Below are 110,988 nucleotides of genomic sequence, written 5' to 3'. Positions count from 1 at the left end.
CGTCACTTCCTACGCCATCCGCAGCGGCGGGCAGTGGGACCTCCGCCTGCTGCTCGTCAAGGTCCACGGATCGGAAAGCCAGATCGTTCTCGTCAACAAAGACAATCTTCTCATCCCCAACAAGTCGCTCGACATCTGAGCATCGATGCGCGACCGCAAGTCACCAGCGGCCTTTTCGCCGGTTCCAGGCATAGAGCAGATCGGCAAAGCGGTCGTAGACGAAGCGCGTCACCGGCAGCGCGAACGGGTTGCCGAAGAGTGCCGCAAGCCAACCCTCGCCCGGGGTCGCCCGCCAGACGGCGATCGCGACATCGGCGCCGACCAGCAACCTCCCTTGAGCGTCGGTGGCATGGAGCCGGCGCCTGATATCCTCCAGCGATGCGCCGAAGCGGGCGAGCGCGTCCGGCTCGATATTGATGTCGCGGAACGCGATCCGGCCGGCCTTCACCGCCTCGACCAGCCGCTTCTTCTGACGGCTGATGCCGGCATCGCAAACCGGGCAGCGCGTGTTGTACCAGACGGTCAGGTCCGGCATCGTCCGGACGCTGGAGCGGGATGAGACATTGAATCGTCATCCCGCTCCATCTCTTTGTTCGAGCACGATCTTTTCCGTTCCCGCTTCGGGGTCATGTTTTATCCCAGCGATGCGATGATCTCGCGGTAGGCAAGTTCGGGAAACGCCTTCAGCGTGCGCGTCCTGACATTGCCCGCCTGGCCGAGCATCATCGCGAAGCGCGCCGCCACCGCGTCGTCGGGCGCCTCGGCGACCACCACCATGTCGAATTCGCCCATGGTGAGGTAGAACGCCTTCATGGTGCCTCCCATCTCGCCGAGCAGCTTCCTGGCAGCGTCGAGACGTTTTGGCGAGGATTTGACGTCGCGTATGCCCTGTTCGGTCCAGTTGATCAGCATGATGTATGTCGTCACGTCACACCTCCCTCCGGCGCCACGGAGCACGGCACAACGGCCTGGGCGGGCATCCGGGTCAATCGCCCTCAATGCATCCGACGGAAGGGATTATCCTCCCGCTCAGGCCTCCCCGCAAGGACAGGTGGGGTGCACCCGGTGAAGGGTTGGTGAGTATTACTGTTTCGGATGACCGGCAAGCCGAGGACGATCAGACGGGCCGCAAGCTCAATGAAGACAGGCACATCGAGACGGAAGGCACACGCGCCGAGGCAATCGTCTCGTCCGGCCCGAACTCGGCCACACTGCGATAACCCTCCGCGCCGAGTTGCTTGTGCACGCGCGTCACCAGCGTAATCGCATTGATTACCCAGACCTCCGGAATGCCATTGGCGGCATAGGTGCCGATCTTGCGGCCGAGATCGTAGGACAGACTGGTATCTGCGATCTCGATCGCGAGCAGCACGTCATGGCTACGCTGGTCGCCTGGTGCGACTGCACGCGGCCAAATACAGAAGTCTGGCTCCACAAAAGTGGTATCGTCCAACCACAGCGTGGTTTCCGGAACGACCCAGAGACCACGCTGCGCGGTCTCCTGGAGATGCCTGTTGAGCTCGGCCTTCACGAGCTCATGACGTGCGCCCTTAGGCGACATGGGCACCACCTCCCCGCCGATCAGTTCGAAGCGCTCGTCCTCATCGATGATACCTGCCTGGACCATCGCCTCGATTTCTGCCCGCCGCCAAGGCCGCCGTTTCATGCCCTCGGCGGCCTGTGTCGTTTCGGGCCAAGGCAACTCGGAAGGCAGCAGATCACGCCTGACGCCGAGCGGCGCGTTCTCGCGGTATAGCCGATGCTCGTTCATGGCTTGAGACTATCACAAACCCAGACGACGTCCAAAACAGCCGCCAACACGCCAACCGAGACTGCCCGACGGCTTAGTCCGTTTGTTCAGCCAAAAAAGAAGGGCGCCAGTGGCGCCCTTCACAATCAGCTGTCGAGGAAGCTTCTCAGCTTCCGCGAGCGGCTCGGGTGCTTGAGCTTCCTGAGCGCCTTCGCCTCGATCTGGCGGATGCGCTCGCGGGTGACCGAGAACTGCTGGCCGACCTCTTCGAGCGTGTGGTCGGTGTTCATGCCGATGCCGAAGCGCATGCGCAGAACGCGCTCCTCGCGCGGGGTGAGCGAAGCGAGCACGCGCGTGGTGGTCTCGCGCAGATTGGCCTGGATCGCCGCGTCGATCGGCAGGATCGCCATCTTGTCCTCGATGAAGTCGCCGAGGTGCGAATCCTCCTCGTCGCCGACAGGCGTTTCGAGCGAGATCGGCTCCTTGGCGATCTTCAGCACCTTGCGCACCTTCTCCAGCGGCATTGCGAGCTTTTCCGCCAGTTCCTCCGGGGTCGGCTCGCGGCCGATCTCGTGCAGCATCTGGCGCGAGGTGCGGACGATCTTGTTGATCGTCTCGATCATGTGCACCGGGATGCGGATGGTGCGCGCCTGATCGGCGATCGAGCGGGTGATCGCCTGCCTGATCCACCAGGTCGCATAGGTCGAGAACTTGTAGCCGCGGCGGTACTCGAACTTGTCGACCGCCTTCATCAGGCCGATGTTGCCTTCCTGAATCAAATCAAGGAACTGCAGGCCGCGGTTCGTGTACTTCTTGGCGATCGAGATGACGAGGCGCAGATTGGCCTCGACCATTTCTTTCTTGGCGATCGCCGCCTCGCGCTCGCCCTTCTGCACCTGGTTGACGATCTTGCGGAATTCCTGGATCGAGATCGCGGTCTCGGTCGCCAGGCTCTGAATCTCCGAGCGCAGCGCCTTGATCGTCTCCTTCTCGTTCTTCGTGAATTCCTTCCAGCCCTTGGCGGCAAGGTTGGCGATCGACTTGATCCAGTTGGGATCGAGCTCCGAGCCCTGGTAGTGCTCCAGGAACGCCTCGCGCTTGACGCCGTAGCTTTCGGCGAGGCGCAGGAGCTTGCCCTCGTTCTGCACCAGCCGCTTGTTGATGTCGTAGAGCTGCTCGACCAGCGCCTCGATGCGGGCCTGGTTGAGCGACAGCGACTTCACCGCCTTGATGAGCTGGTCCTTCAGCTCCTTGTGGCGGCGCAGCTGGCTGGGCGATAGCGTGCCGGAGGCCGACAGCCGGTTCTCGACCTGCTGGTCCTGCAGCTTGCGCAGCTTCTTGTAGGTGTCGGCGATGACGTCGAAGGTCTCCATGACCTGTGGGCGCAACTCGGCTTCCATCGCGGCCAACGACAGGCTCGCCTCGTCCTCGTCGTCCTCTTCCTCTTCCAGCCCGCGCGTGTCGCCGCCGACATTGGTGATGTCGTCGTCGTCGCTGCGGGAGGCGCCGCGGCCGCGTCCCTTTTCTTCCTGGGCGGGCTTGGCATCCTCGTCGGGGCGCGCCACGACCGGCGCCTGCTTGGCCTCCGGGCCGGCATAGGTCGCTTCGAGATCGATGATCTCGCGCAGCAGGATCTTCGCTTCGTTGAGCTCGTCACGCCAGATGATGATGGCCTGGAAGGTCAGCGGGCTTTCGCACAAGCCCGCGATCATCGTCTCGCGGCCGGCCTCGATGCGCTTGGCGATGGCGATCTCGCCCTCGCGCGACAGCAGCTCCACCGAACCCATTTCGCGCAGATACATGCGCACGGGGTCGTCGGTACGGTCGGTCGGTTCCTTCTTGGCAGTGGTGGTCGCGACCGCGGTGCCGGTCTGCTCGGCCAGCTCGTTGGCGTCCTCCTCGGCGTCGGCGGGAGCCTCGGCCTCGGCCTCCTCGGCGTTCTCGTCGTCCTCGACGACGTTGATGCCCATGTCCGAAAGCATGGACATGGTGTCCTCTATCTGCTCTGAGGTCACTTCCTCCGAGGGCAGCACCGAGTTCAGTTCGTCCATCGTGACATAGCCGCGCTTCTTGGCGGCCTTGATCATCTTCTTGACGGCATCGTCGGAAAGGTCGAGAAGAGGGCCATCGGTGGCGCCTTCGCGTTCGGTTTCTGCCTCTTCCTTTTCCTTGGTCTTTGTCGCCATTCTTTCAGCTTCTCCAAACGGTCCGTAGCGGCCCCGGCAGGCCTGAACCGACTATAACCTGACGCACTCGCAAAACCTGCGCTCTCGAGCCAATCGCGTCCTAGATACCGATTAACAGTGTCAAATGGGGCGGACACCCACTCCCGTCCACCCAGCCAGCGTACCATTCCCGCACAATTATGGGCGCGGCCTTTCGCAGGTTAACGTTTCGAATCGACCTGATTCAGGCATTCTCGCCAAAGGTCAAGCGCCTGTCGCATGATTCGCGTTAAAAAAGCGAATCAAATGCTAGAAACTCCGCCCGGCCCTGCCGGACTGGATGCCGAACCCTTCGATCAGTGCTTCGGTGGCCTGCACGTCGCGGAACTGGGCCTGAATCTCGACCAGATGGCGGTAATTCTCGTCGGTCGGTTCGTTAGCCAGCGCCATTTCGGCCGCCTTCAGCTCCTTATGTAGAGTGCCGGCGCTGCGGTGCAAGTGGAGCGCCTGCGCGAACGCCTCGCGCGCGTCGTCGACCGCCGCGTCTTCGAGGACCGGCCACAGCCGCGCCTTGCGGATCAGCCCAAGCACCCGCTGCCAGCTCTCCATCTGGCCGGCCGCCTCGATATGCGCCAGCACCTCGCTGCGTTCGTTTGCCGCATCATGGGCGAGCGCGTCGAGGATCGTCGCATGGAGCTGGCGCAGGTCCGGATGCGACAGTTCGAGGAATTCGGTATGCTCGAAATTCTCGTCGATCAGCGAGGGATGGTTGACCAGCGCGGCAATGATCGCGGCCTCGCGCAGCGTCATGACGCCGCCGGCGCGCTTCACCAGCGCCGAGCGCGCCAGGCTTTCGGACACGGCAAAGCGGCTCGCCGAGGCGCCCGGCCGCGCGAACTGGCCGCCCTGTCCCTGCGGCCCCTGGGCATTCGGCCCGCGCCGTTCCCACTCGCCGGCGCGCAGCGGCTTCTGCCTGGCGCGGCCGAAGAAGGTCTGCACGCGCTCGCGCATCTCCTGCTGGTAGTGGAAGCGGACGCTTTCGTCCTTGATGCGGGCGGTCAGCTCGCGCAGCGTCTTTTCGAGCTCGGCCTTGCGTTCGGGTGTGTCGAAGACGCCGCCGGAGGTCTCGCGCATCCACAGGAGGTCGGCGAGCGGCCTGGCGTCGGCAAGCACCTGCCGGAAGGCATCCGCGCCGTCGCCCCGGACCAGATCGTCGGGGTCCTTGCCCTCGGGCAGCAGCGCAAAGCGCGCGGTGCGGCCGGGCTGGATCGCCGGCAGCGCGAGGTCGGCGGCCCGCCAGGCGGCCTTCAGACCGGCGCCGTCGCCGTCGAAGCAGAGCATCGGCTCGGGCGACATGCGCCAAAGCAGCTCGAGCTGGTTCTCGGTCAGGGCGGTGCCGAGCGGCGCCACCGCGTTCTCGAAACCCGCCTGCGCGAGCGCAATCACGTCCATATAGCCTTCAACGGCGATGATGGTGCCGCCGCGCGCGATCGCCTTGCGGGCGCGGGCGAAATTGTAGAGCACGTTGCCCTTGTGGAAGAGCTCGGTTTCCGGCGAGTTCATGTATTTCGCCAGCGCGTCGGGCGACAGCGCCCGGCCGCCGAAGGCGATGATGCGGCCGCGCGAATCCGGGATCGGGAACATGATGCGGTCGCGGAAATAATCGTAGGACACCGGGATGTCGTGGCCGTGGCGCACCAGCCCGCAGGCCTCGATCTCAGCCTTCCCGACGCCCTTGGAGGCCAAAAACTCCTTCAGCGCGTTGCGGCTCTCTGGCGCATAGCCCAGCCGGAACGACTGCTGGGTGGCCGGCGTCAGGCCGCGGTCGCGCAGATAGGCGCGGGCACGCGCCCCGGCGGCCGAGTGGAGCTGCTCCTGGAAGAATTTCGTCGCCAGCTCCATCACGTCGATCAGGCTGGTGCGCTCCCGCTCGCGCGCCTCCGCCCGCTCGTCGCGCACCGGCATCGGCACGCCGGCGAGCCCGGCGATGCGCTCGACGGCTTCAGGGAAGCTGATTCCCTCTATCTCTGTTAGGAATTTGAAGTGATCGCCCGACACCTGGCAGCCGAAACAGTGGTAGCGGCCCTTCTTGTCCTCGCAATGGAAGGACGGCGTCTTTTCGCCATGGAACGGGCAGCAGCCCCAGTAGTCGCCGCGCGAGGCGTTGGTCTTCTTCCGGTCCCACGCGACGCGCTGGCCGATGACCGATGAAATCGGCACGCGGTCGCGTATCTCGTCGAGAAAGGCGTTGTCGAAGCGCATGGGCGGGAGGTTACTCTGTTCCACCCATATAAGCACGGCAGATCGGCCGGGCGACCCCTCAATCCGTCTCTTGCCCGCGATTCACAGGCGGCACAATGGTGCGCGGACCGATCCAGCTTGCAAGCCATGCCGCATATGTCGTCCTACCCAAAAGCCTGATCCAAAAGCCTGATGCCGCCCGTCAGAACGGCTTCTCGGCATCGCGCTCATCTGCGGTCTTGGTTCGTGAGTGGCCAGCTATGATGATCACGTGCTTCTCCTTCTTGAGGCCCCGATCCCGATTTTTGCTGCCGTGAGAGGGTTGTCGCCGGGCTTATGGGAGATGCTCCTGAGGCGAGCGCGTTTCCCGAGCAGATCAACCCTTCATGTATCCCAGGCCTTCGACGATCCTACCGTCCCGCACGCGCATGATGTTGACGCCTCGGATCCGATCCGTCTCCAGCTTGCTCCAGCGGAGCCGCCAGCGGATGATCCCGCGCTCCCCGCTCGCCCAGATCTCTTCCGCTTCGAAGGCGTGGCTGGCCGAGGACGCGATACCTTTCCAGAAATCGAGGCAGGCCTGGCGTCCTCCGTAACGCGCGCCGTCCGGAGCCGGCCCTGTGTTCTCGAGAACGCAGCCCTCGCCTACCAGATCGTCCAGGTCTTCGGGCCGATGCTTCTGGAACGCATCATGGAAGCGCTCCATGATTTCGCGGGTAACTTTGCTTTCAGCAGTCATTGTCTCACCTCGTTGAGCCGGGCCGCCGCCGATCCGGCATGTGGCCGGTGACGGACGACTGCGGTTTGAACAGAAAGGTGCCAGCGGGCCTCCCCGAAGGCCGAAGCGCCTTGTCGACCGGGTCGCGGGGCACGGGGCCTGATTGGCGCTCACTCAGGCAGAGGCGCCGACTGACCCGGTGTCTTGGCGTAGGCCAGGGCTTCGGCGATCCGGCCGTCGCGGACGCGCATCAGGCTGACCCCGCGCACCGAGCCGCCACCTCCGAAATGGAAGCGCCAGCGAACATTGGCGCGCTCGCCCATCACGAAGGTGTCCTCCACCTCGAAGCGGTTGACGCGGTCGGCCGCCATGGCCTGCCAGAACGCCAGATTCACATCATGGCCTTCGTAGCGCGTGCCGTCCGGAGCCGGCTGGATCGATTCCATCACGCAATCCGGGGCGACCAGACCTTCGAGAAGTTCGGGTTCATGTTCCAGGATTGCCCGGTTGAACCGGCGAATGATTTCAGCCGTGTCGCGCGTTTGCATTTCATCCTCCATACAGACAGGTCTGTCTATGTACTGTACAGACCTGTCTGCTAGTGTCAACTCATGAAAAAACCCGCCCCACTCGCCGACCCCGCAGCCAGCCCCGCGCGCCGCCGCCTGCTCGACACGGCGACGCGGCTTTTTTATTCGGGCGGCATCCACGCAGTCGGCATCGACCGCATCATCGCGGAGGCGGGCGTCGCCAAGGCAACGTTCTACAACCACTTCCCGTCGAAGGACGATCTCGTCGTCGCCTATGTCGAGGAGCAGGACCGGCTCGGACGCGAGGCCGTGGCGGCGCTGCCGACGCAGCCTCCGCGCGGGATGATCGCGGCGATCCTCGGGCGCATCGGCGACGCCGCGACCGGCGGCGGCTATCGGGGCTGCCCGTTCCTCAACGCGGCGGCCGAATACCCGGACCCCGAAGGGCCGGTGCGCAAGGCGATCGATGCCAGGCGCGCGTGGTATCACGGCCTGCTCAGGCAGCTTCTTGCGGAGGACGGCGATCCGGCCCCGTCGGTAACCGCCTCGCTGCTCGTCGCTTTGTCCGATGGCCTGCTCGAGATCGCCTATCTGGACGACGCCAGGGATGTCCCCCCGCTGGTCCGGGAGGGACTGGACAGGCTGCTGGCCCGTCCTTGATCCGCAATTCGCTCGATCGCGCCTCCGATCGAGCCGGTCGCAGCAACAAAAAAAGGCGGCCCTTGCGGGCCGCCAGTCTGGAGGCAGACGAGGATTTTTGATCAGTACTGGCTGGCGATGATGCCGCCGATCAGGCCAGAGGCGATCGAGATCAGCAGGAAGTCGTTGTCGACCTTGACCCACTGCTGGCCATGAGCCGGACGCCGCAGGCCGTAGCGGTGGTAGTCCTTCACCACGTGCTTGCGCTGCCAGGCGGGAACCCTGTGGCCGCGTTCCCAGCGATGCTTCTTCACCACCTTCTTCTTGTATTTGTAGTGATTGTCGTAGGACGGCCTCTTGTTCCACTGCGAGTCCTGACGCTCGTAGCGCGGCGGCTCATGCCTGGGTCCGGCCTGCGCCTGGGAAATCGGAAGCGCCAGCATCGAGAGCGCAACGGCGGAGAGGATGAGACGTTTCATGGGAGGTACTCCTTGGTTGTCGATGCGCAAGGAGTAGCGTCCGCCGCATGAACCGAAACTGAACGGAAGCCTTACATTTCCGTAATGATTCCAGCCGTTTACGATCGTTAATTTCAAATCCGATTCATCCGGATTCTGCCCTTGCGTAACCCGGCTCCGGCCATTCATGCCCGCCGCCGCAGCGGCCGGGAACTTCATGCCCCGGGCTCCGTTTCCGACATCGTCCGTCGCCGGCGAACAGCCTGGCGCAATGGACGAAAAATATTATCCGGCTAAAATACATTCGCCGCCATGAACACCTTCCGCGCTCCCGCCCCAACCCACTTCGCCACCGTCACGGCAGGACGGGAGTGCGCGCCATGAGCGGCTCGGTCGTGCTCCTGCACCTGGCCGGCGCCATCGCGCTGATGCTGTTCGCCACCCGCATGGTGCGCACCGGCGTCGAGCGCGCTTATGGCGACGTGCTGCGCTACAAGCTGCGCACCACGATGCGCAACCCGATCCTGGCGGTGCTCGCCGGCACCGCGCTCGCCATCGCCTTCCAGAGCTCGACCGCCGTCACCCTGCTCGTCGGCTCCTTCGCCGGCGCCGGCATCGTCAGCGGCATGGCCGGCCAGCTCGCGGTGCGCGGCGCGGAGATCGGCTCGGCGCTGGTGGTCAAGCTGCTCACCTTCGACCTCACCCTGCTGGTGCCGATCTGCCTGACCGCGGGCACCATCATGTTCATGGCGACGGAGCGGCGCGACTGGCGCCAGCTCGGTCGCATCCTTGTCGGCATCGGCCTGCTGGTTCTGTCGCTCGAAATGATCGGCACGGCGTCCGAGCCGCTGCGCGAGAGCCGGCTGATGCCGGTCATCGTCGACTATTTCTCGGGCGACCTGGTCACCGCCTACCTGCTGGCCGCGCTGATCACCTGGCTCTTCCATTCGAGCATCGCGGCGGTGCTGCTCTTCGTGACGCTCGCCGGCCGCGGCTTCATCCCGCCGGACCTCGGCGTCGTGCTGGTGCTCGGCGTCAATCTCGGCAGCTCGGTCATCGCGCCGCTGCTCACCCGATCTGCAGACCCGGGCGTACGCGTCGTGCCGATCGGCAACCTTCTGATGCGCGGCGTCGGCTCGCTGGTCATGCTGGTCGTCTTCATGACCTTCAGGCCGTCGGTGGCTTCGCTCGGCGCCACCGTGCCCGACCAGATCGTCAATGCGCACATCCTGTTCAACTGCCTGATCCTGCTCGCCGGCCTGCCGCTCGCCGGGCTGGTCTATCGCGCGTCGAAATGGATCGTGGCGCTCGGCACCCCGCCCGAGCCGGCGTCCGCGCTGGCGACCCAGGAAATCTCGGCGCTTTCGGAAGACGCGCTCGACTCGCCGCCGCAGGCGCTCGCCAATGCGACGCGCGAGGTGGTGCGCGTCTGCGAGACGATCGAGATCATGCTCAGCCGTATCATCGAGCTCTACGAGGCGGCTGACGACGACAAGATCAAGGCGCTCGCGGCGCTCGACGACCGCGTCGACCGCAAGCATGCGGCCATAAAACTCTATCTCGCCAAGGTGACGAGCCGCCAGCTCACCGAAGCGGAAGCGCTGCGCTGCCAGGAGCTGATCGGCGCCTGCGTGAAGCTGGAGCAGGTCGGCGACATCATCGTGCGCAACATGCTTGTGCATGTCCGCAAGAAGATGGAGCGCGGACTGGAGTTCACACCCGAAGGCTGGCGCGAGCTGACCAGCTTCCACGCTTCGGTGCTCGCCAACGCAAGGCTCGCCTTCAATGTTCTGGTGTCGCGCGATGCGGCGACCGCGCGCCAGCTGGTCGAGGAGAAGGACCGGCTGCGCGACGTCGAGAAGGCGACCAGTACGAGCCATTTCGTGCGGCTGCGCGAAGGCACTGTGAAGAGCCTGGAGACCAGCACCATCCATCTCGACACGATCCGCGACCTCAAGCAGATCAACTCGCTGCTGGCCTCCATGGCCTACCCGGTGCTGGAGGAACAGGGCCTGCTGCGCGGCTCCAGGCTGACGGCGGGCTGAGCGAGCCCTCCCGGTCCATCCCTGAAGAAAACTGAAGGCCGATCCATAATTTCTTGGTTGCGGCGGCCGGCCTGTTCGTGGTTTCTCCCTGCGTCCAAAAGAGCAGTCCAACCCGAATGCCGCTCCCGCTCCTTGCCCTGTTCATCGCCGCCTTCGCCTTCGGCACGACCGAGTTCGTCATCGCCGGCGTGCTGCCGCAGGTTGCGGCCGGGCTCGGCGTCAGCGTGCCCAGCGCCGGCTACCTCGTGTCGGGCTATGCGCTCGGCATCGCCATCGGCGGCCCTCTGCTCACCATCGCGACGACGCGGCTGTCCAGAAAGACGCTGCTGATCGGGCTGACTGTCGCCTTCACGCTCGGACAGGCGGCCTGCGCGCTGGCGCCGGATTTCCTCTCCATGCTTCTGCTGCGCGTCGCCACCGCGGTCGCGCACGGCGCCTATTTCGGCGTCGCCATGGTGGTCGGCGTCGGCCTGGTGCGCCCGGAGCAGCGCGGCATGGCGGTGGCGCTCATCCTCGCCGGCCTGACCGTCTCGGGCATCGTCGGCGTGCCGATCGGCACCGCGATCGGCAATGCCTTCGACTGGCGCGCGACCTTCTGGGCGATGTTCTTCCTCGGCATCGTCGCGGCCGTCGCCATGGCTCTGCTTTTGCCGCGCGGCACCGGCGCGTCCGCCGCGCCGGCGGGCTTCCGCAACGAGGTGCGCGTGCTCGGCCGCCAGCAGGTCTGGACCTGCCTCATCATCATGCTGATGCTGATGCTCTGCCAGTTCGTGCCCTATACCTACATCGCGCCGCTGCTGGTCGAGGTGACCGGGCTCGACGCCAGCCTCGTGCCCTGGGTGCTGCTGCTCAACGGACTCGGCGCCACGATCGGCGTCTTCATCGGCGGCAAGCTCGCCGCCCGGCACCTGATGCCGTCGCTCATCATCATGCTCGCTCTGCAGGCGGTGGTGCTCGCCGTGATCTACGCGGTCAGCCCCTATCCGCTGCCGATGGTCATGGCGCTCACCGTCTGGGGCGGCCTCAACTTCGCCGTCGGCACGCCGATCCAGACGCGCATCCTCGCCTGGACCGCGGACGCGCCGAACCTCGCCTCCTCGCTCATCCCGTCGGGCTTCAACATCGGCATCGCGATCGCCGCCTCGCTCGGCGCGATGATGCTCTCCGCCGGCCTCCCCTATCGCAGCCTGCCGCTGGTCGGCGTGGGGTCGATGATCGTCGCCGTGGCCGTCGCCGTCATGTCCTATGCGTGGGAGAAGCGCAGCGGCGCGACGCCGCCGGCGGCCAGCCTCCAGCGGGCCTAGACCGAAACCCTACCTAAATCATCGGCAGGCTTTTCGGCCGTCCGCGCGGAAAAGCCTGGTCGATCCGCTCGATCTCGGCGGTCGTGAGGCGCAGGTCGCCGGCCGCCGCGTTGTCCGCCGCATGTTCGGGCTTCGACGCCTTCGGGATGGCGAGCACCCAATCCCGCCGCGTCAGGAAGGCCAGCGCCACCTGCTGCGGGGTCGCGCCATGCGCGTCGGCGATCTCCTTGAGCACGCGCCCGCCAGCCGAGGACGGGTTCGGGAAACGGCCCTGGCCGAACGGGCTGTAGGCGACGACGGTCACCTTGTGCTTCTCGCACCAGGGGATCACGGCATGCTCGATCGCGCGTTCCTGCAGATGGTAGAGCACCTGGTTGCAGGCGATCTTGCCCTCGCCTGCGATCGAAAGCGCCTCTTCCAGATCATCGGCGTCGAAATTGCTGACGCCCCAGGACAGGATCTTGCCCGCGCGCTGCAATTCCTCGAAGGCGGCGAACGTCTCCTCCAGCGGGTAGCTGCCGCGCCAGTGCAAAAGATAGCTGTCGAGGCGATCGGTCTTCAGCCGCGCCAGCGAGCGTTCGCAGGCCTTGATGGTTCCGGCGCGGGAGGCGTTGCTCGGCAGCACTTTCGACACCAGGAACACCTCGTCGCGGCGGCCCTCGATCGCCTTGGCGACAAGCGGCTCGGCCTCGCCATACATCTCGGCCGTGTCGATATGCGTCATGCCGAGGTCCAGCCCGCGCCGGAGCGCGGCGATCGCGCCGGCGTCGTTGCGGCCGTCGAGCTGCCATGTCCCCTGCCCGATGACGGACACCTCGCGGTCGAGGCTGCCGAAGCGACGCTGCTGCATGGTTCTCTCCTTGGCTGGCCCGCCCGGGCAACCGCCTTCCTACAGCAGCCGCGCCGATGCGCCAAACGGTCGGGGCCTGATCGTCAGGCCCCGGTCAACTGAAGAACACGAAGCCGACGATCACGAAGGTCGGGATCAGCACCACGCCGGACCACAGCATGTAGCCGAAGAAGCTCGGCATGTTCACGCCGCTCTGGCGCGCGATCGCATAGACCATGAAGTTGGGCGCGTTGCCGATATAGGTGTTGGCGCCCATGAACACGGCGCCGGCCGAGATCGCGGCGAGCGTGCCGGCCAGTTCCGTCATCAGGTGCTGCGGATCGCCGCCCGCCATCTCGAAGAAGACGAGGTAGGTCGGCGCGTTGTCCAGCAACGACGACAGGATGCCGGTCAGCCAGAAATAGGCGAGGTTGTTGGGTTGCCCGTCCGCGCCCGTCACCAGCGAGACGAGCGGCGCGAGAGCCCCGTCCGAACCGGCGCGCAGGATGGCGATGACAGGGATGATGCAGATGAAGATGCCGAAGAACAGCTTCGCCACTTCCGCGATCGGCGCCCAGTTGAAGCCGTTCGCCTTGCGGTATTCCTCGCGCGAGACGAGAAGCGACACACCGGCGAGCGCCAGGATGGCGATGTCGCGCAGCAGGTTCTGCCACTCGACCGAGACGCCGGCGACCGTGAAGGCGACGCCGGGCCGCCAGACCCCCGAAATCAGGATCGCCACGATCACGCCGACCAGCAGCGGCACGTTGGCGAGGCCGCGCAGGCGCACCTTCTTGTCCGGCGTCGGATCCTTGACCTTGGGCAGCCCGCCCTCGAGGCTGTGCAGATAGCTGTCCAGCACGAAGAACACGGCGAGCACGATGCCGCCGGCGAGCAGCATCTCCCAAAACAGGTGGGTCGTCGTCCAGAAGAAGTCGACGCCGCGCAGGAAGCCGATGAACAGCGGCGGATCTCCGAGCGGCGTCAGCGAGCCGCCGATGTTGGAGACGAGGAAGATGAAGAAGATGATCACATGCGCATTGACGCGGCGATTGTCATTCGCCCGGATCATCGGCCGGATCATGATCATCGAAGCGCCCGTCGTGCCGACAACCGACGCCAGCAGCGAACCGATCACCAGCAGCAGGACATTGGTCAGCGGCGTCCCGTGGATGTTGCCGGCGACCAGGATGCCGCCCGAGATGGTGAACAGTGCGAACAGCAGGATGATGAAGGAGACATATTCGAGCAGCAGCGTGTGCAGCGTCGCCTCGGCGGTCGCCTCGATGCCGAACATGACGGCCATCGGCAGCACCACCAGCGCCGCCCACAACAGCGCGATCTTGCCGTAGTGATGTTCCCAGAAATGCGGGTAGAGCAGCGGCCCGGTGGCGATGCACAAGAGGATGCCGGCGAAGGGCAGCGCCCACCACAGCGACATCGTCGCGCCCGGCAGGGCTTCTGCGGCGCTCGCCGGAACAGTCAGGGACAGAATTGCCGCAATGCCGGCGATGAGGGCCATCGCGGCCGACTTTCGATCGAAATTCACTGAAAAGCTCCCCTGAAGGCCCTCTTTAGGCAACCGACCGGCAACCCGCTCCTTGCCGCCTGCCTACTGCAGCAGCTCCTTCACCCAGCCGCTCGCCTTACCGAAATCCATCTGGCCCGTGTACTTCGCCTTCAGCTCGGCCATGACCTTGCCCATGTCGCGCACGCCGGCGGCGCCGGTGTCGCGGATGGCCTGGCCGATCGCGGCCCTGGCGTCCGCCTCGTCCATCTGGCTCGGCAGGAAGCCGTTGATGATCGCGATCTCGGCGTTCTCCGTCGCCGCGAGTTCCGGGCGGTTGCCGTCCTCGAAGGCCTTGGCCGATTCCTGACGCTGCTTCACCATCTTGGTCAGGATCTGCAGCACCTCCTCGTCGCCGGCCGGTCCCTTGCCCGTGCCGCGGTTGGCGATGTCGCGGTCCTGGATCGCCGCATTCATCATGCGAAGCGTCGACGCCCGCTGTTTGTCGCCCGATTTCAGCGCCGTCTTCAGCGCCTCGGTGATCTTCTCACGCATTCGATTCTCCTCGCGGCGGTCAGCCCGCGCGGTTTCTAGCCCATCCACACATAGACGACATAGGCGGCGAGCACCACAAAAGCGAGGATATCCGTCGCCATCGCCAGGCTCTCGTTCCCCGATTTATCCTTCTGCGTGACGTGCTGGGCGCCGGCGACGCCGTAGAAGATAGCCCCGGCGATCGCCACGGGCAGGACGAAGCTTGGCGCGAAAAGCGACGCCGTCCCCAGCACGCCGACCGCGAAATTGGCGACGCCGAGTTCCCTGACGATCGGCAACGCCTCGTCCGTCTTCATCTTGAAGATTTCATGCGCGGTGAACTGCGGCTGGAAGAATTGTTTGATGCCGGCCAGCAGCAGCCGCACGCCGGCCGACCAGAACACGAACCACTTGCCGACGAGCAGCATCAGCGGCGTGGCGATAGGCGCGCTGGCCCATTCGGTGAGGATAGAGCCCACCGGCAGCATGACCATGAGCAGGATGACGATGGCGAGATACATGGCGCTATCCTGGCTCCTCAGCCCATTGCCGCAATTGTTTCAGGCAGGACCTGACCGCCGTCGACGACGAGCGTCTGGCCGGTCACATAGGCCGCCTCCTCCGACGCAAAGAACAGCACGGCATTGGCGATATCCTCGACGGCACCCAGGCGCTTCATCGGGATCGACGCCTCCATCGCCTTGAAATAGTCGCTGCCGAGCCCGTCCAGCCCTTCCGTCAGGATATTGCCCGGCATCACCGCGTTGATGGTGATGTTCCACGGCGCCAGTTCGAGCGCGGCCGAGCGCATGAAGCCGAGCTGGCCGGCTTTCGAGGCGCCGTAATGGGACCAGCCGGCAAAGCCGGTGATCGGGCCGGTTATCGAGGAGGTGATGACGATCCGGCCCCAGCGGCTGCTTTTCATCGCCGGCAATACGGCCGAAACGGCGAGGAAGGTTCCGGTGAGGTTGGTCCTGACGACGTGGTCGAAATCCGCCGGCGTCATCTCGCCGAGGCGCGCGGAAGGAAATATCCCTGCGTTGGCGCATAATATGTCGATGCCGCCATAGCGGTTCACGGCGGCCGCGGCCATCGCCGCGCAGTCATCCGGGCTGGTGACGTCGGCCGCGAAGGCCTGGGCGTTGGGGCCGATCTCGGCGGCGACGCTCTCGGCATCGGCAATTGTCCGGCTGACCACCATGACATTCAGCCCGGCCTCTCCCAGCCGCCGGGCGATGCCGCGCCCGATCCCCTTGCTCGCGCCGGTGACGATCGCCGTCTTCCCTTTCAGGGATTTGAACATTCCCGCCCCCTCGCCTGACGCCAGGAGCAAAAATGATAGCCTGACAAAACCCTCGGCGGCCAGCATCCATTGACGCACCCGCCCCCTTCCCCTATTGACCGGGCCTTGCACGAACTACATTAGACCTGTGCGCGGAGGCGAGGAATTTGCCGGCCGCGTTTCGCCGCACGCAAATTTTGCACGACCGCCGCCGCTCCGGAGAGAAGCCATGACCGTGACCGCCCCAGGGACCGAAGCCGGGACCGCCGCCTGGTCCGCCGAAAAGCCCACCGCCCTTCTGGTGCTCGCCGACGGCACGGTGATCGAGGGACGCGGGCTCGGCGCGACGGGAAGCGCGGTCGCCGAGGTCTGCTTCAACACGGCGCTGACCGGCTACCAGGAGATCCTCACCGATCCGTCCTACGCCGGCCAGATCGTCACCTTCACCTTCCCGCATATCGGCAATATCGGCGCCAATGACGAGGACCAGGAAGACCTGACGCCCGCGGCCCGCCACGGCGCGGTCGGCGCGGTGTTCAAGGCCGACGTCACCAACCCGTCCAACTACCGGGCGGCCACCGACCTCGACCAGTGGCTGAAGCGGCGCGGCGTCGTCGCCATGTCCGGCATCGACACGCGCGCGCTCACCGCGCTGATCCGCGAGAAGGGCATGCCCAACGCGGTGATCGCCCATGCGTCGGACGGCGTCTTCGACCTCGACGAGCTGAAGGCGCGCGCCGCGGCCTGGCACGGCCTCGTCGATCTCGACCTGGCCAAGGAGGTCACCTCCGGGCAGTCGTCGGTCTGGCGCGAGACGCCGTGGGTGTGGAACGAGGGTTACGGCGAGCAGACTGACGCCTCCATGCATGTCGTCGCCATCGACTACGGCGTGAAGCGCAACATCCTTCGCCTGCTCGCCGGGCTCGGCGCCAAGGTCACGGTGGTGCCGGCGCAGACCTCGTCGGCCGAGATCCTGGCTATGCAGCCCGACGGCATCTTCCTTTCCAACGGCCCCGGCGATCCGGCGGCGACGGGCAAATATGCGGTGCCGGTCATCCAGGACCTGCTCAAGACCGAAATCCCCGTCTTCGGCATCTGCTTGGGACACCAGATGCTGGCGCTGGCGCTCGGCGGCAGGACCGAGAAGATGCACCAGGGCCACCACGGCGCCAACCATCCGGTCAAGGATCACACCACCGGCAAGGTCGAGATCGTCTCGATGAACCACGGCTTCGCGGTCGATGCGGAATCGCTCCCCGAGGGCGTCGAGGAGACCCACGTCTCGCTGTTCGACGGCTCGAACTGCGGCATCGCGCTCACCGGCCGGCCAGTATTTTCGGTGCAGCATCACCCCGAGGCCTCGCCCGGCCCGCAGGACTCCCACTACCTCTTCAAGCGCTTCGTCAACCTCATCCGCGAGCGCCGCGGCGAGCCGGCGCTGGCCGAGCGCTGAGATTCCGGGGGCGACCGTTAGCCGATTTTGACCGAAATCGTGCTAAATGCCTATTATTTAGGGGATTATTGACCAAGCTCTGCCATAATTCTAAACAATGAATAAACACGCGGGTGGGGGCTTGCGTGGAGATGAGTTGTGAAGAGTCCCCTGAGGGTCGGCGCCGTTGCCGCGCCGAAGAGACAGTTCCTGAACAGGTCCAGCCAGCCGTCGACCGGCAAGGCGCGACGCATCGCGAGCCTTTCGGCGGCCGCCGCGATCGTGGTCGGCGTCGGCGCCGCGAGCGCGCTTTTCGTGGACTATCTGGCCGACCGCGCGCTCGCCCGCGAAGCTGAAGCGCCCGTCACGGTGAAGCCTGCCGCGGTCAAGCCCGTCATGGCGAAGGCCGTCGAGACGGCGGTCGAAACCAAGGTCGCGGCCCTCGCCAGGCCGGCCACGGCGCCCGGCGAGACGGTGCAGCCGCCGAAGGCCGAGATCGCGGTCCAGGCGCCCGATCCGGCGGCGATCGCCAAGGTGGCGATCGGCCCCGAACATGCGATCGAGCTGCCGACCGAAGACCCGACCGCGAGCCCCGTCGTCCGGGCCGGCACGGTTCCGGAAGGCGACGCACCCCATGAGCATGCGCCGAAGGCCGAGCCCTTCACGGCAGACGCCGCCGACGGGACGCAGACGGCGGCGATCACCTCCTATGCCGAGCCCGCCCCCGGTGAGGCGGTCAACAAGCCGAAACGCCAGAAGGCGGAGAAGGCCCAGCCGCAGGCCGCCGCAGAAGAGACCGAGGTCGCATCGCTTCCCGGCGTCGACGTCGGCGGTCTTGCCGGGCAAGCCTCGGGCGAGGACGACGCAGACGGCACGGTGCGCACGGTCACCAAGCCAACGACCACCGGCGGCAGCGCGGCACGCGTCACCACGGCGGTCAACATGCGCTCCAGCCCGAAGAAGGGCGCCGGCGTGCTGACGGTCGTGCCCGCCGGCTCGGCGGTGAGCGTGCTCTCCTGCGACGGCTGGTGCCAGATCTCTTACGAAGGCCGTACCGGCTGGATCTACAAGAGCTATCTGTCGACGGCCTCAAGGGCGGCGCCGCAGAAGCAGCAGCAGGCGGCGAAATCGACGGCCCCTGCCGCGGCAAAGCCGGCACCCCAGCAACCGGCAGCCGATCCGGCCGCCGCCGAGCCGCGCAAGGCGATCTCCTCGCGGCTCTGACCGGAACGGCGCGCGGCGCCGGCCCGGTATGACAAGATGGCATCCGACATAGTCCGGGCGGGCGCGGCTATCGCGCCCTCACCCGATGGTGACCGCCGACCTCAGATCGGGTTGTTGAAGGTGTCGCAGGAGGACAGCTTGCCCGACTGCAGCCCGGCCGCGAACCATTTCTGGCGCTGCTCCGAGGTGCCGTGGTTGAAGCTCTCGGGCACGACATAGCCCTGCATGCGCTTCTGCAGCGTGTCGTCGCCGATCTGCTGCGCCGCGTTCAGCGCCTCCTCGACGTCGCCCTGCTCCAGCAGTCCCTTCTGCGCCGTGTAGTGGCCCCAGACGCCGGCGAAGCAGTCGGCCTGAAGCTCGACGCGCATCGACATCTGGTTGGCCTCGGCCTCGCTCATCTGCTGCCGCATCTGGTTGAACTTCGGCAGGATGCCGGTGAGGTTCTGGATGTGGTGGCCGACCTCATGCGCGATGACATAGGCCTGGGCGAAGTCGCCGGACGCGCCGAACTGGCGGTCGAGCTGGTCGAAGAAGGAGGTGTCGAGATAGACCTTCCTGTCGCCCGGGCAATAGAACGGGCCGGAGGCGGAGGACGCGAAGCCGCAGGCCGACTTCACCTGACCGGCGAACAGGACGAGCTGGGGCTCCTCGTATTTTAGGCCCTCTGCCTGGAAGATGCCGTTCCAGACGTCTTCAGTCTCGGCGAGCACGGTGGAGACGAACTGCGTCATCTCGTCGGAAGCGCGGGGCTGGCCCTGCGTGACCTGCCCGCCGCCGCCGGGCACGCCGACCTGGCCGCCATTGCCGCCAGCGAGAATCTGCAGCGGGTCGATGCCGCATGCCCTCAGCGCGAAGAACAGCACGACAAGGATGATGATGGTCGACAGTCCGCCGCCGCCGGCGCGGCCGCCCATCGGGATGCGGATGGGGTTGCGCCCGAGCCCGCCCGGCATGCCGCGCCCGAAGCCGCCTCCGCTGCTGCCCCGCATGTCCTCGACGTTGTCGCTCTGGCGACGGCCTTTCCAACGCATGACGCAATTCCCTCAATGCATCTCGTGGGCCGACAGGACCGGCCGCATCGTCCGAAACCTAGCCGAAGCGCCCAGCCAAGTCACAAGGTTTTTCATGACGGTACGAACAGATAGAGCTAGCGCTGCTTGCTCGCGGCACCCTTGCCGTCGGAGCTTCGCGAGCGTTCGTCGAAGCGCTTCGCGCCCTTCTTCAGCGGGCTGCCCTTCTCCGCCTCGACCTTGCGTTCTTCCTTCGCCGCGGCCTTGCGCAGTCCCCGCGCCGCCTCGCGGCCTTCCTTCGTAGGCGCCTGCTCGATGCCCATGGAAATCTCCCTTGAATGGCGGCCGTTCGCCGTCAGCCTCAACGGTTGGCCGAGGGTCTGGTTCCGGGCTCCGGTCCCGGCTGCGGCCCGGCGCGAACATCGGGAAAGTTTTCCGGCCCCTGTCGAATCCCCGTCGCGTCATACGTCGTCTTGGCAAGGCCGGCTCTCGACCGGAGACCTGCCAGCAACAGGAGAAAGATCATGAGGAAGATCATCGCAGCCACCTTCGTCAGTCTCGACGGCGTCATGCAGGCGCCGGGCGGCCCGGAGGAAGACCCGACCGGCGGCTTCAAGTTCGGCGGCTGGGCGACCAGCTACTTCGACGACGTGCTCTTCGGCGTCATCGGCGAGATGTTCGACAGGCCCTTCGACCTGCTTCTCGGTCGCAAGACCTACGATATCTTCGCCGCGCATTGGCCTTATGTCACCGACGACCCGATCGGTCCGCTCTTCGACAAGGTGACCAAATATGTCGCCACGCATCGGCCCGGCAGCCTGACCTGGAAGAACACGAAGCCGCTCGGCGACGATATTCCGGGCGCGATCGCGGCGCTGAAGCGCGAGGACGGGCCGGACCTTCTCATCCAGGGGTCGAGCGAGCTCATCCAGACACTGCTGGCGCACGACCTGATCGACCGCTTCCAGCTCATGGTGATGCCGCTCGTGCTCGGCCCCGGCAAGAAGCTCTTCGGCGACGGGGCGATGCCCGCCGCGATGAAGCTCGCCTTCAGCAAGGTTTCGACCACCGGCGTGGTGATCGCTTCCTACGAGCGGGACGGCGAAGTGCAGACCGGCTCCTTTGCGATGGAGACGCCGACCGAGGCCGAGCTGGAGCGCCGGAAGAACCTTGCCTGACCGGGCGGGCGAAACGCGGCCGCGGCCCGCCCGCGGCCGCGCCTATCCCGGCTGGAAGCCGCGCCGGCGCGCTTGCCTCGTGCTCGCAGCCAGCACGCCGAGCGCCGCCAGCGAGAACACCGCCGCGATCAGCCCGAGTTCGGCGGGCGGCGCCAGTTCCAGCGCCTGGCCGCCGACGAAACTGCCGAGCGCGATGCCGAAATACATGGCCGACACGTTGAGCGGCATGGTGAGGCTGGCAAGCTCGGGCGCCACGGCGACCAGCCGGCTCGCCTGCGCCGGCGGGAACATCCAGCCGATGATGCCCCAGGGCAGCATCAGGGCGATCAGCAGCGGCCCGGCCAGATGGCTTGGCGCGAATTCCAGCACCGCCGTCAGCAGCAGGCAGACGGCGATGAAGCCGGTGAGCGACAGCGCGACGAGCCGCGTCGCGCCCAGCCGGTCGGCGAGCTGGCCGCTCGAATAATTGCCGATGATGGCGCCGAGCCCGAACACCAGCAGCATGGCCGGCACCATGGCCACCGGCATGCCGGCGCCCTGCGTGGCCAGCGGGCCGAAATAGCAGATCACCGCGAAGCCGCCGGTGAGATAGAGGAAGGTGACGACAAGCGAGGGCAGCACGCCCGGCCGGCCAATCACCATCACCCGCTCCTTCAGCGACAGCTTCACCCCTGATATCCCATGCGGCAGGCGCAGCCACAGCACGGCGAGGCAGAAGAAGGCGAGCGCGGCGATGAAGAGATAGGTGGAACGCCAGCCGGCGAGGTTGCCGATCAGCGCTCCGAGCGGCGCACCGATGGCGACGGCGAGCGTGGTGCCGCCGAGCACGGCGGAGACGGCGCGGGCGCGGTGGTCGGGCGAAGACAGCGCGATCGCGGCTGCCTGGGCGGTCGAGGCGAAGAGCCCGGCCGCCGTGCCCATGACGATCTGCGCGCCGAGCAGGCCGAGATAGGAGCCGCTTGCCGCGGCAAGCGCGTTGCCGGCGATGAAGCACAGAAGCGCCAACGCGATCACCCGGCGGCGATCGACCGCGCCGAACAGCGTCGAGAGGATCGGCGTACCGATCGCATAGGAAAGCGAAAAGACCGTCATCAGACGGCCGGCCTCGGCGATCGAGATTTTTGCGGAGGCGGAGATCAGCGGCAGCAGGCCGGCGAAGACGAAGGCGACCGTGCTGGTGGCGAAAGCGCCGACTGCCAACCATATGAGGCGTCTGTCCATCGCACTGTCCTTTGTTCAAAATTCATTGAACAATTGAACCCGTGCCGCAAATATGTCAAGGAAACAACGTTGCGCTCCTGACACCTTTTGTCGGGAGCCGCGGGTTCACGAGGAGACTTGCTCCACCGGGAGAAACGGGAATGGCCCTGCTGCCCCAACCCTCAACCGACCAGCTCGACCTCGCCGCCATCCTTGGCGTGCTCGGCGATTCGACCCGGCTCGGCATCGTCGCCTATCTCGCCCGCAACGAGGGCAAGCCGCTGTCCTGCGGCCAGTTCCTCGACCTCGGATCGAAGACCAATCTCAGCTATCATCTCGCCAAGCTGCGCGAGGCGGGCGTGACGCGCACCGAGGCGGTCGGCACCTCCAGGCTGATCACGCTTCGCCGCGACGATCTCGACCGGCGCTTTCCGGGCCTGCTCGATTCGATCCTTGCCTCGGCGAACCTGCGCCCGCTCGGGCAGACCGTACCCGATCCGGTTTCCTGACTCTTTCCGGCCGCCGCGTTCTCTTGTGGCCGGCCCCCGATCCGGACTAGCTTTCCGCATGCGATTTGCGGCCGCGCTCCTGTTCTCGTTGCTCTCGACGGCGGCCCTTGCGAAGGACTGCGTCGTCCTGCTGCACGGGCTGGCCCGCACGGAGACGTCCTTCCTCCTGATGGAAGAGACGCTGAAAAGCTTCGACTTCACCGTCGTCAGCGAAACCTATCCTTCCGTGGACGAACCCATCGAAGCTTTGATCGCCTATGTCGACACGTCGGTGGCGAAGTGCGGCAAGGCCGACCGCATCGACTTCGTCACCCACTCCATGGGCGGCATCCTGCTGCGCGCATGGCTGAAGCAGGAGCGTCCGGAAAACCTCGGCCGCGTCGTCATGCTGGCGCCGCCCAATCGCGGCTCGGAGGTGGTCGACACCTTCGGCGACCTCGCCATCTTCGCCTTCATCAACGGTCCCGCCGGCGCCGAGCTCGGCACCGGGCCGGACAGCGTACCCAACCGGCTCGGCGCCGCCGACTTCGAACTCGGCATCATCGCCGGCGACCGCTCCTTCAACCCGATCCTGTCCTCGGTGTTCGACGGGCCGAACGACGGCAAGGTGTCGGTCGAAAGCACCAGGCTCGACGGCATGACCGACCACATCGTGCTGCCGACGACCCACACCTTCATGATGAACAACCCGCTGGTCATCGCCCAGACGGTGAACTTCCTCCGCGAAGGCCGCTTCGACCACCAGCTGACGCTCGGCAAGCTGTTCATGAAGGCCATCGCGAACTGAATTCGCCGGGTGGGCGCTGCGCTTGCCGCAGCGCCCACCCTCTCAGGCCGCGTACCGCGCCGCCGGCTTGCCGGCGACGAGCTTGCCGTAAAAGGCGCCGCGCGCCTGGCGGAATTTATCCACCTCGGCGAGGTCGGCGAGGCCAGGCGCAGTAAAGCGTTCGCCCTGCGCAAGGCCGGCAAGGGCCGCGTCGACCAGATCCTCGGCCGTCATGACGATTTCGGGCGGCAGGGTCGAGATGTCGGCGCCCGCCACGTCCCAGAAATCGGTCCTGACCGGCCCGGGGAGCACGACCTGCGCGCTGACGCCGGTGCCCTCAAGCTCGCTCTCAAGCGCCTCGGTGAAGTTCACCACATAGGCCTTGGTGCCGCTGTATATGCCGCCGAGGACCGTGTTGTAGGCTACGATCGAGGCGACGTTGACCACCGCGCCCCTGCCCTTGGCGATCAGCCCCGGCAGCACGGCGCGGGTCAGCCTCGACAGCGCGATCACGTTGAGCTTGATCTGCCGGGCGATGTCTTCGGCGTCAGCCTCGGCCACCACCTTCGACCCGGCTATGCCGGCATTGTTGACGAGAAGCGTGATCTTGTCGTTGCCGGCGATGCGTTCTTCCACCTTGCGGAGATCGCCGTCGTCGGCGAGGTCGGCGGCGAAGATCGCGATCGCCTGCCCGTGCTTCTGCCTGATCGTCTTGGCCAGCACTTCCAGCCTGTCGGCCCGCCGCGCCACCAGCAGCAGGTCGTAGCCCCGCCCCGCCAGGCGCTCCGCATAGACAGCGCCTATGCCGGAGGACGCGCCTGTCACGACTGCCGTGCCCCTGTTCCCGGACTTGTTCTCGATCTTGCTCATCGAATTCTTCCTTTCGGTTCGGGCCGGCGGGTTCGACGTCGCCCTGGTTAATTACTGGCATATGCCACTATTAATTTATAGGCATATGCCACCTTCTTGTCAACGCGGCGGGGAATCGTTATTTTTCAGGCGACCGATACGCCTGCCCGCCGTGGCGGCGGCCGTTCCCCAGGGCTTACCCGGAGATTGCCATGCCCAAGGATGCATTCTCAGCCACGTCGGCCTGCAACTACGCGACGGTCAGGCGCGCGGCGCGCAAGCTCGGCCAGTTCTACGACGACATCGTCGGGCCGTCGGGCCTGAAGGCCACCCAGCAGGGCCTGCTCTACCAGATCAGCGCCACCGGCGCGCCGACCATGGGCGAGATCGCGTCCGCCATGATCATGGATCTCTCCGCGCTCGGCCACACGCTGAAGCCGCTGATCCGCGACGGCTATGTCGAGACCGTCGCCGACAGCCAGGACCGCCGCATCCGCCGCGTCAGGCTGACGAAAGGCGGCGAGAAGAAGCTCGCCGAGGCGATGAAGCTCTGGAAAGTCGCCCAGCAGCGCCTGGAGGATCGCATCGGCGCGGAGAAGGCTGAAAGGCTGCGCAGCGCGCTCGACGAGATCGCAAAACTCGACCTGGATGAGCCCATCGCCTCCTGACGGAATCGCCGATCCGGGGTGCGATGGTTCAAACGGTCGCGCCGTCCCTGTTCATTGCCCGCATTTTCGGGGTTACATAGCGGGAAATCCTACCCTATAAGGCCCGCCTAGCCTTACAGATTCCTCCCTTGCCAGCCGGCCGGGCCTCTCGCCGCGACGCGTCAGCGCGCAAATGAGAGAACCCGTGTCGGGGTTTCGCGCAAGCCCGAAAAAGACGGATTCCCATGCCAAGACGCACCGACATCAAGTCGATCCTGATCATCGGGGCCGGCCCGATCGTGATCGGCCAGGCCTGCGAGTTCGACTACTCCGGCACCCAGGCCTGCAAGGCGCTGAAGGAGGAAGGGTTCCGCGTCATCCTGGTGAACTCCAACCCGGCCACCATCATGACCGACCCGGAACTCGCCGACGCCACCTATATCGAGCCGATCACCCCGGAAGTGGTGGCGAAGATCATCGCCAAGGAGCGGCCCGATGCGCTGTTGCCGACCATGGGCGGCCAGACGGCGCTCAACACCGCGCTTTCGCTGCGCCGCATGGGCGTGCTCGACCGCTACAATGTCGAGATGATCGGCGCCGACGCGCACGCCATCGACAAGGCCGAGGACCGCGCGCTGTTCCGCGAGGCGATGGCGAAGATCGGGCTGGAGACGCCGAAGTCGATGCTCGCCAACGCGACCGCCCCCAAGGACGAGGACCGCAAGCGCCACGAGGCCGAGCGCGAGGCGCTTAAGGCCGCCGCCCCCGACAATCTCGACGCCGCGCTCGACGCGCTGGAGACGCAGTGGAACCTCGGCGAAGGCGACCGCAAGCAGCGCTATATCGGCCACGCCATGGCGGTCGCCGCCCAGGCGCTCGACCATGTCGGTCTGCCCGCCATCATCCGCCCCTCCTTCACCATGGGCGGCACCGGCGGCGGCATCGCCTACAACCGGCAGGAATTCTTCGACATCGTATCCTACGGCCTCGACGCCTCGCCCACCACCGAGGTGCTGATCGAGGAGAGCGTGCTCGGCTGGAAGGAGTACGAGATGGAAGTCGTCCGCGACAAGGCGGACAACTGCATCATCATCTGCTCAATTGAGAACCTCGACCCGATGGGCGTGCACACCGGCGACTCGATCACGGTCGCCCCGGCGTTGACGCTCACCGACAAGGAATACCAGATGATGCGCAACGCCTCGATCGCGGTGCTCAGAGAGATCGGGGTCGAGACCGGCGGCTCCAACGTGCAGTTCGCCGTCAACCCCGAAGACGGCCGCCTCGTCGTCATCGAGATGAACCCGCGCGTCTCGCGCTCCTCGGCGCTGGCCTCCAAGGCCACCGGCTTCCCGATCGCCAAGGTCGCGGCAAAACTCGCGGTCGGCTACACGCTGGACGAGCTGGAGAACGACATCACCGGCGGCGCCACGCCCGCCTCCTTCGAGCCAACCATCGACTATGTGGTCACCAAGATCCCGCGCTTCGCGTTCGAGAAGTTCCCCGGCGCGTCGCCGGTGCTCACCACCGCCATGAAGTCGGTCGGCGAGGTGATGGCGATCGGCCGCACGTTCCAGGAATCGCTGCAGAAGGCGCTGCGCGGCCTGGAAACCGGCCTCACCGGCCTCGACGAGATCGAGATCCCCGGCGCCGACGGCCCCGAGGGCAAGAACGCCATCCGCGCCGCGCTCGGCACCCCCACCCCCGACCGGCTGCGCATGGTCGCGCAGGCAATCCGCATGGGCACCTCGCTCGAGGACGTGCACTCCATGTGCCGCATCGACCCGTGGTTCCTCGAGCAGATATCAGGCATCATCGCCATGGAAGCGCGCGTGCGCGAGCACGGCCTGCCGGCCGACGCCGAGAACCTGCGCATGCTGAAGTCCACGGGCTTCTCCGACGCCCGCCTCGGCTCGCTCTCGGGCAAGGACGCCGATTTCGTCGCCGCCCACCGCGACCGGCTCGACGTGCATCCGGTCTACAAGCGCATCGACACCTGCGCGGCCGAATTCGCCTCGCCGACCGCCTACATGTACTCCTCCTACGAGGTGCCCTTCGCCGGCGGCCTGCGCTCCGAGGCCCAGGTCTCGGCGCGCAAGAAAGTCGTCATCCTCGGCGGCGGGCCCAACCGCATCGGCCAGGGCATCGAGTTCGACTATTGCTGCTGCCATGCCGCCTTCGCGCTGCGCGACGCCGGCTACGAAGCCATCATGGTCAACTGCAACCCCGAGACCGTGTCGACCGACTACGACACCTCCGACCGCCTCTATTTCGAGCCGCTGACGGCCGAGGACGTGCTGGAGATCCTGCGCGCCGAGCAACAGGACGGCGAGCTTCTCGGCGTCATCGTGCAGTTCGGCGGCCAGACCCCGCTGAAACTCGCCGACGCGCTGGAAAAGGCCGGCATCCCGATCCTCGGCACCTCGCCCGACATGATCGACCTCGCCGAGGACCGCGACCGCTTCCAGAAGCTCCTGCACAAGCTCAGCCTCACCCAGCCGAAGAACGGCATCGCCTGGTCGGTCGAGCAAGCGCGCACCGTCGCCTCCGAGCTCGGCTTCCCGCTGGTCGTGCGCCCGTCCTACGTGCTCGGCGGACGCGCCATGCAGATCATCCACGACGAGGGCATGCTGCAAAGCTACCTGCTCGACACCGTGCCCGGCCTGGTGCCGGAGGACATCAAGCAGAAATACCCCAACGACAAGACCGGCCAGATCAACACGCTCTTGGGAAAAAACCCGCTGCTGTTCGACACCTATCTCTCGGGCGCCATCGAGGTCGACGTCGACTGCCTCTGCGATGCGGCCCATGGGGGCAAGGACACCTTCGTCTCCGGCATCATGGAGCACATCGAGGAGGCCGGCATCCATTCGGGCGACTCGGCCTGCTCGCTGCCGGTGCGCTCGCTGTCGGCCGAGGTCGTGGAGGAGCTGGAGCGCCAGACGGCCGCCATGGCCCGTGCGCTCAATGTCGGCGGCCTGATGAACGTGCAGTACGCCATCAAGGACGGCGTCATCTACGTGCTCGAGGTCAACCCGCGCGCGTCGCGCACCGTGCCCTTCGTCGCCAAGACGATCGGCAGCCCGATCGCCAAGATCGCGGCGCGCATCATGGCCGGCGAAAGCCTGGACGACGCCTTCGCCCACTACGGCGCAAAACCCGACCCGAAGAACCCCGGCCATGTCGCGGTCAAGGAAGCCGTCTTCCCCTTCGCGCGCTTCCCCGGCGTCGACATCCTGCTCGGGCCGGAAATGAAGTCGACGGGCGAGGTCATGGGCCTCGACAAGGATTTCGCGCTCGCCTTCGCCAAGAGCCAGCTCGGCGCCAATGTCGACCTGCCGCGCTCGGGCACGCTCTTCGTCTCCGTGCGCGACGAGGACAAGCCGGGCATCCTGCCGGCGGTCAAGCGGCTGTCGCGGCTCGGCTTCAAGGTGCTCGCCACCGGCGGCACCGCGCGCTTCCTCGCCGAAAACGGCGTCGAGGCCCACAAGGTCAACAAGGTGCTGGAGGGCCGCCCGCATATCGAGGACGCCATCCGCAACCGCCAGGTGCAGATCGTCTTCAACACGACTGATGGACAGAAGGCCGTCTCCGACTCGAAATCGCTGCGCCGCGCCACCCTGATGCAGAAGGTGCCCTACTACACCACGCTGTCGGGCATGGCCGCCGTCGCCGAGGCCATCGCCGCGCTCAAGGCCGGCAGCCTCGAAGTCCGCCCGCTGCAGGAGTATTTCTGAGCAGCACCTCACCTCCCCCTTGAGGGGCTTCGAGACCGATCTTCCGATCGAGCCAGTGGCTCGATCGTCGGCCGAGAAGGCCGGGGAGATTGCGGAGCAATCGGGTCCCCGGCAATTCGGCGCGCGCAGCGCGCCGGGTGGGGTAGCCGGAGGCAGTGCGCGATCTCTATCTCCCCCCGCAAGGGGAGCCCACGCCTACAACCTCACTTGTTGATCGGCCACCGCCGGGTGTCATAGGGCGTATCGAAGGTGTCGGCGCAGGGGTTTATGTCGCACTCGCCGGGAGGCACGTTGATCCAGGCATGCTGTACGCACTGCCGCAGCAGGGACTCGGTCGTGCGGCCGATGATGGCGTTGTAGCACCATGCCTCGACCCGCTGGGCATGCGCTTCCTGCGCATACATCAGCGGCCCGGAGTTGGCCTGGCAGCCGGCCGCCACGGCGCCGAGCGCCATCAAGGCGCCGGCGGCGAGCAAAGGGTTGCCGCGTGTGGTGGTTTGCGTGGCCATGTCAAAACCTCCCCTTTCGATCCCTGGAGCAATTCCAGCAAAAGTGCGCAGCGGTTTTGCGTTAGGAATTGCGTAAACAAATAGATAGAGCGGTTCCGCGATTCGGAGAAAGACGGAAAACGCCCTGGCTGGATGCCGGTCCGGTTTTGCCGCACCGGGCCGGCTGCATCTCCGGGCACAGCCTGCGCCCGGATTGGCGGGATGGCAAGGCGGGTCGATTGGTTTCGTCGCCTGAGGCAGCGCGCGGCGCTTCTATCTCCCCCCTTGCGGGGGAGAATGGATTTTCACGGTCTTAGCCGAACTCTTCGCGAGGCTAAGTCGTAGAAAATACGAGAGAGGGGGAGCCACGCCGACAAAACCCCTCTCTTGCGATTTCCAGCACTTGGCGTCGCAAGATCGGCCTGCGGCCGAACTCCGCCAAGATGCTGAAATCGCTTTCTCCCCGCAAGCGGGGGAGAAAACCCGCCCTTACTTCTCAACCTCGCCGCCGCTTTCGGCCCAGTCCTTGAAGCCGCCGAGATTGTAGACCTCGCCATAGCCGAAATCCTTGAGCAGCTTGCCCGAAAGCGCTGCGCGGCCGCCCGAGGCGCAATAGACGATCACCGGGCGTTCTTTCGAGAACGCCTTGTCGTGATAGGGCGATTCAGGATCGGCGCGGAAATCGAGCATGCCGCGCGAGACGTTCACCGCGCCCTTCACCTTGCCGCTCGCCTGCACCTCCGGCGCGTCGCGCACGTCGACCACAAGCGCGTTCTTCCCGGCCATAAGCTTCCTCGCCTCGTCGGGCGAAATCTTCGGCACCACGGCATTCGCCGCCGCCAGCAGTTCCTTCACGTTCATCTCTGCCTCCTTCGGGGTGGGTGGAGATAGGATAGGAGGGCGGAGGGGATGGTGGCAATGGGAGGGGCGTGGGGAGCGGGAATACAGATTGTGCCTTACTACACCATGATCTTAAGCATGGCCGCGGTCGCCGATGCTATCACCGCGTTTGAGATGGAAATTTCGCGCTGCAGCAACCTCGTGGTATTTTGAATGTAACCAGGACCTGGTTGCCAAGAAGCGTGAAACACGTCAAAGTCCTCTAATTGGGGGAGATTAATATGAATCCGGTCATTCGCGCTCAGGTAAAGGCTTTCGCAAACTCATCTAGCTTAGGTAAAACAAGTCTAAGTGACCAATTTGAAATATACTCTATATTTGCGACCCTTGCAGGCGCGCTAGGAGAGTCCGCTGATGCGTATGACATACATCTGAAGGGATCAGAGTTCGGTTTAGACGGACTCGCTATATTAATACAGGGAGAATGAGCGCCTCGTCGAGCAGGCCGAGAGCCTCGCCGCGATGCTGCTCGGCGAGCCCTTCTCACGGCACACCGGCCTTGCCTACAAGGTGCGCTCGCAGGCGCTGGCGATGGGCATGATCTGCTTCATGCTGCGCGCCGACCGCGACGACCTGCAGGCAGTGTTCTTCGCCGAGAGATCGCTCGGCCAGTTTGCCGGCAAGCCCCGCAAGCCGCTGCCCGCCGGCGGCGAGCACGAGGGACCGCTGGCGGAGTTCCTGGGCGGACGCCGGACCCCGCGCCCCGACGTCGAAGCGCTGCTGCTTTCAGGCGGGTGAGAGGGCGGCGAAGGGCAGATATCCCTCCCCCTTGAGGGGAGGGTGGGCAACCGCCGCAGGCGGTTGGTCGGGGTGGGGTAGCCGGAGGCAGCGCTCGACGTTCTTTTGGGCGTCGCGCACTGCATGACCGACCCCACCCGGCCAGCCTGGGGCTGGCCGACCTCCCCTCGAGGGGGAGGTGGGCGCCAGTGCTCACCCCTCCCCGATCCGGATCAGCGCCAGCCGGAACGACGCCACGCGCATCAGCGTGGCGCGCCAGTCGGCGATGGCGCCGATGTTGTCGACGAACCAGCGCAGCGAGGAATGCACCTGGGTGAAGGCGGCCGCCGCCATCATCAGCCCGCCGAAGGTGAGGTCGCCGGCGAAATAGACCGGCGAGGCAATCACGATCGGCGCCACCACCGTCACCCAGCCATAACCCGCCGTGAACCATTGCAGGCGCACCGCCGCGCTCATGATCCTCCTGGCGGCGAGGATCACCGCCTGGAGGTCGGTGAGCAGCCTGCCCTTCTCGTCGGCCTCGCTTTTTTGCGCGGTGATGTCGCCGATGCCGTCCGAGGCGCGCACGAGGGCTGCGCGCATGTCGGCCTCGCGCGCATAGCGGTCGGCGTTCAGCCGGATCAGCGGCCTCCCGAGCAGCCACGATATGCCCGACGCGACGCCGGCATAGGCAAGGGCCGCCCACACCATATAGCCGGGAATGGAGAAGCTGCGGCCGTCATAGTGGAAGACAAAACCTTCCGAGATCGCCCACAGCACCCCGATGAAGCTCGCCAACAGTACGCTCGCCTGGACGAAGCCTATGCCGAGGTCGGCCGAGAGGTCGGCGAGATGCCAGGCGTCCTCGTGCAGGCGCTGGTCGGGGTTGACGCCGATTTCGCCGGACTGCTTGAGCCTCAGCGCCCGGCCGGGCTTCAGCCACTGGTCAAGCAGGTCGCGCACCAGCCCCTCGCGCAGCTTGATGTGCAGGTAGCGGTTCAGCCAGCCCTGCGCGATGTTGAGCAGCAGGAGCCCGCCGGCGATGTAGGCGAAGATGACGAGCTGGTCGAGGAAGTCGGGCACGTTCTTGCGCTCGATGGCGTCGTAGAAGGGCCGGTTCCAGCGGTTGAGCAGCACCTGGCCGAAGGCGGTCGCCACGATCAGCGCGAAGATGCCGAGGGTCACCAGGAGCAGCAGGCGCCGCAGCGGCGAGCCCATGAAGGCGCGCCGCATCATCGTCAGCTGCTGGTAGAAACTCGCCTCGCCGAAGGCGATGCAGCCGGGCTCCCTGGGTTTTCGCGGGCCGCTTTGCGCCTCCCCGCCCGCCTTGTTCGCGCCCAGGCCGGCTCCAACCGGCCGGTCAACCGCCATCTCGTCAGCCATCGTTCACGTCCTGCGCTCTGCCAGCCGCCGCCTCTTCTGCGCGGCAAATATGTAGCGCGCAAGGCAATGCCGGGTCGCGCCATGGCTTTGGGACAGTGGCGGCATATCGGGCCGGCCGGAGCCGTCTTATCGACATTTTCGGCGATCTTGGGCATTCTGCCTTACGTTGCGTCAGGCGGGGGCCTACACGTGAGGGAGCCCAGAGCCATGAGCAACGAAATCCAGCAGCCAAAACCGTTCGACCTCGTCGGCGACCCCGTCCTCATTGCCGGCATCGGCCAGGGTTTCGAGGCGACGCTGAACTGGCGCGTGCATGACGGCCATGACGAGCGGACCGGCTTCTTCAACGTCGGCGGCGGCACCGGCGAACACGGCCAGTTCCAGGTCGCCGCCGCGATCGGCAACGCCGCCTTCCAGCTCGACCGCCTGTTCGTCGAGGTGTTCGAGGAGAGCGCCCAGGACGGCTCGGAGATCAACAAGGTCATCGTGCCGGTGGTCTACGGGCCGCGCATCGTATCCGGCTATATCGGCTTTCGCCTGCATGTCGTGAAGGCCGGCGACACGCTGTCGAAGATCGCGCGCGAGCATTACGGCCAGACCAGCCTGTTCACGCGCATCGTGCGCGCCAACCCGCTGGTCATCAGCGACCCCAACCAGATCCTCGTCGGACAGCAACTCAAGGTGCCGATCGGCGCCTGAGCCGGCGGGCCGACTTGATAAAGTAGGCAGATCGTCCTATGTATATCCCATCGGTCTTGCTTGTCGAACTTTGTTGCCGCGCAAAAACACTGCGCCCATGACGAAATTCTTCTCTCAAAATCGATCGAAAATGCGCCGGGCCGCACGCAGGCGTTCGCGCAACAATATTTGATCGATTGGAAGGAAGCCTTCGTGAATACTGGAATCTTGAAGTTCTTCAACTCGACAAAGGGCTTTGGTTTCATCCACGCTGACATGGAGAACCTTGAGGCCGCATGAATTCGTATCACGGTCGCGCGACCACGGATGTACTGGCGCGGGACCGTGATGCCGATGGGAGGTCGGGCAGCTTGCCCGGCCTTTTTCTTTAGAAGGAGAGCCGAATGGCCAAGACTATCGCAGCACCAGGCGTTTTTTCCCCCACCGTTTCCAGGCAGGATTCCAAGGCCAACACGACGAACATCGTCGCCCGTTCGATCATGGAGACCGAAGTCAAGCAGCGAGAGGCAAAGACCGCGCGGCTGCGTGCATTGCGCCTGAAGATGGAGGCCGAGGCGGCGCCTCCGCTCCCCAAGGCCGCAAAGCCGGCGAAACGCGCTGCTGCTAGCGCGAAGGCCTGACCGGGCCCCGCAACGATGGCCGCGTCATGAACGACGAGATCGACTTCCGCTGTCCCGAGGCAGTGGCGAACAACGCGGCCAAGGGGCTCGCGTTGCGCGACAGGTTCAAGCGCGGCGGCACCGAGATCGGCTGGGCGCGGGCGCGTGACCTGAAGAACCGCGTCAGCCTGTCGCCCAGCACGATCAAGCGCATGGTGTCGTTCTTCGCCCGCCACGAGGTCGACAAGCGCGCCCGGAATTTCGGCAATGACGAGAACCCGTCGGCGGGCTACGTGGCCTGGCTGCTGTGGGGCGGCGACGAGGGTCGCGCCTGGGCGATCGAACTCAAGAAGCGTATCGGAAACGCACCGGATATCTGACCGGGGAAGCCGGCCCTGGTACCCTGCCCTAGACGCTCTGGCGCCTGCGCTTGCGGTCCTTGCCGAGCCCGGTTTCATCGAGCAGGCCGCGGCGCTTGGCGTCGTAATAATAGCCCCGCGCGTAGAAGCGCACCGCCTGGTCGTGGTTGCCGTCGGCGGTCAGGTAGGCACCGCGGAGATATTTGACCGCATATTTCAGGTTGGTTTCGGCGTCGAGCAGGCCCTGCGCGGTGCCCTTGTAGCCCATGCCCTTCGCGGTCTGCGGCAGGATCTGCATCAGCCCCCAATACGGACCGTTGCGCGCCTTCGGATTGAAATTGCTCTCGCGCTTGACGACGCGGCGCACCAGGCTTTCCGGGACCTCGTAATGGGCCGCATATTTGGCGATCAGCCGGTCGACCTCGCCGCGCGGCGTGTCGGGCGCGGCCCAGACGATGTCCTTGGCCGGCTCGTCGGGCGTCCTGGCCTCGGGCGGCTCGGGGAAGACATCGCGCGCCGGGGTGTCGGTGGAGGGCAGCGAGGCCAGCACATAGGCCTCCTCGGTCGGCGTCGGCCCGGCATAGGAACTCGGCAGCACTGCCACCTCTTCGGGCAGCACCACGCCGGCTTCGCTGGCTCCCGAAGCTTCGCCGTCGGCCATGAACGCCTCGGGTTCGGACAGCGGCGATATTCCCTGCGGCACGGCGGCCTGGTCAAGCCTGGTGGTCGAGCACCCGGCAAGCAACCCGGCGCCGAGCACCAGTCCGATCAGGAGGCCGTTCTTCGATGCTGGCAAAAGCCGCGCTCTGCTTCGTCTGTTTGGTCCCGCCCGAAAACGTCCTTACACGACCCGGTTGGGTCCGGCAATCCGGGGACGATGCAGGTTTCGGGTGGCAGAGCGGCAGCGCAAGTGGCATATTGTTCCTGATTTGTACTGAAGGAGCGAAACATGCAAGCTTCAGACGCAACGGACAACACGATCGCGGATCATCTGGTTTTCGATACCGCGCTCGGCTTTGTCGGCATCGCATGGAGCGAAAAGGGGCTGACGCGGCTTTGCCTGTTCCAGCGCGAACCGACGGCGGTCGAACGCAGGCTCGAAAGGCTGGCTCCAGCAGGCGGAGCCGCGAAAGGCGAAACGCCCGCCTGGGTAGGGTCGCTGATCCGCGACATCAGAGCCTATGCGGAAGGCGAGGAGATCGACTTTTCCGCGGTGCCGGTCGATCTCGACGGGGTGGACGATTTCCGCCTCGCCATCTACGCGGCGGCGCGCAAGCTCGGCTTCGGCGAGACCACCACCTATGGCGAGCTTGCCAAACGGGCCGGCCATGCCGGCCTGCCGCGCGAGACCGGCCAGGCGCTAGGCTCCAATCCGGTGCCGCTGGTCATTCCCTGTCACCGCATCCTGGCGGCGGGAGGCAAGATCGGCGGCTTCTCCGCCCCCGGCGGCTCGACCACCAAGGAAAGAATGCTGGCGCTCGAAGGCGTGCGGGTCGGGCCGCCGCCCGCCCCGCAGCAGTCGTTCGCCTTTTAGCCTGGCGGCCTGACCCGGCAGCTCAGTCCCGCCGGCCAAAGCGGAAGATGATGTCGTCGTCGGGATCCCAGTACTTGCATTCGTAGACGCTGCAGGACTTGCGGTCGCGGGCCGGCACGTAGGACGTCTCGGCCCGCGTACCCGACTCGCAGAAGCCATCGTGCGCCACGAAGCGTCCGTAACGCTGCACGCCGCTCCTACCGCGCCAGCGCAGGATGACCGCCCCTTCCGCCCTGACGGTTGCCTTGATCTGGCCGCAGCTCATCGAAGTAGAATTGTAACGCGAGATGGCCTGCGCCTCGAAAGGCACGAGAAGAAGGGCCAGTGCAATCAGGACTGCTTTCATCGTTGCCTCCATCGCAACCCGTAGCCGCACCTTCAAACGGCCGCATATCAGCACAGTTCCGTGCTCGGCGGAACTTGGACCGAGCGGCAATGGCGCATTGGCGGTGACGCGCTGCCTGAAAACGCATAATCTCCGCGCTGTCATCGAGGAGGACAGCATGGCTTTGGATCGCATAGGCTTTGTGGGTGTCGGGTTGATGGGCCACGGCATGGCCAAGAACATCGTCGAAAAGGGCCACCCGCTTACCATCGTCGCCCACCACCGCCGTGAATCCATCGAGGACCTGAAGAGCCGCGGCGCCAAGGAAGTGCAAACCCTCCACGAGCTCGCCGCAGCCAGCGACATCGTCGTCCTCTGCGTCACGGGAAGTCCGCAGGTGGAGGCGATCCTGACCGGTCCCGGCGGCCTTGCATCGGCGGGCAAAGAGCTCATCGTCGTCGACTGTTCGACCTCCGACCCATCCTCGACGGTAAAGCTCGCCGTCGCGCTCGCATCCCACGGTATCGCCCTGGTCGACGCGCCGCTGTCGCGCACGCCGAAAGACGCGGAAGCCGGAACGCTGGACGTCATGGCGGGTGGCGACGACGCCGTCTTCGAACGGGTCAGGCCGGTGCTCGAAAAGTTCGCGGGGCGCATCCTGCGCACCGGCCCGGTCGGCAGCGGCCATACGATGAAGCTGCTCAACAATTTCGTGTCGCTGGGCTACGCCGCGCTCTATTCGGAAGCGTTGGCTCTCGGGGCCAAGGCCGGGCTGACGCCCCAGGTGTTCGACAGCGTCATCCGCAACGGCCGCATGGATTGCGGCTTCTACCAGACGTTCTTCACCTGGGTGCTGGAGCGAGACCCAAACGCGCATCGCTTCACCATCGCCAATGCGCTCAAGGACCTGACCTACCTCTCCGGCTACGCGAATGCGTCCGGCACCGCCAATCCGCTGGGCGCTGCGGTGCGCAACTCCTTCGCGTTCGCCGCCGGCGCCGGCAAGGCCGGCGATTTCGTGCCCATGCTGTCCGACGCCGTCGCCGCGATGAACGGGGTCAGTCTTGCCGGAACGACAGCCCAAGCAACGACCGGCGTTAAAAAATGACAATGCATTCCGAGGCTTGTGTTTTTGTATAGGCCTGCCTATATGCAGTGTATTGAAATTTCGGCCGATCGATCCAGAGTTTACGCTATCCGCGTTTGCTGACGTCCATCTCCAAAATCTCGATACCAACGGCGAAATCTTCGCCAGTCTACAACGTCGCAAACACGAGGACTACACATGGCAACTGGAACCGTTAAGTGGTTCAACGCCACCAAGGGCTTCGGCTTCATCCAGCCTGACGCCGGCGGACCGGACGTTTTCGTCCACATCTCCGCAGTCGAGCGGGCCGGCATGACCAGCCTCAACGAAGGCCAGAAGATCAACTTCGAGATCGAGCAGGACCGCCGTACCGGCAAGTCCGCTGCTGGATCTCTCTCCAAGGCCGGCTGACCTGAAACGCGCGCTCCCGACCAACGGAGCGTGCGGCAAGTCACGGATGTACTGACGGCCGCGCCAGTGGCGCGCGAGGCCGCAAAAGGTCCGAAGTGCTGATCAGCGGATTGCTGCAGTTTCGGATCGGATGCTCCCGGTCAGTCGCCTTGGAACTCGGAAGGCGGGGTTTTACCCCGCCTTTTTTGTTTGCGCCGCAGGCAAGCGCTTGTGTGACAAAACGGGCGGGAACCGGCTCCCCGACTCCACAGAAAGGCCTTACGGCAGCCAGCCGATCGGCACATGGCCGGGATCGCTCTCGACGCGTTTCAGCCAAACGCCGACCGCCGGATAGTCACCCAGATCGAAGCCGCCCTCGCCGGCGACATGCGTATAGGCATAGAGCGCGATGTCGGCGACGCTGAGCGACTGCCCGGCGAAAAAGGGCGTCTCGCCGAGCCGTTTCTCCATCACCCTCAACGCCTTGTTGCCGCGCTCCAGCGTCACCTGCAGACGCTCCGGCGTTGCGTCCTTCTTCCGGTTCGGGAACGTCAGCAGGGCGCGCCGAACCGCGATGTAGGGCTCGTGGCTGTACTGCTCGAAGAACAGCCATTGATAGGCGAGCGCCCGCTCGTAGGCATCCTTGGGCAAGAAGCGCGTCCCCTCGCCCAGATGCAGCAGCATCGCGTTGGATTCGGCGAGCAGGCGGCCGTCGTCGAATTCGAGCAGCGGCACCATGGCGTTCGGGTTCTTGGCGGTGAAGGCCTCCGAGCGCGTACCGCCGTCGTTCGAGCTTACCTCGACATGCCTGAAAGGCCGGCCGAGCTTGGCCATCAGCAGCCGCGGCTTGTAACAATTGCCGCTGTCGGTCATGCCGTAGATGGTGGTCACGATGATCCCTCCTGTGCGTGGCAGATCATGGCCTCGCGCACGGAAGTGCATCCAGCGATTTTTTCTTCACCAATCGATCAGCCTTGGTGATGCATCAGCCGAACAGCGGCACGATCCGCTGCGCCTCGCCCAGCTTGTGGGCGATGGAGAGCGGCCGGTGGTCCATCTCCATTCCGGCCAGCGCGGGCGCCGCCAGATGCGGACCCTGGAGCAGGTCTGCGCCGACCTTCAGCGCGACGCCGAGCTGCAACTCGCTCTCTATGCCGGAGACCAGCACCTTCGCCTGGCGTTCGCGCAGCCGCGAGACCACGGCGTCGAAGAGCCGGATCGTGGTGGCGTCGCGGCAGACCTGCCTGAACCAGCCGCCGTCGATCCTGACGATCTCCGGCTTGAGGATGTCGACCGCCTCGTCGGTCCAGTGACCGGCGCCGAAATCGCCAACCGCGATCCGCAGGCCGTAGCCGCGCATCGTCTCGGCAACACGCGACAGCAATGCTGTTTCCGCGGCAGCATGTTCTCCCAGCGCACAGACGACACAATCGGGCTCGAGCTCGGCTCCCGGAAGCTCACCCGCCACCAGCCGGATCCTGTCGGCGAGCATCTCCGGATCGGTGTTCTCCAGGCCGAGGAAGAGATCGAGCATCTCGGCATCGATGTTGCGGTGATTGCGCAGCGACACCGCCACGCCCATGCGCCTGATGAAATCCTGGTCGTCATCGGAGACGGCGGTCAGGAAGACTTCGGAGGGCACCTCCTCGCCGCCGATGTAAGGAGCGGCCGTGCCCTCCACGGCGACCATCTTCAGCGTCTTTTCGCGTCGCCTGAAGATTGGCTGGTAGAGGCTGCGCAGCCGGTAGATGCCGTAGCAGCCGCTCTCGATGCCGATCTCGTCGACGATGAGCGCGTCATCGAGACTGATCTGCCGTCCCGCATCGGCGTTCATAGCGGCGGCGTCCTGCGGCCGAAGGCCTTTGTGTGGCGCAACGCCCCGGCTGCGCGCGGCACAGGCGCACCGGGCACCGAAGCAGGCTCTGCATGGCGGGTGGCGGACGCCGCCGTCTGCAGAGCAGCGAAATCCGCTGGCACGAGCTGGGGCCGCGCCAGGGCGAAACCCTGCACCATGGCGACCCCGGCCTTTTCCGCCAGCTCAAGCTGCCAGCCTTCCTCGATGCCTTCGAAGACCGTGCGGATGCCGTCCGCGGCAAAGGTCGAGACCATGGTGGCGAGCAGCGCGTAGCCGGGGCCGGTTTCCATCAGCCGCGCGATCCAGTCGGCGTCGAATTTCACGATGTCGGGGCATAGATCGCGGATGCGTCTCATGTCGGATTCGTCGGCGCCGTAGTCGTCGACGGCGATGCGGAAGCCGCTTGCCCTGAGCGAGGCCACCAGCGCGAACAGCGCTTCCTGCGAGACGGTTTCCTTCTCGGTCACCTCGCAGACGACGCGATGCGGATCGATGCCGGTCTCGACCAGGGTGACGCGCATGTCGCGGATGGTCGCTTCGGCGACCGCCGGGTCGGTGAAGACCGATGGGTCGAAATTGATGAAGATCGCCGCGCTCTCCGGCAGAAAGCGCGCCGCGTTCAGCAGATGCAGCGTATGCGCGAGATTCTCGACAAACAGCCGTTCGGAAGTGAGGATGCTGTTGAAAAAGGCCTGCGGCGGCAGTTGCTCATCGCCCCGAAACGGCCGCAGCAACGCCTCGAAGGCGGAGACGGACAATTTGTCCGCCTCGAAGGTGAAGATCGGCTGAAAGGCACTCCTCAGGGCGAACGGCCCCCAGATGCCAGTCGAGGTGCCGTCATCCTCCTGGACGATATGGGACCTTATGCTGCCCAACACGCTTGCACTCCACGCGAGACGCCGGCCCCACTAATGACGTGCAAGGATTTACCGTTCGTTAATATATGGCCGGTCTCGCGCGCCAACACAGGCAAGTGCGCGGTCCACAGCATGTGCGACCTTGCGATTCCCGGCGGGATGGGACTAAAGAGAGCCGCGGTCGACAGACCGCATCACCCTCTCATGGAGTTTCTTCCGTCATGGCCTTTCTTGCCGATGCCCTTTCACGCGTTAAGCCCTCCGCAACCATCGCGGTCACGCAGAAAGCGCGCGAGCTGAAAAATGCCGGCCGTGACGTGATCGGGCTCGGCGCCGGAGAGCCGGACTTCGACACGCCGGACAACATCAAGAACGCAGCGATCGACGCGATCCGCCGCGGCGAGACGAAGTATCCTCCGGTGTCGGGCATCGCGCCGCTGCGCGAGGCGATCGCGAAAAAATTCAAGCGCGAGAACAATCTCGACTACAAGCCTGAGCAGACCATCGTCGGCACCGGCGGAAAGCAGATTCTTTTCAACGCTTTCATGGCGACGCTTAACCCCGGCGATGAAGTCGTCATCCCCACCCCCTACTGGGTCAGCTATCCGGAGATGGTGGCGATCTGCGGCGGCACGTCTGTGTTTGCCCCGACCAGCATCGACAACGGCTTCAAGCTGTCGGCGCAGGCGCTCGAGAAGGCGATCTCGCCGAAGACGAAATGGCTGGTAATGAACTCGCCGTCCAACCCGTCCGGCGCGGCCTACACCGAGGCAGAGCTCAGGGCGCTCGCCGACGTGCTGCTCAAGCATCCGAATGTCTGGATCCTGACCGACGACATGTACGAGCATCTGACCTATGGCGATTTCGTCTTCAAGACGATCGCCGAGGTGGAGCCCAACCTCTACGAGCGCACGCTGACCATGAACGGCGTCTCGAAAGCCTATGCCATGACCGGCTGGCGCATCGGCTACGCGGCCGGCGACGTCAAGCTCATCAAGGCGATGGACATGATCCAGGGCCAGCAGACATCAGGCGCCTGCACCATCGCCCAGTGGGCCTCGGTTGAGGCGCTCAACGGGCCGCAGGACTTCATCGCCAAGAACAAGGCGATCTTCCAGGGCCGCCGCGACCTCGTCGTGTCGATGCTCAATCAGGCGCGCGGCATCACCTGCCCGTCGCCGGAAGGCGCCTTCTACGTCTATCCGTCCTGCGCCGGGCTGATCGGCAAGAAGACGGCTGGCGGCAAGGTCATCGACAATGACGAGACCTTCTGCTCCGAGCTTCTGGAGGCCGAGGGCGTGGCGGTGGTGTTCGGCTCGGCCTTCGGGCTCGGGCCCAACTTCCGCATCTCCTACGCCACGTCGGAGAAGCTTCTGGAAGAGGCCTGCACGCGCATCCAGCGCTTCGCCGGCTCGCTGAGCTGAGCCGGCGCGGCAGGCGGGTCGGTAGGCGATGCTGGGCGCCCTGCTCGCTTGGGAAGGCGGCAGGGGCCGTGGCCATGTCGTCACGCTGAAAACGGTCGCGGAAGCCGTCCGCGACCGCTTTGAGTTCGATGCCGCCCTGTGCCGCGTCGAATACAAGCACGAGCTGACCGAATTCTGCGAACCCGTCCAGGGTCCATGGCTGCCGTTTTCGGACGAATACCGAAAATCCAAGGGCAACCCGCGCACTGCGACCTGGGGCGAGTTCATGGGGGATATCGGCTTCCGCAGGCCCGAAATCCTGCGCGAAAGCATCGGCTGGTGGCAGCAGGTGATGCGCGACTGCGAGATCTCCCTCGTCATCGCCGATTGTGCCCCATGCGCCCTCCTGGCCGCGCGTGGCCTCGGCATCCCGAGCGTCGCGGTCGGCACCGGCTATCTGGTTCAGCCTGCCGGCATGGAGAGCTTTCCCGTCCTGCTGCCGCGCCACGCAACGCTGATCCATGACGAAGCGGAGATCGTCGAGACGATCAATTCGGTGATCCCGGATTTCGGCATCCCGAAGCTGGAGCGGCTGCCACAGGTCTATGCGAGCACCGACCAGCTCGTCTTCACGCTGGACATGCTCGACCCTTACGCGTCGTGGCGGTCGCAGCCGCTCCTGCCGCCGGTGACCGGCGGCAGCGTCGAACCCGATCCTGGCGGCGACGAGATCTTCATCTATTTCTCGACCAGCGAGAAATCCGATCCCGGGCTCATGGAAGCCATCGGCGACCTCGGCGTGCCCGTCCGGCTGTTCATGCCGGATATCGACGACGCCATGGCTGAAGACTTCACCCGGCGCGGCGTGCTGGTCGAGCGCTCACCGGTGCCGGTCGAGCTGATCGCCCGGCGTACCCGCCTGATGGTCAATGCCGCACAGCACGGCACGCTCTGCCTCGGCCTGGCGGCGGGGCTGCCGCAGGTGTCCGTGCCGCAGGACCTGGAAAAGCAGTACCACGCCGACGCGGCGGCGCGCCGAGGCGTGTTGATCAGCGTGGACGAGAAGGACCGGGGCGCCGAGAGCTTCCGGTCGATCCTTCTCGACGCCTATGAGGACACCGGCCTCGCCCGACGTGCGAGGGACCTGGCCGAGGAACTGAAGCCGCAATTCCAGGCAAACCAGCGCAAGCTGATCCGGCGGCGTCTCGCGGCCGTCATGGACAACAGGATCTAGCCCGACCGGCTGCCGGGGGCTGAAGCCCGAATCCGGCGTGGTTCACGCCGATCGGGCCGCCGCCCAACGTTTTCGCCGCCGAGCTCTCCGAAACTGTGACGTTTTGGCGACACCCTGTTGGTTTTCCGGCGTTTTTCGCCTCGAAACCTCCAGGTAAGTTCGGGGGAGGCCTTTCCTTTACGTCAAGCCGTGTGGCAGCTTCCCGATGGGACGGGCCCTGCGGGGGGTACTCCATTTATTTTATGTGTTTCGACTGTTCGATGAGGCGGGCAATGAAGAATTCGGTTTCCTATATCGCGATTATCGCCGTGACGGGGATTATGGGGTCGGCGGCTTTCGCAGCCGATGCCCCGGCCAATTTCGAAGAGCGCTTCGAAGGAACGAAGCCTGCGGTGTCGGGCATCAACGGCAAGATCGAAGCGGCTTATACCTATATCGATGTCGATAATTTCGGCGACACGAACATGGGCAATGTCGCCGGCGCCATTTCCATCCCGCTGGGACAGCAGTTCGGCCTGCAGATCGACGGCGGCATTGCCGGCGCCGACGACTTCGGCACCACGTTCGGCGGCGCCGTGCACGCGTTCTGGCGCAATCCCGACGTCGCGCTTCTCGGCTTCTACGGCGACGTGGTGCGGCTCGACAGCGATTTCGACGCCGACCTGACCAACTGGCGCTTCGGTGCCGAGGGCGAACTCTATCTGGATCGGTTCTCGGTCGAGGCGTTTGTCGGCGGCGACTACACCGACGGCGACGACTTCAACGAAACCTATTTCTCCGCCGAGGCCCTGGCCGCCTTCTACGTGACCGACGACTTCCGCATCCATGCTGGCGTCGGCCACCGTTTCGACGAAACCTCGGGCCGCGTCGGCGCTGAAGCGATCCTGCCGTTCGGCAGCCGCAACGTCGCCCTGTTCGGCGACGGCATCTTCGGCGAAGACGTCACGACTGGCCGCGTCGGCCTGCGCGTGTATTTCGGCGAGCCCGGCAAGTCGCTCATCCAGCGGCACCGCGAGGACGATCCGCGCATCCGGCTGTTCGACTTCCAGGGCTTTGGCATCGACGGCGTCGACGAAGGCGACGATATCTGCACCTACCCGCAGCCGTGCTATCCTCCTTTGGGCTAGGCGATGCCGCGAGCCTTGCTGGCCTGGGAGGCCGGTGACGGGCGCAATCACATTGCTACATTGAAAACGGTCGCCGAAAACATCGGCGACCGTTTTTCTTTTGACGCCGCCCTATGTCGTATAACCCATCAAGCCGAACTCGCCGCCTTCTGCGATGCGGTCGTGAAGGGGCCATGGTTGCCCCATTCGAATGAGTATCGAAAAGCCCAGGGGAATCCCGATACCGCAACCTGGGGCGAATTCATGGGGGACATTGGTTTCCGCAGACCAGAGATACTGCGGAAAAGCATTGGCTGGTGGCAGCAGACGATGCGGGACCGCAATATATCCCTGGTCATCGCAGATTGCGCACCCTGCGCCTTGCTCGCGGCCAGAGGTCTCGGAATACCGAGCGTCGCCGTCGGCACCGGCTATCTGGTTCCGCCAGCAAACATGGAGACCTTTCCGGTCCTGCTGCCGCGCCACGCGACGCGCATCTACGACGAGGCGGAGATCGTCGATACGATCAATTCGGTCGTCCCGGAATTCGGCGTCCCGGAACTCAATTGGCTTCCGGAGGTGTATGCCAGCACCGACCAGCTTGTGTTCACGCTCGACATGCTCGACCCCTACGCCGCGTGGCGTTCGGAGCCGTTGCTGCCGCCCATCATGGGAGGAACCCCGCAGCCGGCACCCGGCGGCCAGGAAATCTTCGTCTATTTCTCGACAACGGAGAAATCGGATCCCGGGCTGATGGAAGGAATCGGCAATCTCGGCGTACCGGTCCGGCTCTTCATGCCCGGGATGGACGACGCGATGGCAGAGGACTTCACGCGGCGCGGCGTATCGGTCGAACGGTTGCCGTTACCGGTTGACCTGATCGCCAGGCGCACCCGCTTGATGGTCAACGCAGCGCAGCACGGGACGCTGTGCATCGGCCTTGCCGCGGGGCTGCCGCAGGTTTGCGTGCCGCAACAACTGGAACACCAATACACAGCCGAGGCGGCAGCAGGGCGCGGAAGTCTGAAAGTCGTGGACAAGCAGAACCGTGGCGCGGAGCGTTTCCGGTCGATCGTGCTCGACGCCTATGAAGACGCCGGCCTCGCCCGCCGCGCAAGGGATCTGGCGGAGGAACTGAGGCCACAGTTTCAGGCGAACCAGCGCAAATGGATCAGGCGGCGGCTGTCGGATGTCATGGCAGGCCGCGCCTGACCTTCAACCCGCATACTGCTCGTCCGAGACCTTCTCCAGCCACTCCACGTGCACGCCGTCCAGCGCCTCGTGCATGGCGAGATGGGTCATCGCCGTCTTCGGGCCGGCGCCGTGCCAGTGCTTCTCGCCCGGCGCGAAGAAGACCACGTCGCCGGCTTTGATCTCCCTGATCGGCCCGTCCCAGACCTGCACCAGGCCGGCGCCGGAGGTTACGTGAAGCGTCTGGCCGAGCGGATGGGTATGCCAGGCCGTTCGCGCACCCGGTTCGAAGCTGACCACCGCCGCGCGCACCCGCGCCGGCGCCTCCGTCTCGATGACAGGCGTCTGCAGCACCCTGCCGGTGAAATATTTCTCGGGCGGGTGAACACTGGCAACGCTGCCGCACGGTATGATCTTCATCAGAAATTCTCCTCTCGATTTTTCTGCAATATCAGTGCCTTATCAATGACGGTCCACTACATTAGACCCCCTTAATTTGTCGCATTACTACAACACCGCCCTCATTTTGCACGCGCGCGCTCCCCAAGACTGCATATCGCGAACCGTACCATCTTCCTTCATCCCCGAAGGTCGTGCATCAGCGAGATGTTGAAATAAAGCCGGACGATGTGAATCGGTCGGCTGATTTTGGGGTAACAATGAAAAATTCAGTTTCTTATTTCGCCATCATCGCCGTCAGCGGAATGATGGGGTCGACAGCTTTCGCGGCCGATGCGCCGGCCAGCTTCGAGGAGAAGTTCGACGGTGTGAAGCCGGCCGTATCGGGCATCAACGGCAAGATCGAAGCGGCATACACCTATGTCGACGTCGATAACGTCGGCGATACCAATATGGGCGAGCTGGCCGGCTCTGTGGCATTCCCGGTCGGAGAACGCTTCGGCCTGCAGTTCGATGGCGGCGTGGCCACTGCCAACGACTTCGGCACCGGCTTCGGCGCGGCCGTCCATGCCTTCTGGCGCAACCCGGATACGGCATTGCTCGGCTTCTATGGCGACGTCGTGCGCTACGATACCGATTTCGGTCCGGACGTCACGACGTGGCGCTACGGCGCCGAGGGCGAACTCTATCTCGACCGCGTCTCGCTCGAAGGATTCATCGGCGGCGATACGGTCGATGCCGGCGGTTTCAACGAGACCTATTTCTCCGCCGAAGCCATGGCGGCCTTCTACGTGACCGACGACTTCCGCATTCACGCCGGCGTCGGCCATCGCTTCGACGACACGTTCGGACGCGTCGGCGCCGAGGCGATGCTGCCCTTCGCAGGCCGCAATGTCGCGTTGTTCGGCGACGGCACCTTCGGTGACGACGTCACCACCGCACGCGCCGGCCTGCGCGTCTACTTCGGCGAAGCCGGCAAATCGCTCAAGGATCGCCATCGCCAGGACGATCCGCGCATCCGTCTGTTCGACGTGTTCGGCGGCTCGTTCGAATCCGGCGACGACGCCAAGACCCCGCCCAGCTGCGGCGAATCCTGCACCTGAGGTCTCGCTAGACGAGACGAATGCTCGGCTCCAGCTTGCCTGATGGGCCGAGCAACTCGACGCCCCGCCTGAAGGCGACGTCCACCGGACGCCCCAGGGCCTGTCGTATCTCTCCGGCGATCTCGTCGAATTTCAGCTTCTCGTCGGCGACGTCCGACGAGAAACGGAGCTCGACGGCCTCCGGCCCGGTCTGGGCAAGCTGCCACTGCCTGACAGGAAAGATGTCGCTGAACTTCTCCATGCGGAAGATGGGAACGACGGCGGCCCCATCCGAAAAGCGGAAGAGCTGGCGCTCGCGCCCGACCGTCAAGGTCAGCTTCGGCAGGGAAAGCCCGCATCCGCAGGCGCCGCCGAGAACCCCGATATCGCCGATATCGTAGCGCAGGAGCGGCATGGCTCCGTTGGCCATGGTCGTCACCAGGATACGCCCCTCCTCGCCGTCGGCGCAGGGCGTGTCGTCGGCGCGCACGGTTTCGAGCCACACCGACTCCGCGTTGACGTGAAGGTTTCCATGGCTGCACTGCGCCGCCATGGCGCCGACGTCGGTCGCGGTATAGGCATCGAATATCTCGCATCCCGCCACCTCCCGCGCCAGCGCCCGGTCCTCACCGGTGACGAGTTCGCCGACACTGATCAGCCCGCGGAGGTCGGGCACCGGTCCCGCGCCTGCCCGCAACGCGTGAAGCACGCGCCTGAAATTGCTCGGCTGCGTGTTGAAATAGGTCGGTCCGACCTGCGCAAGGAACGCGATCTGCTCCTCCTCGCTCGCCGGGTGGTGCAAACGGAAATAGGGAGCAAAATCCGGGCCGGCCAGCCACTCGGGAAACCACGTATCCTGGATCGGCACGCGGTAGGGCAGCAGCGGATGCCGGGCACCCTGCAGGATGACGAGGGCAAGCCTGGGATCGAGCCCGACCCAGCAATAATAGCGCGCCATCAAGGCTTGCTCGACCAGTTTCGTCCTGTCGGTGATCAGTACCGTCACCGGCTTGCCGGTCGTGCCCGACGTGGAGCGTTCGTGGATCTCGCCGTGCAATGCCGGGCACCGCGTGCTCGTCAGGGCGCCCTTGTGGTCCTGGAGGTCGTGCCGCGACAGCGGCGGCAAAGCGTGCCAGGCCTCGCGATCGATGCGACCATCGGCTCCGATCACACCGTCGAGTCTGTCCCGATAGTAGGGCACGGTCTGCCGCGCATGGCCGACGATAGCGGCGAGCGCCTGCCCCGCATGGGCTTCGCGTTCGGGCAGCGGCAGTGTGGCCGAGACCATCAGACTGTCGAATATCTGCTCGGCAGGTGAGCGCGCCATGTCATTCCTTCGGGGAAACGGAGCGGGACCAAGTCGGAAACGCTCGGGGACATTCGGACAATCCCGGCCGAACGCTTAGCGCATGTCTCCTGAAAATGGGACTGGTTCGGGATGGGTCGTACGCAGAAACGGGAGCCCGGAGGACGCAGCTATCCTTGGAAGGCACGGCGCTGTTCCTTCAAGTGCGGCTTTCGTGAACGTCGGAACGCCACCCAACAAGCCCTTGCCCTTGGCCGCGACAAATGGAACGATGGATATGGGCAATGGCTGAAGACCACGCCCCGCGACGGCCGAAGGCCGGCCGCCGCTCATCTGGAAACGCCCTCGCGACGGCCGAAGGCCGGCCGCCGCTTGCAGGTAAACGCAAGAGTGGAGGCCAGCATCATGGGAAGTCGCGCCGGAGGAAGACGCACGGGACCGAAATGCATCGCCATCGTCGGTCCCTTCGCCAGCGGAAAAACCACCCTTCTTGAAGCAATCCTCGCCCGAACGGGCGCCATTCCCCGCCAGAATCCTGTTTCGTCCGGCAACACAGTTTCCGATCATTCCCCCGAAGCGAAAGCCCACGCGATGAGCGTCGAGGCTTCGGTCGCTACCGTCGACTTCATGGGCGACAGCCTGACCTTCGTCGATTGCCCCGGCTCGGTTGAATTCGCCTTCGAGGCCGACGCCGTGCTTGCCGCCTGCGACGTCGCCGTGGTGGTCGCGGAGGCCGACGAGAAGAAGATCCCGGCTCTGCAGCTCATCATGCGCAAGCTGGACGAACTCGGCGTGCCGCGCATCCTCTTCCTCAACAAGATCGACAGGACCGCCGCCGGCGTGCGCGACACGCTGAAGCTCCTGCAGCCGGCGAGCGCGGCACCGCTGCTGCTCAGACAGATCCCTCTGCGCAAGGACGACGCCGTCATCGGCTCGATCGACCTGGCCCTGGAGCGCGCCTACATCTGGCGCGACTTCGCCGAAAGCGAGGTGGCGGAAATCCCCGGCGACGAAAAGGCGCGCGAGATCGAGGCGCGTTTCTCGATGCTCGAGACGCTCGCCGACCATGACGATCTCCTGATGGAGCAGCTTCTGGAAGAAAAGGAGCCGCCCCGCGACGAGGTCTTCGACGATCTCTCGGCCGACCTGCGCGACGGATCGGTGATCCCGGTGCTGATCGGCACAGCGGAGAAGGGCAACGGCGTGCTCCGGCTTCTCAAGACGATCCGCCATGATGCGCCCGATGTCGAGGCGACGGCGAAGCGGCTCGGCGTTCCCGACGGCGATGCAGCGGTGGTCCAGGTGATGAAGACGATCCACACCGCCCATGGCGGAAAGCTCTCCGTCTCGCGCATCCTCTCCGGCTCGGTCGCCGACGGTTCGGAACTCTGGCTGTCGTCGTCGGAGACCGCCAAGGTGTCGGGCATCTACCGCATGCTCGGCAAGGACCAGGCCAAGCTCGCCGCCGCGAAGGCCGGCGACACGGTGGCGCTCGGCAAGCTCGACGGTGTCAGGACCGGGCAGACGCTGACCTCGGCCAAGGGCGGCATCGCGCCGCTGGTGACGCTGGAGCCGCCGCAGCCGGTCTACGCCTTCTCGCTGCGGCCCAAGGAGCGCAAGGACGAGGTGAAGATGTCCGCGGCGATCCAGCGCCTGGCGGAAGAGGACCCCTCGCTCACCTTGCATCACAATCAGGATTCAGGCGAGACGGTGCTCTCCGGGCACGGCGAGATGCATCTCAGGGTCACGGTGGAGCGGCTGGAAGGCAAGAACCAGATTCCGATCGACGTGCATGCGCCCGGCGTCCCCTACCGGGAGACGATCCGCAAGGGCGTCACCCAGCGCGGCCGCCACAAGAAGCAGTCTGGCGGCCACGGCCAGTTCGGCGATGTCGTGCTGGACATCAAGCCGCTGCCGCGCGGCTCGGGTTTCAAGTTCACCGACACTATCACCGGCGGCGTGGTGCCCAAGCAATATATTCAGTCGGTTGAAACGGGCATCCGCGAATATCTGAAGTCGGGGCCGCTCGGCTTCCCGGTCGTTGACCTCGCCGTCAACCTGTCTGACGGCTCCTACCATGCGGTCGATTCCTCCGACATGGCGTTCCAGATGGCGGCGCGCATCGGCATGAAGGAGGGCATGGCGCAATGCTCGCCGACGCTGCTCGAGCCGATCATGAAGGTCGAGATCGCCACCCCGTCGGAAGCGACTGCAAAGATCACAGGCATCGTCCCGCAGCGCCGCGGCCAGATCCTCGGCTACGACGCCCGCCCAGGCTGGCCGGGCTGGGACGTGGTCGAGGCGACCTTGCCGCAATCCGAAATCGGCGACCTGATCATCGAGCTGCGCTCGGCCACCGCCGGCGTCGCGAGCTACAAGGCTACGTTCGACCACATGGCCGAACTGACCGGGCGCCTTGCCGACCAGGTGATGAACGCCGCCGCGGGCGGCAAGGCGGCCTGACCGGACGTTGCCGGACGCGGATTTTTCCTCGTCCGGCATAAGTCAGTTGGACGTCGTCCGCGCCCGCTCCGCATCGCAGCTGGGTGTCCGGTAGGCACCGGAGTACCGGGCCAGTTGCGCAGTCGTCATGCAGACCGGCAGGCCAGCCTTGGCAGCGCTCTCCGGCAGCAGGGTTTCGTCCGCGAAGTTCTGGTAGGGATACATGCTCTCGGCCGTCCAGTCCGGATTGAGGTGCAGCACCCTGGCGGCCGACTCCATCGACTGTTTTCCCATTCGAAGTTGCGCGGCGCTCATCGCGACATAGGCGGCCTGGTTGGGCGACTCGCCGAGCTGCTTGGCGTAGCTATAGGCTTTGCCGAATTTTCGTGCCGCGAAATAAGCTGCGGTAATAGGATAGTTCCACCACGAGGGGTGGCGAGGATTGAGCTTCAGGGTTCGCTCCACAAGCTGGATGGCGCGGCCGTTCTCCCAACCGCCAAGGCTCCAGGCCAACTGCATCAGGATGTCAGCATTGCTGGAGCCGAGCCGCAGCGCCAGTTCCCGATAACGGTCCGCCTGCTCGTCGTCGCCTTGATTGGCATATGCAAGGGACATCATGAAATTGGCGCCGGCGTCGTTCGGGCCGAGCACCAAGGCTCTTTCAGCATATTTCCGCTGGCCGTCGACCGTTGCCGGATAGTCGATGGGCGAGCCGAGATCCGTCTCGACGGAATAGACGACGGCCATGTCGCGCACGAGCGGCATGAAGTCCGGTGCGAGCCTCAATCCTTTCTCGAAATAAGCGCGCGCGTCAGTCATGCCCTGCACGGTCATCTGATGTTTCGCCTCGATGCCGAGCAGCCAATAATCGTAGGCATTCAGGTCAGTTGCGTTCTTGCGCCGCGCCAGCGCCCGCTCGGCCTCGACGATTTGCCCCTGCCAACCGGTCAACGTCGCCGCGATCTTCTCGGTGATCTCATCCTGGATGGGGAAGAATTCGGCGGCATCCCGGTCATAGCGTTCCGACCAGACATGCGCACCGGTTCTTGCATCGATGAGCTGCACGGTCACGCGCGTGTGGTAGCCGTCAACCTGCAAGCCACCTTCCAGCACATAATCCGCCTTGAGCGCCTTGCCGATCTCGCGCACATCGCGCGCCTTGCCACGGTACGCCTCGGTCGAAGTCCGCGCGATGACCGGAACGTCGCGGAAGCGGGCCAGATCGGTGATGATGTCTTCGGTCAGGCCGTCGGCAAGTCGGTCCCACTTTTCGTCACCATTGATGTTCTGGAACGGCAGTACGGCGATGGCCGGCGGCTCGGTCCCTGTTTCCGGGACCGGCGCCAAATATGCCGTTGCCATCCCGATCAGTATGAGGAGGCCGGCGGCAAGCCCTAGCCAGGACTTCCGGGCAAGCACAAGCGCCCGGACGCCCCTCGGCCTTTCGCGCTCGGTCGCCTTTTCCGCCTCCAGCAGATAACCGCGTTTCGGCAAGGTACGCACGATATCGTGCTTGTCGTCGCCGAGTGCTTTCCTGATTTCAGTGATGCACTGTACGAGACTGTCGTCGGTGACGGCGATGTTGCCCCACACCGCCTGGACCAGTTCGTCCTTTCCGACCAGCTTACCGGGCCGCGCGGCGAGCAGCTTCAGCACCTCCGCCGCCTGCGGCCGCAGCCCGACCTTGTGTCCGGCTTCGTCCGTAACGATCCCACGCTGAAGGTCGATCGTGCGACCGTTCAGGCTGAGCGCAGTCTGCGCCGGGCTGTCCATCGCAGTTCTTCCCCCAGGGTAAGACTGCCCAGGATTTATTAGCTGAAGCTACTGCAAAGGCGGCCGCCGCACCAGCATTCCAAAGGATTACCGGCTTCCATCGGCAAAATTTCGTCGGATTTCGTCTGGCGGACGGCTCGTTTTCGTTACGAACGGCGCCGCAGGGCCCACGCTCTTCTCCAGCCCAAAATGGCGAGAACGGAGGGAGCCATGATCGAACTCATCATCGCCGCCTGCCTTGCGACAGGCGAATGCAGGGAAAGCCGGCTGGCCTACGACGCGACCGATGTATCGCTGATGACATGCATGATCGCCGGCCAGACCGAGGTTGCCCGCTGGCAGCAGCAGCATCCGAAGTGGCAGATAAGGCGTTGGCGCTGCGAACTGGCCAGACAGAACGGCTGGGTCCTCTAGCCGTTTACAGGAGCTACCCGGGGCAGGCACACAATGTCGTGACGAGCGAAATATCGCATTCCTCTGTAACGTTGTTTCCAATGGCTCGGTATGAGCCGACCGGCAATGTTGGCCGCGATGCCTGGCCACAGCCTGCAGAGGAATGTGCCGATGACCTTCTCCATACATCGCCGCCCGTCCTGGGCGATCTCCGAAAACCAGGCGACGCCCGAAGGCGTCTATCTCGACCGGCGCCGGATCCTTCAGGGTTTTGGGCTCGGCATGCTGACGGCCGCGACGCTCGCCGCATCGGCCGGGGTCGGGCGGGCGCAGGATGCCGATCCGACTGCCGACCTCTATCCCGCCAAGAAGAACGAGGCCTACAAGCTCGACCGCCCGGTCACGCCGGAAGAGATCAACGGCCACTACAACAATTTCTACGAGTTCGGCACAGCCAAGGATATCGCCGCCAACGCACAGAACCTCGTCATCCGTCCGTGGGAAATCGAAATCGGCGGATTGGTGGAAACGCCCTTCACCATCGCCTTCGACGATCTGGTGCGCAAGATTCCGCTGGAGACGCGGCTCTACCGCCACCGCTGCGTCGAGGCCTGGTCGATGACCGTTCCCTGGGCCGGCTTCCCGCTGAAATCGCTGGTGGCGCTGGCCAAGCCGCAGGCCTCGGCGAAGTTCGTACGCTTCGAGACCTTCCTCGATCCCGAGATGGCCGACGGCCAGAACGATTTCCTCTATCCCTGGCCGTATATCGAAGGCGTGACGATCGAGGAGGCTGGCCACGACCTCGCCTTCATCGTGACCGGCGCCTACGACAAGCCGGTCGCCAAGCAGCACGGCGCCCCGCTGCGGCTCCATCTGCCGTGGAAATACGGCTTCAAGTCGATCAAGTCGATCCGCAAGATCTCCTTCGTCGAGGAGCGCCCTATCGGGCTCTGGGAAGCGCTGCAGCCGTCCGAATACGGTTTCTGGGCGAATGTGAATCCCGAGGTGCCGCATCCGCGCTGGAGCCAGGCGATGGAACGCGTGCTCGACACCGGCGAACTGGTGCCGACGCAGCTTTTCAACGGCTACGCCGCCGAAGTGGCGGGGCTCTATACCGGCATGGACCCGGCGACGCTCTATATGTGACCAGCCCGCGCCTAAATCCAAGGCACGTAGGCCGCATGCCTCAAATTTGGGCAACGAACGATCAACGGCAAGAAAAGGCAACAAAAAAGCCGGATCCAAGAAGATCCGGCCAAGTTTGTTGGAGTGCCAATTAAGGCTAAACCTCCAGAGGGGAACACTCGAAGGCGCTAATGGGAGGAGAACGCGCCCTCGAGATGATGCTTATATGTGCTCTTGCTGCCCGCTAAACAAGCATGGATGTCGCAAAGCTCCCATGCAAAAAGCTGAGGTCTGTGGACCAGTTAACGCTATCCTAATAGGACCAGCTACGCGCCTTGGCGATGACGAAGTCGCGGAAGGCATGCAATTTGGCCTGATCCTTCATCGCTTCCGGGTAAGCGAAATAGGTGTCGAAGGACGGGACTTCCGTCTCGGGCAACAATTGCACGAGGCCTGAATCCTTCTCGATCAGGTAGTCCGGCAGCATGGCGATGCCGACGCCGGTCTCCACCGCGCGGCGGATCGACAGCAGATCGTTGATCTGCAGCGTGGCGATCCGCTGGCCGCTGTCGAAGTCGCCGCCCACCGTCTCCAGCCAGTTGAGCTCGCTCAGATGCGTCGGCACCGGCAGGCCGAAAGTGACGATGCGGTGGTTCTTGAGGTCGTTGATGTTTTCCGGCTTGCCATGCTTCACCAGATAGGACGGCGACGCATAGAGATGGAAATGCACGGTGAACAGCCGGCGCTGGATCAGGTCCGGCTGCTGCGGCTGGCGCAGGCGGATCGCGCAGTCGGCCTGCCGCATGGTCAGGTCGAGCTCCTCGTTGGCGAGGATGAGCTGCAGGCTGATCTCCGGATAGAGCTCGGTGAACTCGTGCAGCCGCTGCGTCAGCCAGCCGGCGCCGAGCCCGACCGTGGTCGTCACCCTGAGCACGCCGGAAGGGCGGTCCTTGGCCTCGGTCAGCCGCGTCTTGATCGCCTCGAGCTTCATCAGCACGTCGTGCGCCGTGCGGAACAGCATCTCGCCCTGCTCGGTCAGCACCAGCCCGCGCGCATGGCGGTGGAAGAGCGGCACGCCGACATCATGCTCGAGCGCGCTGACCTGACGGGAGATGGCCGACTGGGACAGGCGCAGCGTTTCTGCGGCATGGGTGAACGACCCCGCCTCCGCCGCGGCGTGAAACACGCGTAGCTTGTCCCAATCGAGACTCATCACTTCCCCTCGTCAGCCGGCTTATGCGCCGGTCTGCTCTGCTATTCCGCCGCTTCGCGATGCGCCTCTATGCCGGCGAGATATTTTTCGGCCTCAAGCGCGGCCATGCAGCCAAGTCCGGCCGCGGTCACCGCCTGCCTGTAGACGTCGTCCGTCACGTCCCCGGCGGCGAAGACACCGGGCACGTCAGTACGGGTCGAACCCGGCTCTGTCCACAGATAACCGTTCGACTTCTGCTTCAACTTTCCGACAAAAAGCTCGACCGCCGGCGCGTGGCCGATGGCGACGAACACGCCGTCGATGGGCAGCCTGGAAACCGCGCCGGTGTGGACGTTGCGCAGCACCAGCCCATTGGCGGACGGCGGCAGCGGCGCCTTGCCGGGATTGCCGGTGATCTCGTCGACGGTGGTGTCCCAGATCACCTTGATGTTCTCCTTCTGGAACAGCCGCTCCTGCAGGATGCGTTCGGCGCGGAACTCGTCGCGGCGATGGATGACGGTCACGGTCTTGGCGATGTTCGACAGATAGAGCGCTTCCTCGACCGCCGAATTGCCGCCGCCGATCACCGCGACGTCCCTGTTGCGGTAGAAGAAGCCGTCGCAGGTGGCGCAGGCCGACACGCCAAAACCCTGGTAGATACGCTCGGATGGAATGCCCAGCCACTTCGCCTGCGCGCCCGTCGCCACGACCAGCGCGTCGGCGGTATATTCCGTGCCGGAATCGCCCTTGGCGCGGAAGGGACGCACGTCGAGGTTCACCTCGGTGATGATGTCGTTGACGATCTCGGCGCCGACATGCTCGGCCTGCTTCATCATCTGCTCCATGAGCCAGGGGCCCTGGATCGGTTCGGCGAAGCCCGGATAGTTCTCGACGTCGGTGGTGATCATCAGCTGGCCGCCCTGCTGCAGGCCAGCGACAAGCACCGGCTTCAGCATGGCGCGCGCGGCATAGATCGCGGCCGTGTAGCCGGCCGGGCCGGAGCCGATGATGAGGACTGGCGCGTGCTTGACGGTCATCGAACTGCTTTCGGGAGCTGCGGAATCACCTGGGGACCGCACCAAATGTGCGGCGATCCGGGTTAATCTAGGTGCTGCGACCCTCCCCAGCAAGCAGCGGCTGCCCTTCTCCCCGGAAACTCTCCCCGAAACCCAGGGGCTGCGACAAAAGGCTGGCGGCAACGTCAAAGTGGTTTAATTACACCGGGACGAAAGATTCTTGCGCAGAAAGCCGCCATGCCGCCTAAGGCCGACCTAGACGCCATCGACTGGAAGATCCTGCGCGAGTTGCAGCGGGAGGGCCGCATCACCAATGTCGAGCTGTCCAACCGGGTCGGCATCTCGGCGCCACCCTGCCTGAGGCGCGTCAAGCGGCTGGAGGACGCCGGCATCATCAAGGGCTACCGCGCCCTGCTCAACGCCCCGGCGCTGGGGCTGGACGTGGTCGCCTTCTGCCTGATCGGGCTGCACCACCAGTCGGAGAGCGAACTCAAGGCTTTCGCCGACCGCACCCGCAACTGGCCGATCGTGCGCGCCGCCTGGATGGTGTCCGGCGAATCCGACTTCATGCTGCACTGCGTGGCGAGCGACCTCGCGACGTTCCAGGGTTTCGTGATCGAGGAACTGACATCGACGCCCAACGTCGACACGGTGCGCACCGCGCTCACCATCCGCCAGGTCAAGGACGAGGGCGTGGTGGCGATCGACGCCAAGTGACTATCGACGTCACCCAACCGACGCCACCGGGCGTCTGGCATGCTGCCCCGCCACGGAAACAGGGAATGATCGCAGTCGCGCCTAGGTAGGGGTCGTCACCCAGACAGATTGTTTGTTGACTAGGCTCTTCTTGATCCCCCGGCTGGTGCGCCACTCACGGCCGATATCGAGGATCATATAGTCCGGTCCCTCCCCCAACACCATGTTGAGATATGGGGATACGTACTCTTCCAGCGGCTTGTTGACCCCTTTGAAGAACTGTTTCTCGGGATCGAAATTCTGGTCCATCAGGGATGCACATGCCCTTGCGAATGACCCGCGAAGAAAACTCGGCGATGTCGTGAACTGCGGCGCCTTGGTCCTGAACGGTGTCGGAAGCCCCAGGAACTTCTTGCGCTTGCGCCCGGATACGAACGGCCCCTGTTCGCTGACAGGCCACCGCTTGTTGGCATGGTTGAAGCAAATCTGGGTAATACGGGGATCGTCCTGAAACCCGGCGATATCGGCCGGTGTGATCGGTCGACGCAAAAGCCAGTCGTCTTCCATATGGAAGATTACCTCGGCTTCGGATGCGGCCCAATTGCGCTTGACCGCGGCACAGAAACCGGGTTCCGCCGGCTCGCTTATCTGAGCTGTCGGGAAGAACGAGCGGATGATCTCGCGGCACCGGGCCTGGTCGTCGTCGGAACCGAAGACCGGGTCGATGTTTACGATGAAGCGATCTACCGTAAAGTTCCGGAAAAGGTTCGCGTTGAAGCTATCCAGCGTCGTCTGGATCAGGTCGGGCCGCCGGCCCGCGACCATGCACACGTCGATTTTCATTTCTGGAATCCTCGATCCCATCGGCCCGGCACGGCTGCCAGTTCGTCAGGTTTTGACGATCTTTCTCCCATCGCGCCGTTCCCGGTCAATATCGACAATGAAATTTAGTTCTTGGTGCGGCGGCGGCATGGAGGCAATGGCGGAGGTCCCAGGGGAAACACCTGGGATTCCGCGAAAAAGCATCGCAATCAGGCACTGGCCTTGGACTTTTTGTGAACCATCCAATCCGACGGGGAGATCGTGAAGTCAGGCGCCAGGAAACTCACCATCCGTTCGATGGGGTCCCGGTCGATACGGAAATGGATGAAACGAGGGTTGCCGGCGAAATGATCGAGAGCCTTGGCGGTATGCTCGGCATGCTGACGACGCCAGATGTCGAGAACCTGCTCTTTGTCGGCTCCGTGATATGCCATCGCCCGTTGAAGAAAGGTGCCGTTGGAATGCTGCACCCGCGACCGCAGCCAAGCCTCCACGTCGCGATCGTTCAAGACGAAATAGGACTGCGGAAACGCGTCATGGAAAGCGGGGAAGAAGCCGTTGCCCTCTACGAAACGGGTTTCCGATGCGGAAACCAGATCGCTGAACGCAGTCCAGGGAGACAGGTACTCGCGCAATGCCTGACGATCCGCAAGGCGCGCTTCAATACCGTCGGTGATGTTTTCTTTCCTGGGGCTCAGCCAGTGAACAGACCGGATGCCCGATCCCTTCATCAGCTGATGGAAGGAATTCGTCCCGCATCGATTGAATCCGATGAAGAATATCTTGATGTCGGGCGACCGACGCTGCCCGACCCAGTTCGAAAAATAACCTCTCAAACTCCCCAAAACTGCACTCCTGCCAGCGCCAGTCCACATCCAGCCGTTTATGGCAGGCAGTGATTGGCAGAATTTCCTACTGGATGATAGCCTCTTTCAGCCGTGCACAGGGCCTCGGCATCGGCCGCTGAATGACATGTTTTCACGCCTGCGAAAACCTTGGCCCGCTGCCAACCTGTGGCAGAAGCTCGCGCCGATCCAGCCTATCGCCTCCCGGCCATCCCATCAACTTCCGCACCGGACACCTGCCCTCGCCGGACACCTGCCCTCGCCTGACACCTTTCACTGCGGCTGTTCATTGCCGAGTGCAATGCACAGGAATTGCTCAGCCGGAAAGCGAAAAGAACCGACTATGCTGACCACGGGGCCCGGATCGGCCGCCCCTTTGACCGGAGCGCGCTGCTCCAGAGAGAGAGCCGAAGCCGTACACGCAGGAATCGCTGCCTGACCCAGCTGACAGGGTCCCGTTTCCGGACCATCTGCGACCGCCCCTCCTCGAGAGTGCTGGGAACGTCCTTCTTCGGCCACTTGTTGGTAATTGCCCAAGGCGAAACGTGAAGCACGCTGCAGCCATGCAGACCGGGCGCCGAAAGATAGTCGTCATAGGGAGCCAGGATGCGCCCCGCCCTGTCCAGTAGCGCCCGTGCCGCATCCTTCGAGACAATATAGGCAGTTGCGTTCGATGCCGGCTCGAAGGAACGGACAATGCGAAAAGCACCTGCCTGCTTCACGAAGAGCGCAAGCCGGGATCCGGAACGAGACGTGCCCGAAACCTTCAGGATCGTTTCTCCCTGGCAGACATCCCCGACCACAGAAACGACAGGCGGCAGATCGCCGATGATCCGGGCATCGTCTTCGAGGATCATCGCATGGCTATGGTCGGAAGCAAGAAACTCTCTCAGCGCCTTCAGGTGGCTGCAAAAACACGCCTCCTCGGCAAAAGACACCAGCCGCAGACGTGTTATCGACCATCCAGCACCGTCCGGATGCGCGGCGGTCAAACCCCGGTACGCCAAAGTAGCGTCGCGGTCGCGTCCATCGATCGCGGCAACGCGATGAAGCGGCCAGGGCTGCTCGGAGAATTGCGAGACGACGCGCTCCCAGCGGTCCGGCGACCGGTCGAGATTGATAGCAAATATTCCGAGGTTGACGTCCACGCTACGCCCTGCGTTTTTCTTCTCGAATGGGATGGCGCTTCGCTTAGAAGCTGATCTTGTTCTCATCCAGAAAATTCATCATCGCGCGATCCTCGAACTGATCCTTCTCGATATTCTCGAGCGCGATCGTAAGTCTCGTCTTGCGCTTCTCCCAAACTGTCGGAGAAACCCCGCCCCGCTCGATCTTCCTCCGGAATTCCTCTTCGGATCGCGTGTAGTAGTGATTGAGCTGAAGATGGCGCGACGAATAGAAGTCGGGCGACTTGCGCTTGTCGAGCGGAACCACTTTCCCGTCGTCGTTGGCCGTCTTGTCGCCGAACTCCTTCGTACTGAAATGGTGGACGCTGACCTCCGACACCGCACACGGATCGACGATGCATTTGAAGTTCATCACGTTCTTCATGCGGCTCATCGGGTCCCTCGCCCGCAGCGTGTAGTTGCGCGTGACGGGTCCGGCGGGGCGCGTCTTGTGCCCGTTCGTTCCGAACATGTGCCACGGCAGCGAAATGTTCGGAAAGCCCTTGGCTCCGGACAGCGCTTCTTCGATGGTGCGCCCCGATTTCGGCAGGATGAATTCATCTGCGTCTATGAAAGCCATCCAGCGGAAGTCGCCGCCGAAATTAAGGATCGCATGGGCGAATGCGAGCGTCTGGCGGTTGAGCGGCAGCCCCACACTGACGTCGCGCATCGCGAACCGCCAGGGCAGAGTGGTCAGTTCCGTTTGGGGCAACAGGTCGCGCAACACCTGCAGTGTGCGGTCGGTCGATCCGTCGTCGTAGACGAAGAAATGACGCACACCCACCGCCCTGTGGAAGGAAACCCACTCGGCGATGTAGTGTTCCTCGTCGCGCAGGACCGTGGCGATCGCCACGCCATGCCGATCCGCCGCGGCCGGGGGCGCTTCGATCTCCAAGCGTTTGGTGAAGGGAGCCTTCCTGTTGAATAGTCTCATGGGGTCCGATCGCCGTCTTTTTCCAGTCTCGGCACATAGGCGATGCCGAGTTCGGCAAGCCGCGAGACCGGTGAATAGTTTTCAAGCACGATGCCGCGCCGGCCGCACTCATCCCTGATCATGCCGAAAGCGGCAAGTATTCTTTCGCTGGCCACGTCAATCCGCGACATCGCCTTGTCGCCGTCGGTCTCGTAGAAGCGGGGATCGGCCGTATTGGCCAGATCGATGCCGGCAAGGCCGATCCGCGAGGGCGTGAGCGCGAGCGCGAGTTGGGCGGCGGTGCCGGCCACCGAACCGGCCGGCGCCAGGCCCGATTCCGGGGAGAGCGATATCGCGGTGTTCCCATCGTCGGACCAGCGCAGGAAAGACAGGCTCTTCAAGCCGGCACTGTCGGGCCTCCTCCTGCCATAGGGCCTGTGCAGGAAATCGAGATGGTGGACGCTTTGCGACGCCAGCCACTCCGGCGCCGTCTCGCACATCACCCGGATCACGCTCGTCGAGAAATAGCAGTGCGTCCCCGCGGCCACCCTTGCAACGACGGTGCGCCAATGCCGCCACACGAAGCGCTCATCCTCGATGACCACGCCGAGCGGCCTCGGTCCCCGCGGGCTGGCAAGGTGGATCGCGCCGTTGAGCAGGAGGGCGGATCCGATCGGAATACGCTCCCTGACCTGCGTCGCCAGCGACGGCCCCGATCCGACGATGACGATCTCGTCGCCGCCGTCCGCCGAGACAGGATGCGGCAGCAGCGGGGCGACGAACCTGCCTCGGAAATGGATCGCGCCGTCGCCGCTCGCCGACGGCAATGTCAGGGCAAGGCCCGGCTGCCATTCTTCCGCATGGCTTTTGGCCCGCCCGTAGCGCAGCAGGCAGTAGAGCCGCACGAGATAGCGGCCCGCGGGCCGGTTAAGCCGGGTGCCGGATATGGATTTCTCGCCCTCGGCCGCCATTCCCCGCCCTAATGATCGCGTCCGGTATGGATTCGCCTCATTCCGAAAACCCTGCCAGAAGAACAACCGCCTTGGCGGCCCGCCGGCTTCACAAGCAACGGCTCCGACGACTACCCCAGGACGACCTGCCACCCCAGGATACTTATATCGCAAGTGACGGGACCGTCGAGGGCACCGGCTATCGCACCGTCATCGGCCCGACCACAGCCTGTCGTAGACCCTGGCAATGCCTTCGGCTTCGCGGGCGAGCGGAAAGCGCCGCCGCACATGCGCCAGCGCTTGCCGGCCATGGGTCTCGGCCAGCGAGGGATCGACAAGGTAGGCCTCGATCGCCGCCGTCAGCGCAGCGCCGTCGCCGGCCGGAACGACCGCGCCCGTCTCGCCGGGCACCACCATTTCGGCATAGGCGCCGGCATCGCTCGCCACGACAGCCGTGCACGAGGCCATGGCTTCCAGCGGCGTCAGCCCGAACCCCTCGTTGCGCGACGGTGCCACGTAGAGCGCCATGCGGCGGAACCAGACCTTCACGTCATCGACCTCGCCGAGGAAGACGATGCGATCGGCCAGGCCCGCCGCCCGCACGCGCTCCTCGAGCGCTTGAGCAAAGGCGCGGTTCTCCGGCGTCACGCGTCCGGTGATCACCGCCGTCCAGTCCGGAAACCGCGGCAGCAACTCGATCATGGCGTCGACGAAAAGGTCCGTCCCCTTCTGCTCGCGGATGCGCCCGAAGCAGCCGACGGCGAAGCGGCCGGCCAGCCCCGCGGCGGCGAAGTCGTCATCGGGCGCGGTCGGCGGATGGAAAAGGTCGAGGTCGACGCCATGCATCACCACCTCGTGCGGGACTTCAAGGAAGGAGCCCGAACGCGCGCTGGTGGCGATCACCGCCTCCATCCTGCCGATCAGCCATTTGGTGAAGGGCCGGTGGTTGCGCTGGGCGGCCGAGGTGAAGAGCAGGTGGAGAGGCGCGCGAAAGACCCTTTTCAGCAGGAGCCCGGCCACCATCTCGGTGTTGCGCCGCGCGTGCCAGATGCGCTTGCGCCCGGACTTTGGGCGGCGCAGCAGGCTCGGAAGCTGCCACCACCGCATCCTCGGAAGGCTGTCGGGCAGGCCCGGTCCGAGCGTCGCTATGCCGATGGTGCGCGCCTGCACCGGCACGAGCTGGATGATCGTGCTCGTCACGCCCGAAAGCCTGAACTTCAGGTTGGGCGCGACGACCTCGATTGCGGACATGGCCGGCGCGCCGGCACGCGACGCTTTCCGGTCAGAACCACCCGACATTGAAGCCAACAGCCCGCTCCCCGGCCGACTCTGGCCGGTCTAGATGTACTGAACCTTGAGAACCTCGTAGCCGCGCGCGCCGCCGGGCGCGTTGACCTCGATGGCGTCGCCGACTTCCTTGCCGATCAGCGCCCGCGCGATCGGTGAGGAGATCGAGATGCGGCCGGATTTCACGTCGGCCTCCTGGTCGCCGACGATCTGATAGGTCTTCTTCTCCTCGGTGTCCTCGTCGATGAGAACGACGGTCGCGCCGAACTTGACCTTGTCGCCCGACAGCTTCGAGACGTCGATCACCTCGGCGCGCGCGACGAGATCCTCGAGCTCGTTGATGCGGCCCTCGTTGAGGCTCTGCGCTTCCTTGGCCGAGTGATATTCGGCGTTCTCCGACAGGTCGCCATGCGAGCGCGCCTCCGAGATCGCCTCGATGATGCGCGGCCGCTCCTCCTGCTGGCGCCAGCGCAGCTCTTCCTTGAGCGTGTCGAAGCCTGCGGCGGTCATCGGGACCTTGTTCATCTCAATCCGACCTTTCTGCCGCTTGCGGTTCACCTGTTTGGGCAAGCGGGGCATAAAAATAAAAGCGGCCCGGCAGCATCGGCTAACGGAACCACTTCACTCAAACGCTTAGACTATAGTCATATTACACGGCTTTTCACTTAAAAAAGCGAAGCCGGACGCCGGCCGCGACGGTTTTGCGCAGAATCCGTGCATTTTCCGCGATCGGATGCGCCGAAAGGCCTCAGTCAACCGATCGTGAAAGCAATTGACCGCATTCGCCGCGTGGAAAGGTTGCCCTCCACGCTCCACGCCTTAGGTCAGATTCATGAACAGAATCATCGCATTCTCCGCTTCGCTGTCGTTGGCGGGCGGCTTTTTGTTCACAACGGCGCATGCGGAGCTGTTCCGGACCGACGAGGTGCCGATAGAGGCCGAAATCATCGCCGAAGGGCTGAGAAACCCCTGGGGGCTCGATTTCCTGCCGAACGGCGAAGCGATCGTCACCGAGCGCCCCGGCAGGATGCGCATCCTGTCGGCCGACGGTCCCTCCGATCCGATCGAGGGTGTGCCGGAGGTCGCGGCGCGCGGCCAGGGCGGGCTGCTCGACGTCGTCGCGGCGCCGGACTTCGAGACCTCGAACCTCATCTTCTTCAGTTTCTCCGAACCCGGACGGGGCGGTGCGGGCACCGCCGTCGCGCGCGCAAGGCTCGTGCGCGACGGCGGTGAGTCCGGGGCCGCACAACTGGAGGACGTCGAGGTCATCTTCTCGATGGCGAAGAAAACCAATGTCACCCGCCATTTCGGCTCGCGGCTGGTCTTCGCGCCTGACGGCACGCTGTTCGTGACCACCGGCGACCGCGGCGAGCGGGACCGCGCACAGGACATGCAGGACCATGCCGGCGCCATCATCCGCATCAACACGGACGGGTCGATCCCGGCCGACAATCCCTCCCCCGACGGCGCCAGGCAGCTGCCGGAAATCTGGTCCAAAGGCCATCGCAACGCACAGGGCGTGGCCTGGGACTCCGTGCTCGGCGGACTCCTCACCGCCGAGCACGGAGACGCCGGCGGCGACGAGATCAATCATCCCGAAGCCGGCAGGAACTACGGCTGGCCCGTCATCAGCTATGGCGTCACCTATGGCGGCAAGAAGATCGGAGTGGGCACCGAGGCGCCGGGATACGAGCAGCCGCTCTTCTACTGGGACCCGTCGATCGCACCGTCGGGCCTAGCCGTCTACCAGGGCGAGATGTTCCCGGAATGGAAGGACGACCTCATTGTCGGCTCGCTGAAATTCGCCCTCGTCTCGCGGCTCGACCGGGACGGGAGCGGCAAGATCCTCGGCGAGGAGCGGATGTTCGAGGGCGGTTTCGGCCGCATCCGCGACATCAACGTGGCGCCGGACGGGTCGATCTGGCTGCTTACCGACGAGCGCGACGGACAGATTATCCGGCTGAGCCGCGCCGACTGACTTTCGACCGCCGCTCCGCCGCTCCCAGGGCGGAACCTTTCAGGCGGACCGACATTTCCTCTCCAGTCACCGCTCAGGTGATGCCGGGCTCCCGCCCGCATGAAGCCCGCCGCCCAAGCGGCGGGCTTTCATTTCGAAGACAAGGAGAAACAACAATGGATTGGAACCGCGTCGAAGGGAACTGGAAGCAGCTCAAGGGCAAGGTCAAGGAGCAGTGGGGCAAGCTCACGGACGACGATCTCGACCAGATCGCCGGCAAGCGCGATCAGCTCGAAGGCAAGATCCAGGAGCGCTACGGTATCGAGAAGGACCGCGTCCGCCGCGACATCGACGACTGGTACGGCCGGCAGGGCTGGTAAGTAACGAAGCGGGGCTGCCAGGCAGCCCCGCTTCATCCGTCATCGAGAGCCCAGCTCAGCTCTTGAGATAGTCGTCTATCTGCTTCGCCAGCAGCGCGTATTCCTCGCAACCCTTGCCGCACCGTTTCTCGATCTCGGTCAACTGCTCGCGCGCCGCGTCGACATTGCCCTGCTGCAGATAGGCCTCGCCCATATATTCGCGCACCAGCGTGTAGTCGGGATTCTGCCGCAGCGCCTCCTGGTAGTAGCCGAGGCCGACCGTGACGCGGCCAGCCTTGCGATGCGAATAGCCGAGATAGTTCAGGATGCGCGGGTCGGTCTTGTCGGCGGCAAGGCTGAGGATGGTGATCGCCTCGCCATAGCGGCCCTGCTCGGCAAGGTAGCGGCCGGCTGCATAGAGGCTGTCGTCATCGACGGCGCCACGCTGCGCGTTGACGCATTTCTTGGTCTTCTTGTTCCAGACCTTGCCTTTCATGCATTGGTTCTGGCCGCCACCGCCGCCGCCTCCACCGCCGCCGGTTCCCCCACCGTCTCCGCCTCCACCGCCTGCGGTAAAGGCCGGTGCTGCAAGCAGCGGCATGACGAGAAATGCTGAAGCTGCCAGTTTCATGATACGGGTCTGCATGGCTTGACCTCCTGGAGAGCCCATCCTGAGGTTAACGTACCGGCATGACGATTTCATCCACGTGCCGCCTGCGGCCGTGAATGCAACTCACGGGTAACTGTCGATTGCCGCTGCTTGCCGGTTCGCCGAGCGCCCGGCCCCGACATCAGTTGATCGGCGGCGGCCTGCTTTGCGCGCGGCGGGAGAACATCGACCATGAATAGAGGGCGAGCGCTGCCCAGATCAGGGCAAAGGCGATCATCCTCGAAGCACCCAGCGGCTCGCGGAAAACAAAGACCGCGATCAGGAACACGATGGTCGGCGAGATGTACTGCATGATACCGATCGTGGAGTAGCGCAGCAGCTTGGCGCCGAAGCCGAAGAGTATCAGCGGTACGGCGGTCGCAGGCCCGCAGAGCACGAGAAGCACCATGTTTTCGGGCTGCGACGGCACGAAATGCCCCTCGCCTCCCACAGAAAGCCAGACGAGATAGGCGAGCGAGGGAACGGTCAGAAGCAGCACCTCGAGGAAAAAACCCTGGCTCGGGCCGATCGGCAGCGTCTTGCGCAGAAAGCCGTAAACCGCAAACGTGCTCGCCAGAGCCAGCGAAACCCATGGCAAGCCGCCGGCCTCGACGGTCAGCACACCGACGGCGACGATGGCGAGACCCACTGCAGCAACCTGGACGGGCGAGAGCTTCTCGCCAAGAAGCGCCGCACCCATTGCGATCGACATCAGCGGGTTGATGTAATAGCCGAGCGCGGCCTCGACCGTGCGGTCCACGGCGATCGCCCAGACATAGATGCCCCAGTTGACCGTGATCAGCGAGGCTGTCAGCGCAGCCAGCGCCAGCGTGCGCGGCGAGCGCAACGCCGCCTTTATGTCCGACGTGCGTCCGAGCGCCAGCAGCACCGCGCCCGCGATCGGCACCGACCAGATGATGCGGTGCGCGACCACTTCGACCGCCGGAATATGGTCGACCAGTTTCAGGAAAAGCGGCATCACGCCCCACAGCCCGTAAGCCGACAGGGCAAACAGGAGACCGCGCGAGGCGGAGTTGTCGGGTGTCTCCGGCTTTGTCGCTGCGGAGGCGGCTGACTCGGCGCTCATCGCGCCGATATGATGCGCCCGCCGCCAGAAGACCATTTCAAACTTCTGATGGATCAAGCAGTTCCGGCTGATGGATCAACCGGCTCGCCGCCTTATTCCGCCGCCACCAGCCCCGCCATCTCGCGGTTTTTCATCAGCTTGTAGATGATGGAATCCATCAGCGCCTGGAACGAGGCGTCGATGATGTTGTCCGACACGCCGACCGTCCACCAGCGGGTTCCCGAGCCGTCGCGCGACTCGATCAGAACGCGGGTGATCGCCTCGGTGCCGCCGTTCAGGATGCGCACCTTGAAGTCGGCCAGTTCGAGATCCTCGATCTCGCGCTGGAACTTGCCGAGATCCTTGCGCAGCGCGATGTCGAGCGCATTGACCGGGCCGTGACCCTCGGCGACCGACATCTTTTCCTCGCCGTCTATCTCGACCTTCACGATCGCCTCGGACACCGTCCTCAGATTGCCGATCGCGTCGAAGCGGCGCTCGACCATGCAGCGGAAGGAGGTGACGCTGAAGAAGTCCGGCACCGTGTGCAGGGTGCGGCGCGCCAGCAGCTCGAAGCTCGCATCGGCGCCCTCATAGGCATAGCCCTGAGCCTCGCGGTCCTTGACGATCGAGATCAGCGTGTCGAGCCTGCTGCCGTCAGCCGGCACGTCGATGCCGCGCCGCTTCAGCTCGGTGACGAAATTCGCCTTGCCGCCCTGGTCCGACACCATCACGCGACGGCGGTTGCCGACCGTATCCGGCGGCACGTGCTCGTAGGTCTGCGGCTCCTTGGCGAGCGCCGAGGCGTGGATGCCGGCCTTGGTGGCGAAGGCCGACTGGCCGACATAGGGCGCCTGCACTTCCGGCGCGCGGTTCAGAAGCTCGTCGAAATTGCGCGACAGCCGGGATATGCCGGTCAGCGCCTCCGGTGTGATGCCGGTCTCGAACTTGTCCGCGAAGGCGGGCTTCAGCACCAGCGTCGGGATGATCGTGACGAGGTTGGCGTTGCCGCAGCGCTCGCCGATGCCGTTCAGCGTGCCCTGGATCTGCCGCACGCCGGCCTCTACCGCGGCCAGCGAATTGGCGACCGCCTGCCCCGTGTCGTCATGCGCGTGGATGCCAAGGTTTTCGCCGGGAATGCCGGAGGCGATCGCCTTCTCCACGATCGCGCGCACTTCCGACGGCTGCGTGCCGCCATTGGTGTCGCAGAGCACCACCCAGCGCGCGCCGGCCTCGTATGCCGTTTTCGCGCAGGCCATCGCATAGTCCGGGTTGGCCTTGTAGCCGTCGAAGAAATGCTCGCAATCGACCATCGCCTCCTTGCCGGCGGCGCGCGCCGCCTCGACCGAGGCGCGGATCGACTCGAGGTTCTCTTCATTGGTGCAGCCGAGCGCCACGCGCACGTGATAGTCCCAGCTCTTCGCCACGAAACACACGGCGTCCGACTTCGCCTGCAGCAACGACGCGACGCCGGGATCGTTGGAAGCCGAGACGCCGGCCCGCTTGGTCATGCCGAAGGCGACGAATTTCGCGGCCAAGGTGCGCTTCTGCGCAAAAAAGGCGGTGTCGGTCGGGTTGGCGCCCGGATAGCCGCCCTCGACATAGTCGAGCCCGAACTCGTCCAGCATCCCGGCGATGGCGATCTTGTCCTCGACCGAAAAGTCGATGCCCGGCGTCTGCTGGCCGTCGCGCAGGGTGGTGTCGAAGAGGTAGAGGCGCTCGCGTTTCATCGTTTCCCCGCAAACCGGTCGGTTGCCCGGATCAACTGGTCGAGGATGCCGGGCTCGGTGAAGGCGTGCCCGGCGCCCTCGATGAGATGGAACTCGGCGTCCGGCCAGGCCTTGTGCAGCGCCCATGCATATTTGGCCGGGCACGGCATGTCGTAGCGGCCGTGAACGATGACGCCGGGAATGCCTTTCAGCTTGTGGGCATCGCGGATCAACTGCCCCTCCTCCAGCCAGCCGGCATTGACGAAGAAGTGGTTCTCGATGCGCGCGAAGGCGAGCGCATAGTCGTCCTCGCCGAACTTGCCGGAAGTCTCGGGGTCGGGCAGCAGCGTGATCGTCTCGCCTTCCCACAGGCTCCAGGCGCGCGCCGCTTCGACCTGCGCCTTGCGGTCGTCGCCGGTCAGCCGCTTGCGATAGGCGGCCATCATGTCGCCGCGCTCGGCTTCGGGGATGGGCGCCGTGAAGCGCTCCCACTTATCCGGGAACATCTCGGACACGCCGAACTGATAGTACCATTCGAGTTCGGCCCTGGTCAGCGTGTAGATGCCGCGCACGACGAGTTCGCTGACGCGCTGCGGATGGGTCTCGGCATAGGCCAGCGCCAGCGTCGAACCCCAGGAGCCGCCGAAGACCAGCCATTTGTCGAAGCCGGCCATCTCCCTGAGACGCTCGATGTCGGCGACCAGATGCCAGGTGGTGTTCGCCTCAAGGCTGGCGTTGGGCGTCGACTTTCCGCAGCCGCGCTGGTCGAACAGGATGACGTCGTAAAGATCAGGATCGAACTGGCGGCGCTGCTTCGGCGAAATGCCGCCGCCCGGCCCGCCATGCAGGAACACCGCCGGCTTGGCCCCTTTCGTGCCGACGCGCTCCCAATAGATCGTATGGCCGTCGCCGACCTCGAGCATGCCGGTCTCGAACGGCTCGATCTCGGGATAGAGGCTTCTCAGTTCGGTCATGGCTTTCCTTCGGGCCGCGCGGCAGGCGGCCATTCCTCTGTGTCGTGGTCGGGATGCTGATAGGAGACGAGATCGGCCAGGAACGGCGCATCGTCGATGTCGGCCATGGTGTCCTCGCCGGGCAGGCCGGGGATCGCGTCGACATAGGGCAGCTTCGCCTCGGTGCCCCACTGGATGACAGGCGCGATGCCGGAGGGATCGTCGAAAGCGCCGATCGCCAGCGCCACGCCGTCTGGCGCCTCGTAGGTCAGCGGCGTGCCGCATTCGGCGCAGAAGCCGCGATGGGCGTGGCTGGACGAGCGGAACCGTTTCGGCTCGCCGCGCGTCCAGGTCAGCTTCGCCTCGCGCACAGAGACCAGCGGCAGGTAGAAATTGCCCGATGCCTTCTGGCACATGCGGCAGTGGCACACCGAGGCGTCGCCGAGCGCGCCCTCGACGCGGAAGCGCACCGCGCCGCACTGGCATCCGCCCGAATATTGCGGCCTGTTGTCGAGGCTCATGGCAGCCTCCTGTTCCCGAACTGATTCATGCGGCGGGCGCAACGCATTGAAATCGCTCACTCCGGCTTGTGGCAGACGGCTTCGACATTGTTGCCGTCGGGGTCGATGACGAAGGCGCCGTAATAGTCTGGATGGTAATGCGCGCGTATGCCGGGCGCGCCGTTGTCCTTGCCGCCCGCCGCCAGCGCGGCGGCATAAAAGGCATCGACTTCGGCGCGGTTGCGCGCGACGAAGGCATAGTGCCGGCCGGGACCGGTTTCCTTCTTCTCGTGCAGCCAGAAGTCTGGCTTCTCGCGCCCGTAGCCGCCGACCTTCACGCCGCCGGTATATTGCTCCGGCACCGTCATGAGCAGCTTCGCGCCGATCGCGGCGAACGCCGCGTCGTAGAAGGCCTTCGCCTTGTCCCAGTCGCTGACGTTGATGCCTGCATGGTCGATCATCGCTTCACCTCCCAGGTGGTCACGCGTTCGCCTGTCGCCGGATCCTTACCGTCCTTGAGCTGGATGCCCTGCGCCAGAAGCTCGTCGCGGATCTTGTCGGCCTCCCCCCAGTTCTTTTGCGCGATGAAGGCGAGGCGCTGGGCAACAAAGGCTGCTACGTCGACATCCGTCTCCAGTTCGGAAAGATCGATCCCGATCAGGTCGGCGGCGGCAACCAGCGACGACGGCGGCAGATCGGCGGCGTTCAGGAGACGAAGATATTCCGCCATGTCCAGATCGTCGCCGAGGGCGGCGATGAAGGACGCATCGACGGGTTGCGCAGCGGCTCCCGATGCGCGCCGGCGCAGCTTGGCTATGATCGCTTCCGCCTCCTCCAGCTTCCTCACCGAAAAATCGATCGGCTCGCGGTAGTGCGTCATCAGCATGGCGAGCCTCAGCACCTCGCCCGGCCATTTCCGCCCGCCGAATTTTTCCGTGTTCAGCAGCTCGTTGATGGTGACGAAGTTGCCCTCGCTCTTCGACATCTTGCGGCCTTCGACCTGCAAAAAGCCGTTGTGCATCCAGATGTTGGCCATGCGGTCGGTGCCGAAGGCGCAGCAGGACTGCGCGATCTCGTTCTCGTGGTGCGGAAAGACGAGGTCGATGCCGCCGGCATGGATGTCGAAGACGTTCTTCTCGGGATCGTCGCATTGCAGCCCGCCGCCGAAGGGTTCGAGCAGCTTGGCCATCGACATGGCCGAGCATTCGATGTGCCAGCCCGGCCGGCCGAACCCGTCGATGCCCGCCGGCGACGGCCAGCCCGGCTCGTCCTTCTTCGACGGCTTCCAGAGCACGAAATCCATCTCGTCCTCCTTGTAGGAGGCGACGTCGACGCGGGCGCCGGCCAGCATCTCGTCGAGCGAGCGGCGCGCCAGCGCGCCGTAGCGCGGCGACTTCACGCGATCCTTCATGCGCTTGGGCGAAAACAGCACGTGGCCCTCGGCGACATAGGCGACGTCGAGATCGACCAGCCGCTCGATCATCGCTTTCATCTCGTCGATATATTCGGTGGCGCGCGGCTGGAAGGTCGGCTCCAGGCAGCCCAGCGCCTTCACGTCGGCCTGGAATTGCCGGTTGGTTTCCTCGGTGACCTTGCGGATCGCCTCGTTGAGCGGCAGGCCGGGATAGTCGCGCGCGGCGCGTGCGTTGATCTTGTCGTCGACGTCGGTGATGTTGCGGACGTAGGTGACGTGGCTTTCGCCGTAGACATGCCTGAGCAGCCTGAACAGCACGTCGAAGACGATCACCGGCCTGGCGTTGCCGATATGGGCGAAGTCGTAGACGGTCGGGCCGCAGACATACATGCGCACGTTCTGCGGGTCGATGGGGGAAAAATCCTCCTTCGTCCGCGTCAGCGTGTTGTAGAGCCGCAAGCCATCTCTCCGGTCAGACATCGATTAACTTCCCCAAGGCCTGCTGGCCTGGGCGTTTGGCTGTCTTTTTGAGAAGAAGGCGAAAACGACCGGACCAGCGCAGGCGCTAGCCAATAATGCAAATGCCGCGAATGGCAAAAGGCGTTTTCATTGGGTGGGTTATCGCGCCCTGCGGCCGCCCGCGTCAAGCCCGGCCGCCAAACAACGCTTCCGATTTGTAACCAGGAAGCAACAGAGGCGGCAAATCGCAGATACATGCCGTAATTACGGAGTGTTGCAGACCGGACTCATTATATGAATGAAAGCGCTAGGGCGTTGAAATCGTAAGATTCTCTTAAACATGTCCGGACATCAACTGGGGGGAGAAGGCGGGAAATCCGGCGCTTGTCACGTTTTGGTCCCATTGGATCACCATGTCCAAGCCTCGCCTACGACGACCATGACTTCAGGGAAGAGAGAAATGTCCACCAAGAAGAGCGAAGCCGAACGAGCCGCGATGAAGCCCTCGTCGCTCACCAAGCACTATCGCGCCATCGGCCCGGCCGCGATCGTCGCGGCGCTGATCTGCGCGCCGAAGAAGAAGCCCACAAAAACCGCCAAGGCGGCCTGAAAGTCCCGACGCGCTTCGGGAGGCATGGGCGCGGCGCGCCTGTGAACGACACCAGGAACGCTTAGAAAAGCGTAAGTTGCCCGGCTTCGCCGGGCTTTGTTTTTTCTGGCGCCCTGATCGCCGCCGCGGGCTCGACGCGGTCCTGCAGATCCGGTCCGGCGTTGGCCACCTTGTTCACCCGGTCCGAGACCGGGACCGCTTCGAAGAACCCCTCCTCCGGCGTGCGCATCAGATGGGCGACGTCGCGCGGCTCCCGCGTCCGGCAGTCGAGCCAGGCCTCGAAGTCCTCGGGCCTGATCATCACCGGCATGCGGTCGTGGATATGGGCGATGTCGCCGCTCGCTGCGGTGGTCAGGATCGCGGCGGTGTCGATCTCCGATCCGCCCGGCTCCGAATAGGTCTCCATAAGCCCGCCGAAGGCGACGATGCCGCCACGCTTCGGTCTTATCCAGTAGGCCTGCGAGCGCTTGTCGCCGGTGCGACGCCATTCGTAGAAGCCCGAGGCAGGGATCAGCACGCGGCGATGGCGGATCGCGGTCTTGAACGACGCCTTCTCGGCCGCCGTCTCCGAACGCGCGTTGAAATGGGCCGGCAGGGCCTTGGGGTCCTTCGTCCAGGCGGGGATCAGCCCCCAGCGGGCCAGCATGGCGCGGCGGTCCGGCAGGTTCGAGCCGGGCTCGGACCTGCTGCCGGCCGCGATCACCAGCAGGATCGGCTGCGTCGGAGCGATGTTGTAACGCGCAGGAAAATCCTCGACGCCGACGAGCGCGAAGAACTCTTCCAGCTCCTGCGGTTTTGCGGTCAGCGAGAAACGGCCGCACATTTTCTTTGATGCCTCTCGATTCGTCAGGCACAAGGTGGAGGCTGGAATCCCGCCCGGCAAGCTTGGCCGGTGGAAAACCGCCCGACATGGACAGATGACCGCACGAAAGATCCTTCCCGCCGTCTCCGTCGCCCTGCAGCATGACGACCGGCTGCTGCTCGTGCTGCGCGGCCGCGCCCCCTCGCTCGGCTACTACGCCTTCCCCGGCGGGCGCGTCGAAACGGGCGAGACGCTTGAGGAAGCCGCGCGGCGCGAACTCGCCGAGGAGACAGGCCTCGCCGTGCACGAGCTTTCGCCGCTGGTGCTCGTCCGGGCGGAGGGCGACGAATTCGACTACGACCTGCAGGTCTTCTTCGGCCGCTACGCCGGCGGCCAGCCGGTGGCGGCCGACGATGCCGCCGAGGCGAGTTTTTACACGCTGGCCGAGATGGAGGCCCTGCCGATCCTGGATTCGGTGCTGGAGGTCGGGCGCGGACTGCTCGCCAAGTAAACGCCCTCCCTGGCCGTCAAGGGGCGGGACAGGCCGACGCCACCTCGAAAAACCGCCTTGCGGCAGTCAAATTGTTTCGCCACAAGGGCGCATGCGGCGGGTTGCTTCCATATTCATGGTAATGGCGTTGATCGCTCCGATGGCGTTGGCGCGCCCGGCGGCAGCCGAGGCGCCCTACGAGGCGGGGCTGCTGCGCATCGCCGAGGTGATGGGATCGCTGCATTTCCTGCGCAATCTCTGCGGCGACAAGGGCGACCAGTGGCGCCAGACGATGGAAAGGCTGCTCGCCGCCGAAAATCCGGATCCGGAGCGGCGCGCCCGCTTCATCGCCAGCTTCAACCGCGGCTATCGCTCGTTCGAGAGCACCTATACGAAATGCACGGCTTCCGCGACCGAGGCGATCAGCCGCTACACGGTCGAAGGCGAGAACCTTGCCCGCGACCTCGCGGCCCGCTACGGGAATTAACAGGCGGTTAACTTTTCGGCCATGCCAGGGGCGTACATCGGGGCTCGGCTGTGCTACGAAGCTTAACGGGACATTAAAGGGACATATCAAGTTGGACCGAAACGCTCGGTTCACCGCTTGAAAGGGTGGAATTCTGGCATGGCACATGGCTTCACCGACCTCGACGCGCTGGTCAGGGAAGAAAAACGGCTGACCGCGGAGGAAAACCACTGCGAGGCTTGGGCCGACGGACTTTCGGCCGGCATCGAGCCGGAGATCATCGCCGAAGCGGCGCTCGCCACCGCGCTCGGCGAGTTGCTGCGCGCCAGCGGAGAGGCAGCCGTGCTTTCGCTGATCGAACGCATGCGCGACCGCGTCATCGCCGGGGAATTCATGCCGGAGTTGTCGCGGCATTGACTCCCGTGCCCGGGCGTTCCTTGATCGAACGGCCCGGGGCTGGATTCGGTCGGAGCGACGCCGGAGAGAAATGACTATGCATCCTAGAACAGCGCGGCAGCAACCGCGTACGTCCCGCAGGGGGCGCGCGCCCGTCTGGCTGGCACTCGTCTGGTTTGCGGCCTCGGGCCTCGCCTCGCTGCTTGCCGCCGGCCCTGCCCTCGCACTGAGCGAGATCGGCCGGGAGAACCTGCCGCCGCCAACGACGACGCCCATACCGCCGGAGGCAGACCCGACCGCGCCCGGCATCCCGATCCCAGGCGAGACGGTGTCGCCGCCAGCCTCCCTCGAACCGGAGGATCTCGACGGCGAGCAGGGCGAGCAAAACGATATCGCCCGGCCGGAGATCGACGAGAACGGTCCGCTTCCGGAAATCGTCTACAATCTCGACCGACTGCCGGAGCCCGTCAGGCGCATGCACGACCTGCTCGTCGAAGCGGCCAAGAGCGGCGAGATCGAGAAGCTGCGGCCCCTGCTCGGCATGGGCAACGGCATGGTCCAGCTCTCCTTCGGCGAGATCGAAGGCGACCCGATCGACTTCCTCAAGGGGCTGTCCGGCGATCCGGACGGGCAGGAACTCCTCGCCATCCTCGAAGAGGTGCTGAATGCCGGCTTCGTGCATCTCGAAGCGGGTACGCCGAACGAGATCTACGTCTGGCCCTATTTCTTCGGCATCCCGCTCGACAAGCTCGACGCCAGGCAGAAGGTCGAGCTCTTCAAGATCGTCACCGCCGGCGACCTCGAGGACATGAAGCAGTTCGGCACCTACATCTTCTACCGCGTCGGCATCACGCCGGACGGGCGCTGGGCGTTCTTCGTCGCGGGAGAGTAAGGTGGCCGGCCGTACCGACCGCGCCTCGCGCCTGATCAAGGCGCCGCCGGCTGCGGTCTACCGGGCTTTCGTCGACCCGCAAGCGCTTGTCGCCTGGCTGCCGCCGGCCGGCATGACCGGCCATATCGAACATTTCGAGCCGAAGCCCGGCGGCCGCTACCGCATGACCCTGACCTACGACGCGCCCGACCGCTCCACCGTCGGAAAATCCTCCGAGGATGCCGATACCGTCGAGGGGGAATTCGTGCGGCTGGCAGCGGACAGCGAGGTCGTGCAGCGCTTCGCGTTCGAATCCGACGACCCGGCCTTTGCCGGCGTCATGACGATGACGTGGAAGCTGGAGCCGGCCGCCGACGGCACCGAGGTGTCGATCGTCTGCGAGAACGTGCCTGAAGGCATCAGCGCCGAGGATCACGCGACAGGCCTCGCCTCGTCGCTCGATAACCTCGCCGCCTATTGCGAAGGCCGAACCGGCTAACGGGGCAGCGCCTCGGAGAACTCCACCGGACGGCCCTGCCCTTTCGTGACGATCTCGCCTTCCCACATGACGCGGTTGCCGCGGATGATCGTTCCCACCGGCCAGCCAGTGACCCGCATGCCGTCATACGGCGTCCAGCCGGCCTTGGAACCGGCCTGCGCGTTGGTGATCGTCTCGGCGCGCTTCATGTCGACGACAGTAAAATCCGCGTCGTAGCCGGCGGCGATCCTGCCCTTGCGGGCCATGCCGAAGATGCGGTTCGGCCCGTGGCACGACAGGTCGACGAAACGTTCCAGCGTCAGCCGGCCAGCGTTCACATGGTCGAGCATGACCGGCACCAGCGTCTGCACACCGGGCATGCCGGAAGGCGACTGCGGATAAGGTTTCGCCTTTTCTTCCAACGTGTGCGGCGCGTGATCGGAGCCGAGCACATCGATGACGCCCTGCGAGACGCCGCGCCAGACGCCGTCGCGATGGCGCTTGTCGCGAACCGGCGGGTTCATCTGCAGCAGCGTGCCGAGACGCGCATAGTCATCCGCCGACAGGGTCAAATGGTGCGGCGTCGCCTCGCAGGTCGCAACGTCCTTCTGCCCATCGAGGAAGGCGATCTCCTCCGATGTCGAGATGTGCAGCACATGGATGCGGGCGCGTGACTGGCGGGCGATCCGGACCAGCCGCTCGGTGCACTGGAGCGCCGCCAGTTCGTCGCGCCAGACGGGATGCGAGGAGGGATCGTCGGCGATCCGCTCGCCGAGACGCTCGCGCAGCCGGAACTCGTCCTCGGAATGGAAGGCGGCGCGGCGGCGCGTGTTCCTCAGGATGGAGGCGACGCCCTCGTCGTCCTCGACCAGCAGGTCGCCCGTGGACGAGCCCATGAAGACCTTGATGCCGGCAGCACCCGGCAGCCGCTCCAGTTCGCCGACGTCCCTGGCGTTCTCGCGCGTGCCTCCGACCCAGAAGGCGAAGTCGCAATGCATGCGGCCGGTGGCCCGCCGCAGCTTGTCGGCCAGCGCCGCCTCGCTTGTCGTCAGCGGATTGGTGTTGGGCATTTCGAAGACGGCCGTGACGCCGCCCAGCACGGCCGCGCGGGAACCTGCCTCCAGGTCCTCCTTGTGCTCCATCCCCGGCTCGCGGAAATGCACCTGGCTGTCGATGACGCCCGGCAGGACATGCAGGCCGCGGCAGTCGATGCGGCTGCCGGCCGAGACCTGGGCGAGATCGCCGATCGCAGCGATGCGGCCGTCCCGCACGCCGACGTCGCGGGCGCCCTGCCCGTCATGGTTGACGACCGTGCCGCCTGTCAGGATGAGATCGTAGGTCGCCGCCATGTCGTCTCGCTGCTCTTGTCGCCTTGCCCGCTGGGGCTTACGTAATGGCCGATTCAATTGCAAGTTCAGGTTCCGATGCCGACAGCCAGCCTCGACGACCGTGCGATCGTCTCCGTCTCCGGTCCGGAGGCGGAGCATTTCCTGCAGAACATCGTCACCGCCGACCTCGACACGCTGAAACAAGGCGAAGCGAAACCGTCAGCGCTGCTGGCGCCGCAGGGCAAGATCCTCTTCGATTTCCTCGTCTCCAGGAACGGCGCCGAGGCCTTCCGGCTCGAATGCCGCGCCGACATCGTGGGCGATTTCGTGCGCAGGCTCACCCTCTACAAGCTGCGCGCCAAGGCCGAGATTTCCAAGCAGGGTGAATCGCTTGTGGCGGTTTCGTGGGGTTCTGATTCAGCGCCTTCAGAATCCGATTCAAGCTGGCTGCGCGACACCCGCTTCCCCGCCACGGCGCCTGCATGGCGCTCCTACGGGATCGAAGCGGCCGACGGCGACATCGCCGAATGGCATGCCTTCCGCATCGCCAACGGGATCGCCGAGAGCGGCGCCGACTACGCGCTGGGCGACGCCTTCCCGCATGACGTGCTGCTCGACCAGACGGACGGCGTCGGCTTCAGGAAGGGCTGCTATGTCGGCCAGGAGGTCGTGTCGCGCATGCAGCATCGCGGCACGGCGCGCCGCCGCGTGCTGATCGCGTCCGGCGACGCACTGCCGGCGCCGGGGACGGAGGTGGTGGCGAACGGCCGGCCGATCGGCACGCTCGGCTCGACCGCAGGCGGCAAGGGGCTCGCCATATTGCGCATCGACCGGGTCAAGGACGCGCTCGACGCGGGCGCTGCGATCGAAGCAGGCGGCGTTCCCCTCTCGGTCGTAATACCCTCCTGGGCGAAGTTCACCTATCCCGAGCAAGCCTCCAGCGAGGACGCCTGATGGCAGCCGACCGGGCCGGCGCGCCGCCGCGCGCATGGCAGCGGATGCTTTCGGGCCGCCGTCTCGACCTGCTCGACCCCTCCCCGCTCGACGTCGAGATATCGGACATCGCGCATGGGCTTGCCCGCGTCGCGCGCTGGAACGGACAGACCGGCGGCGACCATGCCTTCTCGGTGGCGCAGCATTCGCTGCTGGTCGAGGACATCTTCTGCGCCCTCGTGCCCGGCCCCTCGCCCGACGCGCGGCTGACGGCGCTGCTGCACGACGCGCCGGAATATGTCATCGGCGACATGATCTCGCCGTTCAAGTCGGCGGTCGGCGGCGGCTACAAGGCGGTCGAGCAGCGGCTGCAGCGCGCCATCCACCTGCGCTTCAGCCTGCCCGCCGATACTGCCGAGAAACTCAAGCGCGACATCAAGCGGGCCGACCAGGTCGCCGCCTATTTCGAGGCGACGCTGCTCGCCGGATTCTCAGTTCCCGAAGCCACGCAGTTCTTCGGCCGCCCACGCGGCATCTCGGCCGACCGCTTCGATCTCGCCTGCAAGCCGGCGAGGTCGGTGCAGTCCGCCTTCCTCAAGCGTTTCGCCTCGATCGAGAAATTGCGCGGGGCTAGCCGCTAGGCCGGCCTCGGCCCGCCCGGGAACAAGCTCGTCGTCGAGGCGTCGGCGGCTGCCTTCTTCTTGACGTCGACCTCTGGCGTGTGGACGCCGAGCGGCGTCTTTGTCGCCACGCCGTCGGCAAGCGTCAGCACGGAATCGTAGAAGGAGGCTCCCGCGGCCGAGCGCGGGGGGATCGCCTCATGCATGACGCTGATCACGGTCACGTCGGGGCAATTGTCCTTGATCGCCTGGTGGAAGGCCACCTTGGCCTCGGGATCGAGCGCGCTCGACGCCTCGTCGAGGAAAAGCAGGCCAGGCTGGTGGAGGAGGATGCGCGCGGCCACCAGCTTCTGCTTCTGCCCGCCGGACAGTACCTGGTCCCAGACCTTGCCCTCGCGGGTCTCCGCGTCGAGATATTCGATGAATTCGCCAAGGCCGGCCTTATGCAGCGCGGCGGCGACCTGCGTGTCGGAGTGGGTGTCCAACCCCTCGGGCAGGCAGACCAGTTCCTTCAGCGTGAGTTGCGGCAGCTTCACCTCCTGCGCCGCATAGAAAGACTTGACGCCCTCGGGGAAGATGATGCTGCCGCGACCATGCGGCCAGAGCCCGTTGATCGCCTTGATGAGCGAGGTCTTGCCGCTACCCGACTCGCCCCTCAGATAGGTCCACTCGCCGCGGCGGAAGCGCACGTTGCGGATGGTCAGGAACGGCTTGGTGTCCGCGCCCTGGTGCATCAGGCTGAGATTGCGGATGGCCAGGCCGAAATTCGGGTCCTGCGTGCCGTAGGTGAATTCGCGGCGGCCGGTGCCGGTGTAGAAGTCGTCGGGGTGCTGCACGTTCTCGATGGCGCAGGCGAGTTCGGTGACGCGCCGTGCGTTGGCCCTGAGCGTGGCGATCGCCGGCATGACGTGGATGAACCAGGAGCACTGGTTGATCAGCGAATTCACCAGTTCGGCGCCGGTGATGTAGCTCTTCAGGCTGATCTTGTCGTTCATATAGGGGATCAGGCCCGGCAGGTAGGCGATGATCCTGGCGGCGAGGAAGTCATAGATCCGCTCGAAGGACTGGTACCCCGAATGGACCCAGTTCAGCTTGGACCAGGTGCGGTCGATATGGGCGTAGAGCCTGCCGTGCAGCTTCTTCTGCACCTCCTCGCCACGCGCGGCCGAGACATGGAAGCTGCGCCGCAGGAGGGTCGTCAGTTCCGCACGATAGCTGCCTTCCGTGCTCTGGATGGTGACGGTGAGCCGCTCGAGCAGGCCGCCTATCTTCAGCGCGATATAGGTGTTGAGCGGCACATAGGTCGCCACCGCGGCAAAGGCGAGGATCGCGGCGCCGTAGGTGCCGAGGAATTCCAGCCCGTCGACCACCGTCGACTGCTCGATCAGCTTCTGGCCGACGAAGAACAGCGACGTCACGACGCCCATGATGCCCATGGCGAGGCCGATGGCGCCGCCGGTCATGCCCTTGATCGATTCCTGCACGCGCTGGTCGACGTTGTCAGGCGGCAGGACGGGCTTCCCGCTGGCGTCGCGGCCGCCATGCTGCAGATGGAAATGCGTGTGGTTGCCGTCGAGCAGCGCGTCGTTGAAGCGGCTGTCCAGCCAGCCGCGCCACTTGCGGTGCAAGGTGGTCGAGAAGAGATGCCTGATGCCGATGATGCCGGCGTCCTTGACGAAGACCAGCAGAAGAAGAAGTCCGGCGCTGTTCAGCAGATAGGGCAGCGGTGTCGTGTTGCTGGGATCGTGGAAGAAGGCGATCGAGTTGACGAGCTCGCCCGAGGCCTCGGCCATCCAGACGCTGGCCTTGCTGGCGGCAGCCGTGAAGAAGGCGATGACGACCGTCAGCGCCCAGGCTTCCATCCAGCGGTCGGAGAACCAGTAGGCTCTCATCAGACCCCAGAAGCTGCGCATCGAGGAAACTGGCGTCAGCGGCGGCGCTTCTTGCTTGCGTTCACGCCCCGAGTCCCAGAAACGTAGCCGAGGTCTCACGACACTCGTCCGATCTTCGTTTCCACCCCATACCCCTTATTATTGTTCCTTATCTAGGTCTTGCCCCGTTTTTGCCACGAAGATACCATGATTCGTGTCTTTTCAACCCAGTTCGTCAGGTAAGTACTGGTTTACGCACGGTCAAGCCGAACAAGACGGCTGGCCCCTCTACCATTTAAATCGTTGTTGGTTAACGTTTTTCTTCTTTCGCCGTTAATCTGTCAGAGCCGATCAAGTTACGGTGAACTTGGGCATTTCAGTGATCACCTTCAACGCCCCGGCCGCTCCAGCCTGTCGAGGAACCACTGGGTGAGTCGAACCCAGACCTCGTCCTTCTCGCCCGAATCCTCCCAGCCATGGTCGAGGTTCGGGTTGTCGTTCACCTCGATGACGAAGACGCCGTCCCTGGTTTCCTTGAGATCAACGCCGTAAAGCCCGTCGCCGATGCAGCGCGCGGCCCTGACCGCGGTCTCCACCACCAGCGGCGGCGTCTCCTTCAAGGTGAAGGTCTTGATGCCGCCCTGCAGCGGCTTGCCGGCGCGGTCGTGATTGACGATCTGCCAGTGCTTCTTGGCCATCAGATAGTGCACGGCAAACAGCGGCTGGCCGCCGAGCACGCCGACGCGCCAGTCATATTCGGTCGGCAGGAATTTCTGGGCGATGAGAAGATCGGAATCGTCGAGCCATGTCGTTGCGAGCTTCCGCAGCTCCTCGAGCGAAGACACTTTCTTCACGCCGCGCGAGAACGAGCTGTCGGGGATCTTCAAGACTAGCGGGAAACCGAGCGTGTCGGCGGCGAGCTCGAAGTCGGCCGGGCTCGCGATCATCACGGTCGGCGGCACCGCCACCTTGTTGTAGGCCATCAGCTCGTTCAGATAGACCTTGTTGGTGCAGCGGATCATCGACAGCGGATCGTCGATGACCGGCATGCCCTCCTGCTGCGCGCGGCGGGCGAAGCGATAGGTATGGTTCGAGATCGACGTCGTCTCGCGGATGAACAGCGCGTCGTAGTTGGCAAGCTTCGCCAGATCCTTTTTGGTGATCGGCTCGACCTCGACGCCCATCTTCTCGGCGATCCTCGCCCAGTAGCGCAGCGACGAGATCTCGGACGGCGCCAGCGCCTCGTTCGGATCGACCAGCGTGGCGAAGGTGTAGCGCGCCGGCGTGCGCGCCTTGCTGTCGCGCCATTCGCGGCTGGTGTAGGCGTCCATGCTCGCCAGGAAGCGCGTCTTCTCCTCGGCGCTGAGCCGGATCACCGGCAGGAAGCCGATCTTGCGGATCGACGCCCACTCCGCGCCGTCGCGGATCGACACTTCCAGCGAGGGCGCGCGGAACCAGTCGAACAGGAGCTTCGCGAAACGGTCCCAGGCCTTGGACGGCCCGATGCCGAAGAAGAAGGAGGCCTTGGTGGGGAACGTCCCACCCAGCTCCTTGCGGCATTTGTTGAGCGCAAGCTCCAGTTCGGGCAGCGCGTTCTCGTAGAGCTTCGGCTCGGAGAGATCGATGATCGTCTCGACCGTCGGGATGACCCGATGCCCCCGCGAACTCGCCAGCAGCGAGGCATAGTAGCCCCGGCTCTGATAGCCGTAGCTGTTCGACAGGTTGATGACTTTCGGCCGCTGGCCGCGGAACAGCGCCGGATGGGCGAGATAGTCCCGGTTGGTGATCGTCTTGTGCGGCGTCGCCACCTGGTCGAGGTCGCTCTGTCTGCCGGTCAGGATAACCCAGGTCATGATGAGGCGCGCTTTCCGAGGATGATGGCCGCGCGCAGGGCATCCTTGCCGAACTGCGCCATGTTCATGAAGATCGCGTAGGGCACTGGGATGTTCGCCGCGTCGGACGCCGTCTCCTGACGCTCGACCTCCACCCAGGGGTCATGGATCATGATGTGCTCGCCGTCGTCGCCGATGGCCAGCACCCAGTGCGGCACCTTCTTGCCGAACATCAGGAAGCCGCTGATCAGGACCAGCACGAGCTTCCCCTCGGCGATAGCCTCGCGGACGTCATCGATCGCGAAGGGGGCATAGGTGACCGGGATTTCGTAGTGCTCGGCCCGTCGCCTGAAATCGACCTGCGCGAGCTCCATGACGCGGCGCTTTTCGACGCTGCGCACCGATTGCAGGAACAGCGCGCCGTGGAACGACACCCAGATCTCCGCCGAGAGGCCGTTTTCATGCGCCGCCACTGCGAGCCCGAACGGCTCGCAGCCGCCCGGTCCCGACATCATGAAGATGGTCGTCGCCTCGCGCCACAGCCGGATCTCGCGCACCGGATCGGGAACGAAGCCGGGTTCGAAGTTGGACATCGCCATCATCAGGCAGCACGGACCGCAGGTGAAATCGCATGTCTGCCGATAGAACGGCACCGAAGTCTCGAGCGGAACGTCGCCGCGCAGCGTCTTCTCGTAGCGGATCGCCGTCGCCCCATCCTCGTAGTAGTCGGGCTCGCTGCCGATGTTGCGGTAGCCGCCCTTCTCGTAGATGCGGATGGCGCGGGCGTTGTCCTCGCGGACCTCCAGGCGCAGCAGCATGCGGCCGTGGTCGAAGGCGATGTCCTCGGCCGCTTCCAGCAGCCGGCGTCCGACGCCCTGCCCCGACACCTCGGGCGCGATCGCGATCGAATAAAGGCGCGCCACCCCGCTGCCCTTCCGGAACAGGACCATCGCATAGCCTGCGACCTTTCCGTCCACCTCCGCCACGAGCGTTTCGGCGGTGCCTCTTTCGATCAACTGCCGGAAGGAACGCCGCGAGATGCGGTCGGTCGAAAAGACGGCGTTCTCGATCGCAATCAGCGCATCGACATCACTTGCGCGAGCCGGGCGGAGGTCGGCGACCATGCGGAACAGGAAGCCTCGTTTGTTGCGGAGAAGACGGTCTTTGAGAACTCACTCTGCCCGGGCCTGTCACGCAGGGGCAACAACCGCGCTATCGCTCTTCGATTTGGGCCGAATTGTGACGACTGCGCGGGGACTCAACAGGGCTCACTCGATCGCTGTTCTAGCAGAGTTTGGCGACGCTCCGAAATGTCATTTGCTAAGCCTTCCTCAGGCCATGCCAGCGCCTGCCAGGAGCTGGCGATAGGCTTTCCGGCCGACATCGAGCAACTGCTCGCGCGGCAGCGTGCCGACGACGGCGCAGCCCCAGCCCTTGTCCAGCCAGTAGATCGCGCTCGCCTCGCCGGCTTCATCGCTGTAGATGCCCTTCGCCTTCCCGGCGCCTTCGGCGGTGACATAGATGGAGATGCGGTCGCCCTTCGCGTCCTCATAGAGAAGCAGCGCCGCGGTCTTCTGGCCGGCCGGCAGGAGGCGCCCGCCGACAAGCTGGAAACCTTCGGCCGTCAGGTCGGGCGCGATCAGCGTCAGGCCGAGCCGCTTGGACAGCCAGCCGAGCAGATGGTCCTTGTCGTTGGCGCCGACCTCGACGGCATGGCGCTGTTCGGCGGCATAGATGGTGTGCGCGGCGATCGCGTCCTCGGCCAGTTCCTCCTCGGACTGCGCTTCCGCGCCCAGGCCGCCGACGCCGGCCAGATAGCCGCCGCCCGCGCCGAGCGCCAGGAGGAGCGCCGCGGCGGCAGCCATGCGCCAGCGCGGAGCGGCCGCCGAGCGCGTCTTCGCTTCACCGGTGACAAGCCCGGCCAGGGCGTGGGGCACCGGCTCGTGGAGAACGCCGGCGAAGGTGTCGCGCAGCCGCGCGCGATCGGCCTCGAAGCGCAAGCTCCTCGCCTTCATCTCCGGATTGCCCTCGAGCCACGACTGGAAACCGGCGCGCTCCTCCTCCGGCAACTCGCCGTCGAGCGCCATGTGGATGTCCCGCTCGGTGAAATCGTGCCGGGTCATCGCTCGACCACCCTGATGGCGCTACGGCGGGCGACGTCGTCGAGCAGGCCGCGCAGTTCCTCGCGGCCGCGCGCGACACGCGACATCAGCGTGCCGGCCGGAATGCCCAGCATCGTGGCGGCTTCCGCATAGGAGAAGCCCTCGATGCCGACGATGACGAGAGCCGCCCTCCGCTCCGGGCTCAGCGTTTGCAGGGCGTCCATGATCTCGCGCGAGGCGACGCTGTCGGCCTGCTCGGCCGGCGACGACAGGGCTTCGGAATCGTCGAGCGTCAGCATGACCACCTCGGCGCGCCGCTTCGTCTTTCGCGTCTGGTCGACGAACAGATGATGCATGATCGTGAAGAGCCAGCGCCGCGGGTTGTCGCCGGTGCGCCAGTTGTCCATGCGGGCAAGCGCGCGCTCCAGGCAGTCCTGCACGAGGTCGTCGGCCGAATCCCGATCGCGCAGCAAGGCGCGCGCGTAGCGCCTGAGACGAGGTATCTCCGCAAGGATAGCCGCCCTTCTATCGTCCATGCCGGCTTGTCTCAGCGCCACGATCGCCCTTGATTGAACCCCCGTTCGCCCTTCGGCACAAGCCGTGCGCCAGCCGCGGTCCTTTCCCATTCAAACGTTCGCGCGAGGCGGTTTCTTCCAGCCTCGCATCAAGAAGATTGAAGCGATCCATGCGACCTATTCATTTTGCGACAGTGGCGCGATGGAGTAAAAGCGGCGTCCCTCGGAAGGATGCTCCATGACGGCCCAGACGCAGACGCAAGCCCCCGCGATGGCAAGATCGGTGCCGTGGCTGATCATCATCTGCGGCTGCCTGATCGCCGCGCTGACCTTCGGGCCACGCTCGGCGATGGGCTTCTTCCAGTTGCCGATGCTCGCCGAGAAAGGCTGGGACCGCACGACATTCGGCCTCGCCATGGCGCTGCAGAACCTGTTCTGGGGGCTCAGCCTGCCCTTCTTCGGAGCGATCGCCGACCGTTACGGCACCTGGCGCGTGCTGACTCTCGGCGGCGTGATCTATGCCGCCGGCCTCTATCTGATGGCGGTCGCCGACAGCCCGGCCATGCTGCACATCGGCGGCGGCGTACTGGTCGGCCTCGGCGTCGCGGCCGGCTCCTTCTCGATCGTGCTCGCCGCCTTCGCGCGCCATACGCCGCCGGAGAAGCGCTCGATCGTCTTCGGCATCGGCACGGCTGCCGGCTCTGCCGGCATGTTCCTGTTCGCGCCGATCGGCCAGGGGCTGATCGACGCCTATGGCTGGTCGCAGAGCCTTGTCATCATGGCGGTGATGATGCTGGCCGTGCCGCTGCTGGCGATCCCCCTGCACGGCAGCTCCCACAATGCCGAAGCGGCGCGCAAGGCCGCCCAGCAGAGCGTCGGCCAGGCGCTGCGCGAGGCCTTCGCTCACCGCAGCTACACGCTGCTCGTCTCCGGCTTCTTCGTCTGCGGCTTCCAGGTCGCGTTCATCACCGCGCATTTCCCGGCCTATATCGGCGACCTCGGCATAGACGCACGCTACGCGGTGATCGCGCTGGCGCTGATCGGCTTCTTCAACATCATCGGATCGCTGTCGGCCGGCTTCATCGGCCAGCGCTATTCCAAGCCGAAGTTCCTCGTCTGGATCTATCTCGCCCGCTCGGTCGCCGTGACCGCCTTCCTGCTTTTGCCGCAGACGCCGACGAGCGTCGTCGTCTTCGCCATCGTGATGGGCCTGCTGTGGCTGTCGACCGTGCCGCCGACCAACTCGCTGGTCGCCGTCATGTTCGGTACGCGCCATCTCGGCATGCTGGGCGGCGTCGTCTTCCTGTCGCATCAGATCGGCTCGTTCCTCGGCGTCTGGCTCGGCGGCTATCTCTACGATCAGTTCGGCAGCTACGATCCGGTCTGGTGGCTTGGCGTCGCGCTCGGCATCTTCGCCGCGGTCGTCCACTGGCCGATCCAGGAGAAGCCGGTCGGGCGGCTGAAGCTCGCGCCGGCGGAATAGGCTCGACGTCCACTCCGCAACAGCCACGAAGGGCCCCCACGGCGGGGAGAGGAAGCGCCTCTCCCTTTGCACCGTCACCGCCGCATGCTACCCGTCACCGCCTCCCATCGAAGGGCCGCGATACGCATGAGTACATCCCGCAGCAAGGCGGCCCGAAGCAGGCCGCCTCCCCCGAGCAAGTTCGCCTTCGTGTCGTCGGGCACCACCGATGCGAAGGCCGCTGCCGAGGAACTCGTCGCCCTCTACGGACAGTCGAAGGTCGCCGACGCGGACGTGGTGGTGGCGCTTGGCGGCGACGGCTTCCTGCTGCAGACGCTGCGCGAGACGATGAGCACCGGAAAACGCGTCTTCGGCATGAATCGCGGCACCGTCGGCTTCCTCATGAACGAGTTCCGCGCCAAGGGCCTGCCGCAGCGCATCGCCGCCGCGATCCCGGAAACCATCCGCCCGCTGGAAATGGTCGCGGAGACGGCCGCCGGCCGCAAGAGGACCGCGCTCGCCATCAACGAGGTGGCGCTGTGGCGCCAGTCCTATCAGACGGCGAAGATCAGGATCACCATCGACGGCAAGGTCAGGCTGGAGGAACTCCACAGCGACGGCGTCCTGGTGGCGACCCCGGCCGGCTCCACAGCCTACAATCTTTCCGCCCACGGTCCGATCCTGCCGCTCGACGCGCCGCTGCTTGCGCTGACCCCGGTCAGCCCTTTCCGCCCCCGCCGCTGGCGCGGCGCGCTGCTCTCGGAAAGGGCGACCGTCCGCTTCGACGTGCTGGAGCCGGAAAAGCGCCCGGTGAACGCGGCGGCCGACCATGTCGAGGTCAAATCGGTGGTGTCGGTGACCGTGCGGGAATCAGAAACGAAGACCGCCACGCTGCTCTTCGATCCCGGCCATTCGTGGAACGAACGCATCCTCGCCGAGCAGTTCCGCTACTGACGACAATTCAAATCCGGGCCATGATTGACGCCAGCCGCTAATCATAACCCACACGTGATGCCAACATTACCGGCATTTAAGTTGACATTCCGCAGGGTTGCGCCTATCGCAATGCACAAAAATAGCAGGTGCTCGGGCGCCTGCCGCGGCGTTGGGGCCGCGCCTGGAACGAGCTGAGCAAGCCAAACCATTGTCCTCTGACATCACGACCGCTCAAGAAGCGTTGACATTCGCAGACCTTGGCCTTTCGCCCAAGGTCCTTTCCGCAGTCACCGACGCCGGCTATACACAGCCCACGCCGATCCAGGCGGGCGCCATACCGCATGCCCTGCAAGGCAAGGACGTGCTCGGCATCGCCCAGACCGGCACCGGCAAGACGGCGGCATTCGTGCTGCCGATGATCACGCGCCTCGAAAAAGGCCGGGCGCGGGCGCGCATGCCGCGCACGCTGATCCTCGAGCCGACGCGCGAGCTTGCCGCGCAGGTCGAGGAGAACTTCGTCAAGTACGGCAAGAACCACAAGCTCAACATCGCGCTGCTCATCGGCGGCGTCTCCTTCGACGAGCAGGACAAGAAGCTCGAGCGCGGCGCCGACGTTTTGATCGCCACGCCCGGCCGCCTGCTCGACCACCGCGAGCGCGGCAAGCTCCTGCTCAACGGCGTCGAGATCCTCGTCATCGACGAGGCCGACCGCATGCTCGACATGGGCTTCATCCCCGACATCGAGCGTATCTGCGAGATGATCCCCTTCACCCGGCAGACGCTGTTCTTCTCGGCGACGATGCCGCCCGAGATCACCAAGCTGACGGAAAAGTTCCTGCACGCGCCGGTGCGCGTCGAGGTGGCGCGCGCCGCCACCACCGCCGCCACCGTCACCCAGCGGCTGGTGAAGTCCGGCCCGAAGCCATGGGACAAGCGCGCCGTGCTGCGCGACCTCATCCGTGAAGAGGCCGAAGGGCTGAAGAACGCGATCATCTTCTGCAACCGCAAGGTCGAGGTCTCCGACCTCTATAAGTCGCTGCAGAAATACGAGTTCGACGCCGGCGCGCTGCATGGCGACATGGACCAGCGCGCGCGCATGCAGATGCTTGACAACTTCCGGTCCGGCAAGCTGAAGCTGCTCGTCGCCTCCGACGTCGCCGCGCGCGGCCTCGACATCCCCGACGTCAGCCACGTCTTCAATTTCGACGTGCCGATCCACGCCGAGGACTATGTCCACCGCATCGGCCGCACCGGCCGCGCCGGACGCTCGGGCAAGGCGTTCACCATCGTCACCCGCGCCGACACCAAATATCTCGATGCGATCGAGCGGCTGACCAGCCAGAAGATCGAGTGGCACGACGGCGATCTCTCCACCGTGGTGGCCAGCGAGGAAGACGATGCGCCGCGCCGCGGCCGTGGCGCTCCGCGCCGTGCCGGCCGCAAGGACGAGGCCGACGGCAGGGGCGATCGCAGGCGTGGACGCGGCCGTGACTCAGAAGCCAAGGCCAAGGCTGCCGAACCGGTAACAGAGATTGCAGACGCTCCGGCAGCCGATGCCGCCGAGGAGCGCCGCGCGCGCAAGGACGCGATCAAATCGGAGAACGCCGACCGCGGCGCCCGGTCCGACCGGCCCGCGAAGCCGCCGCGTGACGACCGCCCTCGCCGCGACGACAAGCGGCGTCACCGCGACGACGACATCAACGACGGCACCGTGGGCTTCGGCGACGACATGCCGGCCTTCATGAAGATCGCCGCGAAGGTCTGATTGAAAAGTCTGATTTCGGCACGCTGAAATAAAAACGGCCCCGATGCGGGGCCGTTTTTATTTCTCGTATGCGGAGCGCTCAGGTCAGCGGCGAGAGCTGGATCTCGACGCGGCGGTTCAGCGCGCGGCCTTCGGCGGTGCCGTTGGTTGCGATCGGCCTGGTGGAGCCGAAGCCGGTGACGGCGAAGCGGCGCGAATCGACGCCCTGCTGGCTCAGATAGTTGGCCACCGACAGGGCGCGGCGCTGCGACAGATCCATGTTGTGGGCGTCGCTGCCGGTGGAATCGGTGTGGCCGTAAACGTCGACGACCGTCTGCTGGTAGCGGTTGAGGACGATGGCGACCGAGTTCAGCGTCTGCCTGAAGCTCGGCTTGATCGCATCGCGGTCGATGTCGAAGGTGATGTCGGAGGGCATGTTGAGGACGACCTGGTCGCCGACGCGGGTGACGCTGACGCCCGTGCCCTGCAGCTGGCGGCGCAGATCCGCCTCGTTGCGGTCCATCGTCGCGCCGATGGCGCCGCCGGTCAGCGCGCCAAGGCCGGCGCCGATCAGCACGGCGTTGCGCTGCGCGTTCCTCGAGCCGCCGACGGCCATGCCTGCCAGCGCGCCGAGGCCTGCGCCAAGAGCCGCACCGCCGGCGGTGTTCGACACCTTCTGCTGGCCGGTGTACGGGTCGGTCGAGCAGGCGCTCACAAACGCCACGGCCGCCAGAACGGCGATCAGTTTCTTGATCATCAGCTATCCCCTCTTACGTAACGCTCGTGCAAAGTCGGATCGCACAGTCCTACGCCTTGTACCGCGAAATGCGGCAAAAACCCGACTGCGCCCGAGGCAGATGGCACATCGTGGCCGGCCTGTCGCCCCGAAACGGCTATTCTACCAGAGATTCTTTCCGTCGATGACGACCACCTCGACCGCGCCGAGGTCGAAGTCGTCGAACAGACGCGCATTCACACTGACCTTGGGATTGTCGAAATCAGGCTCGCCGGTCGACCAGTCCGGCGTCTCGGTGAAGGTGCCGCAGCCGCACGTCCCGCAGAAGTGATGCTTGATGGTCTTCGAGCCCCAGCGGTAGGTCGAGAGGTTGGCCGCAGGGGTCGCAAGCCGGAACTGCGAGGGCGTGTAGTAGGCCCACAGCGCGCCGCGCTTGGAACAGAAGGAACAGGTGCATTGGGTGACGTTTTCGGGCACGGCGCTCACTTCGAACGCGGTCGCCCCGCAGTGGCAACTCCCTTTGATCTTCATGACCCCTCCTCGGCCCATACCGCCCACTCCATGGCAGCACAGCCGGAAGGCTCTGGCAACCTCGCGCCCGTCAGTATGAGCGCGGCGGCACGAACAGGCAGATGGTGCGCGAATCGTCCGCACCCGCCACGGAACACCAGTGGTACTCGCCATCGGGCGAATCCTTCAGCCTTCCGTCGGAGTAGGCGACGACCTCGCCCGTGCCCTTGATAACGTAGCCCTCCGGCCTTTCGCTGATCGCCTTGGACGAGACCTCGCGGCAATCGTATCCGGAACAGCAGGAGAAGGGATAACTCCACCCCTGCGGGCGGGCAGCCGTCGGCTTGGCGTCATGGGCAAGAGCTAAACTGGACATGCCGGTCGCCAGGATGGCGGCGGCAATGCCCGGTTTCAGAAGTCCTGTTATCGAAAGTCTTGGGACGGGGCGCTGGGCCGGGGTTCCTGAACGGTCTGACATGGCTTGTTCCTGTCAAAAACGGGTTGATCAAGCTTTCGCTTGCCCGTCCCAGGACCGTGTCTTCCCATTCGCCGGCTCGTCAGCCGCAGATACGCTGCGTGCCGAGACAATGTTTCTCCCCCCTGCGGGTTCCCGATCACGGGGGGTAATTCTTCGCCGGCGCGCGACTTTTTCGCAACTCGCAATGCCGCAGCAAACGCCGGCATCCGCATTCTGGATGCTGCGTCCGCTTGGTTAACAAAGGATTAAGGCTGCCCCGAGGCCAAGAGCATCGGACCGAAAAATGACGAAGGCTGGAGCCGCGGACGCGACACCAGCCAGGCGCTCGCCGCTCTAGTCGATGTCGGCGACGACCTGCCCCGACCCGCCCTCGATGCGCTGGGACAGCGACGCTTCCATGAACTCGTCGAGATCGCCGTCGAGCACGTCGGACGGGCTGGTGTTCTCGACCCCGGTGCGAAGGTCCTTCACAAGCTGGTACGGCTGCAGCACGTAGGAACGGATCTGGTGGCCCCAGCCGATGTCGGACTTCGACGCCTCCGTCGCGTTGGCGGCCGCCTCGCGCTTCTTCAGCTCTTCCTCGTAGAGCCGCGAGCGCAGCATCTCCCACGCCTTGGCGCGGTTCTTGTGCTGCGAGCGCTCGGCCTGACAGGCAACCGCGATGCCGGTCGCGATATGGGTGATACGAACCGCTGAGTCCGTCGTATTGACGTGCTGTCCGCCGGAACCCGACGAACGATAGGTGTCGATGCGCACATCCGACTCGCTGACTTCGATGTCGATCGAATCGTCGATGACCGGATAGACCCACACGCTGGCGAAGGAGGTGTGGCGGCGCGCATTGCTGTCATAGGGCGAGATGCGGACCAGCCTGTGCACGCCGGATTCGGTCTTCAGCCAGCCATAGGCATTGTGGCCCTTGATCAGCACCGTGGCAGACTTGATGCCCGCCTCCTCGCCGTCATGGACTTCCAGGATCTCGACCTTGAAGCGGCGGCGCTCCGCCCAGCGCGTGTACATGCGCAGGAGCATAGAGGCCCAGTCCTGGCTCTCCGTGCCGCCGGCGCCGGCGTGGATTTCGAGATAGGTGTCGTTGGCGTCGGCCTCGCCCGAGAGCATCGTCTCGATCTGGCGCGCCTTCACCTCGCCCGACAGCGAGCGGATGGAGGCCTCGGCCTCGTCGACGACCGACTGGTCGCCCTCCTCCTCGCCGAGCTCGATCAGGCCGATATTGTCTTCGAGCGCCTGGCTGAGGCCGCGCACCGCCTTGACGCCGTCCTCCAGCGTCTGGCGCTCCCGCATGAGTTTCTGGGCTTCCTGCGCGTCGTTCCAGAGGGAGGAATCCTCCGCGCGCATGTTCAGGTAATCAAGTCGCTTCAGCGCCTGATCCCAGTCAAAGATGCCTCCTCAGCAGGCTTATGGCCTGCTTGATTTCGTCGACGAGCTTTTCGGTTTCCGCGCGCATGGCTGGAATGGGCTTCCTGTGAAGTGGAGCTGTTGAATCGGCGCGGAACATAGGGAGGCGCTCCCGGCCTGTAAAGCGCCGATGCGAAAGCACCTGACCGAAAAATGCGAAGCGGGTCCCGGATGAATCCGATGTCGGACGACAGTTCGTCTCCGCCACTCTGTCAAAAGAGGAATGGGCAAAAGAGAAATGGGCGAACCCTGAGGTCCGCCCATCCCTGCTGCCTGAGAAGTGGAGAACATCGGCCGGCTGGCACGAGGCCGTTTCGGGCCGGTCCGATGCTCAAACTGGAGGAAGCTTCACGACCGTTCGATAAGCCAGCCGCCTCAATACAGCCCGCCGCCGCCGCCCTGGATGGCGCCCGCGGCCGCAGGCGACAGCGACTCGCCCATCTCGCCGCCGGCATCCATGCCGATGACCCAATAGGTATCGGCCGGTCCGGTACCGGGCTTGAAGGCTTCCATGATCGTGCCCGGATCGCCTTCATTGGCGCGCATGCCGGTCTTGCGGTTGATGGCGACGAGGTTCATGCCCTCGGGGACCTGGAATTCCACCGGCGGCGTATCCTTCAGCGCCTCGGCCATAAACTCCTTGAAGATCGGCGCGGCGAGGCCGCCGCCCGTCGAGCCCTTGCCCAGCGTCCGCGGCTGGTCGAAGCCGAGATAGAGGCCGACGACGAGGTTCGGCGTGAAGCCGATGAACCAGGCGTCCTTCTCGTCGTTGGTGGTGCCGGTCTTGCCGGCGAGCGGACGGTTGAGCTCCTTCAGCGTCATGGCCGTGCCGCGCTGGACCACACCCTCCATCATCGAGGTGATCTGGTAGGCGGTCATCGGGTCGAGCACCTGATCGGCATTGTCGATCAGTTCCGGCTCGGCCTGGTCGGTCCACTCGGGGGCGACGCAGCCTTCGCATCCGCGCTCGTCATGCTTGTAGACGGTCTTGCCGTAACGGTCCTGGATGCGGTCGATCAGCGACGGCTTGATCTGGAGTCCGCCGTTGGCCATCACCGAATAGGCCGAGACCATGCGCATGACGGTGGTTTCGCCCGAACCCAGCGCCATCGGCAGATAGGGCATGAGGTGGTCGTAGACGCCGAAACGCTCGGCATATTCGGCGACGATCTTCATGCCCATGTCGTGGGCGAGGCGCACCGTCATCAGGTTGCGAGAGCGCTCGATGCCGGTGCGCAGCGTCGAGGGGCCGCCCGGCTTGCCGTCGTAGTTCTTCGGCGACCAGACCGTGTTGCCCGAGGTGATGGTGATCGGCCCGTCCATGATGACGGAGGCCGGCGTGTAGCCATTGTCGAGCGCAGCGGCGTAGACGATCGGCTTGAACGACGAGCCGGGCTGGCGCATCGCCTGCGTGGCGCGGTTGAACTCGGACTGGGAAAAGGAGAAACCGCCCACCATCGCCAGCACGCGGCCGGTGTGCGGATCCATCGCGACAAGTCCGCCCGAGACCGACGGCACCTGGCGAAGCTGGTAGGCGCCGCCATCCTTCTTCTCGACATAGACGACGTCGCCGGTCTTCAGCACGTCGGCCGGCGAATTCGCCTTGAGGCGCTTGCCGTCGACGATGTGGCGCATGGCGAAGCTCATGTCCTCGGCCGAAACCGTGCCGGTTTCGCGCTCGTCGGACAGCTTGCCGGAAACCTCGCGCTTCGGCTGCAGCCCGATAGACAGGCCGGAGCCGGAGCTTTCCAGCACGACGGCGAGCTGCCATTCGGGAACGTCGTCGAGGGCCTTGACCTCGCCCAGCGAAGCGCCCCAGTCGGCGCCGAGCTCGATCGTCTTGACCGGCCCGCGATAGCCGCGCAGCGTGTCGTATTTCAGGAGACCGTTCTGCATCGCCTTGCGGGCGATGCGCTGCATCTGCGGGTCGAGCGTCGTGCGCACCGACAGGCCGCCCTCGTAGAGCGCGTTCTCGCCGTAGCGCGAGATGATCTCGCGGCGGACTTCCTCGGTGAAATATTCGCCCGCGAACAGATAGGTTCCGCTGCGGCGCGGCTTGACGCCGAGCGGCTCGGCCTTCGCCTTGTCGCCTTCCTCGCGCGAGATGTAGCCGTTCTCGACCATCTGGTCGACGACCCAGTTGCGGCGCTCGGTAGCGGCCTGGGTATGGCGGTAGGGATGGTAGTTCGACGGCGCCTTGGGAAGCGCGGCGAGATAGGCCGCCTCGCCAACCGTCAGCTCGTTGACCGACTTGTCGAAATAGGTCAGCGCAGCGCCGGCGATGCCGAACGCGCCCTGGCCGGGATAGACGAAGCCGAAATAGATCTCGTTCAGGTAGAGTTCGAGGATGCGGTCCTTGGAATAGGCCTGCTCGATGCGGAAGGACAGGATCGCTTCCTTGATCTTACGCTCGTAGGTCTGGTCCTTGGTGAGCAGGAAGTTCTTCGCCACCTGCTGGGTGATCGTCGACGCGCCCTGGCGCGAGCCGGTCTGCAGATTGTTGACCACGGCGCGGAAGAGGCCGGTCACGTCGATGCCGGGATGCTTGTAGAAATTCTTGTCCTCGGCCGAGAGGAAGGCCGCCTTGACCCGGTCCGGGACCGCCTGGATCGGCAGGTATAGACGCCGTTCCCTGGCGAATTCGCCCATCAGGGCGCCGTCGGAGGCATGCACGCGGGTGGTCACCGGCGGCTCGTATTTCGCCAGCACCTCGTAGTCGGGAAGATCCTTGGCCAGATTGCCGACAAACACCGCCACGCCGGCCGCCACGAGCAGCGCGAGCGCAGTTCCGATGCCGAAGAAATAACCGATAAGTCGAATCATACCCGCTCCAATGCCAGATCGGGGGACCTACGCACAATAACGCGAATGCGTAACCGCCTCCGGACCTGGCATATTCCGAATTGGCAAAGCCTTGATCCGGCGATGTGTGCAAAATGCGGCAACCGCGGCAGGCCGGCCTGAATCCATGAAATAATTACGGCGACTGTGGTCGATGCGCCACTCGAATTTCTGCCGCTGCCGCCACGGCCCGGCATCTCAGCCGCCCGCGCTTCCGGTGGAGGTCGCGAACAGCTCGATCGCCTTGGAGATGCTCGCCGCCGCCTTGCCGCGCCATTCCGAGCTTTTCAGCTGCTCCTCGTCCTTGGAATTGGACAGGTAGCCGAGTTCCAGCAGGACCGACGGCACGTCGGGCGCCTTCAGCACGCGGAACCCGGCGAAACGGTGCGGATTGTTGATCAGCCCGACCGTCGTCGACAACTCGCCGACCAGCGAACGCGCGAACCGCATCGAGAAGCTATGCGTCTCGCGCTTGATGAGGTCGACCAGGATGTCGGCCACCTCGTGGTTCTCCTCTTCGATCTCGATGCCGGCGAGTTGGTCAGAGAGGTTTTCGCGATCGGCCAGCGCCTGCGCCTCCGCATCCGACGCCTTCTCCGAAACGGTGTAGACCGTCGCGCCGCGTATGCCCTTCAGCCTGATCGTGTCGGCATGGATGGAGATAAAGAGGTCTGCCTCGTGCTCCCTGGCGATCTTCACGCGCTCGTCGAGGCGCAGGAACTCGTCCTTCTCGCGCGTCATGAAGACATTGTAGCGGCCGTCCGCGAGCAGCTTGTCGCGCAGTTCGGTGGCGAAGGTCAGGGTGATGTCCTTCTCCACCGTGCCGCTGCGCCCTTCCGCGCCGCCGTCGATGCCGCCATGGCCGGGATCGATGACGATGGTGAATTTCTGGCCCTTCCGGCCGGTCCTCAGGCCCAGACGCTCGCTCTTCGGCGTCGTCTCGGTGGAGCCGGTCGTCTGTGCCTGGATGGCGAGCGCCTCGTCGAAGGCCTGCCGGGAAGCGGACGAGATGTCGGCCACCAGGCGATAGCCGGGCGAGCCTTCGTTCTTCAGTATGTCTATCTCGTCGACGACGAACGGCCCGTCGGTCTCCAGGATCAGGCGGGACGTCTTCTCGTTGATGTGTCCGTAACGGACGTTCTTGACCAGACCCCTCGCCTTCAGCTCCTTGGGGTCGATCGCGAATGTCGTCTTCGGCAGGTCGATCACCAGCCGGTGCGGCGAGCGCAGCAGGAACCATCTCGGCTCCGGTTCCTGGTCGAAATTCATGACGACGCGCATGTGCACGGCGTCGCCGGCCATCTTGTAGTCGTGCGCTTCGAGCGCCGAGGCCGGCGAAGAAAGAAGCGCCGCGCAGGCAAGGCCGAGCAACAGGAATACCGCCGAGGCGATCGCGCCGAAACCGCGTTGCTGCCAGTCGGCTCTACGACTCATCACCAGTTCCCTGCCTCAGATCCTGCTGCTTCGGGGCGCCCATCCGGCGGGTGGATAGGCTGTATATACTGTTAACGAGTGGTATTCAGATAAGGTTAACCAAGCCTTTCACGTTGTTGCCGCAGCGGAAGGGTATTTGCCGGCGGCACAAATTTGGGTTGCCTAAAACTGCGCCAAATCATAAAAGCGGTGCTGGATCACCGCAATGCCCGGACCCCTCCGCCGCCACTCCCAAAGGCTACTCAAGGCGGCGTAAGCGGCTCCAATCGCAAGTCGCGATGGTGGCATAGATGGTCCCTGTGGATTTCGTCAGGGCGCTCCCGTGGCGCGGAGCCCCTGCCGCAAGCAATACGGCCGGATGACCAAGGATCCGCGCCGGCTCTTCGCGAGCAAACAAGCTGGTCCGGCAACTCCGGGCTTAGGTTCAAAAAGGTTCCGCAAGGCGAGGAATGGCAAGCGCAATGATGGAAAGGTCCGCGACACACCGCGCCGGTTCGGCTGCGGGCGGCACCGCCATCGCCCTTCGCCAGGCCAATGGCCAGCCTCTGGCGGACGCAATTTCCGGCATCCCATCAAGCGCGCGGCGGCGGAGTCTCTCTCCGACGGCGGGGCCTGCGGCTGCCGGAGGGAAAAAATATAATGCCCAACAAGATGCTCATAGACGCCTCCCACCCGGAGGAAACGCGGGTTGTCGTCGTTCGCGGTAACCGCATTGAAGAATTCGATTTCGAATCACAGGACAAGAAGCAGCTCAAAGGAAACATCTATCTGGCGCGGGTAACCCGCGTAGAACCGTCGCTCCAGGCTGCCTTCGTCGAATATGGCGGGAACCGTCACGGCTTCCTCGCCTTCAGTGAAATCCATCCCGACTACTACCAGATCCCCGTTGCCGACCGGCAAGCGCTGCTGCGCGCCGAAGCGGAAGAGGCCGAGGACGAGGACGAGGACGGCGAGGAGCGCGGACGCGGCAATCGCCGTCGCCGGCGTGGCGGCAGAAGCCGCGACCGCGGCGACGACGCCGTGAAGGCCGCCGAAGGCACGGAAGCCGCCGAGTCGTTCTCCGGCCCGACCGAGGACCAGCCCGCCGAGACCACCGAGGCCGCCGCCGAAGCGACCGAGTCTGTCACGGAAGCGGCGGAAGCCGGTTCCGACGAGGCCGCTACGGACGATGCGGGCGCGGAGCAGATGACCGCTGTCGCGGCCGATGAAAGCCCGGCCGCGGAGACGCACGACGCCGAAGCTTCCGCGGAAGCGAAGCCCGGCGAAGAGCCTGAAGAAAAGCCCGCCGGAGATGCCGCCGACGCCGGCGAGGAAGACGAGCCCAAGAGCGGCCCGACCTCCATCGCCGCGGAAGTCGAGCTCGACGTCGTCACCGAGAAGCTTCCGGAGGCGCCGGAACACGAAACCGACGGCAATGGCGCGATCGAGGAAGTCCACTCCGCCCATCACGACGACGACCACCACGAGGTCGAATCGATCGGCGCCGAGGACGCGCTGGAGGAAGTGCGCAACCGCCGCAAGCCGCCGCGCCGCCACTACAAAATCCAGGAAGTCATCAAGCGCCGCCAGATCCTGCTCGTGCAGGTCGTCAAGGAAGAGCGCGGCAACAAGGGTGCGGCGCTCACCACCTACCTCTCGCTCGCCGGCCGCTATTCGGTGCTGATGCCCAACACGGCGCGCGGCGGCGGCATCTCGCGCAAGATCACCAACGCGCAGGACCGCAAGCGGCTCAAGGAAGTCGTCGCCGACCTCGAAGTGCCGCAGGGCATGGGCGTCATCCTGCGCACCGCCGGCGAAAGCCGCACGAAGGCGGAGATCAAGCGCGACTACGAATATCTGATGCGGCTGTGGGAGAATGTCCGCAGCCTGACGCTGCAGTCCACCGCCCCTGCCCTCGTCTACGAGGAAGGCTCGCTGATCAAGCGCTCGGTGCGCGACCTCTACAACAAGGACATCGACGAGATCCTCGTCTCCGGCGACGAAGGCTACCGTGAAGCCAAAGACTTCATGCGCATGCTGATGCCGTCCCACGCCAAGGTGGTCCAGCCCTATCGCGAGACGACGCCGATCTTCGCCCGTTCCGGCGTCGAGGCGCAGCTCGACCGCATGCTGCAGCCGCAGGTGACGCTGAAGTCCGGCGGCTACATCATCATCAACCAGACCGAGGCGCTGGTCTCGATCGACGTCAACTCGGGACGCTCCACCAAGGAGCATTCGATCGAGGAGACGGCGCTCCACACCAACCTCGAAGCCGCCGAGGAAGTCGCCCGGCAGCTTCGCCTGCGCGACCTTGCCGGCCTGATCGTCATCGACTTCATCGACATGGAGGAGAACCGCAACAACCGTGCGGTCGAGAAGCGCCTCAAGGACCATCTGAAGAACGACCGCGCCCGCATCCAGCTCGGCCGCATCTCGCATTTCGGCCTGATGGAGATGAGCCGCCAGCGCATCCGCGCCAGCGTGCTGGAATCCACGATGAAGCCGTGCCCGCATTGCGGCGGCACCGGCCATGTGCGTTCCGACTCCTCGGTGGCTTTGCTCGTGGTCCGCGCGATCGAGGAATTCCTGCTCAAGGATTCGCGCAACCACATCATCGTCAAGACGCCCTCCTCCACGGCTCTCTACGTGCTCAACCACAAGCGCAGCACGCTCACCGAGCTCGAGGCGCGCTTCGGATTGACTATCACCATCGAGGTCGACGAGACGGTCGGCGCGCAGCACTATTCGATCCTGCGCGGCGCCGTGGCCGAGAAGCCGGCCGGCTTCCAGGAGCTGCAGTTCCTGGCGCCTCCGCCGGTGGAAGAGGACGAGGACGACGTCGTCATCGATGCCGAGGACGAGGAAAGCCCGGCCGAGCAGCGTCCGCAGCAGCAGCGTTCGGAAGGCGGCGAGGACGGCCATCGCGACCGCAAGCGGCGTCGCCGCCGCAGGCGGCGGGGCGGGCGCGATCGCGACCACGACCACAATGGCGCTCCGCACGAAGACGCTCCGGAAACCCAGTCGGAAACGTCGCCCGAAGCTGAATTCGCAGCAAGCGAAAGCGATCTCGAGATCGAAGCCGATGCAGACGCGGATGCGGCTGGCGAGGCCGTGACCGAAACCGCCGAGGCATCGGACGACGGCCAGGCGAAGAAGCGCCGGCGCGGCAAACGCGGCGGCAAGCGCAACCGTCGCGACGATGCCGAAGGTTCGGAAGGCGCCGAGGAGGTTTTGGCGGAAGCCGGCGACCAGCCTGACGCCGGGGAGCCTGCGGCGTTGGCGGAGGAGCCTGTTGCCCCGGCCGAGGTGATGGCCGAAGAGATCGTCGAGGCCAGCACCGTCGAAGAAGCCGTGACGCCTGAGGTTGAAGCAGTTCCCGAGCCGCCGAAGAAGCCTCGCCGCGCTTCGAGGGCAAAGAAGACAGTCGCGGCAGCCGAGCCGGTGTCGCCGCCTGCCGACGAGCCGGTTGCGGCAGCCGAACCGGAAGTGGCTGTCCTGCCTGAGCCGGTTCAAGCCGAGCCGGCTGCATCGTCGGAAGACAAGCCTGCTGAAGAGAGCGCACCCCGCCGCAGGTCGGCGAGCGCCGCGCCTGCCACGGCCGTCGTATCCTCGACGCCGGCGGAAGGTCAGGGCGAGCCTGCGCCCGACCAGCCGAAGCGCAGCGGCTGGTGGCAGCGCAAGAGCTTCTTCTAAGCTCTTTCAGTATCTGTCTTTGAAATCTTGAGGCCGGGGAAACCCGGCCTCATTGCTTAGGCTCACTGCGATTGCGCCGGCATCTGCGGCTCGAACGCGATGTAGGGCGTGATCGGCTCGACGCCAGGCCCGACATAGGCGGGAGCCGGCATGCCCGGTTCGCCCAGCGATTTCACGTAGCGGTAGAACGAGCGCAGCTCGCCGTCGGTCATGCCGTGCACGCCGAACCATGGCATCGGCGGCCGAGTCTTGAACGTGTGCCCGTAGCCGACGAACTCGTCCTCGCCCATCTTCGCCAGGGTCAGGCGCAGGTTCGACGGATATGTCGTGCCCCACGGACCCCGAAACCCGATCGCGCTCCCGCGCAGGGCGTTTTCCGGATCGATCCGTCCACCGCTCACCGCATAGCCGTCGGTGTGGCAGTCATGGCAGCCGCCGACGATCGATATGCGCAGCCCCTCCTCTACCGACACGCCGTCCGCGGCGGCGTTGGAAACGGCAAGGCCGATCAGGCTGGCGGCGACTGCAAGACGATGCATGGAAATCTCTCCTCAGAACAGGTCCGCAGAAGCTCCCGGAGTCGGGTAACGGCGCGATGACGCGCTGCGACCGCGCTGTAACCGCCGGGTCTCCGGCGCGATGCCTGCCTCTCGCAGCATAGCCGCGAGATAAGTCTGTCAGGCCGCCTGCGCCCGATCCTGCCTGGCGGCCCGCGTCAGAAGCTTCTGGTAGAAGAGGCCGATGCCGATCAGCACCGCGCCGAGCCCGATGAAGGAGAGCGCGCGCAGCACGCCTTCGAGCTCCGACATGTCGAAGATGAAGACCTTCGCCACCGCCACCGCGATCAGCACGGCCGAAGCGATGCGCAGCATCTGCGAGCGCTGCCAGACGCCGGCGACCAGCAGTGCCACGCCCATGGCAAGCCACAAGGCCGAATAGGCGTAGGTCTCGAGCTGGCTCATGCCCGTCCACCAGGCGATGTGCTCGCCCTGGAAAAGCCGCCGTACCGAGAGCGTCGCATAGACGAAAACCAGCGCGGCCATGACGAGCCCCAGCATCGCCGAATACCATCTCGGCCGCTTGCCGCGCGCATAGAGCGCCAGCGCTCCTGCCGCAATCGCCGGCAGCAGATAGGCGAGGAACAAGAGGTTGAAGACGGGGATGCCGCCGGTCGACTCGTCGGTGAAGAGCGGGTTGAGCAGCACGAAATGCTGCGCCACGACGAAGGCCACCGACACGACGCCGGCGGCAAGCGAGCCGATGCGCAGCACCGAACTCGGCGAGCGCATGTCGAGCGCCACCAGGATCGCGCCCGCCCCAAGCGCGATCAGCGTGTAGATCGCCTGTTCGGCGAGCGTCGGCGTGTTCGTGTTGATGACGCCGCCATTCATGGCGTGGCGCACCAGCATCGCCAGCGTCAGCAGCGCAAGCAGCGCCGCCGCTGCCTCCATGACGAGGCGCGGCCGTCCCGCCGTGGTGCGCGCGAGCTGCCAGGCGGCGAAGCCGAAGGCGAGCGCCGGCACGCCATAGCCGGGCAGCAGGGCGTTGAAGACCGGCGTCCTGCCAAGGGCGAAGGCGCCGACGATGGTCGGGTCGAAGGCGATACGGCCGAGCACCACCAGCACGGTGCCGACCGACAGCCAGCCGAGCACCGGATAGAGGCGCCAGCGCGTCGCCAGCGCCGGCACGACGGCAAGCGCGCCGGCGAGCATCGTCGTCCACAGAGGGCCGAAAGCCATGTGCAGCGCCAGCATGGCAGCAACGCCAGCGCCGAGCAGCGCGAAGGAGACGGCTAGCCCGCCCCTCAACGCCGGCTCTTCGCGGCGGGCGAGCACTTCGCCGCCGACGGCGAAGATCGCGATCAGCACGAGTGCGGCGACCGCATAGCCGAGGTCGCGGTCGAGGTTGCCGAAGGCGACCCACAGCGACGCGAGCACCACCAGCGGCGTCAGCGCGCCCCAGCCGGCCCAGGCCGCCGCGCGCGCCGGCGAAGCGCCGATGCTGCGCCCCGCGCTCCAGAAACCATCGACCAGGAAGAGGATCGCCAGCACGATGCCCGCCGGCCGCAGCACGGAGACGAAGGGCGAGGCAGCAAAACCGTCGACCGAGACTTCGCCGCCCGAGACGCGAAACACGAAAGATCCGGTCAGCGCCGCCTGCGCGAAGACGAGCACCGTGGCGATGCCCGCCGCATGGAGCAGCGGCAGCGCCGCAGGCCTGTAGAAGGCAACGAGCAGCATGGCGAAGATCAGCACCGCGCCATAGGAAACGCCCCCCATCGCCTGATATTGGGGAACGGCGAGCAGCAAGGCCGCCGTCACCGCCAGGAAGAAGGCCGGCGCGATTGTCGGCCAGTCGAGCGCTTCGCCCTCCCCGCTCCTGAGCCAGACCAGCGCCAGCGACCCGAGGGTCACCAGGCTGATGAACATCAGCACCGTGAAATCCGGGAGCGGCGCCTCGCTCAGATAGAGCAGCGTCCACAGCCCCGTGCCGACGAAGCCTGCCGCGGCGAGGAATGTCCAGCCCCGCAGGCGGGCGATCCCGGTGTTGGCGACCAGCACCACCGCGAGGTAGCCGAACAGCGCCCAGGCGTTCGGCGATTGCGACGAGACGAGCGCTGGCGTCGCCATCGAGCCGAGGAGGCCGAGGCCGGCCAGCGCCTGTCCATGCACGAGCGCGGCGGCGATCGTGCCGACGCCGATCACGCCGAGCAGCAGGAAGGCGAATGCCGGGCCGATGAAGCCGTAGATGCCATGCGCGGCGTAGATCGTGCCGAACAGGGTGAACGCGCCGGCAGCCGTCAGGATGCCGGGCACATAAGCGCCGGCCGCGCCCTCGACCGGCACCTTGAAGCCGGTGCGGCGGATGAATTCGCCGCCGCCGACCAGAACCAATCCCAGCAGGAAGGCCATGGTGAGCCGGACGCCGGGGCCGAAGATGCCGGCCTCGATCGAATAGCGGATGAGGAAGAGGCCGCCGAGCGCCAGCGCCAGGCCGCCGACCCACACCGCCCAGCGCGTGCCGAGCGCCGTCTCGATGTCGGGCCTGTTCGGAGCCGCCGCCGGCACGGCCGATTCTGCAGGCGAAGGTTGCGCTGCGGCTTCCTTCGCTTCTTCAGCGGAGACGGAGGCAGCCGCCGACCAGGGGCCGACCTCCGGTACAGTTTCGGTTGGCTCAGCTTCGGCAGTCGGCTCCACTGTAGCCACAGGCTCGGCAGCCTCATCGGGGGCGGCCTGCCCGCCGAGCTCGACCACCGCCTTGCTTGCCTCTCCGGCCGCCTGCGGATTGGCAAGGACAAAACTCCTGAGCGCGCCGATCTCGCGTTCCAGAAGGTTGATGCGGCCGTTCTGCCGCGCCACGACGATGATCAGAGCGACGATGGCGATGGTGCCGATCAGGCTTTCGATCATGGGTGCTCCCAAGTGGCAGGCAGAGGTCGGCTGCGTTCGTGGTGGATCTTTGTCACTGCGCGGCGAAGCCCGCGACGGCAAGCGGGCGGATCATGCAGCGCTTTCCCCGCTACCTGCCGATAATCCCGCCTGATGGCGCCGCAGCGCGCCGAGGAAGGCGGCGCGCGCCTCCGGCTCGGCGAAGCCGCGCGGCTCGTACACGTGGCGCGAGAAGAAGAAGCCGGTCAGCCGGAAGGCATCCTCCATGGCGCGGTTGTCGGCGCGCAGTCCCGCCTCCAGCAGGAAGGCCGGCAGCGTCAGCATCCTGTCGCGCCACGGCTCGCCGGCTCCGCGCGATACGGCCCGACCGGATTTCGGAGAGACGTAAGCAAGATCGGCGCGCGCGCCGGTGGCGGCGCATTCGGAAAGATCGAGGCCGAAGCCGAGTTCGTCGAGCATCATGATCTCGAAGCGCACGAGCAGTTCGCCAGCCGCGGCGGGATCGTCGAGATGCTCGATGACCAGCCCGAGCGTCTCGTAGAGCCGCTCATGCGGGTCGCGCTCCGGCAGGAGCCTCAGATGGCCGGCGAGCGTCTGCAGCCCGTAGATGGCGGCGGCGCTGTCGAAGAGGCGCGCCGCATTGAGGTCGAGCGCCTCGACCTGGAAGGTGCCGAGATGCTCGTCGAGCCGGGCGCGCCAGATGATGTCGACCCGGTTGCCGGCCTGCAGCACCGGCTGTTGCTTGCGCGAGCGTCCGCCACGCACGAGGCCGAGATGGCGGCCATGCGCGCGCGTCATCACCTCGAGGATGGCGCTGGTTTCGCCATGCCTGCGGGTGCCGAGAATGATTCCCTCGTCGCGCCATTCCATGCCTTGAGCCTTCCACCGCTTCGGCGGCGAAATCAAGGATGCTCCTCTTGGCAGGAGCACAATATCTGACTAAAGTCAGATAAATGGAAAAGGCCTTCATCGAGCAGGTGCGCAGCTTCAACCGGGCGGTGACGCTCGGCACCGGCGCGCTCAACGACAGCTATCTCGGGCGCGGCCGGCCGCTCGGCCAGGCCAGGCTGCTGTTCGAGATCGGGCATGACGGCAGCGACATAGGCTCGTTGCGCGAGCGGCTCGGGCTGGATTCGGGCTATGCCAGCCGGCTGCTGAAATCGCTCGAAGCCGACGGGCTGGTGGCGATCGAGAGCGACAGCGAAGATCGCCGGCGCAGGCTGGTGACGCTTACCGCCAAGGGCGTGTCGGAGCGCGCCGCCTATGACGCCCTTTCGGACGATCTGGCGCGGTCCCTGCTCGACGGTCTGAGCACAGGGCAGCGCGGCCGGCTGGTCGCGGCGATGGCCGAGGTCGAGCGGCTGATGAATGCTGCCTCGATCGCCATCGCCGCCGAACCGGAGGACAGCCGCGACGCAAGGTTATGCGTGGCGGCCTACTACAAGGAGCTCGACGAACGGTTTGAGGGCGGCTTCGATCCGGGCAATGGGGGCTATGCGGGCAAGCCGGCGGAGGCTGCCGGCGTCTTCCTGATCGCCCGCCTGCACGGCCGCGCCGTCGGCTGCGGGGCGCTGAAGCCGCTCGATGCCTCGACCGCCGAGATCAAGCGCATGTGGGTCGCGCCCGACACGCGCGGGCTGGGTGTCGCGCGCCGCCTGCTCGCAGCGCTCGAAGACGAGGCGCGGCGAATGGGCATGGAGCGCATCATCCTCGACACCAACCGGTCGCTGCTGGAAGCGCAGGCGATGTATCGCAAGGCCGGCTACCGCGACACCGGTCGCTACAACGACAATCCCTATGCGGATTTCTTCTTCGAGAAGGAACTCGGCGCGCTCGCGGGCTGAGGTCCGTACGGCCGACTAGGCCGCCGCCACCCTGTTCCGGCCCTCGGCCTTGGCGCGGTAAAGGGCATGATCGGCCGCATCGATCAGCACGGCATAGTCGGGATGCCCCTGGAAGGACGCAATTCCGACCGACGCCGTGGCATTCATTTCGCGTCCGTCAGGCAGCCGGAACGTACGCTCCATGAACAATGTCCGGATGCGTTCGGCGGCTTCGAACGCCTCCGGGCCGTCGGTCTCCACCAAGGCGATCAGAAACTCCTCTCCCCCGTAGCGGAAGACAAAATCGCTCAGGCGAACGTTTTCGAGAATGAGTTCGGCGATCTGTCGCAGCACGAGATCGCCGACCGAATGCCCCCATCGGTCGTTGATCTGTTTGAAATGGTCGACGTCGACCATCAGCAGCGACAACGGTGTCCCGTTGCTGCGCGCAAGCGTCACCTCGCGGCTCAGGATAGACGGCAAGAACCGACGGTTCAGCGTACGGGTCAGCGGATCGCGGCCCGCTTCCAGCGCAGTCGTGGCCTGGAAAAGTTCGGAAAGGAAAAACTTTATCTCGTCGATCGTCGCCTGCAGGCGCGACAGCGGTTCGTTGAGCTTGGCTCCCTTCTCGATCCGACCTTCCGCGATCTTCGGCAACAGCACGCCGTCGATCTGGCGCATGGCCGCCTCTATGCTGGCCAGCGCAGGCAGCCCCTGAAACAACACGCCGGCGCGGTGGCGCAGCCAGAGCCCGAAGGGTGAAGCCTGGATGGCCGGCAGCGGCGCCGTGTCGCCGCTTCCGAAAAGATCGAACAGGATCAACTGGCTCCACTCAAGGAGCGCGGCGCGCTGCGTCTCGCGCTCGAGGCTGATGTCCTGGCCGAGCGAAAACAGACGATAGGCCTCGTCGACCTGCACGCTGTCCTTCGTCCCGGACACGTAGGCGGCGCTCATCAGGCGCATCGCAAGGTCGACCCTCTGGTCGAGATGTATCAATGCGCGCGCCACCTGACGGCCGCTGAGCGCCATTTCCCCAAGCCGCCAGCCGATATTGCTTTTCAGCACGGTGGCGCCCTCCAGCACGAGATGGATGGGTATCTTGATGCGTGCATGGACGAGGCCGATCTGCACCTGCCTGTCGGCGAATGCCTGCTCGTCCTGTTCCACGAGCAGATCGAGAATCCAGGCGCGAAGGGAATTGCTCAACCGATCCTGCACGATGGTCTGGCTGAGAAACTCAGACGCCTCGTCATGGGCGAGCAGGGTCTCGTAGAATGCGGCAACCAGCGCATCGGCGCTCTGCGCGATGATCTCGGAAAGAATCCCGCGGGTCTCGGCTGCCTCTCGCTCTTCGCCCCAGCCTTCTTCACGACCGCTGATCTGCCGGCGTTCACTCATTTTCGCACTGTCCCTGGAGCCGAAAGGCTGCGGGTCACCCTCCCCGCGCCTGTATTGTCTGGTGCTCGAGCCGCCGGGCCCCTTCGGAAGCCCAACTTGCTATCGAGGGAAATCCAGCCCCATCTCGCGATAGCGCTCGGGGTCATCGCCCCAGTTCTCACGCACCTTCACGAACAGGAAGAGATGCACCTTCTGTTCGAGGATGTCGCCGATCTCCTTGCGCGCCGCCTGGCCGATGGCGCGGATCGTCTCGCCCTTGTGGCCGAGCACGATCTTCTTCTGGCTGTCGCGCTCGACATAGATGACCTGCTCGATGCGTACCGAGCCGTCCTTCTTCTCTTCCCATTTCTCCGTCTCGACATGGGAGGAGTAAGGCAGTTCCTGATGCAGGCGCAGATAAAGCTTCTCGCGGGTGATCTCGGCGGCGAGCTGGCGCATCGGCAGGTCGGAGATCTGGTCCTCCGGATAATACCAGGGACCCTCGGGCAGCGTCTCTGCAAGGTAGTCGAGCAGGTCCTTGCAGCCCGAGCCGGTCAGCGCCGAAACCATGAAGGTGCGCTGGAACTCCGCCCGCTCGTTAGCTTCCTTGGTGAGCGTCAGCAGCGTCTCCGGCTTCACCCGGTCGACCTTGTTGAGGATCAGCACCTTCGGCTGCGGCGCGGTCGCCACCTTGTCGAGCAGCGCGTCCGCATCGCCCTTGATGCCGCGCTCCGCGTCGATCAGCACAAGCACGATGTCGGCGTCCTTGGCGCCGCCCCAGGCGGTCGTCACCATGGCCGTGTCCAGCCTGCGCCGCGGCTTGAAGATGCCCGGCGTGTCGACGAAGACGATCTGGGCGTTCTCATGCGTGGCGATGCCGCGCACGATGGCGCGCGTCGTCTGCACCTTGTGGGTGACGATCGACACCTTGGCGCCGACGAGCTGGTTGACCAGCGTCGACTTGCCGGCGTTGGGCGCGCCGATCAGCGCGACAAATCCGGAGTGGGTGGGACCGGCCTGGGTGGAGCCGGTGTCGGTCTTTGAAGCTTCGTCAGCCATCATGCGGCGCCCCTTTCGGCCGTCCATACGCCCTCTCGCACGAGAAAGGCCGCGGCCGCGGCTTCTTCGGCGGCGCGCCGCGAGCTGCCCGTTCCCTGCGCCGGTTCGAACCCGGCCACCCGCACCGAGACCGTGAAGACGGGCTGGTGGTCGGGGCCTTCACGCCCCTCGATGGCATAGGCAGGCCGCGCCTCGCTCGACTTGGCGATCCACTCCTGCAGCTCGCCCTTGGGATTGGCAGGCTTCTCTATCGCGAGGCGCGCCAGCGGCTCCCAGAAGCGCAGCACGAAGGCGCGGGCGGCATCGATCCCGCCGTCCACATAGATCGCGGCGACAAGCGCCTCAACCGCGTCGGCGAGGTAGTTTCCGCCGGCCCTGCGCCCGCCAGACTTCAGCGCGGAATCGGCGCGCATATATTTGTCCAGTTCAATCTCGAGACCGATATTCGAGCAGGTGCGTGCTTCGACCAGCGCGTTGAAGCGCGGCGCGATGTCGCCTTCCCGCGCTTCCGGAAACTGCTTCAGCAACATGTCGGCGACGATCAGGCCGAGCACCCGGTCGCCGAGGAATTCAAGGCGCTCATTGTTGCTGGTTGCCTTGACCGCGCTGGAATGCGTGAGCGCGGTTTCGAGCAGGCGCAGATCCTTGAAGGCGTATCCGGTCCTTGCCGCGATCTCCCTGGCCAGCGCTTCTCCTGTCGGCCGCTTCAAGGGCATGGAAGCATGCCCCTAGCTCACCCAGTTGAACAGCCGCGACGGACGCATCAGCGACGGCCACTTCCAGACCTCCAGCGGGCTCGCCCCACCGGCGATCGAGAAGAAGATGATGTTGGCGCGGCCGACGAGATTCTCCTCCGGCACGAAGCCGACGGTGAAGCGGCTGTCGGTCGAATTGTCGCGGTTGTCGCCCATCATGAAATAATGGCCGGCCGGCACCACGAATTCGCGCGTGTTGTCGCCCAGCCCGTTCGGGGTCAGGTCGAGCGTGTCGTAGGAGACGCCGTTGGGCAGCGTCTCGCGGTAGACCGCCACCGGGCGGTCGACCTCGGTGATGTCGGGATTGTCGATCTCGCCGACCTTCACGCGCGGCACCGCCTGGTCGTTGATGTAGAGCACGCCTTCCCGCATCTGGATGCGGTCGCCGGGCAGGCCGATCACCCGCTTGATGTAGTCGAGCGACGGGTTGGGCGGAAACTTGAAGACGGCGACGTCCCCGCGCTCGGGCGGGGAATCCCAAATGCGGCCGGAGAAGAGGTTCGGGCCGAACGGCAGCGAATAGCGCGAATAGCCGTATGCCCATTTCGTCACGAAGAGATAATCGCCTTCGAGCAGGGTCGGACGCATCGAGCCCGACGGAATCGAAAACGGCTGGAAGAACAACGTGCGGATGACCAGAGCAAGCAGCAGCGCCTGGACGATGACACTGACGGTCTCGCCGAGCCCGCCCGATTTTTTCTCGCTTTTGTCTGCCACGCTCATGTCGTCCTCGATTATGCGTCGATGGGTATAAGGGGTGAAGCGATATGGGGCAATCACAATGCCGATAGCGGCAAAGGCCTTTGCAGCCTATCGGTACGGCACCGCTTCGATGATGACGAATGCCTGCGCCATCGGGAACTCGTCGGTGATGGTGAGATGGATCACGGCGCGGTGATCGGGCGGCGTCAGCCGTTCCAGCTTTTCGGCGGCGCCGCCAGTCAGGTGCATGGTCGGCCTGCCGCTCGGCAGGTTGACCACGCCCATGTCACGCCAGAACACGCCTTCCGAAATGCCGCTGCCCAGCGCCTTGGAGCAGGCTTCCTTGGCGGCGAAACGCTTGGCGTAGGAGGCCACGCGGCCTGCCCGGTTCTCCGCCCTCGCCTTCTCGACCTCCGTGAAGATGCGCGCGACGAAACGCTCGCCGTGCCGCTCCAGCGATTTCTCGATGCGGCGGATGTCGATCAGATCGCTGCCGATGCCGAGGATCATGAAACCGCCGCTAGATGTTCCGGCTGCCCGGCTTCACCGCCGGGATCTTCGCCAGTTCCGGCGGCAGCCGGTCCGCCGGATAGGCCGGCACCTCATATTCGGCGAGCGCGACCAGCGGCACGCCGACATCGGTCTTGCCGGCCGAACGGTCGATGATGCAGGCAGCCGCCAGCACTTCCGCGCCGAGTTCGCGCAGGCAGTCTATCGTCTCGCGTATCGAAAGCCCGGTCGTGACGATGTCCTCGACGATGACGACGCGGGCGCCTTTCTCGATCTCGAAGCGCCTGAGCTTGAACACGCCGCCCTCGCGCTCGACCCAGACCGCCGGCACGCCGAGATGGCGCGACGTCTCATAGGCGGGGATCAGGCCGCCGACCGCCGGCCCGACGACATAGTCGATGCGGCCAGGCACCTCGGTGCGGATTTTCGCCGCCAGCGCCTTGCAGAGACGCTCGGTCTTGTCGGCATGCATGAAGACGCGCGCCTTCTGCAGGAAGACGGGGCTGCGCAGCCCCGACGTCAGGATGAAGTGCCCTTCCAGCACCGCTCCCGCCTCGCGGAAAACGCCGATCACTTCATTGGTATCCATTAGCCGCCCTGTTCAGCCGTTCACGCGCCGTGCATCGCTGACGCTCGAGTTTTCCTTGAGCTGCGTCAGCAGCCGGTTCAGATGCTTCAGATCCCAGACTTCGAGGTCGATCAGCATTTCGGTGAAGTCCGGCGCGGTGCGGATCATCGACAGCGTATGGATGTTCGCGTCGTTGACCGCGATGACCTGGGCGATATCTGCCAACGATCCGGGCGCATTGATGGCGGTGACGGAAACCCGTGCCGGAAATCTCTCCTTGTTGGTCTCGTCTATGTCCCAGCGCACGTCGATCCAGCGCTCCGGCTGGTCGTCGAAGGCCTGCAGCGACGGCGACTGGATCGGATAGATGGTGATGCCGGAGCCCGGCTGGACGATGCCGACGATACGGTCGCCGGGCACCGCGCCCTCCTCGGCGAAGCGCACCGGCAGGTCGCCGCTGACGCCCCGGATCGGCACTGCGCCGCCGTCCTTCGTCTCCTGCCCCGCCTTGTCCTTGTTGCGGCGCGCGCGCGTCGGCAGTTGGAAAAGCATGCCAGCGGCGTTGCGCAGGTTGAACCAGCCTTCCTCGCGCTGCGGCTTGGGCTGCTGCGGCTGGGTGACGCGCTCGTCCTTGAAATCGGGAAACACGGCGCGCAGCACGTCGTTCGACGCCAGTTCGCCGCGGCCGACCGCGGCCAGCACGTCCTCGACGTCCTTGCGCGCCAGCCGGTGCAGGACCGACTTGAGGCCGTCCTTGCTGAAGGTCTTGCCTGCCCGCTCGAAGGCGCGCTCCAGGATGCGGACGCCGAGCCCCGAAAACTGCTTGCGGATGGCGTTCTTGGTGGCGCGGCGGATGGCCGCGCGCGCCTTGCCGGTGACCACCATCGATTCCCAGGCGGCCGGCGGCACCTGCGCCTTGGAGCGGATGATCTCGACCTCGTCGCCGTTCTTGAGCTCCGTCATCAGTGGCATGATGCGGCCGTTGATCTTGGCGCCGACGCAGGAATCGCCGACGTCGGTGTGGACGGCATAGGCGAAGTCGATCGGGATCGCGCCGCGCGGCAGGGCGATCAGCATGCCCTTCGGCGTGAAGCAGAACACCTGGTCC

General features: G+C 65.2%; 109 protein-coding genes and 1 pseudogene (2 of these 110 only partly in view). 43 read left to right on the top strand and 67 right to left on the bottom strand.

The genetic code is table 11. The features are described from left to right. Positions 1-139, top strand: the end of a protein-coding gene (locus D8676_RS13725) for a cytochrome c oxidase assembly factor Coa1 family protein (protein WP_121581452.1). It extends 506 nt beyond the left edge of the window; the window shows 139 of its 645 coding nt (coding positions 507-645); its start codon lies beyond the left edge, outside the window; its stop codon occupies positions 137-139. A 21-nt stretch (positions 140-160) separates the two neighbouring features. On the opposite strand, the gene D8676_RS13720 is transcribed toward D8676_RS13725, so the two are convergent. From D8676_RS13720 to D8676_RS13690, 7 genes are all read right to left on the bottom strand, one after another. Continuing rightward, entirely contained in the window at positions 161-535 is a 375-nt protein-coding gene (locus D8676_RS13720; RefSeq protein WP_121581450.1) for a DCC1-like thiol-disulfide oxidoreductase family protein, read from the bottom strand. 98 nt (positions 536-633) lie between these two features. Continuing rightward, positions 634-927, bottom strand: a complete 294-nt coding sequence (locus tag D8676_RS13715; RefSeq protein ID WP_121581448.1) for a GYD domain-containing protein — start codon at positions 925-927, stop codon at positions 634-636. Between the two features lie 190 nt (positions 928-1,117). Further along, positions 1,118-1,771, bottom strand: a complete 654-nt coding sequence (locus tag D8676_RS13710; protein WP_121581446.1) for a Uma2 family endonuclease — start codon at positions 1,769-1,771, stop codon at positions 1,118-1,120. Positions 1,772-1,896: 125 nt separating this feature from the next. Continuing rightward, positions 1,897-3,936 carry an RNA polymerase sigma factor RpoD gene (gene rpoD / locus D8676_RS13705; RefSeq protein WP_121581444.1) on the bottom strand — a complete coding sequence of 680 codons (2,040 nt, stop codon included), beginning with the start codon at positions 3,934-3,936 and terminating at the stop codon, positions 1,897-1,899. 288 nt (positions 3,937-4,224) lie between these two features. Further along, positions 4,225-6,177 (bottom strand): DNA primase, encoded by a 1,953-nt coding sequence (gene dnaG / locus D8676_RS13700; protein ID WP_121581442.1) that lies wholly within the window; start codon positions 6,175-6,177, stop codon positions 4,225-4,227. Positions 6,178-6,532: 355 nt separating this feature from the next. Beyond that, positions 6,533-6,895: a nuclear transport factor 2 family protein gene (locus D8676_RS13695; protein ID WP_121581441.1), complete on the bottom strand. Its 363-nt coding sequence runs from the start codon at positions 6,893-6,895 to the stop codon at positions 6,533-6,535. 149 nt (positions 6,896-7,044) lie between these two features. Beyond that, a complete protein-coding gene (locus tag D8676_RS13690) occupies positions 7,045-7,422 on the bottom strand; it encodes a nuclear transport factor 2 family protein (protein ID WP_121581440.1) in 378 nt (125 codons plus the stop codon). A 63-nt stretch (positions 7,423-7,485) separates the two neighbouring features. On the opposite strand from D8676_RS13690, the gene D8676_RS13685 reads away from it, so the two are divergent. Next, positions 7,486-8,064 (top strand): TetR/AcrR family transcriptional regulator, encoded by a 579-nt coding sequence (locus D8676_RS13685; protein WP_121581439.1) that lies wholly within the window; start codon positions 7,486-7,488, stop codon positions 8,062-8,064. Between the two features lie 101 nt (positions 8,065-8,165). On the opposite strand, the gene D8676_RS13680 is transcribed toward D8676_RS13685, so the two are convergent. Next, positions 8,166-8,522, bottom strand: coding sequence for an RcnB family protein (locus D8676_RS13680; protein WP_121581438.1), 357 nt, complete (start codon positions 8,520-8,522; stop codon positions 8,166-8,168). 359 nt (positions 8,523-8,881) lie between these two features. Between D8676_RS13680 and D8676_RS13675 the strand changes: the two genes are divergently transcribed. Further along, entirely contained in the window at positions 8,882-10,546 is a 1,665-nt protein-coding gene (locus tag D8676_RS13675; RefSeq protein ID WP_121581437.1) for a Na/Pi cotransporter family protein, read from the top strand. A gap of 116 nt (positions 10,547-10,662) precedes the next feature. Then, positions 10,663-11,850: an MFS transporter gene (locus D8676_RS13670; RefSeq protein WP_121581436.1), complete on the top strand. Its 1,188-nt coding sequence runs from the start codon at positions 10,663-10,665 to the stop codon at positions 11,848-11,850. Between the two features lie 13 nt (positions 11,851-11,863). Here D8676_RS13670 and D8676_RS13665 read toward each other — a convergent pair whose 3' ends face one another. The 5 genes from D8676_RS13665 to fabG form a co-directional block, all read right to left on the bottom strand. Then, a complete protein-coding gene (locus D8676_RS13665; RefSeq protein ID WP_121581435.1) occupies positions 11,864-12,700 on the bottom strand; it encodes an aldo/keto reductase in 837 nt (278 codons plus the stop codon). 94 nt (positions 12,701-12,794) lie between these two features. Further along, complete coding sequence (locus D8676_RS13660; protein WP_121581632.1) at positions 12,795-14,201, bottom strand: sodium:proton antiporter; 1,407 nt, start codon at positions 14,199-14,201, stop codon at positions 12,795-12,797. Positions 14,202-14,291: 90 nt separating this feature from the next. Continuing rightward, the gene (locus D8676_RS13655; protein WP_121581434.1) at positions 14,292-14,741 is read right to left on the bottom strand and encodes a GatB/YqeY domain-containing protein; all 450 of its coding nucleotides are present in this window, start codon (positions 14,739-14,741) and stop codon (positions 14,292-14,294) included. Between the two features lie 35 nt (positions 14,742-14,776). After that, positions 14,777-15,241, bottom strand: a complete 465-nt coding sequence (locus D8676_RS13650) for a DUF6790 family protein (protein ID WP_121581433.1) — start codon at positions 15,239-15,241, stop codon at positions 14,777-14,779. Between the two features lie 17 nt (positions 15,242-15,258). After that, positions 15,259-16,023 (bottom strand): 3-oxoacyl-ACP reductase FabG, encoded by a 765-nt coding sequence (fabG, locus tag D8676_RS13645; protein WP_121581432.1) that lies wholly within the window; start codon positions 16,021-16,023, stop codon positions 15,259-15,261. Positions 16,024-16,231: 208 nt separating this feature from the next. On the opposite strand from fabG, the gene carA reads away from it, so the two are divergent. Both carA and D8676_RS13635 read left to right on the top strand, forming a co-directional pair. After that, positions 16,232-17,455, top strand: coding sequence for a glutamine-hydrolyzing carbamoyl-phosphate synthase small subunit (gene carA / locus D8676_RS13640; protein ID WP_121581431.1), 1,224 nt, complete (start codon positions 16,232-16,234; stop codon positions 17,453-17,455). A 138-nt stretch (positions 17,456-17,593) separates the two neighbouring features. Beyond that, positions 17,594-18,658 (top strand): SH3 domain-containing protein, encoded by a 1,065-nt coding sequence (locus D8676_RS13635; protein ID WP_121581430.1) that lies wholly within the window; start codon positions 17,594-17,596, stop codon positions 18,656-18,658. 101 nt (positions 18,659-18,759) lie between these two features. Here the strand turns inward: D8676_RS13635 and D8676_RS13630 are convergent, their stop codons facing one another. Together D8676_RS13630 and D8676_RS13625 are read right to left on the bottom strand one after the other, a co-directional pair. Then, positions 18,760-19,689: a neutral zinc metallopeptidase gene (locus D8676_RS13630; protein WP_121581429.1), complete on the bottom strand. Its 930-nt coding sequence runs from the start codon at positions 19,687-19,689 to the stop codon at positions 18,760-18,762. Between the two features lie 116 nt (positions 19,690-19,805). Next, positions 19,806-19,991 carry a hypothetical protein gene (locus D8676_RS13625; RefSeq protein ID WP_121581428.1) on the bottom strand — a complete coding sequence of 62 codons (186 nt, stop codon included), beginning with the start codon at positions 19,989-19,991 and terminating at the stop codon, positions 19,806-19,808. Positions 19,992-20,192: 201 nt separating this feature from the next. Here D8676_RS13625 and D8676_RS13620 point away from each other — a divergent pair, with 201 nt between their 5' ends. Beyond that, positions 20,193-20,846, top strand: a complete 654-nt coding sequence (locus D8676_RS13620) for a dihydrofolate reductase family protein (RefSeq protein ID WP_121581427.1) — start codon at positions 20,193-20,195, stop codon at positions 20,844-20,846. Between the two features lie 42 nt (positions 20,847-20,888). On the opposite strand, the gene D8676_RS13615 is transcribed toward D8676_RS13620, so the two are convergent. Then, on the bottom strand, positions 20,889-22,067 hold the full coding sequence (locus D8676_RS13615; protein WP_121581426.1) for an MFS transporter: 1,179 nt from the start codon (positions 22,065-22,067) through the stop codon (positions 20,889-20,891). A gap of 140 nt (positions 22,068-22,207) precedes the next feature. Between D8676_RS13615 and D8676_RS13610 the strand changes: the two genes are divergently transcribed. Both D8676_RS13610 and D8676_RS13605 read left to right on the top strand, forming a co-directional pair. Further along, positions 22,208-22,555 (top strand): helix-turn-helix transcriptional regulator, encoded by a 348-nt coding sequence (locus tag D8676_RS13610; protein WP_121581425.1) that lies wholly within the window; start codon positions 22,208-22,210, stop codon positions 22,553-22,555. 58 nt (positions 22,556-22,613) lie between these two features. Continuing rightward, positions 22,614-23,342 carry an alpha/beta hydrolase gene (locus tag D8676_RS13605; RefSeq protein ID WP_121581424.1) on the top strand — a complete coding sequence of 243 codons (729 nt, stop codon included), beginning with the start codon at positions 22,614-22,616 and terminating at the stop codon, positions 23,340-23,342. 42 nt (positions 23,343-23,384) lie between these two features. Here D8676_RS13605 and D8676_RS13600 read toward each other — a convergent pair whose 3' ends face one another. Continuing rightward, positions 23,385-24,191, bottom strand: coding sequence for an SDR family oxidoreductase (locus D8676_RS13600; protein WP_121581423.1), 807 nt, complete (start codon positions 24,189-24,191; stop codon positions 23,385-23,387). Between the two features lie 191 nt (positions 24,192-24,382). Here D8676_RS13600 and D8676_RS13595 point away from each other — a divergent pair, with 191 nt between their 5' ends. Beyond that, on the top strand, positions 24,383-24,838 hold the full coding sequence (locus D8676_RS13595) for a MarR family winged helix-turn-helix transcriptional regulator (RefSeq protein ID WP_121581422.1): 456 nt from the start codon (positions 24,383-24,385) through the stop codon (positions 24,836-24,838). Between the two features lie 224 nt (positions 24,839-25,062). Beyond that, the gene (carB, locus tag D8676_RS13590) at positions 25,063-28,554 is read left to right on the top strand and encodes a carbamoyl-phosphate synthase large subunit (protein WP_121581421.1); all 3,492 of its coding nucleotides are present in this window, start codon (positions 25,063-25,065) and stop codon (positions 28,552-28,554) included. Positions 28,555-28,757: 203 nt separating this feature from the next. Here the strand turns inward: carB and D8676_RS13585 are convergent, their stop codons facing one another. Both D8676_RS13585 and D8676_RS13580 read right to left on the bottom strand, forming a co-directional pair. After that, entirely contained in the window at positions 28,758-29,063 is a 306-nt protein-coding gene (locus tag D8676_RS13585) for a hypothetical protein (RefSeq protein WP_121581420.1), read from the bottom strand. Between the two features lie 468 nt (positions 29,064-29,531). Then, the gene (locus D8676_RS13580) at positions 29,532-29,903 is read right to left on the bottom strand and encodes a rhodanese-like domain-containing protein (RefSeq protein ID WP_121581419.1); all 372 of its coding nucleotides are present in this window, start codon (positions 29,901-29,903) and stop codon (positions 29,532-29,534) included. 501 nt (positions 29,904-30,404) lie between these two features. Here D8676_RS13580 and D8676_RS13575 point away from each other — a divergent pair. Beyond that, positions 30,405-30,680, top strand: a complete 276-nt coding sequence (locus tag D8676_RS13575) for a hypothetical protein (RefSeq protein ID WP_121581418.1) — start codon at positions 30,405-30,407, stop codon at positions 30,678-30,680. A gap of 204 nt (positions 30,681-30,884) precedes the next feature. Here the strand turns inward: D8676_RS13575 and D8676_RS13570 are convergent. Next, positions 30,885-31,934, bottom strand: a pseudogene (locus D8676_RS13570) (SbmA/BacA-like family transporter); the annotation flags it as partial. A 315-nt stretch (positions 31,935-32,249) separates the two neighbouring features. Here D8676_RS13570 and D8676_RS13565 point away from each other — a divergent pair. The 4 genes from D8676_RS13565 (at position 32,250) to D8676_RS13550 (ending at position 33,720) form a co-directional block, all read left to right on the top strand. After that, positions 32,250-32,741, top strand: coding sequence for a Gmad2 immunoglobulin-like domain-containing protein (locus D8676_RS13565; RefSeq protein ID WP_121581417.1), 492 nt, complete (start codon positions 32,250-32,252; stop codon positions 32,739-32,741). 60 nt (positions 32,742-32,801) lie between these two features. Continuing rightward, on the top strand, positions 32,802-33,020 hold the full coding sequence (locus D8676_RS13560; protein ID WP_121581416.1) for a hypothetical protein: 219 nt from the start codon (positions 32,802-32,804) through the stop codon (positions 33,018-33,020). A gap of 104 nt (positions 33,021-33,124) precedes the next feature. Next, positions 33,125-33,361, top strand: coding sequence for a hypothetical protein (locus D8676_RS13555; RefSeq protein WP_121581415.1), 237 nt, complete (start codon positions 33,125-33,127; stop codon positions 33,359-33,361). Between the two features lie 26 nt (positions 33,362-33,387). Beyond that, on the top strand, positions 33,388-33,720 hold the full coding sequence (locus D8676_RS13550) for a hypothetical protein (RefSeq protein ID WP_121581414.1): 333 nt from the start codon (positions 33,388-33,390) through the stop codon (positions 33,718-33,720). 28 nt (positions 33,721-33,748) lie between these two features. On the opposite strand, the gene D8676_RS13545 is transcribed toward D8676_RS13550, so the two are convergent. After that, positions 33,749-34,495, bottom strand: a complete 747-nt coding sequence (locus D8676_RS13545; RefSeq protein WP_121581413.1) for a lytic transglycosylase domain-containing protein — start codon at positions 34,493-34,495, stop codon at positions 33,749-33,751. A gap of 153 nt (positions 34,496-34,648) precedes the next feature. On the opposite strand from D8676_RS13545, the gene D8676_RS13540 reads away from it, so the two are divergent. Continuing rightward, positions 34,649-35,233 carry a methylated-DNA--[protein]-cysteine S-methyltransferase gene (locus D8676_RS13540; RefSeq protein WP_121581412.1) on the top strand — a complete coding sequence of 195 codons (585 nt, stop codon included), beginning with the start codon at positions 34,649-34,651 and terminating at the stop codon, positions 35,231-35,233. A 22-nt stretch (positions 35,234-35,255) separates the two neighbouring features. Here the strand turns inward: D8676_RS13540 and D8676_RS13535 are convergent, their stop codons facing one another. Then, positions 35,256-35,579: a hypothetical protein gene (locus D8676_RS13535; RefSeq protein WP_121581628.1), complete on the bottom strand. Its 324-nt coding sequence runs from the start codon at positions 35,577-35,579 to the stop codon at positions 35,256-35,258. Between D8676_RS13535 and D8676_RS13530 the strand changes: the two genes are divergently transcribed. Both D8676_RS13530 and D8676_RS13525 read left to right on the top strand, forming a co-directional pair. Then, positions 35,521-36,666, top strand: a complete 1,146-nt coding sequence (locus D8676_RS13530) for an NAD(P)-dependent oxidoreductase (protein WP_121581411.1) — start codon at positions 35,521-35,523, stop codon at positions 36,664-36,666. The genes D8676_RS13535 and D8676_RS13530 overlap by 59 nt on opposite strands. 177 nt (positions 36,667-36,843) lie before the next feature. Further along, positions 36,844-37,056: a cold-shock protein gene (locus D8676_RS13525; RefSeq protein WP_121581410.1), complete on the top strand. Its 213-nt coding sequence runs from the start codon at positions 36,844-36,846 to the stop codon at positions 37,054-37,056. A 258-nt stretch (positions 37,057-37,314) separates the two neighbouring features. On the opposite strand, the gene D8676_RS13520 is transcribed toward D8676_RS13525, so the two are convergent. From D8676_RS13520 to D8676_RS13510, 3 genes are all read right to left on the bottom strand, one after another. Continuing rightward, positions 37,315-37,926, bottom strand: a complete 612-nt coding sequence (locus D8676_RS13520) for a glutathione S-transferase family protein (RefSeq protein WP_245426791.1) — start codon at positions 37,924-37,926, stop codon at positions 37,315-37,317. Between the two features lie 94 nt (positions 37,927-38,020). Continuing rightward, positions 38,021-38,869 carry an EAL domain-containing protein gene (locus tag D8676_RS13515; protein WP_121581408.1) on the bottom strand — a complete coding sequence of 283 codons (849 nt, stop codon included), beginning with the start codon at positions 38,867-38,869 and terminating at the stop codon, positions 38,021-38,023. Beyond that, positions 38,866-39,768 (bottom strand): EAL domain-containing protein, encoded by a 903-nt coding sequence (locus D8676_RS13510; protein ID WP_121581407.1) that lies wholly within the window; start codon positions 39,766-39,768, stop codon positions 38,866-38,868. Before D8676_RS13510 ends, D8676_RS13515 begins: the two co-directional genes overlap by 4 nt. Positions 39,769-39,968: 200 nt before the next feature. Between D8676_RS13510 and D8676_RS13505 the strand changes: the two genes are divergently transcribed. The 4 genes from D8676_RS13505 (at position 39,969) to D8676_RS13490 (ending at position 44,702) form a co-directional block, all read left to right on the top strand. After that, positions 39,969-41,171, top strand: coding sequence for a pyridoxal phosphate-dependent aminotransferase (locus D8676_RS13505; protein ID WP_121581406.1), 1,203 nt, complete (start codon positions 39,969-39,971; stop codon positions 41,169-41,171). A gap of 28 nt (positions 41,172-41,199) precedes the next feature. Beyond that, on the top strand, positions 41,200-42,384 hold the full coding sequence (locus D8676_RS13500; RefSeq protein ID WP_121581405.1) for a hypothetical protein: 1,185 nt from the start codon (positions 41,200-41,202) through the stop codon (positions 42,382-42,384). Between the two features lie 272 nt (positions 42,385-42,656). Further along, positions 42,657-43,511, top strand: coding sequence for a hypothetical protein (locus D8676_RS27330; RefSeq protein WP_183097090.1), 855 nt, complete (start codon positions 42,657-42,659; stop codon positions 43,509-43,511). A 15-nt stretch (positions 43,512-43,526) separates the two neighbouring features. Further along, positions 43,527-44,702 (top strand): glycosyltransferase family 1 protein, encoded by a 1,176-nt coding sequence (locus tag D8676_RS13490; protein WP_147448194.1) that lies wholly within the window; start codon positions 43,527-43,529, stop codon positions 44,700-44,702. 3 nt (positions 44,703-44,705) lie between these two features. Here the strand turns inward: D8676_RS13490 and D8676_RS13485 are convergent, their stop codons facing one another. Continuing rightward, complete coding sequence (locus D8676_RS13485; protein ID WP_121581403.1) at positions 44,706-45,101, bottom strand: cupin domain-containing protein; 396 nt, start codon at positions 45,099-45,101, stop codon at positions 44,706-44,708. A 239-nt stretch (positions 45,102-45,340) separates the two neighbouring features. Between D8676_RS13485 and D8676_RS13480 the strand changes: the two genes are divergently transcribed. Beyond that, complete coding sequence (locus tag D8676_RS13480) at positions 45,341-46,183, top strand: hypothetical protein (protein WP_121581402.1); 843 nt, start codon at positions 45,341-45,343, stop codon at positions 46,181-46,183. Positions 46,184-46,190: 7 nt separating this feature from the next. On the opposite strand, the gene D8676_RS13475 is transcribed toward D8676_RS13480, so the two are convergent. Beyond that, a complete protein-coding gene (locus D8676_RS13475; protein WP_121581401.1) occupies positions 46,191-47,489 on the bottom strand; it encodes a phenylacetate--CoA ligase family protein in 1,299 nt (432 codons plus the stop codon). Positions 47,490-47,873: 384 nt separating this feature from the next. On the opposite strand from D8676_RS13475, the gene D8676_RS13470 reads away from it, so the two are divergent. After that, positions 47,874-49,931, top strand: a complete 2,058-nt coding sequence (locus tag D8676_RS13470) for an elongation factor G (protein ID WP_121581400.1) — start codon at positions 47,874-47,876, stop codon at positions 49,929-49,931. 42 nt (positions 49,932-49,973) lie between these two features. Here D8676_RS13470 and D8676_RS13465 read toward each other — a convergent pair whose 3' ends face one another. Then, a complete protein-coding gene (locus D8676_RS13465; protein ID WP_121581399.1) occupies positions 49,974-51,683 on the bottom strand; it encodes a winged helix-turn-helix domain-containing protein in 1,710 nt (569 codons plus the stop codon). 210 nt (positions 51,684-51,893) lie between these two features. Between D8676_RS13465 and D8676_RS13460 the strand changes: the two genes are divergently transcribed. After that, positions 51,894-52,097 carry a hypothetical protein gene (locus D8676_RS13460; protein WP_121581398.1) on the top strand — a complete coding sequence of 68 codons (204 nt, stop codon included), beginning with the start codon at positions 51,894-51,896 and terminating at the stop codon, positions 52,095-52,097. Positions 52,098-52,247: 150 nt separating this feature from the next. Further along, entirely contained in the window at positions 52,248-53,222 is a 975-nt protein-coding gene (gene msrP, locus D8676_RS13455) for a protein-methionine-sulfoxide reductase catalytic subunit MsrP (protein ID WP_121581626.1), read from the top strand. A gap of 292 nt (positions 53,223-53,514) precedes the next feature. Here the strand turns inward: msrP and D8676_RS13450 are convergent, their stop codons facing one another. Continuing rightward, a complete protein-coding gene (locus D8676_RS13450) occupies positions 53,515-54,414 on the bottom strand; it encodes a LysR family transcriptional regulator (RefSeq protein ID WP_121581397.1) in 900 nt (299 codons plus the stop codon). Positions 54,415-54,455: 41 nt separating this feature from the next. After that, positions 54,456-55,430 carry a thioredoxin-disulfide reductase gene (gene trxB / locus D8676_RS13445; RefSeq protein WP_121581396.1) on the bottom strand — a complete coding sequence of 325 codons (975 nt, stop codon included), beginning with the start codon at positions 55,428-55,430 and terminating at the stop codon, positions 54,456-54,458. A 216-nt stretch (positions 55,431-55,646) separates the two neighbouring features. Between trxB and D8676_RS13440 the strand changes: the two genes are divergently transcribed. After that, positions 55,647-56,126, top strand: a complete 480-nt coding sequence (locus D8676_RS13440; protein ID WP_121581395.1) for an Lrp/AsnC family transcriptional regulator — start codon at positions 55,647-55,649, stop codon at positions 56,124-56,126. Between the two features lie 81 nt (positions 56,127-56,207). Here the strand turns inward: D8676_RS13440 and D8676_RS13435 are convergent, their stop codons facing one another. The 7 genes from D8676_RS13435 to greA all read right to left on the bottom strand — a co-directional run bounded on the left by D8676_RS13435 (position 56,208) and on the right by greA (position 62,613). Beyond that, on the bottom strand, positions 56,208-56,948 hold the full coding sequence (locus D8676_RS13435; RefSeq protein WP_121581394.1) for a hypothetical protein: 741 nt from the start codon (positions 56,946-56,948) through the stop codon (positions 56,208-56,210). Between the two features lie 188 nt (positions 56,949-57,136). Continuing rightward, positions 57,137-57,772, bottom strand: coding sequence for a sulfotransferase (locus D8676_RS13430; protein ID WP_147448193.1), 636 nt, complete (start codon positions 57,770-57,772; stop codon positions 57,137-57,139). 341 nt (positions 57,773-58,113) lie between these two features. Further along, positions 58,114-58,920 (bottom strand): glycosyltransferase family 25 protein, encoded by an 807-nt coding sequence (locus D8676_RS13425; protein ID WP_183097089.1) that lies wholly within the window; start codon positions 58,918-58,920, stop codon positions 58,114-58,116. 43 nt (positions 58,921-58,963) lie between these two features. Then, positions 58,964-59,872 (bottom strand): glycosyltransferase family 92 protein, encoded by a 909-nt coding sequence (locus tag D8676_RS13420; RefSeq protein ID WP_121581391.1) that lies wholly within the window; start codon positions 59,870-59,872, stop codon positions 58,964-58,966. After that, the gene (locus D8676_RS13415) at positions 59,869-60,822 is read right to left on the bottom strand and encodes a glycosyl transferase (protein WP_121581390.1); all 954 of its coding nucleotides are present in this window, start codon (positions 60,820-60,822) and stop codon (positions 59,869-59,871) included. The genes D8676_RS13420 and D8676_RS13415 overlap by 4 nt, the downstream gene beginning before the upstream one ends. A 189-nt stretch (positions 60,823-61,011) precedes the next feature. Beyond that, positions 61,012-62,052, bottom strand: a complete 1,041-nt coding sequence (locus tag D8676_RS13410; RefSeq protein WP_121581389.1) for a glycosyltransferase family 4 protein — start codon at positions 62,050-62,052, stop codon at positions 61,012-61,014. An 87-nt stretch (positions 62,053-62,139) separates the two neighbouring features. Further along, positions 62,140-62,613 (bottom strand): transcription elongation factor GreA, encoded by a 474-nt coding sequence (gene greA, locus D8676_RS13405; RefSeq protein ID WP_121581388.1) that lies wholly within the window; start codon positions 62,611-62,613, stop codon positions 62,140-62,142. Positions 62,614-62,920: 307 nt separating this feature from the next. On the opposite strand from greA, the gene D8676_RS13400 reads away from it, so the two are divergent. Then, entirely contained in the window at positions 62,921-64,066 is a 1,146-nt protein-coding gene (locus D8676_RS13400; RefSeq protein WP_121581387.1) for a PQQ-dependent sugar dehydrogenase, read from the top strand. Positions 64,067-64,221: 155 nt separating this feature from the next. Then, positions 64,222-64,425: a CsbD family protein gene (locus D8676_RS13395; protein WP_121581386.1), complete on the top strand. Its 204-nt coding sequence runs from the start codon at positions 64,222-64,224 to the stop codon at positions 64,423-64,425. Positions 64,426-64,480: 55 nt separating this feature from the next. Here the strand turns inward: D8676_RS13395 and D8676_RS13390 are convergent, their stop codons facing one another. The 7 genes from D8676_RS13390 to cysS form a co-directional block, all read right to left on the bottom strand. Continuing rightward, positions 64,481-65,050: a tetratricopeptide repeat protein gene (locus D8676_RS13390; protein WP_121581385.1), complete on the bottom strand. Its 570-nt coding sequence runs from the start codon at positions 65,048-65,050 to the stop codon at positions 64,481-64,483. A 145-nt stretch (positions 65,051-65,195) separates the two neighbouring features. After that, complete coding sequence (rarD, locus tag D8676_RS13385) at positions 65,196-66,140, bottom strand: EamA family transporter RarD (protein ID WP_245426809.1); 945 nt, start codon at positions 66,138-66,140, stop codon at positions 65,196-65,198. A gap of 92 nt (positions 66,141-66,232) precedes the next feature. Then, the gene (cimA, locus tag D8676_RS13380) at positions 66,233-67,849 is read right to left on the bottom strand and encodes a citramalate synthase (RefSeq protein ID WP_121581383.1); all 1,617 of its coding nucleotides are present in this window, start codon (positions 67,847-67,849) and stop codon (positions 66,233-66,235) included. Continuing rightward, positions 67,846-68,802, bottom strand: a complete 957-nt coding sequence (pip, locus tag D8676_RS13375) for a prolyl aminopeptidase (protein ID WP_121581382.1) — start codon at positions 68,800-68,802, stop codon at positions 67,846-67,848. The genes cimA and pip overlap by 4 nt, the downstream gene beginning before the upstream one ends. Then, positions 68,799-69,302, bottom strand: coding sequence for a GFA family protein (locus tag D8676_RS13370; protein ID WP_121581381.1), 504 nt, complete (start codon positions 69,300-69,302; stop codon positions 68,799-68,801). The genes pip and D8676_RS13370 overlap by 4 nt, the downstream gene beginning before the upstream one ends. 56 nt (positions 69,303-69,358) lie before the next feature. After that, the gene (locus tag D8676_RS13365; RefSeq protein WP_121581380.1) at positions 69,359-69,742 is read right to left on the bottom strand and encodes a VOC family protein; all 384 of its coding nucleotides are present in this window, start codon (positions 69,740-69,742) and stop codon (positions 69,359-69,361) included. Beyond that, positions 69,739-71,175, bottom strand: coding sequence for a cysteine--tRNA ligase (gene cysS / locus D8676_RS13360; RefSeq protein WP_121581379.1), 1,437 nt, complete (start codon positions 71,173-71,175; stop codon positions 69,739-69,741). The genes D8676_RS13365 and cysS overlap by 4 nt, the downstream gene beginning before the upstream one ends. A gap of 439 nt (positions 71,176-71,614) precedes the next feature. Here cysS and D8676_RS13355 point away from each other — a divergent pair, with 439 nt between their 5' ends. Further along, on the top strand, positions 71,615-71,764 hold the full coding sequence (locus tag D8676_RS13355; protein WP_121581378.1) for a transcriptional regulator: 150 nt from the start codon (positions 71,615-71,617) through the stop codon (positions 71,762-71,764). A 61-nt stretch (positions 71,765-71,825) separates the two neighbouring features. Here the strand turns inward: D8676_RS13355 and D8676_RS13350 are convergent, their stop codons facing one another. Beyond that, on the bottom strand, positions 71,826-72,587 hold the full coding sequence (locus D8676_RS13350) for an SOS response-associated peptidase (protein ID WP_121581377.1): 762 nt from the start codon (positions 72,585-72,587) through the stop codon (positions 71,826-71,828). Positions 72,588-72,681: 94 nt separating this feature from the next. On the opposite strand from D8676_RS13350, the gene D8676_RS13345 reads away from it, so the two are divergent. From D8676_RS13345 to D8676_RS13325, 5 genes are all read left to right on the top strand, one after another. Beyond that, positions 72,682-73,077, top strand: coding sequence for an NUDIX domain-containing protein (locus D8676_RS13345; protein ID WP_121581376.1), 396 nt, complete (start codon positions 72,682-72,684; stop codon positions 73,075-73,077). Between the two features lie 91 nt (positions 73,078-73,168). Then, positions 73,169-73,543, top strand: coding sequence for a TIGR02301 family protein (locus tag D8676_RS13340; protein WP_121581375.1), 375 nt, complete (start codon positions 73,169-73,171; stop codon positions 73,541-73,543). A 138-nt stretch (positions 73,544-73,681) separates the two neighbouring features. Next, positions 73,682-73,939: a hypothetical protein gene (locus D8676_RS13335; protein WP_121581374.1), complete on the top strand. Its 258-nt coding sequence runs from the start codon at positions 73,682-73,684 to the stop codon at positions 73,937-73,939. A gap of 76 nt (positions 73,940-74,015) precedes the next feature. Beyond that, entirely contained in the window at positions 74,016-74,810 is a 795-nt protein-coding gene (locus D8676_RS13330) for a hypothetical protein (RefSeq protein ID WP_245426789.1), read from the top strand. Position 74,811: 1 nt separating this feature from the next. After that, complete coding sequence (locus tag D8676_RS13325; RefSeq protein WP_121581373.1) at positions 74,812-75,288, top strand: SRPBCC family protein; 477 nt, start codon at positions 74,812-74,814, stop codon at positions 75,286-75,288. Here the strand turns inward: D8676_RS13325 and D8676_RS13320 are convergent. Next, positions 75,285-76,616, bottom strand: a complete 1,332-nt coding sequence (locus D8676_RS13320; protein WP_121581372.1) for a dihydroorotase — start codon at positions 76,614-76,616, stop codon at positions 75,285-75,287. The genes D8676_RS13325 and D8676_RS13320 overlap by 4 nt on opposite strands. Before the next feature lie 75 nt (positions 76,617-76,691). On the opposite strand from D8676_RS13320, the gene D8676_RS13315 reads away from it, so the two are divergent. Together D8676_RS13315 and D8676_RS13310 are read left to right on the top strand one after the other, a co-directional pair. Then, positions 76,692-77,549 carry a folate-binding protein YgfZ gene (locus tag D8676_RS13315; protein WP_121581371.1) on the top strand — a complete coding sequence of 286 codons (858 nt, stop codon included), beginning with the start codon at positions 76,692-76,694 and terminating at the stop codon, positions 77,547-77,549. Further along, positions 77,549-78,169 (top strand): HD family hydrolase, encoded by a 621-nt coding sequence (locus D8676_RS13310; protein WP_121581370.1) that lies wholly within the window; start codon positions 77,549-77,551, stop codon positions 78,167-78,169. Before D8676_RS13315 ends, D8676_RS13310 begins: the two co-directional genes overlap by 1 nt. Here the strand turns inward: D8676_RS13310 and D8676_RS13305 are convergent. The 5 genes from D8676_RS13305 to D8676_RS13285 form a co-directional block, all read right to left on the bottom strand. Beyond that, positions 78,166-80,061, bottom strand: coding sequence for an ABC transporter ATP-binding protein/permease (locus D8676_RS13305; protein ID WP_121581369.1), 1,896 nt, complete (start codon positions 80,059-80,061; stop codon positions 78,166-78,168). The genes D8676_RS13310 and D8676_RS13305 overlap by 4 nt on opposite strands. Before the next feature lie 347 nt (positions 80,062-80,408). Next, positions 80,409-81,872: a RimK family protein gene (locus tag D8676_RS13300; RefSeq protein WP_121581368.1), complete on the bottom strand. Its 1,464-nt coding sequence runs from the start codon at positions 81,870-81,872 to the stop codon at positions 80,409-80,411. Continuing rightward, positions 81,869-82,975, bottom strand: coding sequence for a ribosomal protein S18-alanine N-acetyltransferase (gene rimI, locus D8676_RS13295; protein ID WP_121581367.1), 1,107 nt, complete (start codon positions 82,973-82,975; stop codon positions 81,869-81,871). Before rimI ends, D8676_RS13300 begins: the two co-directional genes overlap by 4 nt. Before the next feature lie 207 nt (positions 82,976-83,182). Further along, positions 83,183-83,974 (bottom strand): anti-sigma factor, encoded by a 792-nt coding sequence (locus D8676_RS13290; protein ID WP_121581366.1) that lies wholly within the window; start codon positions 83,972-83,974, stop codon positions 83,183-83,185. After that, positions 83,971-84,489 (bottom strand): sigma-70 family RNA polymerase sigma factor, encoded by a 519-nt coding sequence (locus D8676_RS13285; protein ID WP_121581365.1) that lies wholly within the window; start codon positions 84,487-84,489, stop codon positions 83,971-83,973. The genes D8676_RS13290 and D8676_RS13285 overlap by 4 nt, the downstream gene beginning before the upstream one ends. Before the next feature lie 217 nt (positions 84,490-84,706). Between D8676_RS13285 and D8676_RS13280 the strand changes: the two genes are divergently transcribed. The 3 genes from D8676_RS13280 (at position 84,707) to D8676_RS13270 (ending at position 88,631) form a co-directional block, all read left to right on the top strand. Then, a complete protein-coding gene (locus D8676_RS13280; RefSeq protein ID WP_121581364.1) occupies positions 84,707-85,951 on the top strand; it encodes an MFS transporter in 1,245 nt (414 codons plus the stop codon). Between the two features lie 126 nt (positions 85,952-86,077). After that, positions 86,078-86,884, top strand: coding sequence for an NAD kinase (locus D8676_RS13275; protein WP_121581363.1), 807 nt, complete (start codon positions 86,078-86,080; stop codon positions 86,882-86,884). 190 nt (positions 86,885-87,074) lie between these two features. Then, on the top strand, positions 87,075-88,631 hold the full coding sequence (locus D8676_RS13270; RefSeq protein ID WP_183097088.1) for a DEAD/DEAH box helicase: 1,557 nt from the start codon (positions 87,075-87,077) through the stop codon (positions 88,629-88,631). Positions 88,632-88,710: 79 nt separating this feature from the next. Here D8676_RS13270 and D8676_RS13265 read toward each other — a convergent pair whose 3' ends face one another. From D8676_RS13265 to D8676_RS13240, 6 genes are all read right to left on the bottom strand, one after another. Then, on the bottom strand, positions 88,711-89,367 hold the full coding sequence (locus D8676_RS13265; protein WP_121581361.1) for an OmpA family protein: 657 nt from the start codon (positions 89,365-89,367) through the stop codon (positions 88,711-88,713). A gap of 141 nt (positions 89,368-89,508) precedes the next feature. Next, positions 89,509-89,877: a GFA family protein gene (locus D8676_RS13260; RefSeq protein ID WP_121581360.1), complete on the bottom strand. Its 369-nt coding sequence runs from the start codon at positions 89,875-89,877 to the stop codon at positions 89,509-89,511. A 70-nt stretch (positions 89,878-89,947) separates the two neighbouring features. After that, the gene (locus tag D8676_RS13255) at positions 89,948-90,232 is read right to left on the bottom strand and encodes a hypothetical protein (protein ID WP_245426807.1); all 285 of its coding nucleotides are present in this window, start codon (positions 90,230-90,232) and stop codon (positions 89,948-89,950) included. A 435-nt stretch (positions 90,233-90,667) separates the two neighbouring features. Beyond that, positions 90,668-91,799, bottom strand: a protein-coding gene (gene prfB / locus D8676_RS13250; protein ID WP_121581358.1) for a peptide chain release factor 2 whose coding sequence is annotated in 2 segments (ribosomal slippage) — positions 90,668-91,732 and positions 91,734-91,799 — 1,131 coding nt in all. Because the reading frame shifts where the segments join, the coding sequence is not laid out codon by codon here. A 326-nt stretch (positions 91,800-92,125) separates the two neighbouring features. After that, on the bottom strand, positions 92,126-94,573 hold the full coding sequence (locus D8676_RS13245) for a penicillin-binding protein 1A (RefSeq protein ID WP_121581357.1): 2,448 nt from the start codon (positions 94,571-94,573) through the stop codon (positions 92,126-92,128). Positions 94,574-94,789: 216 nt separating this feature from the next. Beyond that, positions 94,790-96,025: an N-acetylmuramoyl-L-alanine amidase gene (locus D8676_RS13240; protein WP_121581356.1), complete on the bottom strand. Its 1,236-nt coding sequence runs from the start codon at positions 96,023-96,025 to the stop codon at positions 94,790-94,792. A 639-nt stretch (positions 96,026-96,664) separates the two neighbouring features. Between D8676_RS13240 and D8676_RS13235 the strand changes: the two genes are divergently transcribed. Then, positions 96,665-99,697: an Rne/Rng family ribonuclease gene (locus D8676_RS13235; protein ID WP_121581355.1), complete on the top strand. Its 3,033-nt coding sequence runs from the start codon at positions 96,665-96,667 to the stop codon at positions 99,695-99,697. 62 nt (positions 99,698-99,759) lie between these two features. Here D8676_RS13235 and D8676_RS13230 read toward each other — a convergent pair whose 3' ends face one another. From D8676_RS13230 to recO, 3 genes are all read right to left on the bottom strand, one after another. Then, a complete protein-coding gene (locus tag D8676_RS13230) occupies positions 99,760-100,236 on the bottom strand; it encodes a cytochrome C (protein WP_121581354.1) in 477 nt (158 codons plus the stop codon). 138 nt (positions 100,237-100,374) lie between these two features. Next, positions 100,375-103,107, bottom strand: coding sequence for a DUF2339 domain-containing protein (locus D8676_RS13225; protein ID WP_121581353.1), 2,733 nt, complete (start codon positions 103,105-103,107; stop codon positions 100,375-100,377). Between the two features lie 90 nt (positions 103,108-103,197). Beyond that, the gene (gene recO, locus D8676_RS13220; RefSeq protein WP_121581352.1) at positions 103,198-103,956 is read right to left on the bottom strand and encodes a DNA repair protein RecO; all 759 of its coding nucleotides are present in this window, start codon (positions 103,954-103,956) and stop codon (positions 103,198-103,200) included. Between the two features lie 83 nt (positions 103,957-104,039). Between recO and D8676_RS13215 the strand changes: the two genes are divergently transcribed. Continuing rightward, positions 104,040-104,930 carry a helix-turn-helix domain-containing GNAT family N-acetyltransferase gene (locus D8676_RS13215; RefSeq protein ID WP_121581351.1) on the top strand — a complete coding sequence of 297 codons (891 nt, stop codon included), beginning with the start codon at positions 104,040-104,042 and terminating at the stop codon, positions 104,928-104,930. A gap of 15 nt (positions 104,931-104,945) precedes the next feature. Here D8676_RS13215 and D8676_RS13210 read toward each other — a convergent pair whose 3' ends face one another. The 7 genes from D8676_RS13210 to D8676_RS13180 form a co-directional block, all read right to left on the bottom strand. Further along, a complete protein-coding gene (locus D8676_RS13210; RefSeq protein ID WP_121581350.1) occupies positions 104,946-106,307 on the bottom strand; it encodes a GGDEF domain-containing protein in 1,362 nt (453 codons plus the stop codon). 99 nt (positions 106,308-106,406) lie between these two features. Then, on the bottom strand, positions 106,407-107,345 hold the full coding sequence (gene era / locus D8676_RS13205) for a GTPase Era (protein ID WP_121581622.1): 939 nt from the start codon (positions 107,343-107,345) through the stop codon (positions 106,407-106,409). Then, the gene (rnc, locus tag D8676_RS13200; RefSeq protein ID WP_121581349.1) at positions 107,345-108,061 is read right to left on the bottom strand and encodes a ribonuclease III; all 717 of its coding nucleotides are present in this window, start codon (positions 108,059-108,061) and stop codon (positions 107,345-107,347) included. The genes era and rnc overlap by 1 nt, the downstream gene beginning before the upstream one ends. Before the next feature lie 12 nt (positions 108,062-108,073). Next, a complete protein-coding gene (gene lepB / locus D8676_RS13195; protein ID WP_121581348.1) occupies positions 108,074-108,823 on the bottom strand; it encodes a signal peptidase I in 750 nt (249 codons plus the stop codon). Positions 108,824-108,910: 87 nt separating this feature from the next. Next, positions 108,911-109,312, bottom strand: coding sequence for a holo-ACP synthase (acpS, locus tag D8676_RS13190; RefSeq protein ID WP_121581347.1), 402 nt, complete (start codon positions 109,310-109,312; stop codon positions 108,911-108,913). Positions 109,313-109,322: 10 nt separating this feature from the next. Continuing rightward, the gene (pyrE, locus tag D8676_RS13185) at positions 109,323-109,901 is read right to left on the bottom strand and encodes an orotate phosphoribosyltransferase (protein WP_121581346.1); all 579 of its coding nucleotides are present in this window, start codon (positions 109,899-109,901) and stop codon (positions 109,323-109,325) included. A 12-nt stretch (positions 109,902-109,913) separates the two neighbouring features. Further along, positions 109,914-110,988: the 3' end of a bifunctional (p)ppGpp synthetase/guanosine-3',5'-bis(diphosphate) 3'-pyrophosphohydrolase gene (locus tag D8676_RS13180; protein WP_121581345.1), read on the bottom strand. 1,175 nt of this gene lie beyond the right edge of the window; the window shows 1,075 of its 2,250 coding nt (coding positions 1,176-2,250); its start codon lies off the right edge, out of view; its stop codon occupies positions 109,914-109,916.

It is taken from the genome of Mesorhizobium sp. YM1C-6-2 (genome assembly GCF_003666685.1).
Taxonomy (GTDB): Bacteria; Pseudomonadota; Alphaproteobacteria; order Rhizobiales; family Rhizobiaceae; genus Mesorhizobium_K.
This window is presented reverse-complemented; position numbering and strand designations above follow the sequence as displayed.

What these genes read in the sequence shown, in the direction of transcription:
- D8676_RS13720 (WP_121581450.1), bottom strand. Translation starts at nt 535, where the DNA reads ATGCCGGACCTGACCGTCTGGTACAACACGCGCTGCCCGGTTTGCGAT.
- D8676_RS13710 (WP_121581446.1), bottom strand. Translation starts at nt 1,771, where the DNA reads ATGAACGAGCATCGGCTATACCGCGAGAACGCGCCGCTCGGCGTCAGG.
- rpoD (WP_121581444.1), bottom strand. Translation starts at nt 3,936, where the DNA reads ATGGCGACAAAGACCAAGGAAAAGGAAGAGGCAGAAACCGAACGCGAA.
- dnaG (WP_121581442.1), bottom strand. Translation starts at nt 6,177, where the DNA reads ATGCGCTTCGACAACGCCTTTCTCGACGAGATACGCGACCGCGTGCCG.
- D8676_RS13695 (WP_121581441.1), bottom strand. Translation starts at nt 6,895, where the DNA reads ATGACTGCTGAAAGCAAAGTTACCCGCGAAATCATGGAGCGCTTCCAT.
- D8676_RS13690 (WP_121581440.1), bottom strand. Translation starts at nt 7,422, where the DNA reads ATGCAAACGCGCGACACGGCTGAAATCATTCGCCGGTTCAACCGGGCA.
- D8676_RS13685 (WP_121581439.1), top strand. Translation starts at nt 7,486, where the DNA reads ATGAAAAAACCCGCCCCACTCGCCGACCCCGCAGCCAGCCCCGCGCGC.
- D8676_RS13680 (WP_121581438.1), bottom strand. Translation starts at nt 8,522, where the DNA reads ATGAAACGTCTCATCCTCTCCGCCGTTGCGCTCTCGATGCTGGCGCTT.
- D8676_RS13675 (WP_121581437.1), top strand. Translation starts at nt 8,882, where the DNA reads ATGAGCGGCTCGGTCGTGCTCCTGCACCTGGCCGGCGCCATCGCGCTG.
- D8676_RS13670 (WP_121581436.1), top strand. Translation starts at nt 10,663, where the DNA reads ATGCCGCTCCCGCTCCTTGCCCTGTTCATCGCCGCCTTCGCCTTCGGC.
- D8676_RS13665 (WP_121581435.1), bottom strand. Translation starts at nt 12,700, where the DNA reads ATGCAGCAGCGTCGCTTCGGCAGCCTCGACCGCGAGGTGTCCGTCATC.
- D8676_RS13660 (WP_121581632.1), bottom strand. Translation starts at nt 14,201, where the DNA reads ATGGCCCTCATCGCCGGCATTGCGGCAATTCTGTCCCTGACTGTTCCG.
- D8676_RS13655 (WP_121581434.1), bottom strand. Translation starts at nt 14,741, where the DNA reads ATGCGTGAGAAGATCACCGAGGCGCTGAAGACGGCGCTGAAATCGGGC.
- D8676_RS13650 (WP_121581433.1), bottom strand. Translation starts at nt 15,241, where the DNA reads ATGTATCTCGCCATCGTCATCCTGCTCATGGTCATGCTGCCGGTGGGC.
- fabG (WP_121581432.1), bottom strand. Translation starts at nt 16,023, where the DNA reads ATGTTCAAATCCCTGAAAGGGAAGACGGCGATCGTCACCGGCGCGAGC.
- carA (WP_121581431.1), top strand. Translation starts at nt 16,232, where the DNA reads ATGACCGTGACCGCCCCAGGGACCGAAGCCGGGACCGCCGCCTGGTCC.
- D8676_RS13630 (WP_121581429.1), bottom strand. Translation starts at nt 19,689, where the DNA reads ATGCGTTGGAAAGGCCGTCGCCAGAGCGACAACGTCGAGGACATGCGG.
- D8676_RS13625 (WP_121581428.1), bottom strand. Translation starts at nt 19,991, where the DNA reads ATGGGCATCGAGCAGGCGCCTACGAAGGAAGGCCGCGAGGCGGCGCGG.
- D8676_RS13620 (WP_121581427.1), top strand. Translation starts at nt 20,193, where the DNA reads ATGAGGAAGATCATCGCAGCCACCTTCGTCAGTCTCGACGGCGTCATG.
- D8676_RS13615 (WP_121581426.1), bottom strand. Translation starts at nt 22,067, where the DNA reads ATGGACAGACGCCTCATATGGTTGGCAGTCGGCGCTTTCGCCACCAGC.
- D8676_RS13610 (WP_121581425.1), top strand. Translation starts at nt 22,208, where the DNA reads ATGGCCCTGCTGCCCCAACCCTCAACCGACCAGCTCGACCTCGCCGCC.
- D8676_RS13605 (WP_121581424.1), top strand. Translation starts at nt 22,614, where the DNA reads ATGCGATTTGCGGCCGCGCTCCTGTTCTCGTTGCTCTCGACGGCGGCC.
- D8676_RS13600 (WP_121581423.1), bottom strand. Translation starts at nt 24,191, where the DNA reads ATGAGCAAGATCGAGAACAAGTCCGGGAACAGGGGCACGGCAGTCGTG.
- D8676_RS13595 (WP_121581422.1), top strand. Translation starts at nt 24,383, where the DNA reads ATGCCCAAGGATGCATTCTCAGCCACGTCGGCCTGCAACTACGCGACG.
- carB (WP_121581421.1), top strand. Translation starts at nt 25,063, where the DNA reads ATGCCAAGACGCACCGACATCAAGTCGATCCTGATCATCGGGGCCGGC.
- D8676_RS13585 (WP_121581420.1), bottom strand. Translation starts at nt 29,063, where the DNA reads ATGGCCACGCAAACCACCACACGCGGCAACCCTTTGCTCGCCGCCGGC.
- D8676_RS13580 (WP_121581419.1), bottom strand. Translation starts at nt 29,903, where the DNA reads ATGAACGTGAAGGAACTGCTGGCGGCGGCGAATGCCGTGGTGCCGAAG.
- D8676_RS13575 (WP_121581418.1), top strand. Translation starts at nt 30,405, where the DNA reads ATGCTGCTCGGCGAGCCCTTCTCACGGCACACCGGCCTTGCCTACAAG.
- D8676_RS13565 (WP_121581417.1), top strand. Translation starts at nt 32,250, where the DNA reads ATGAGCAACGAAATCCAGCAGCCAAAACCGTTCGACCTCGTCGGCGAC.
- D8676_RS13555 (WP_121581415.1), top strand. Translation starts at nt 33,125, where the DNA reads ATGGCCAAGACTATCGCAGCACCAGGCGTTTTTTCCCCCACCGTTTCC.
- D8676_RS13550 (WP_121581414.1), top strand. Translation starts at nt 33,388, where the DNA reads ATGAACGACGAGATCGACTTCCGCTGTCCCGAGGCAGTGGCGAACAAC.
- D8676_RS13540 (WP_121581412.1), top strand. Translation starts at nt 34,649, where the DNA reads ATGCAAGCTTCAGACGCAACGGACAACACGATCGCGGATCATCTGGTT.
- D8676_RS13530 (WP_121581411.1), top strand. Translation starts at nt 35,521, where the DNA reads ATGGCCTGCGCCTCGAAAGGCACGAGAAGAAGGGCCAGTGCAATCAGG.
- D8676_RS13535 (WP_121581628.1), bottom strand. Translation starts at nt 35,579, where the DNA reads ATGAAAGCAGTCCTGATTGCACTGGCCCTTCTTCTCGTGCCTTTCGAG.
- D8676_RS13525 (WP_121581410.1), top strand. Translation starts at nt 36,844, where the DNA reads ATGGCAACTGGAACCGTTAAGTGGTTCAACGCCACCAAGGGCTTCGGC.
- D8676_RS13515 (WP_121581408.1), bottom strand. Translation starts at nt 38,869, where the DNA reads ATGAACGCCGATGCGGGACGGCAGATCAGTCTCGATGACGCGCTCATC.
- D8676_RS13505 (WP_121581406.1), top strand. Translation starts at nt 39,969, where the DNA reads ATGGCCTTTCTTGCCGATGCCCTTTCACGCGTTAAGCCCTCCGCAACC.
- D8676_RS13500 (WP_121581405.1), top strand. Translation starts at nt 41,200, where the DNA reads ATGCTGGGCGCCCTGCTCGCTTGGGAAGGCGGCAGGGGCCGTGGCCAT.
- D8676_RS27330 (WP_183097090.1), top strand. Translation starts at nt 42,657, where the DNA reads ATGAAGAATTCGGTTTCCTATATCGCGATTATCGCCGTGACGGGGATT.
- D8676_RS13485 (WP_121581403.1), bottom strand. Translation starts at nt 45,101, where the DNA reads ATGAAGATCATACCGTGCGGCAGCGTTGCCAGTGTTCACCCGCCCGAG.
- D8676_RS13480 (WP_121581402.1), top strand. Translation starts at nt 45,341, where the DNA reads ATGAAAAATTCAGTTTCTTATTTCGCCATCATCGCCGTCAGCGGAATG.
- D8676_RS13475 (WP_121581401.1), bottom strand. Translation starts at nt 47,489, where the DNA reads ATGGCGCGCTCACCTGCCGAGCAGATATTCGACAGTCTGATGGTCTCG.
- D8676_RS13470 (WP_121581400.1), top strand. Translation starts at nt 47,874, where the DNA reads ATGGGAAGTCGCGCCGGAGGAAGACGCACGGGACCGAAATGCATCGCC.
- D8676_RS13465 (WP_121581399.1), bottom strand. Translation starts at nt 51,683, where the DNA reads ATGGACAGCCCGGCGCAGACTGCGCTCAGCCTGAACGGTCGCACGATC.
- D8676_RS13460 (WP_121581398.1), top strand. Translation starts at nt 51,894, where the DNA reads ATGATCGAACTCATCATCGCCGCCTGCCTTGCGACAGGCGAATGCAGG.
- msrP (WP_121581626.1), top strand. Translation starts at nt 52,248, where the DNA reads ATGACCTTCTCCATACATCGCCGCCCGTCCTGGGCGATCTCCGAAAAC.
- D8676_RS13450 (WP_121581397.1), bottom strand. Translation starts at nt 54,414, where the DNA reads ATGAGTCTCGATTGGGACAAGCTACGCGTGTTTCACGCCGCGGCGGAG.
- trxB (WP_121581396.1), bottom strand. Translation starts at nt 55,430, where the DNA reads ATGACCGTCAAGCACGCGCCAGTCCTCATCATCGGCTCCGGCCCGGCC.
- D8676_RS13440 (WP_121581395.1), top strand. Translation starts at nt 55,647, where the DNA reads ATGCCGCCTAAGGCCGACCTAGACGCCATCGACTGGAAGATCCTGCGC.
- D8676_RS13435 (WP_121581394.1), bottom strand. Translation starts at nt 56,948, where the DNA reads ATGAAAATCGACGTGTGCATGGTCGCGGGCCGGCGGCCCGACCTGATC.
- D8676_RS13420 (WP_121581391.1), bottom strand. Translation starts at nt 59,872, where the DNA reads ATGAGACTATTCAACAGGAAGGCTCCCTTCACCAAACGCTTGGAGATC.
- D8676_RS13415 (WP_121581390.1), bottom strand. Translation starts at nt 60,822, where the DNA reads ATGGCGGCCGAGGGCGAGAAATCCATATCCGGCACCCGGCTTAACCGG.
- D8676_RS13410 (WP_121581389.1), bottom strand. Translation starts at nt 62,052, where the DNA reads ATGTCCGCAATCGAGGTCGTCGCGCCCAACCTGAAGTTCAGGCTTTCG.
- greA (WP_121581388.1), bottom strand. Translation starts at nt 62,613, where the DNA reads ATGAACAAGGTCCCGATGACCGCCGCAGGCTTCGACACGCTCAAGGAA.
- D8676_RS13400 (WP_121581387.1), top strand. Translation starts at nt 62,921, where the DNA reads ATGAACAGAATCATCGCATTCTCCGCTTCGCTGTCGTTGGCGGGCGGC.
- D8676_RS13395 (WP_121581386.1), top strand. Translation starts at nt 64,222, where the DNA reads ATGGATTGGAACCGCGTCGAAGGGAACTGGAAGCAGCTCAAGGGCAAG.
- D8676_RS13390 (WP_121581385.1), bottom strand. Translation starts at nt 65,050, where the DNA reads ATGCAGACCCGTATCATGAAACTGGCAGCTTCAGCATTTCTCGTCATG.
- rarD (WP_245426809.1), bottom strand. Translation starts at nt 66,140, where the DNA reads ATGAGCGCCGAGTCAGCCGCCTCCGCAGCGACAAAGCCGGAGACACCC.
- cimA (WP_121581383.1), bottom strand. Translation starts at nt 67,849, where the DNA reads ATGAAACGCGAGCGCCTCTACCTCTTCGACACCACCCTGCGCGACGGC.
- pip (WP_121581382.1), bottom strand. Translation starts at nt 68,802, where the DNA reads ATGACCGAACTGAGAAGCCTCTATCCCGAGATCGAGCCGTTCGAGACC.
- D8676_RS13370 (WP_121581381.1), bottom strand. Translation starts at nt 69,302, where the DNA reads ATGAGCCTCGACAACAGGCCGCAATATTCGGGCGGATGCCAGTGCGGC.
- D8676_RS13365 (WP_121581380.1), bottom strand. Translation starts at nt 69,742, where the DNA reads ATGATCGACCATGCAGGCATCAACGTCAGCGACTGGGACAAGGCGAAG.
- cysS (WP_121581379.1), bottom strand. Translation starts at nt 71,175, where the DNA reads ATGTCTGACCGGAGAGATGGCTTGCGGCTCTACAACACGCTGACGCGG.
- D8676_RS13355 (WP_121581378.1), top strand. Translation starts at nt 71,615, where the DNA reads ATGTCCACCAAGAAGAGCGAAGCCGAACGAGCCGCGATGAAGCCCTCG.
- D8676_RS13350 (WP_121581377.1), bottom strand. Translation starts at nt 72,587, where the DNA reads ATGTGCGGCCGTTTCTCGCTGACCGCAAAACCGCAGGAGCTGGAAGAG.
- D8676_RS13345 (WP_121581376.1), top strand. Translation starts at nt 72,682, where the DNA reads ATGACCGCACGAAAGATCCTTCCCGCCGTCTCCGTCGCCCTGCAGCAT.
- D8676_RS13340 (WP_121581375.1), top strand. Translation starts at nt 73,169, where the DNA reads ATGCGGCGGGTTGCTTCCATATTCATGGTAATGGCGTTGATCGCTCCG.
- D8676_RS13335 (WP_121581374.1), top strand. Translation starts at nt 73,682, where the DNA reads ATGGCACATGGCTTCACCGACCTCGACGCGCTGGTCAGGGAAGAAAAA.
- D8676_RS13330 (WP_245426789.1), top strand. Translation starts at nt 74,016, where the DNA reads ATGCATCCTAGAACAGCGCGGCAGCAACCGCGTACGTCCCGCAGGGGG.
- D8676_RS13320 (WP_121581372.1), bottom strand. Translation starts at nt 76,616, where the DNA reads ATGGCGGCGACCTACGATCTCATCCTGACAGGCGGCACGGTCGTCAAC.
- D8676_RS13315 (WP_121581371.1), top strand. Translation starts at nt 76,692, where the DNA reads ATGCCGACAGCCAGCCTCGACGACCGTGCGATCGTCTCCGTCTCCGGT.
- D8676_RS13310 (WP_121581370.1), top strand. Translation starts at nt 77,549, where the DNA reads ATGGCAGCCGACCGGGCCGGCGCGCCGCCGCGCGCATGGCAGCGGATG.
- D8676_RS13305 (WP_121581369.1), bottom strand. Translation starts at nt 80,061, where the DNA reads ATGCGCAGCTTCTGGGGTCTGATGAGAGCCTACTGGTTCTCCGACCGC.
- D8676_RS13300 (WP_121581368.1), bottom strand. Translation starts at nt 81,872, where the DNA reads ATGACCTGGGTTATCCTGACCGGCAGACAGAGCGACCTCGACCAGGTG.
- rimI (WP_121581367.1), bottom strand. Translation starts at nt 82,975, where the DNA reads ATGGTCGCCGACCTCCGCCCGGCTCGCGCAAGTGATGTCGATGCGCTG.
- D8676_RS13290 (WP_121581366.1), bottom strand. Translation starts at nt 83,974, where the DNA reads ATGACCCGGCACGATTTCACCGAGCGGGACATCCACATGGCGCTCGAC.
- D8676_RS13285 (WP_121581365.1), bottom strand. Translation starts at nt 84,489, where the DNA reads ATGGACGATAGAAGGGCGGCTATCCTTGCGGAGATACCTCGTCTCAGG.
- D8676_RS13280 (WP_121581364.1), top strand. Translation starts at nt 84,707, where the DNA reads ATGACGGCCCAGACGCAGACGCAAGCCCCCGCGATGGCAAGATCGGTG.
- D8676_RS13275 (WP_121581363.1), top strand. Translation starts at nt 86,078, where the DNA reads ATGAGTACATCCCGCAGCAAGGCGGCCCGAAGCAGGCCGCCTCCCCCG.
- D8676_RS13265 (WP_121581361.1), bottom strand. Translation starts at nt 89,367, where the DNA reads ATGATCAAGAAACTGATCGCCGTTCTGGCGGCCGTGGCGTTTGTGAGC.
- D8676_RS13260 (WP_121581360.1), bottom strand. Translation starts at nt 89,877, where the DNA reads ATGAAGATCAAAGGGAGTTGCCACTGCGGGGCGACCGCGTTCGAAGTG.
- D8676_RS13255 (WP_245426807.1), bottom strand. Translation starts at nt 90,232, where the DNA reads ATGTCCAGTTTAGCTCTTGCCCATGACGCCAAGCCGACGGCTGCCCGC.
- D8676_RS13245 (WP_121581357.1), bottom strand. Translation starts at nt 94,573, where the DNA reads ATGATTCGACTTATCGGTTATTTCTTCGGCATCGGAACTGCGCTCGCG.
- D8676_RS13240 (WP_121581356.1), bottom strand. Translation starts at nt 96,025, where the DNA reads ATGAGTCGTAGAGCCGACTGGCAGCAACGCGGTTTCGGCGCGATCGCC.
- D8676_RS13235 (WP_121581355.1), top strand. Translation starts at nt 96,665, where the DNA reads ATGCCCAACAAGATGCTCATAGACGCCTCCCACCCGGAGGAAACGCGG.
- D8676_RS13230 (WP_121581354.1), bottom strand. Translation starts at nt 100,236, where the DNA reads ATGCATCGTCTTGCAGTCGCCGCCAGCCTGATCGGCCTTGCCGTTTCC.
- D8676_RS13225 (WP_121581353.1), bottom strand. Translation starts at nt 103,107, where the DNA reads ATGATCGAAAGCCTGATCGGCACCATCGCCATCGTCGCTCTGATCATC.
- recO (WP_121581352.1), bottom strand. Translation starts at nt 103,956, where the DNA reads ATGGAATGGCGCGACGAGGGAATCATTCTCGGCACCCGCAGGCATGGC.
- D8676_RS13215 (WP_121581351.1), top strand. Translation starts at nt 104,040, where the DNA reads ATGGAAAAGGCCTTCATCGAGCAGGTGCGCAGCTTCAACCGGGCGGTG.
- D8676_RS13210 (WP_121581350.1), bottom strand. Translation starts at nt 106,307, where the DNA reads ATGAGTGAACGCCGGCAGATCAGCGGTCGTGAAGAAGGCTGGGGCGAA.
- era (WP_121581622.1), bottom strand. Translation starts at nt 107,345, where the DNA reads ATGGCTGACGAAGCTTCAAAGACCGACACCGGCTCCACCCAGGCCGGT.
- rnc (WP_121581349.1), bottom strand. Translation starts at nt 108,061, where the DNA reads ATGCCCTTGAAGCGGCCGACAGGAGAAGCGCTGGCCAGGGAGATCGCG.
- lepB (WP_121581348.1), bottom strand. Translation starts at nt 108,823, where the DNA reads ATGAGCGTGGCAGACAAAAGCGAGAAAAAATCGGGCGGGCTCGGCGAG.
- acpS (WP_121581347.1), bottom strand. Translation starts at nt 109,312, where the DNA reads ATGATCCTCGGCATCGGCAGCGATCTGATCGACATCCGCCGCATCGAG.
- pyrE (WP_121581346.1), bottom strand. Translation starts at nt 109,901, where the DNA reads ATGGATACCAATGAAGTGATCGGCGTTTTCCGCGAGGCGGGAGCGGTG.